Source organism: Streptomyces sp. NPDC004838 (assembly GCF_053600955.1).
The window spans coordinates 1-113,141 of the sequence record NZ_JBSGAW010000030.1; the positions used below are offsets into that span (position 1 = coordinate 1).

General features: G+C 69.9%; 103 protein-coding genes, 1 rRNA gene and 2 pseudogenes (1 of these 106 running past the window's edge). 62 read left to right on the top strand and 44 right to left on the bottom strand.

The genetic code is table 11. The features are described from left to right. The 8 genes from rrf to ACWEFL_RS28635 all read left to right on the top strand — a co-directional run. Positions 1–89, top strand: a 5S ribosomal RNA gene (rrf, locus tag ACWEFL_RS28600); the annotation flags it as partial. A gap of 179 nt (positions 90–268) precedes the next feature. Then, the gene (locus ACWEFL_RS28605; RefSeq protein ID WP_451717741.1) at positions 269–913 is read left to right on the top strand and encodes an HAD family hydrolase; all 645 of its coding nucleotides are present in this window, start codon (positions 269–271) and stop codon (positions 911–913) included. A gap of 243 nt (positions 914–1,156) precedes the next feature. Next, the gene (locus ACWEFL_RS28610; RefSeq protein WP_451717994.1) at positions 1,157–2,311 is read left to right on the top strand and encodes an acetoin utilization protein AcuC; all 1,155 of its coding nucleotides are present in this window, start codon (positions 1,157–1,159) and stop codon (positions 2,309–2,311) included. A 377-nt stretch (positions 2,312–2,688) separates the two neighbouring features. Next, positions 2,689–3,504 carry a phosphatase gene (locus tag ACWEFL_RS28615; protein ID WP_451717743.1) on the top strand — a complete coding sequence of 272 codons (816 nt, stop codon included), beginning with the start codon at positions 2,689–2,691 and terminating at the stop codon, positions 3,502–3,504. Positions 3,505–3,631: 127 nt separating this feature from the next. Further along, positions 3,632–3,844: a helix-turn-helix domain-containing protein gene (locus tag ACWEFL_RS28620; RefSeq protein ID WP_014046653.1), complete on the top strand. Its 213-nt coding sequence runs from the start codon at positions 3,632–3,634 to the stop codon at positions 3,842–3,844. A gap of 122 nt (positions 3,845–3,966) precedes the next feature. Next, entirely contained in the window at positions 3,967–4,065 is a 99-nt protein-coding gene (locus tag ACWEFL_RS28625) for a 30S ribosomal protein bS22 (RefSeq protein WP_003948845.1), read from the top strand. Between the two features lie 244 nt (positions 4,066–4,309). Beyond that, positions 4,310–5,407 (top strand): NAD-dependent epimerase/dehydratase family protein, encoded by a 1,098-nt coding sequence (locus ACWEFL_RS28630; RefSeq protein WP_451717746.1) that lies wholly within the window; start codon positions 4,310–4,312, stop codon positions 5,405–5,407. Positions 5,408–5,600: 193 nt separating this feature from the next. After that, on the top strand, positions 5,601–6,746 hold the full coding sequence (locus ACWEFL_RS28635) for a 1-acyl-sn-glycerol-3-phosphate acyltransferase (RefSeq protein ID WP_451717748.1): 1,146 nt from the start codon (positions 5,601–5,603) through the stop codon (positions 6,744–6,746). A 261-nt stretch (positions 6,747–7,007) separates the two neighbouring features. Here ACWEFL_RS28635 and ACWEFL_RS28640 read toward each other — a convergent pair whose 3' ends face one another. The 3 genes from ACWEFL_RS28640 to ACWEFL_RS28650 all read right to left on the bottom strand — a co-directional run bounded on the left by ACWEFL_RS28640 (position 7,008) and on the right by ACWEFL_RS28650 (position 10,577). Further along, a complete protein-coding gene (locus ACWEFL_RS28640) occupies positions 7,008–8,222 on the bottom strand; it encodes a DUF5667 domain-containing protein (protein ID WP_451717751.1) in 1,215 nt (404 codons plus the stop codon). Positions 8,223–8,464: 242 nt separating this feature from the next. Continuing rightward, a complete protein-coding gene (locus tag ACWEFL_RS28645) occupies positions 8,465–9,265 on the bottom strand; it encodes an ECF subfamily RNA polymerase sigma factor, BldN family (RefSeq protein WP_451717754.1) in 801 nt (266 codons plus the stop codon). Positions 9,266–9,620: 355 nt separating this feature from the next. After that, on the bottom strand, positions 9,621–10,577 hold the full coding sequence (locus ACWEFL_RS28650; protein ID WP_451717756.1) for an HAD family hydrolase: 957 nt from the start codon (positions 10,575–10,577) through the stop codon (positions 9,621–9,623). A 211-nt stretch (positions 10,578–10,788) separates the two neighbouring features. Here ACWEFL_RS28650 and ACWEFL_RS28655 point away from each other — a divergent pair, with 211 nt between their 5' ends. The 5 genes from ACWEFL_RS28655 (at position 10,789) to ACWEFL_RS28675 (ending at position 16,926) form a co-directional block, all read left to right on the top strand. Beyond that, positions 10,789–11,064 carry a glutaredoxin family protein gene (locus ACWEFL_RS28655; RefSeq protein ID WP_451717758.1) on the top strand — a complete coding sequence of 92 codons (276 nt, stop codon included), beginning with the start codon at positions 10,789–10,791 and terminating at the stop codon, positions 11,062–11,064. A 537-nt stretch (positions 11,065–11,601) separates the two neighbouring features. Then, positions 11,602–12,453 carry a redox-sensing transcriptional repressor Rex gene (locus ACWEFL_RS28660; RefSeq protein ID WP_451717761.1) on the top strand — a complete coding sequence of 284 codons (852 nt, stop codon included), beginning with the start codon at positions 11,602–11,604 and terminating at the stop codon, positions 12,451–12,453. Beyond that, positions 12,450–14,309, top strand: coding sequence for a glutamyl-tRNA reductase (locus tag ACWEFL_RS28665; protein ID WP_451717764.1), 1,860 nt, complete (start codon positions 12,450–12,452; stop codon positions 14,307–14,309). Before ACWEFL_RS28660 ends, ACWEFL_RS28665 begins: the two co-directional genes overlap by 4 nt. Continuing rightward, entirely contained in the window at positions 14,306–15,265 is a 960-nt protein-coding gene (gene hemC, locus ACWEFL_RS28670; RefSeq protein WP_451717767.1) for a hydroxymethylbilane synthase, read from the top strand. The genes ACWEFL_RS28665 and hemC overlap by 4 nt, the downstream gene beginning before the upstream one ends. Next, positions 15,262–16,926: a uroporphyrinogen-III synthase gene (locus ACWEFL_RS28675; RefSeq protein ID WP_451717770.1), complete on the top strand. Its 1,665-nt coding sequence runs from the start codon at positions 15,262–15,264 to the stop codon at positions 16,924–16,926. The genes hemC and ACWEFL_RS28675 overlap by 4 nt, the downstream gene beginning before the upstream one ends. Before the next feature lie 376 nt (positions 16,927–17,302). On the opposite strand, the gene ACWEFL_RS28680 is transcribed toward ACWEFL_RS28675, so the two are convergent. Continuing rightward, positions 17,303–18,325 (bottom strand): helix-turn-helix domain-containing protein, encoded by a 1,023-nt coding sequence (locus tag ACWEFL_RS28680; RefSeq protein WP_451717772.1) that lies wholly within the window; start codon positions 18,323–18,325, stop codon positions 17,303–17,305. Positions 18,326–19,027: 702 nt separating this feature from the next. Between ACWEFL_RS28680 and hemB the strand changes: the two genes are divergently transcribed. Then, complete coding sequence (gene hemB / locus ACWEFL_RS28685) at positions 19,028–20,020, top strand: porphobilinogen synthase (RefSeq protein ID WP_451717775.1); 993 nt, start codon at positions 19,028–19,030, stop codon at positions 20,018–20,020. A gap of 304 nt (positions 20,021–20,324) precedes the next feature. On the opposite strand, the gene ACWEFL_RS28690 is transcribed toward hemB, so the two are convergent. Further along, positions 20,325–21,254 carry a glycoside hydrolase family 19 protein gene (locus ACWEFL_RS28690; RefSeq protein ID WP_451717777.1) on the bottom strand — a complete coding sequence of 310 codons (930 nt, stop codon included), beginning with the start codon at positions 21,252–21,254 and terminating at the stop codon, positions 20,325–20,327. A gap of 286 nt (positions 21,255–21,540) precedes the next feature. Between ACWEFL_RS28690 and ACWEFL_RS28695 the strand changes: the two genes are divergently transcribed. Beyond that, on the top strand, positions 21,541–22,416 hold the full coding sequence (locus ACWEFL_RS28695; protein ID WP_451717780.1) for an SDR family oxidoreductase: 876 nt from the start codon (positions 21,541–21,543) through the stop codon (positions 22,414–22,416). Positions 22,417–22,735: 319 nt separating this feature from the next. Here the strand turns inward: ACWEFL_RS28695 and ACWEFL_RS28700 are convergent, their stop codons facing one another. Next, on the bottom strand, positions 22,736–23,641 hold the full coding sequence (locus ACWEFL_RS28700; protein WP_451717783.1) for a glycoside hydrolase family 19 protein: 906 nt from the start codon (positions 23,639–23,641) through the stop codon (positions 22,736–22,738). A 425-nt stretch (positions 23,642–24,066) separates the two neighbouring features. Between ACWEFL_RS28700 and ACWEFL_RS28705 the strand changes: the two genes are divergently transcribed. The 3 genes from ACWEFL_RS28705 (at position 24,067) to ACWEFL_RS28715 (ending at position 26,187) form a co-directional block, all read left to right on the top strand. After that, positions 24,067–24,336 carry a DUF1876 domain-containing protein gene (locus ACWEFL_RS28705; RefSeq protein WP_451717786.1) on the top strand — a complete coding sequence of 90 codons (270 nt, stop codon included), beginning with the start codon at positions 24,067–24,069 and terminating at the stop codon, positions 24,334–24,336. A gap of 308 nt (positions 24,337–24,644) precedes the next feature. Beyond that, positions 24,645–24,998 (top strand): hypothetical protein, encoded by a 354-nt coding sequence (locus ACWEFL_RS28710; RefSeq protein ID WP_451717788.1) that lies wholly within the window; start codon positions 24,645–24,647, stop codon positions 24,996–24,998. A gap of 508 nt (positions 24,999–25,506) precedes the next feature. Continuing rightward, positions 25,507–26,187, top strand: a complete 681-nt coding sequence (locus ACWEFL_RS28715; protein WP_451717791.1) for a L,D-transpeptidase — start codon at positions 25,507–25,509, stop codon at positions 26,185–26,187. 175 nt (positions 26,188–26,362) lie between these two features. Here ACWEFL_RS28715 and argS read toward each other — a convergent pair whose 3' ends face one another. Continuing rightward, a complete protein-coding gene (gene argS, locus ACWEFL_RS28720) occupies positions 26,363–28,141 on the bottom strand; it encodes an arginine--tRNA ligase (protein ID WP_451717794.1) in 1,779 nt (592 codons plus the stop codon). A 492-nt stretch (positions 28,142–28,633) separates the two neighbouring features. Here argS and lysS point away from each other — a divergent pair, with 492 nt between their 5' ends. After that, positions 28,634–30,361, top strand: a complete 1,728-nt coding sequence (lysS, locus tag ACWEFL_RS28725; protein WP_451717796.1) for a lysine--tRNA ligase — start codon at positions 28,634–28,636, stop codon at positions 30,359–30,361. 179 nt (positions 30,362–30,540) lie between these two features. Beyond that, on the top strand, positions 30,541–30,747 hold the full coding sequence (locus ACWEFL_RS28730) for a hypothetical protein (RefSeq protein ID WP_451717799.1): 207 nt from the start codon (positions 30,541–30,543) through the stop codon (positions 30,745–30,747). A gap of 143 nt (positions 30,748–30,890) precedes the next feature. On the opposite strand, the gene ACWEFL_RS28735 is transcribed toward ACWEFL_RS28730, so the two are convergent. From ACWEFL_RS28735 to ACWEFL_RS28745, 3 genes are all read right to left on the bottom strand, one after another. Then, complete coding sequence (locus tag ACWEFL_RS28735) at positions 30,891–32,525, bottom strand: DUF2637 domain-containing protein (protein ID WP_451717802.1); 1,635 nt, start codon at positions 32,523–32,525, stop codon at positions 30,891–30,893. Positions 32,526–32,715: 190 nt separating this feature from the next. After that, positions 32,716–33,471, bottom strand: a complete 756-nt coding sequence (locus tag ACWEFL_RS28740; protein WP_451717805.1) for a DUF3558 domain-containing protein — start codon at positions 33,469–33,471, stop codon at positions 32,716–32,718. A 211-nt stretch (positions 33,472–33,682) separates the two neighbouring features. Continuing rightward, positions 33,683–34,570, bottom strand: coding sequence for a DUF3558 domain-containing protein (locus tag ACWEFL_RS28745; RefSeq protein WP_451717807.1), 888 nt, complete (start codon positions 34,568–34,570; stop codon positions 33,683–33,685). A gap of 204 nt (positions 34,571–34,774) precedes the next feature. On the opposite strand from ACWEFL_RS28745, the gene ACWEFL_RS28750 reads away from it, so the two are divergent. Next, positions 34,775–35,977 carry an RtcB family protein gene (locus tag ACWEFL_RS28750; protein ID WP_451717810.1) on the top strand — a complete coding sequence of 401 codons (1,203 nt, stop codon included), beginning with the start codon at positions 34,775–34,777 and terminating at the stop codon, positions 35,975–35,977. A gap of 118 nt (positions 35,978–36,095) precedes the next feature. Here the strand turns inward: ACWEFL_RS28750 and ACWEFL_RS28755 are convergent, their stop codons facing one another. The 4 genes from ACWEFL_RS28755 to ACWEFL_RS28770 form a co-directional block, all read right to left on the bottom strand. Next, entirely contained in the window at positions 36,096–36,470 is a 375-nt protein-coding gene (locus tag ACWEFL_RS28755) for a hypothetical protein (RefSeq protein ID WP_451717813.1), read from the bottom strand. Between the two features lie 255 nt (positions 36,471–36,725). Then, complete coding sequence (locus ACWEFL_RS28760) at positions 36,726–36,968, bottom strand: hypothetical protein (protein WP_451717816.1); 243 nt, start codon at positions 36,966–36,968, stop codon at positions 36,726–36,728. A 194-nt stretch (positions 36,969–37,162) separates the two neighbouring features. Further along, complete coding sequence (locus tag ACWEFL_RS28765; RefSeq protein ID WP_451717818.1) at positions 37,163–37,927, bottom strand: SDR family oxidoreductase; 765 nt, start codon at positions 37,925–37,927, stop codon at positions 37,163–37,165. 250 nt (positions 37,928–38,177) lie between these two features. Beyond that, the gene (locus ACWEFL_RS28770) at positions 38,178–38,513 is read right to left on the bottom strand and encodes a YnfA family protein (RefSeq protein ID WP_451717821.1); all 336 of its coding nucleotides are present in this window, start codon (positions 38,511–38,513) and stop codon (positions 38,178–38,180) included. 114 nt (positions 38,514–38,627) lie between these two features. Between ACWEFL_RS28770 and ACWEFL_RS28775 the strand changes: the two genes are divergently transcribed. Then, a complete protein-coding gene (locus ACWEFL_RS28775; RefSeq protein ID WP_451717824.1) occupies positions 38,628–39,110 on the top strand; it encodes a MarR family winged helix-turn-helix transcriptional regulator in 483 nt (160 codons plus the stop codon). Positions 39,111–39,286: 176 nt separating this feature from the next. Here the strand turns inward: ACWEFL_RS28775 and ACWEFL_RS28780 are convergent, their stop codons facing one another. The 3 genes from ACWEFL_RS28780 to ACWEFL_RS28790 all read right to left on the bottom strand — a co-directional run bounded on the left by ACWEFL_RS28780 (position 39,287) and on the right by ACWEFL_RS28790 (position 41,726). Next, positions 39,287–40,021: a Mut7-C RNAse domain-containing protein gene (locus ACWEFL_RS28780; protein ID WP_451717827.1), complete on the bottom strand. Its 735-nt coding sequence runs from the start codon at positions 40,019–40,021 to the stop codon at positions 39,287–39,289. 13 nt (positions 40,022–40,034) lie between these two features. Then, a complete protein-coding gene (locus tag ACWEFL_RS28785) occupies positions 40,035–40,880 on the bottom strand; it encodes an NmrA family NAD(P)-binding protein (RefSeq protein WP_451717834.1) in 846 nt (281 codons plus the stop codon). A 303-nt stretch (positions 40,881–41,183) separates the two neighbouring features. Further along, positions 41,184–41,726 (bottom strand): GNAT family N-acetyltransferase, encoded by a 543-nt coding sequence (locus ACWEFL_RS28790; protein ID WP_451717837.1) that lies wholly within the window; start codon positions 41,724–41,726, stop codon positions 41,184–41,186. A 116-nt stretch (positions 41,727–41,842) separates the two neighbouring features. Here ACWEFL_RS28790 and ACWEFL_RS28795 point away from each other — a divergent pair, with 116 nt between their 5' ends. Beyond that, positions 41,843–42,424 (top strand): TIGR03086 family metal-binding protein, encoded by a 582-nt coding sequence (locus ACWEFL_RS28795; protein ID WP_451717840.1) that lies wholly within the window; start codon positions 41,843–41,845, stop codon positions 42,422–42,424. 147 nt (positions 42,425–42,571) lie between these two features. On the opposite strand, the gene ACWEFL_RS28800 is transcribed toward ACWEFL_RS28795, so the two are convergent. The 5 genes from ACWEFL_RS28800 to ACWEFL_RS28820 all read right to left on the bottom strand — a co-directional run bounded on the left by ACWEFL_RS28800 (position 42,572) and on the right by ACWEFL_RS28820 (position 45,927). Further along, positions 42,572–43,360 carry an ABC transporter permease gene (locus tag ACWEFL_RS28800; RefSeq protein WP_451717843.1) on the bottom strand — a complete coding sequence of 263 codons (789 nt, stop codon included), beginning with the start codon at positions 43,358–43,360 and terminating at the stop codon, positions 42,572–42,574. Then, positions 43,357–44,370 carry an ATP-binding cassette domain-containing protein gene (locus ACWEFL_RS28805; RefSeq protein ID WP_451717997.1) on the bottom strand — a complete coding sequence of 338 codons (1,014 nt, stop codon included), beginning with the start codon at positions 44,368–44,370 and terminating at the stop codon, positions 43,357–43,359. The genes ACWEFL_RS28800 and ACWEFL_RS28805 overlap by 4 nt, the downstream gene beginning before the upstream one ends. A gap of 449 nt (positions 44,371–44,819) precedes the next feature. Continuing rightward, the gene (locus ACWEFL_RS28810) at positions 44,820–45,257 is read right to left on the bottom strand and encodes an SHOCT-like domain-containing protein (RefSeq protein ID WP_451717845.1); all 438 of its coding nucleotides are present in this window, start codon (positions 45,255–45,257) and stop codon (positions 44,820–44,822) included. Positions 45,258–45,283: 26 nt separating this feature from the next. Further along, positions 45,284–45,544, bottom strand: a complete 261-nt coding sequence (locus ACWEFL_RS28815) for a hypothetical protein (RefSeq protein WP_451717848.1) — start codon at positions 45,542–45,544, stop codon at positions 45,284–45,286. After that, positions 45,541–45,927 carry a DUF2089 domain-containing protein gene (locus ACWEFL_RS28820; protein ID WP_451717851.1) on the bottom strand — a complete coding sequence of 129 codons (387 nt, stop codon included), beginning with the start codon at positions 45,925–45,927 and terminating at the stop codon, positions 45,541–45,543. Before ACWEFL_RS28820 ends, ACWEFL_RS28815 begins: the two co-directional genes overlap by 4 nt. A gap of 731 nt (positions 45,928–46,658) precedes the next feature. Between ACWEFL_RS28820 and ACWEFL_RS28825 the strand changes: the two genes are divergently transcribed. The 3 genes from ACWEFL_RS28825 (at position 46,659) to ACWEFL_RS28835 (ending at position 48,721) form a co-directional block, all read left to right on the top strand. Beyond that, positions 46,659–46,919 (top strand): nuclease-related domain-containing protein, encoded by a 261-nt coding sequence (locus tag ACWEFL_RS28825; protein ID WP_451718000.1) that lies wholly within the window; start codon positions 46,659–46,661, stop codon positions 46,917–46,919. Positions 46,920–47,358: 439 nt separating this feature from the next. Further along, entirely contained in the window at positions 47,359–48,213 is an 855-nt protein-coding gene (locus ACWEFL_RS28830; protein WP_451717853.1) for a helix-turn-helix domain-containing protein, read from the top strand. 190 nt (positions 48,214–48,403) lie between these two features. Beyond that, positions 48,404–48,721 carry a hypothetical protein gene (locus tag ACWEFL_RS28835; RefSeq protein ID WP_451717856.1) on the top strand — a complete coding sequence of 106 codons (318 nt, stop codon included), beginning with the start codon at positions 48,404–48,406 and terminating at the stop codon, positions 48,719–48,721. A 241-nt stretch (positions 48,722–48,962) separates the two neighbouring features. Here the strand turns inward: ACWEFL_RS28835 and ACWEFL_RS28840 are convergent, their stop codons facing one another. Further along, positions 48,963–49,211, bottom strand: coding sequence for a DUF397 domain-containing protein (locus ACWEFL_RS28840; RefSeq protein WP_451717858.1), 249 nt, complete (start codon positions 49,209–49,211; stop codon positions 48,963–48,965). A 618-nt stretch (positions 49,212–49,829) separates the two neighbouring features. Beyond that, a complete protein-coding gene (locus ACWEFL_RS28845) occupies positions 49,830–50,399 on the bottom strand; it encodes a hypothetical protein (protein WP_451718003.1) in 570 nt (189 codons plus the stop codon). Positions 50,400–50,672: 273 nt separating this feature from the next. Here ACWEFL_RS28845 and hemL point away from each other — a divergent pair, with 273 nt between their 5' ends. From hemL to ccsB, 7 genes are all read left to right on the top strand, one after another. Continuing rightward, positions 50,673–51,980 carry a glutamate-1-semialdehyde 2,1-aminomutase gene (gene hemL, locus ACWEFL_RS28850; RefSeq protein WP_451717861.1) on the top strand — a complete coding sequence of 436 codons (1,308 nt, stop codon included), beginning with the start codon at positions 50,673–50,675 and terminating at the stop codon, positions 51,978–51,980. Positions 51,981–52,252: 272 nt separating this feature from the next. Next, positions 52,253–52,903, top strand: a complete 651-nt coding sequence (locus tag ACWEFL_RS28855; protein ID WP_451718005.1) for a histidine phosphatase family protein — start codon at positions 52,253–52,255, stop codon at positions 52,901–52,903. Positions 52,904–53,190: 287 nt separating this feature from the next. After that, complete coding sequence (locus ACWEFL_RS28860) at positions 53,191–54,438, top strand: hypothetical protein (protein WP_451717864.1); 1,248 nt, start codon at positions 53,191–53,193, stop codon at positions 54,436–54,438. A gap of 77 nt (positions 54,439–54,515) precedes the next feature. Then, on the top strand, positions 54,516–55,115 hold the full coding sequence (locus tag ACWEFL_RS28865) for a TlpA family protein disulfide reductase (RefSeq protein WP_451717867.1): 600 nt from the start codon (positions 54,516–54,518) through the stop codon (positions 55,113–55,115). Between the two features lie 58 nt (positions 55,116–55,173). After that, positions 55,174–55,932: a cytochrome c biogenesis CcdA family protein gene (locus tag ACWEFL_RS28870; protein WP_451718008.1), complete on the top strand. Its 759-nt coding sequence runs from the start codon at positions 55,174–55,176 to the stop codon at positions 55,930–55,932. Positions 55,933–55,937: 5 nt separating this feature from the next. Beyond that, positions 55,938–57,836 (top strand): cytochrome c biogenesis protein ResB, encoded by a 1,899-nt coding sequence (resB, locus tag ACWEFL_RS28875; protein WP_451717869.1) that lies wholly within the window; start codon positions 55,938–55,940, stop codon positions 57,834–57,836. Then, entirely contained in the window at positions 57,833–58,933 is a 1,101-nt protein-coding gene (gene ccsB / locus ACWEFL_RS28880; protein ID WP_451717872.1) for a c-type cytochrome biogenesis protein CcsB, read from the top strand. The genes resB and ccsB overlap by 4 nt, the downstream gene beginning before the upstream one ends. A gap of 626 nt (positions 58,934–59,559) precedes the next feature. Here the strand turns inward: ccsB and ACWEFL_RS28885 are convergent. Next, positions 59,560–60,006 (bottom strand): ATP-binding protein, encoded by a 447-nt coding sequence (locus ACWEFL_RS28885; RefSeq protein ID WP_451717875.1) that lies wholly within the window; start codon positions 60,004–60,006, stop codon positions 59,560–59,562. Between the two features lie 154 nt (positions 60,007–60,160). On the opposite strand from ACWEFL_RS28885, the gene ACWEFL_RS28890 reads away from it, so the two are divergent. The 3 genes from ACWEFL_RS28890 (at position 60,161) to ACWEFL_RS28900 (ending at position 61,987) form a co-directional block, all read left to right on the top strand. Then, a complete protein-coding gene (locus tag ACWEFL_RS28890) occupies positions 60,161–61,033 on the top strand; it encodes a helix-turn-helix domain-containing protein (protein ID WP_451717878.1) in 873 nt (290 codons plus the stop codon). Then, positions 61,030–61,335, top strand: a complete 306-nt coding sequence (locus ACWEFL_RS28895) for a DUF397 domain-containing protein (RefSeq protein ID WP_451717881.1) — start codon at positions 61,030–61,032, stop codon at positions 61,333–61,335. The genes ACWEFL_RS28890 and ACWEFL_RS28895 overlap by 4 nt, the downstream gene beginning before the upstream one ends. A 247-nt stretch (positions 61,336–61,582) precedes the next feature. Beyond that, positions 61,583–61,987 (top strand): hypothetical protein, encoded by a 405-nt coding sequence (locus ACWEFL_RS28900; protein WP_451717884.1) that lies wholly within the window; start codon positions 61,583–61,585, stop codon positions 61,985–61,987. A gap of 137 nt (positions 61,988–62,124) precedes the next feature. Here ACWEFL_RS28900 and ACWEFL_RS28905 read toward each other — a convergent pair whose 3' ends face one another. Next, complete coding sequence (locus tag ACWEFL_RS28905) at positions 62,125–62,466, bottom strand: SHOCT domain-containing protein (RefSeq protein ID WP_451717887.1); 342 nt, start codon at positions 62,464–62,466, stop codon at positions 62,125–62,127. Between the two features lie 402 nt (positions 62,467–62,868). Continuing rightward, positions 62,869–63,546, bottom strand: coding sequence for a class I SAM-dependent methyltransferase (locus ACWEFL_RS28910; protein WP_451717890.1), 678 nt, complete (start codon positions 63,544–63,546; stop codon positions 62,869–62,871). Between the two features lie 219 nt (positions 63,547–63,765). Between ACWEFL_RS28910 and ACWEFL_RS28915 the strand changes: the two genes are divergently transcribed. Then, positions 63,766–64,011, top strand: a complete 246-nt coding sequence (locus tag ACWEFL_RS28915) for a DUF397 domain-containing protein (RefSeq protein ID WP_451717893.1) — start codon at positions 63,766–63,768, stop codon at positions 64,009–64,011. Between the two features lie 212 nt (positions 64,012–64,223). Here the strand turns inward: ACWEFL_RS28915 and ACWEFL_RS28920 are convergent, their stop codons facing one another. The 3 genes from ACWEFL_RS28920 to ACWEFL_RS28930 all read right to left on the bottom strand — a co-directional run bounded on the left by ACWEFL_RS28920 (position 64,224) and on the right by ACWEFL_RS28930 (position 66,787). Further along, complete coding sequence (locus ACWEFL_RS28920; RefSeq protein ID WP_451717896.1) at positions 64,224–64,757, bottom strand: DinB family protein; 534 nt, start codon at positions 64,755–64,757, stop codon at positions 64,224–64,226. 195 nt (positions 64,758–64,952) lie between these two features. Continuing rightward, on the bottom strand, positions 64,953–65,513 hold the full coding sequence (locus ACWEFL_RS28925) for a hypothetical protein (RefSeq protein WP_451717899.1): 561 nt from the start codon (positions 65,511–65,513) through the stop codon (positions 64,953–64,955). 248 nt (positions 65,514–65,761) lie between these two features. Then, complete coding sequence (locus ACWEFL_RS28930) at positions 65,762–66,787, bottom strand: pentapeptide repeat-containing protein (protein ID WP_451717902.1); 1,026 nt, start codon at positions 66,785–66,787, stop codon at positions 65,762–65,764. Between the two features lie 290 nt (positions 66,788–67,077). On the opposite strand from ACWEFL_RS28930, the gene ACWEFL_RS28935 reads away from it, so the two are divergent. After that, a complete protein-coding gene (locus ACWEFL_RS28935) occupies positions 67,078–68,100 on the top strand; it encodes a DMT family transporter (RefSeq protein WP_451717904.1) in 1,023 nt (340 codons plus the stop codon). A gap of 46 nt (positions 68,101–68,146) precedes the next feature. Here ACWEFL_RS28935 and ACWEFL_RS28940 read toward each other — a convergent pair. Further along, positions 68,147–68,950: pseudogene (locus ACWEFL_RS28940) on the bottom strand (LysR family transcriptional regulator); the annotation flags it as partial. 31 nt (positions 68,951–68,981) lie between these two features. Then, positions 68,982–69,389: a PLD nuclease N-terminal domain-containing protein gene (locus ACWEFL_RS28945; RefSeq protein ID WP_451717907.1), complete on the bottom strand. Its 408-nt coding sequence runs from the start codon at positions 69,387–69,389 to the stop codon at positions 68,982–68,984. Between the two features lie 100 nt (positions 69,390–69,489). Here ACWEFL_RS28945 and ACWEFL_RS28950 point away from each other — a divergent pair, with 100 nt between their 5' ends. From ACWEFL_RS28950 to ACWEFL_RS28960, 3 genes are all read left to right on the top strand, one after another. Continuing rightward, complete coding sequence (locus ACWEFL_RS28950) at positions 69,490–70,941, top strand: menaquinone biosynthesis decarboxylase (protein WP_451717910.1); 1,452 nt, start codon at positions 69,490–69,492, stop codon at positions 70,939–70,941. A gap of 220 nt (positions 70,942–71,161) precedes the next feature. Then, a complete protein-coding gene (mqnP, locus tag ACWEFL_RS28955) occupies positions 71,162–72,064 on the top strand; it encodes a menaquinone biosynthesis prenyltransferase MqnP (RefSeq protein ID WP_451717912.1) in 903 nt (300 codons plus the stop codon). A 43-nt stretch (positions 72,065–72,107) separates the two neighbouring features. After that, positions 72,108–72,599, top strand: coding sequence for a Uma2 family endonuclease (locus ACWEFL_RS28960; protein WP_451717915.1), 492 nt, complete (start codon positions 72,108–72,110; stop codon positions 72,597–72,599). 180 nt (positions 72,600–72,779) lie between these two features. Here ACWEFL_RS28960 and ACWEFL_RS28965 read toward each other — a convergent pair whose 3' ends face one another. Further along, positions 72,780–73,397: a rhomboid family intramembrane serine protease gene (locus ACWEFL_RS28965; protein WP_451717918.1), complete on the bottom strand. Its 618-nt coding sequence runs from the start codon at positions 73,395–73,397 to the stop codon at positions 72,780–72,782. A 143-nt stretch (positions 73,398–73,540) separates the two neighbouring features. Between ACWEFL_RS28965 and ACWEFL_RS28970 the strand changes: the two genes are divergently transcribed. The 6 genes from ACWEFL_RS28970 (at position 73,541) to ACWEFL_RS28995 (ending at position 79,234) form a co-directional block, all read left to right on the top strand. Then, entirely contained in the window at positions 73,541–74,338 is a 798-nt protein-coding gene (locus ACWEFL_RS28970; protein WP_451718010.1) for a UbiX family flavin prenyltransferase, read from the top strand. A gap of 121 nt (positions 74,339–74,459) precedes the next feature. Next, positions 74,460–74,915 (top strand): Lrp/AsnC family transcriptional regulator, encoded by a 456-nt coding sequence (locus ACWEFL_RS28975; protein WP_451717921.1) that lies wholly within the window; start codon positions 74,460–74,462, stop codon positions 74,913–74,915. 91 nt (positions 74,916–75,006) lie between these two features. Continuing rightward, positions 75,007–76,170 carry an aminofutalosine synthase MqnE gene (gene mqnE, locus ACWEFL_RS28980; protein WP_451717924.1) on the top strand — a complete coding sequence of 388 codons (1,164 nt, stop codon included), beginning with the start codon at positions 75,007–75,009 and terminating at the stop codon, positions 76,168–76,170. 56 nt (positions 76,171–76,226) lie between these two features. Next, positions 76,227–76,751, top strand: coding sequence for an N-acetyltransferase family protein (locus tag ACWEFL_RS28985; protein WP_451717927.1), 525 nt, complete (start codon positions 76,227–76,229; stop codon positions 76,749–76,751). 103 nt (positions 76,752–76,854) lie between these two features. Next, a complete protein-coding gene (locus ACWEFL_RS28990; RefSeq protein WP_451718013.1) occupies positions 76,855–77,106 on the top strand; it encodes a DUF4229 domain-containing protein in 252 nt (83 codons plus the stop codon). A gap of 787 nt (positions 77,107–77,893) precedes the next feature. Then, positions 77,894–79,234: a dicarboxylate/amino acid:cation symporter gene (locus ACWEFL_RS28995; protein WP_451717930.1), complete on the top strand. Its 1,341-nt coding sequence runs from the start codon at positions 77,894–77,896 to the stop codon at positions 79,232–79,234. Between the two features lie 82 nt (positions 79,235–79,316). Here the strand turns inward: ACWEFL_RS28995 and ACWEFL_RS29000 are convergent, their stop codons facing one another. After that, positions 79,317–80,042: an NAD(P)-dependent oxidoreductase gene (locus ACWEFL_RS29000; RefSeq protein ID WP_451717933.1), complete on the bottom strand. Its 726-nt coding sequence runs from the start codon at positions 80,040–80,042 to the stop codon at positions 79,317–79,319. Between the two features lie 96 nt (positions 80,043–80,138). On the opposite strand from ACWEFL_RS29000, the gene ACWEFL_RS29005 reads away from it, so the two are divergent. Next, positions 80,139–80,822, top strand: a complete 684-nt coding sequence (locus ACWEFL_RS29005) for a TetR/AcrR family transcriptional regulator (RefSeq protein WP_451717936.1) — start codon at positions 80,139–80,141, stop codon at positions 80,820–80,822. Between the two features lie 300 nt (positions 80,823–81,122). After that, a complete protein-coding gene (locus ACWEFL_RS29010) occupies positions 81,123–81,815 on the top strand; it encodes a TetR/AcrR family transcriptional regulator (protein WP_451718015.1) in 693 nt (230 codons plus the stop codon). Between the two features lie 316 nt (positions 81,816–82,131). Here the strand turns inward: ACWEFL_RS29010 and ACWEFL_RS29015 are convergent, their stop codons facing one another. Further along, complete coding sequence (locus ACWEFL_RS29015; protein ID WP_451717938.1) at positions 82,132–82,752, bottom strand: hypothetical protein; 621 nt, start codon at positions 82,750–82,752, stop codon at positions 82,132–82,134. Between the two features lie 104 nt (positions 82,753–82,856). Here ACWEFL_RS29015 and ACWEFL_RS29020 point away from each other — a divergent pair, with 104 nt between their 5' ends. The 3 genes from ACWEFL_RS29020 to ACWEFL_RS29030 all read left to right on the top strand — a co-directional run bounded on the left by ACWEFL_RS29020 (position 82,857) and on the right by ACWEFL_RS29030 (position 92,113). Beyond that, the gene (locus ACWEFL_RS29020) at positions 82,857–85,754 is read left to right on the top strand and encodes a TIR domain-containing protein (RefSeq protein ID WP_451717941.1); all 2,898 of its coding nucleotides are present in this window, start codon (positions 82,857–82,859) and stop codon (positions 85,752–85,754) included. 441 nt (positions 85,755–86,195) lie between these two features. Next, on the top strand, positions 86,196–90,515 hold the full coding sequence (locus tag ACWEFL_RS29025) for a Pls/PosA family non-ribosomal peptide synthetase (protein ID WP_451717943.1): 4,320 nt from the start codon (positions 86,196–86,198) through the stop codon (positions 90,513–90,515). Positions 90,516–90,517: 2 nt separating this feature from the next. Then, the gene (locus ACWEFL_RS29030) at positions 90,518–92,113 is read left to right on the top strand and encodes a M1 family metallopeptidase (protein WP_451717946.1); all 1,596 of its coding nucleotides are present in this window, start codon (positions 90,518–90,520) and stop codon (positions 92,111–92,113) included. 308 nt (positions 92,114–92,421) lie between these two features. Here ACWEFL_RS29030 and ACWEFL_RS29035 read toward each other — a convergent pair whose 3' ends face one another. Continuing rightward, on the bottom strand, positions 92,422–92,625 hold the full coding sequence (locus tag ACWEFL_RS29035; protein ID WP_003967102.1) for a cold-shock protein: 204 nt from the start codon (positions 92,623–92,625) through the stop codon (positions 92,422–92,424). Between the two features lie 321 nt (positions 92,626–92,946). Here ACWEFL_RS29035 and ACWEFL_RS29040 point away from each other — a divergent pair, with 321 nt between their 5' ends. From ACWEFL_RS29040 to ACWEFL_RS29055, 4 genes are all read left to right on the top strand, one after another. Then, positions 92,947–93,831 carry a menaquinone biosynthetic enzyme MqnA/MqnD family protein gene (locus ACWEFL_RS29040; protein ID WP_451717949.1) on the top strand — a complete coding sequence of 295 codons (885 nt, stop codon included), beginning with the start codon at positions 92,947–92,949 and terminating at the stop codon, positions 93,829–93,831. Positions 93,832–94,092: 261 nt separating this feature from the next. Further along, entirely contained in the window at positions 94,093–95,292 is a 1,200-nt protein-coding gene (gene mqnC, locus ACWEFL_RS29045; protein ID WP_451717951.1) for a cyclic dehypoxanthinyl futalosine synthase, read from the top strand. Positions 95,293–95,300: 8 nt separating this feature from the next. Beyond that, the gene (locus tag ACWEFL_RS29050) at positions 95,301–95,948 is read left to right on the top strand and encodes a hypothetical protein (RefSeq protein WP_451717954.1); all 648 of its coding nucleotides are present in this window, start codon (positions 95,301–95,303) and stop codon (positions 95,946–95,948) included. Between the two features lie 195 nt (positions 95,949–96,143). Beyond that, positions 96,144–96,839 carry a demethylmenaquinone methyltransferase gene (locus ACWEFL_RS29055; RefSeq protein ID WP_451717957.1) on the top strand — a complete coding sequence of 232 codons (696 nt, stop codon included), beginning with the start codon at positions 96,144–96,146 and terminating at the stop codon, positions 96,837–96,839. A 103-nt stretch (positions 96,840–96,942) separates the two neighbouring features. Here the strand turns inward: ACWEFL_RS29055 and ACWEFL_RS29060 are convergent, their stop codons facing one another. Further along, positions 96,943–97,476 (bottom strand): flavin reductase family protein, encoded by a 534-nt coding sequence (locus ACWEFL_RS29060; protein ID WP_451717959.1) that lies wholly within the window; start codon positions 97,474–97,476, stop codon positions 96,943–96,945. A 59-nt stretch (positions 97,477–97,535) separates the two neighbouring features. Beyond that, positions 97,536–98,534, bottom strand: coding sequence for an LLM class oxidoreductase (locus ACWEFL_RS29065; protein WP_451717962.1), 999 nt, complete (start codon positions 98,532–98,534; stop codon positions 97,536–97,538). Between the two features lie 116 nt (positions 98,535–98,650). On the opposite strand from ACWEFL_RS29065, the gene ACWEFL_RS29070 reads away from it, so the two are divergent. The 3 genes from ACWEFL_RS29070 (at position 98,651) to ACWEFL_RS29080 (ending at position 107,421) form a co-directional block, all read left to right on the top strand. Next, positions 98,651–99,271 (top strand): TetR/AcrR family transcriptional regulator, encoded by a 621-nt coding sequence (locus tag ACWEFL_RS29070; protein ID WP_451717965.1) that lies wholly within the window; start codon positions 98,651–98,653, stop codon positions 99,269–99,271. 247 nt (positions 99,272–99,518) lie between these two features. After that, a complete protein-coding gene (locus ACWEFL_RS29075) occupies positions 99,519–100,805 on the top strand; it encodes a geranylgeranyl reductase family protein (protein WP_451717967.1) in 1,287 nt (428 codons plus the stop codon). Positions 100,806–101,805: 1,000 nt separating this feature from the next. Further along, positions 101,806–107,421: a DUF7507 domain-containing protein gene (locus ACWEFL_RS29080; protein WP_451717970.1), complete on the top strand. Its 5,616-nt coding sequence runs from the start codon at positions 101,806–101,808 to the stop codon at positions 107,419–107,421. Between the two features lie 291 nt (positions 107,422–107,712). On the opposite strand, the pseudogene ACWEFL_RS29085 reads toward ACWEFL_RS29080, so the two are convergent. The 5 genes and pseudogenes from ACWEFL_RS29085 to ACWEFL_RS29105 all read right to left on the bottom strand — a co-directional run. Next, positions 107,713–107,874 (bottom strand): annotated as a pseudogene (locus ACWEFL_RS29085) (DUF397 domain-containing protein); the annotation flags it as partial. A 15-nt stretch (positions 107,875–107,889) separates the two neighbouring features. Further along, positions 107,890–108,093, bottom strand: a complete 204-nt coding sequence (locus ACWEFL_RS29090) for a Scr1 family TA system antitoxin-like transcriptional regulator (RefSeq protein ID WP_451718017.1) — start codon at positions 108,091–108,093, stop codon at positions 107,890–107,892. Positions 108,094–108,117: 24 nt separating this feature from the next. Further along, positions 108,118–108,327, bottom strand: coding sequence for a DUF397 domain-containing protein (locus tag ACWEFL_RS29095; RefSeq protein WP_451717973.1), 210 nt, complete (start codon positions 108,325–108,327; stop codon positions 108,118–108,120). A gap of 163 nt (positions 108,328–108,490) precedes the next feature. Next, positions 108,491–108,691, bottom strand: a complete 201-nt coding sequence (locus ACWEFL_RS29100; RefSeq protein ID WP_451717975.1) for a DUF397 domain-containing protein — start codon at positions 108,689–108,691, stop codon at positions 108,491–108,493. 10 nt (positions 108,692–108,701) lie between these two features. Then, positions 108,702–109,511, bottom strand: coding sequence for a helix-turn-helix domain-containing protein (locus tag ACWEFL_RS29105; protein WP_451717978.1), 810 nt, complete (start codon positions 109,509–109,511; stop codon positions 108,702–108,704). A gap of 289 nt (positions 109,512–109,800) precedes the next feature. Between ACWEFL_RS29105 and ACWEFL_RS29110 the strand changes: the two genes are divergently transcribed. From ACWEFL_RS29110 to ACWEFL_RS29120, 3 genes are all read left to right on the top strand, one after another. After that, positions 109,801–110,247, top strand: coding sequence for an ATP-binding protein (locus ACWEFL_RS29110; protein WP_451717981.1), 447 nt, complete (start codon positions 109,801–109,803; stop codon positions 110,245–110,247). 695 nt (positions 110,248–110,942) lie between these two features. Beyond that, entirely contained in the window at positions 110,943–111,884 is a 942-nt protein-coding gene (locus tag ACWEFL_RS29115) for a hypothetical protein (RefSeq protein ID WP_451717984.1), read from the top strand. A gap of 99 nt (positions 111,885–111,983) precedes the next feature. Next, positions 111,984–112,286, top strand: a complete 303-nt coding sequence (locus tag ACWEFL_RS29120; protein ID WP_451717987.1) for a hypothetical protein — start codon at positions 111,984–111,986, stop codon at positions 112,284–112,286. A gap of 138 nt (positions 112,287–112,424) precedes the next feature. Here ACWEFL_RS29120 and ACWEFL_RS29125 read toward each other — a convergent pair whose 3' ends face one another. Then, on the bottom strand, positions 112,425–113,141 hold the 3' portion of the coding sequence (locus ACWEFL_RS29125) for an ABC transporter permease (protein ID WP_451717989.1). 165 nt of this gene lie beyond the right edge of the window; 717 of the gene's 882 nt are visible here — the last part of the coding sequence; its start codon lies beyond the right edge, outside the window; it ends in the stop codon at positions 112,425–112,427.

Here is a 113,141-nt window from a genome sequence, read left to right on the forward strand (position 1 = left end):
CCGGTTACATTCCGAACCCGGAAGCTAAGCCTTACAGCGCCGATGGTACTGCAGGGGGGACCCTGTGGGAGAGTAGGACGCCGCCGAACAATTATTGAAGGGAAGGGCCCCGTACCACAGGTGCGGGGCCCTTCCGCATTTCCGGCCCCTATTCGTAACTCCGGCAGCGCTCAGTCAGGTGACCGAACGTGAGCGGGTGGTCAGCGAGCACGAGTTGCCCGCGTTGCTCGGCGGATGGCCGGGGAGAGGGCCCTCTTATGGTGGGGGCATGAGCTATGACCTTGTCATTTTCGACAACGACGGTGTGCTCGTCGACAGCGAGCCGATCGCGAACACCATCCTCTCGGAGTTGCTGACGGAGTTGGGGCACCCCACTTCGTACGAGGATTCCCTCCGGGACTACATGGGGGCCGCTGTGCACCGCGTGCACGATCTGATCATGGAGAGGACCGGGCAGTCCCTGCCGGACGACTTCGACGAGGTGCTGCATGCGCGGACCTTCGCCGCGTTCGAGCGGGGGCTGGAGGCCGTCGACGGGGTGACCGAGGTACTGGGGAAGCTGGTCGCGGACGGCGTGCCGTACTGTGTCGCGTCCTCCGGGAGCCATGAACGGATCAGGGTCGGGCATCGCAAGACCGGACTGGACGTGTGGTTCCGCGACGAGACCGTCTTCAGCTCGCAGGACGTGGGGCGAGGGAAGCCGGCGCCGGATCTCTTCCTGTATGCGGCCGAGCGGATGGGGGTGGCCCCGGAGCGGTGTGTCGTCGTGGAGGACAGCGCGCTCGGGGTGCAGGCCGCACGGGCGGCCGGGATGGATGTGTACGGATTCACCGCGATGACGCCCGCCGGGAAACTGGCCGGCGCGAAGGGCTACTTCGGGGCGATGGAGGAGTTGCCCGCGCTCATCGCCTGAAGGGGTCGGACCGACTGACGGGACAGCATCGGACCGCTGGTGAGACCGGACGGTGCGGAGGTGTGCGTCTGCCGCGAGCCACCCGTGGCTAGCCGTGGTGACAGGGGGCTCGGAGGCGCGGGAACCGTCGGCGGACGGTGATCGTTCCCTTGGTGCGGTTGCTGGTGACGTTGCGGTAAGCCTGGTCGTTCTCGGCCGGTCCGGGCGGATACGGTGGCGGGTATGAGCGGCCGCGGGTTGTTGATGTGGGACGAGGCGGTAACGAAGTACGACTTCGGGGACAGCCATCCGATGGATCCCGTCCGGCTTGAGCTGACCATGGGGTTGGTGCGGGCCTACGGGCTGGACCGCGCGATGGATGTCGTGTCCGCGAAGTCCGCCGGGGACTCCACCCTCCGGCTTGTTCACCGTGAGGACTATGTGGCGGCCGTGCGGGCCGCGTCGGCGGATCCTCGGGATGCGGACCAGGCGTACGGGCTGGGGACGATGGACGACCCCGCCTTCGTCGGGATGCATGAGGCGTCGGCGCTGATCGCGGGGCAGTCGGTCGGCGCGGCTGAGGCGGTGTGGCAGGGGGACGCGGCGCACGCGGTGAACTTCGCGGGCGGGCTCCACCACGCGATGCCGGGCTCGGCGGCCGGGTTCTGCATCTACAACGACGCGTCGCTCGCGATTGCTCGGCTGCTGGAGCTGGGCGCCGAGAGAGTCGCGTACGTGGATGTGGACGTTCATCACGGGGACGGCGTTCAGGCGGCCTTCTGGGACGACCCCCGAGTGCTGACGATCTCGCTGCACGAGCATCCGCGGATGCTGTTCCCCGGCACCGGGTGGCCCGAGGAGACCGGGGGAGCGGGGATGGCGGAGGGCACCGCGGTGAATGTCGCGCTCCCTGCGGGGACGGGCGATGAAGGGTGGCTGCGGGCGTTCCACGCGGTGGTGCCGGAGCTGCTGGCGGACTTCAGGCCGCAGGTGCTCGTGACGCAGCATGGCGCGGACACGCACTTCGAGGATCCGTTGGCCCATCTGGCGGTGTCCCTGGACGCGCAGCGCATGGTGCAGGAGGCATGCCATTCCCTGGCGCACGAGTACGCCGATGGCGGGCGGTGGATCGCCCTCGGCGGCGGCGGGTACGCGGTGGTGGACGTGGTGCCGCGGTCATGGACCCATCTCGTGGGGATCGCCGCGCATACGCCTGTCGACCCGGAGTCGATGATCCCGCAGGAGTGGCGGGACGAGGTGTACGCGCGGACGCGGCAGCCGGGGCCTCGGCGGATGACGGAGGGGCGATCGCCCCTCTTGCGCGCGTGGGACGCGGGATACGACCCGGCGGACCGGTTGGACCAGGCGGTGCTGGCGACGAGACGAGCGGTGTTCCCGCTGCGGGGTCTGCTGGCGTAGGGGGATCGCGGTCTGCCGGTCTTCGGTGTGCTGGTCTTGGGTCTGCTGGTCTTCGGTCCGCTGATCCTGGGGGGCGCTGGTCTTGAGGTCTCTGGTGTAGGGGTCTGCTGGTGTAGGGGACTGTCGCTGAGGGGTTTTCGCCGGCGTTGGAGGAGAGATCGGTCGGCGCAGGCGGCGGCCGGAGTGGTCGCGTACGTCGCTCGGAACGGCGCTCTGCCCCACGGCGCGGGCAGCGCCGGGCCCCGGGCCGGGAGGGGAGTTCCCAGGGGAGTCGTCGGCCCGGCGGAGACGTCGGGGGTGGCCAGGGTTTGGGCCGAACGTGGGGTGCGGTGGGGAAAGCCGCCTCCAGCGGATGGCGTTGCGGCAGCATCCCAGGGATGCTGAGTCGCGGAGCGTTGCGGTCCCATTTGCTGGCGGCCCGCTTGGCGGGGGCGGTGGCGACCTCGCGGGAGGAGAGCCTGCGCAGTTACCGGCTCTTCGCGGCGCGGGATCCCCGCGTCACCCTGGGGCTCGATCCCGAAGGGGACTGGAACGAGCGGGACTTGATCGCTCTGATGGCCGACAGATGCGGTGTCTCGTCAGACCCCGGTCATCTCGCCGGGCCCGACGTCATCGATCCCGAGCGGACGCTGAGCGGGCTCGACGCGTTCGCCGGGAGGCTGGGAGAGGTCGCGTTCCGGCGGGGAGCCGTGCTGTTGGGGACCGGGCATCCGCATCGGCTGCTCGATTTCTATGCCGGACTGGCAGACGCTTTGTCGGCGGCGGGGTGTCTCGTACTCACACCCGCGCAGGGGCGATGTGTCGACATAGTGACCCGGTTCGGCGTACGCACGTACAACCTTGACTACGTACGGGGAGTCGCGCTGGTGCGGGAAAGCGGCGCGTGGAGTGCGGGTGGCGAGGCGGGGGCGCACACCCATTCGCCCCTCCCGGTTCGGGTTGCCCTGGAGGGTCTCGCCGAGGGGTGCGGACCCCTTCCCGACCTGGTCATCGGTGACCACGGCTGGGTCTGCGGGGCAGGTCAGCTGGGCATTGAGGCCATCGGACTGGCCGATACGGACGATCCCGCGCTCTTCGTCGGCGAGGCCGAGGGCCGGGTGTCGGTGGCAGTTCCGCTTGATGACGCCGTGCGGTCCGATTACTACAAGCCGCTCACGCGCTATGTACTCAATCGGGCCTGTCTGTCACAGTAGGCGGCCGATGGCTGCTCCTCTTCCCCACTCGCACCACCCGCCCCTACTCTGGGAGTGAGCGCACAGAGACGATGAGTCACCGGAGGGGAAGCCGGTGTGCGTCATGTGCGGAAGGTACAGGTGGGTCATGGCTGCTGGCAGCGAGAGGCCTCTTAACGAGGTCAAGTTCCTTACCGTGGCGGAGGTTGCCTCGGTGATGAGGGTGTCGAAGATGACCGTGTACCGATTGGTGCACAGTGGTCATCTGCCGGCGATCCGGGTGGGGAGGTCCTTCCGGGTACCGGAGCAAGCGGTTCACGAATATCTCCGCGAGTCCTTCGTGGGGGTCGAATCCGCGTAGCGCTATCAGGGCGGCTGCCCTCGGATTACAACCTCCACTCCGTGGCGGGTAGGCTAGGCCGACGTAGGTCGTGTGGGCCCAGACGCCCCGCACCGAGTGAAGAGAAGTGAGCGAGGGTAGTCGTGGGCTCTGTTATCAAGAAGCGGCGCAAGCGGATGGCGAAGAAGAAGCACCGCAAGCTGCTCAAGCGCACCCGCGTTCAGCGTCGTAACAAGAAGTAAGGCGTTAAGCGACAGCTGTGCGTGTCGCCGCGGCCCTTCCACCCTGCCGGTGGGAGGGCCGCGGTGCGTTCGGATCCGCCGGTGCGTTCGGATCCGGCTGATGAGGCGACCCGCGGGGTGAGGCGGCAAGGCGCGGCAAAAGTCGCCGCGTGGTCATCACAGCGCAACGGCGAGCCGCTACGGTGACGTTTGACCCCACGGACGGCACCTCGGCGGCTCGTGGATCTGAGGGAAGGCGCTGATCTTGGGGAAGGTCGTGCTCGTCACCGGAGTGGCCCGGCAGCTCGGCGGCCGTCTGGTCCGGCGTATCCAGCGGGATCCCGAGGTCGACCGGGTGATCGGCGTCGACGCCGAGGCGCCCGGGCATCATCTCGGCGGGGCCGAGTTCGTACGAGCCGACATCCGCCAGCCCACGATAGGACGCGTGCTGGCGGAGCATGTCGTCGACACCGTCGTGCACCTCGATGTGACCGGTACGCCGCTGGGCGCGGGCGGTCGTACGGCGGTCAAGGAGACCAATGTCATCGGCACGATGCAACTGCTCGGCGCGTGCCAGAAGTCGCCGACCGTCAAGCGGCTGGTGATCAAGTCCAGTACGAGTGTGTACGGCTCCGCGCCCCGCGACCCCGCGGTCTTCACCGAGACGACTCCGCCCAAGTCCCTGCCGAGCGGCGGGTTCGCGAAGGACGCGGTCGAGGTCGAGGGGTATGTACGGGGCTTCGCCCGGCGCAGGCCCGATGTCGCCGTATGCGTACTGCGGTTCGCGAACATCCTCGGGCCGTGCGCCGACTCCCCGCTCGCCGAGTTCTTCTCGCTGCCCGTGATGCCGACGGTGTTCGGATACGACCCGAGGCTCCAGTTCGTCCATGAGGACGATGTGATCGACGTGCTGCGGATCGCTCTGCACGAGCCGCGGCGCGGAACGCTCAACAGCGGCACGTTCAACATCGCCGGGGACGGGGTGCTGCTGCTCTCGCAGTGCTCACGCCGGCTCGGGCGGCCGACGCTGCCGGTGCTGCTGCCCGCGGTCACCTGGGTGGGCTCGGCGCTGCGGACGCTGGGCGTCACGGACTTCTCGCCCGAGCAGATCCGGTTGCTGACGCATGGGCGGGTGGTGAGCACCACGCAGATGCGCGAGACACTGGGATTCCGGCCGAAGCACACGACCGCGGAGACTTTCGCGGACTTCGCGCGCAGCCGGGGGACGGGTCTGCTGCCGCCTGAGAGCCTCACACGGGCGGTGGACCGGGTGGGGGCGGCTCTCGGGGTCGGCGAGGCCGTTCCGGCGGCTGAGACGGCCCGTACGACTTCGAGCGACACGACCCGGAGTGACGCGGGATAGGGGCTTGGAGAGAGCCCGGACGGGGCCTGGTCGGGATTTCGACACTATCGACGGGGCTATCGGACGGGACCTCGGGGGCGGGGCTTCGTTGAAGCCTCGGACGCGGCTTCGCGTGGGGGGTTCGGGCGCTTCGCCCGATGTTGACGCCGGGTGTGACCCTGGATACGACGCTGGATAAGGAGCGCAGCCAACGATGGCGGACGCCAAAGTCATTCCGTTCGACGACGACCGGTCGCGCGGCGGTGCGCACCGCCCGGGGCGACGGCGCGGGGCCGGGCTCACGGGGAGCGGGCGGCGCAAGGCCGAGCCCGCGGTGGGAGAGGCTCCCGTGAGCCCGCTGCCCGGGTCCGGGGCCGGGCGGCCCTCTGTGCCCGGTCCGGCCGCCGGCTCTTCATCCGCCCCTGTCCCGGCTCCCGTTCCAGGGCGGACTTCCGCCGCCGGAGCGCCGGAGGGCGTGGCGCGGGCGACCGGGCCGGAGCCGGGTACGCGGGGCTCCGGCGACGGCTGGGAGCGGCGGATCGCGGGCGGGCTGGCGTTTCTGCGGCGGCGGATCACCGGGGAGTACGAGGTCGATGAGTTCGGCTACGACAAAGAGCTGACCGACCAGGTGCTGATGTCCATGGTCAGGCCGCTGTACGAGAAGTACTTCCGCGTCGAGGTCAAGGGCATCGAGAACATCCCGTCCGAGGGCGGGGCGCTGGTGGTGGCCAACCACTCCGGCACGCTTCCGCTGGACGGGCTGATGATGCAGGTCGCCGTCCATGACCACCATCCGGCGGAGCGGCATCTGCGGCTTCTCGCGGCTGATCTGGTCTTCGTGCTGCCGGTGGTCAACGAACTGGCCCGCAAGGCAGGGCACACGCTCGCGTGCGCGGAGGACGCGGAGCGGCTGCTGCGGCGCGGTGAGGTTGTCGGGGTGATGCCGGAGGGCTTCAAGGGCATCGGGAAGCCCTTCAGCGACCGTTACAGGCTTCAGCGCTTCGGGCGGGGCGGGTTCGTGTCGACGGCGCTGCGGGCGGGGGCGCCGATCGTGCCGTGCTCGATCGTGGGGGCGGAGGAGATCTACCCGATGGTCGGCAACGCGAGGACGCTGGCGCGGGTGCTGGGGGTTCCGTATTTTCCGATCACGCCGACGTTTCCCTGGTTGGGGCCGCTGGGCGCGGTGCCGTTGCCGACGAAGTGGACGATTCAGTTCGGGGAGCCGATCCCGACAGACGGGTATCCGCCGGAGGCGGCGGAGGATCCGATGCTGATGTTCAATCTGACGGATCAGGTGCGGGAGCAGATTCAGCACACGTTGTACAAGCTGCTGGTGCAGCGGCGGTCGGTGTTCTTCTAGGTTCCCGCCGTGTTCCGCCCGGTAGGTTCCCGCCGTGTTCCGCGCCGGGCGGGTTCCGCGGAGGTGCGGTCGGCTGGGCGCGGGGTCGGCGGGTCCCTTGTCGAGGCTCCGTCCTGAACGCGGCGCTCCCGGCGCGGCGAGGCGGGAACGCATCGGCGGAGGCCGGGCTTGGGCGAGGTCGGCGGGAGGGCGCGGAGACAGAAGCGGGAGGGGCTGAACGCGTCAGCCCCTCCCGCTCTCGTTCTTCGCCGGGCGGTCGCTTCAGCCCTTGTCGTCCTCCGCGCTCAGGCCGAGGCCCGGGAGGATGCCCGGCAGGAGCGGCGGGATGGTGATGTCCGGTGCCGCCGGGGGAGGGGCGTTGTCGCCCGGAGCGGGTGGGGTGGCGCCCTTCGACGGGGGGTCGAAGAGGCCGCCCGCGCCGCCCAGGAGGCCATCCTTCTCCGCCGGGTCCGTGCCGGAGCTCGACGGGCGCGGTTTGCCCTCGGAGCCGCCGGGGCGGGGGGTGCCGGGGTCGGGCGTCGACGGGGTGGTACGGCCGTCCGCCGAAGGCGTGCTGCCGGTGTCCTGCGAGGCGGGGCCGGGGCGCTGGGAGCCTCGGCCCTGCTCGGGCGGGGTGGGCAGCAGGGACTGGAGGGGGCCGACCTCTTGGTCTATGGCGTCGAAGACGTTGTTCACCTCGTCGCCCACGTCGGCCAGCTGGACGGGCAGCCGGTCGCGGAGGCCGTTCCACGTGTCGCGGTGGGCGCGGGAGAACGAGTTGAGCTTCTGGATGGGGCCCAGGGAGCCGTCTCGCTCGTATGCCTCGTGGAGGAGGCGGTGGCCTTCCGTGACGTCGTGGCGCATGCCGTTGAGCGCGCGGCGGACCTCGCCCAGGGACTCGTGGTCCATCGTGCCCGACCTGCCCCGCTCCATGAGGCGGCGGGCCTCGCTCAGGCGGGTGGACGCCTGGTCCAGGTACAGCTCGCCGCGGTTGGACTCGCCGTCGGTCAGGCCGAGGCGGATGTCCTCCATGCCGCGCTTCAGCCCGTACAGCGTGTCGCCGGGCAGGGCGTCGGAACTGGCGGCGGCCACTCCGCTGAAGGCGCCCGCGGCGACGCCGACGGTCAGACCGCCGGCCGCGAGCCCCTTGGACCAGCGGGAACGCGGGCGCAGCTTCCGGAGCGGGGATGCCCGGTGGGCGCCCCGGCGGGTCGTGCGCTGCCGCTGTTCGGGAACCGTGGGCCCGGGGGACGCGTTCCCCGGGGCCGTGCCTTCCTGGAACATGGCTTCCATGGCGGCTACGAGCTGTGCTCGATGCACCACTTTGACCTCGGGGTCCAGTTCCGGTTTCGGCAGTTCGCCGAGACCGGTCGCCAGGGTCAACAGTCGTCCGTGCTCGGCCGGTTCGGCCGAGTCACCGGTCTCTGCGGTCGCCTGATCTTCCAGGGCCTGGGCGAAGGCGTTCGCCCGCCGGTGCGCCGAAACGTTCGCGATCACTGGCGGCACCTCCTCTCGTCATGACGATCGACTCCCCTCGGGGTCCGGAAGGTTGCACACCTTGCGCGCGTCCACACGATCGAGTGAGCGTTTGCGGGCATGGCGTGACCACAGGGAGCCTGCATCCCGCACAACGAGCGGCGCGGCACTTGGGTTACGCGCGAAAGATGATCGGACCAGTGCGTCATCGAGGCGTCACCGATTGTGAGTTGGGGCGGGGGGCGGTGCGGGGGGTTGGCGTGTCAGCGGGCGTCTTCGGGCAGAAGGCGCGCGAGGGTGCGTACGGCACGGTACTGGAGGGTCTTGATCGCGCCCTCGTTCTTGCCCATCACTCTGGCGGTCTCGGCCACCGACAGTCCTTGCAGGAAACGCAGGGTCACGCACTCCTGCTGCTGGGGGTTGAGCTTCCGCACGGCTTCGAGCAGTGCGGCGTTCGACAGGGACTCCAGGACGGAGTCCTCCGGGCTGCGCTCGACCTCGTTGGCGTCGAGCATCTCCCCGGTGGTCACCTCCAGCCGGAAGCGGCTGGACTTGAAGTGGTCGGCGACCAGATTGCGGGCGATGGTCACCAGCCAGGCCCCGAAGTCGCGGCCCTGCCAGGTGAAGGTGGAGATACGGCGCAGGGCGCGCAGGAACGTCTCGCTGGTGAGGTCCTCCGCCGTGGCCTTTCCGCCCACGCGGTAGTAGATGTAGCGGTAGACGGTGTCGCTGTACTGGTCGTAGAGGCGGCCGAAGGCTTCGGCCTCGCCCGCCTGGGCGCGCTCGACCAGGTCCATCATGCGGGCGCTGTCGCTGTCGGCGGTGGGGCGGCGGACCGATGGGGCGGTCGGAGCGCCGGAGCCGCCGCGGCTGCCGCGTCTGCCGACGGCCGCACGGCCGTCGGCCAGGGCATAGCAGGGAGCGGCGGGGCCGCTGGCGGCGAGGCGGGGCATGGCGACGGCCGGGACGGCATACGCGGTGGGGACGAAACCGCGCAGGTGGTCGAGGACCGTCGCGCGGAGCGTAGCCAGGCCCGAGGCGTCAACCCCGACGTGTGGGTACACGGGACTCCCAGAGGCAGAGCTTCCATCACGTGCAGTGCGGGACTGGTCACCCATCAGGCTCGACTGGAGGGGTCCCGTATGCGTCTGAGGAGAATAACGCTTCGTACAGGCGGTGCTACACCCAGTTGCTCAAATCATCGTTTCCGTCGCTTCTGTTACCCCTGGACGACGGATCTCGTAGCGGATTGTGAGCGCTTGGTGATCGGATTCGGTCATGATCTGACACGTGCGGGTCGGGCGGCCGGGTGGACGGCCGTTCGTGCGGTCGGGTGTGCGACCGCGCGTACGACGGGGCGCGAGCGGTGTGCGGCGGGGGGTGTCGGCCGGGTGGCAGCCGGGTGACGGGCCGGGCGGGTCAGCGGCGGCGGCGGTGGATGGCCACGGCGGCGGCGGTTCCGCCCGCGATCGCGCCCACGCCGGCCGCGGCCGGAATGCCCACCTTGGCCGCTTTGCGCCCGGTCCGGTAGTCGCGCAGCCGCCAGTCGCGTTCGCGTGCGTGTTTGCGCAGCTTCGTGTCCGGATTGATCGCGTATGGATGTCCTACGAGCGAAAGCATCGGAATGTCGTTGTGCGAATCGCTGTACGCGGCGCAGCGGGACAGATCGAGGCCCTCGGCGGCGGCGAGCGCGCGGACCGCCTCGGCCTTCGCGGGGCCGTGCAGGGGTTCCCCGACGAGCTTGCCGGTGTAGACGCCTCCGACGGACTCAGCCACGGTGCCCAGCGCGCCGGTCAGGCCGAGGCGGCGGGCGATGATGGTGGCCGTCTCCACGGGCGCCGCGGTCACCAGCCAGACCTTCTGGCCCGCTTCCAGGTGGGCCTCGGCGAGGGCGCGGGTGCCGGGCCAGATGCGGTCGGCCATGTACTCGTCGTAGATCTCCTCGCCGATGGACATCAGCTCGGAGACGCGGTGGCCCTTGACGATGGAGAGGGCGGACTCGCGGACGTCCTGCATATGCTCCGGATCCTCGACTCCGGCGAGCCGGAACCAGGTCTGCTGCCAGGCGAACCGTGCCAGTTCGCGGCGCTGAAAGAACTTCCGCTTGTACAGGCCGCGGCCGAAGTGGAAGATCGCGGCGCCCTGCATGACGGTGTTGTCGAGGTCGAAGAAGGCCGCGGCGTGCTCGTCTCCCGCGACGGGGAAGTCCGGGACCGCGGGCTCGTCCCGCGCGGCGGCTTCGGCGGCTTCGCGGGCCTCGGCGGCGTCGAGCTGCTGTGTCGCCTTGCGCGCTGCCTCGGCTGCTGCCTCGCCTGCGAGCACGCTCCGCGCGGTCGCGGAGCGCCTACGGGGGGTGAGCCATCCCAGTGCGGCCATGCCGCGAGCATAGCCAGTCTGTTCGGAACTTCCCGACACGCCGGGATGCGGCGGCGTGAACTCTGTACGACCTGCCCGTTAAGGCGGCGACGGGAGTGTTCCCCCTGCTCGGCGCGGCGGGTCGGGCGGGGGAGCCTGTCGGCCGCGTGCCGGTGGGGCGTGGGCCGGGCTCGGAGGGCCGGCCGGGCGCGCCGGGGCGGAGAATGGGGGTATGAGTCCTTTGCTGCGGCGTACGAAGAAGAAGGCCGGTGAGCGCGTGGTGACGCTGATCGGGAAGCCGGGATGTCATCTGTGCGACGACGCGCGGGCCGTGGTCGAGAAGGTGTGCGGCGAGACCGGCGCGTCCTGGGAGGAGAAGGACATCACGCGGGACGAGGCTCTGCACCGGGCGTACTGGGAGCAGATTCCGGTGGTGCTGGTCGACGGCGAGCAGCACACGTTCTGGCGTGTGGACGCCGGGAGGCTCAGGGCCGCGCTGGAGTCGTAGCCGTGCGCGGGCTGTCCGCCGTCCTGGTCGCGGGGCCGTTCCTCGGGGCGGCCTCCATCGGCCGTCCGTGCGCGTCGTGCCTGGTCACGGGCGTGCTGCCGGGAGGCAGCGGGCCGGACGGGCTCCGGTCGCCCGCCCGGAGCGGGCCGTCGGCGCCGGTCGGCGGGGTTGGTGTGTCCGTTCACAAGCGGCCTGCGGGCCGGGCGTGGCGCGGTTGCCGGGCGGTCCGGGAGGGTCGTCCGCGCGTTCCCTTTGTCATGGCTCTATCGGGACGTGAGGGAACAGGGCACAGTAGAGGCGGTCTCGGGGACGTATGCGTGAGGAGTGTGTACGGCTTTGCCCCCTTCGGGTCTGCAACGGGCCGACGCGGCTCACGGTTCCAGGTTGACGCGATCGAAACGCGTGACCCCGATCACTTTGCTCGGACAAATCGGACACCATCTTTGTGCACGCGTTCACAAAGACATAGCCTGCATTCGACGGGGCGGTCCTGGGACACACGGCCGCCTAGAGCCTCGCTCATCCCGCAGGAGCACCGTGGCAACTGGCCGAAATCACCGACCGGCGAACCGTAGCCGAGGAATCCCCGAGGCCACCGTCGCCCGGCTTCCGCTGTATCTGCGGGCGCTGACCGCACTGTCCGAGCGGTCCGTGCCCACGGTCTCATCCGAGGAACTGGCGGCGGCGGCGGGGGTCAATTCCGCGAAGCTGCGCAAGGACTTCTCGTATCTCGGCTCGTACGGGACGCGGGGCGTGGGCTACGACGTGGAGTACCTCGTCTACCAGATCTCCCGTGAGCTGGGGCTGACGCAGGACTGGCCCGTGGTCATCGTCGGCATCGGAAATCTCGGCGCCGCGCTCGCGAACTACGGCGGGTTCGCCTCCCGTGGGTTCCGCGTGGCCGCGCTGATCGACGCAGATCCCTCGATGGCAGGGAAGCCGGTCGCGGGGATTCCGGTCCAGCACACCGATGAGCTGGAGAAGATCATCAGCGACAACGGTGTGTCGATCGGTGTCATCGCGACTCCGGCGGGGGCGGCCCAGCCGGTGTGCGAGCGGCTGGTCGCGGCGGGTGTCACCTCCATTCTGAATTTCGCGCCGACGGTGCTGTCCGTGCCGGACGGCGTCGACGTGCGCAAGGTCGATCTCTCGATCGAACTCCAGATCCTCGCCTTCCACGAGCAGCGGAAGGCCGGCGAGGGCTCGGAGGCGGAGCCCGCAGAGAGCGCTGCGAGCGCTGAGATCTCGGCGCACGCGCAGAGCGCCGGAAACGCGGAGAGCGCCGAGCCCGCTGGGAACGCCGAGATCACGGAAGGCGCCGCGGCCGTCGCCGAGACCGCGGGCCGGAAGGGACCTGACGGGGACATGCCCGCCGTGGTGCCGGCATGAGTCTTCTGGTCGTCGGACTGAGCCATCGCAGCGCACCCGTGAGTGTGCTGGAGCGGGCCTCGCTGTCCACGGACGCGCAGGCCAAGCTGTTGCAGGACACCCTGGCCGCCGAGCCCGCCGCCGAGGCGACGGTGCTGGCCACCTGCAACCGCATCGAGCTGTACGCGGACGTGGAGAAGTTCCACGCGGGCGTCGCCGAGCTGTCGACGCTGCTCGCGCAGCACAGCGGTGTGGGCCTGGAGGAACTGACCCCTTATCTCTATGTGCACTACGAGGACCGGGCCGTCCACCACCTCTTCTCGGTGGCGTGCGGGCTGGACTCCATGGTGGTCGGGGAAGGGCAGATCCTCGGACAGATCAAGAACGCGCTCGCGCGCGGCCAGGATCTGCACACCGCCGGACGGCTGATCAACGACCTCTTCCAGCAGTCCCTGCGGGTCGGCAAGCGTGCCCACAGCGAGACCGGGATCGACCGGGCCGGGCAGTCGCTCGTGACGTTCGGCCTCGAACAGCTCGCGGACGGTGAGGACATCGGGTCCTGGGCGGCCGGGAAGAGCGTCCTCGTCATCGGCGCGGGTTCCATGTCCTCTCTCGCCGCGGCCACGCTCGCGCGGCTGGGTGTACGTGAACTCGTGATCGCCAACCGAACACTTGACCGGGCCGAGCGGCTGGCGGCGGTGCTCTCGGAGTCCGGCGGGGTGACGGCCCGCGCGGTCACCATGGCCTCGGTTCCGGACGAGCTGACACGTGCCCACGCGGTGGTGTCGTGCACCGGCGCGACCGGTCTCGTCCTCACCGCCGAGGCGATCGCCGAAGCGCTGGCGGTCTCCGGCGGCGTTCCGCCGGCCGCCCCCGCCGACGAGTCCGGCGCGTGGCGCGGCCTGCGCGCGCCCGACGGCAGCGTGGTGGCCCGGCTGGCCGCGACGGCGGCCCGTGACGGCCGGGTGGTCGACGGCGCGGCCGCCGGGGCGGCGACGGGGCGGGACGCGACCGGTCCGGTTCTGTCGTCCGCTCCGGGTTCGTCGGCCGGTGAGGGTCCGTCCGGCGGGGGCGCCGACGGGGCTGATCGTTCTGGTGTTGCCGACTCCGGCGGCTCTGATCGTTCTGGCGTGACTGACGGTTCTGGTGGGGCTGGCGGTGCTGACGGTTCCGTGGCGGATGCCTCCGCCGTGGACGCCTCTATCGCCGCGGACGGATACGGATCCGCCGTGGCGGCGGACGCCTGTCCCGTCGGACTCGGCGACCCGCACTCCGCGCACGCCCTGGCACAGCACGGCACCTGGGCCGAGAACGCGGGGCGGACCGTGCGCGCGGCGTCGGGCGTCGGCCGGGCCGGCGGAGCCGTACGCCTGGGACTTCTCGATCTTGCCATGCCGCGGGACATCGATCACGCCGTTCACCGGATTCCGGGCGTACGGCTCGTCGACATCGAGTCGCTCGCGGAGGCGTCCGCCGACGCGCCCATGGCCGCCGATGTGGATCAGGTGCGTCGCATCGTCTCGGACGAGGTGGCCGCATTCGGGGCAGCGCAGCGCGCCGCGCACATCACGCCGACCGTCGTCGCACTGCGGACGATGGCCGCGGATGTGGTGGCGGGCGAGATGGCGCGCCTCGAAGGGCGGCTCACCGGGCTCGACGAGAAGCAGCGGGCCGAGATCAACCAGACCGTTCGGCGTGTCGTCGACAAGCTGCTGCACGCGCCGACCGTGCGGGTGAAGCAGCTCGCGAGCGAGCCCGGTGGCGCCGGGTACGCGGACGCGCTGCGGACACTCTTCGACCTCGACCCGGAGACGGTCGCCTCCGTCAGCCGGGCCGACATGAATGACGCAGACGTCAAGAACCGAGGGCGAGTATGACCGAGAGAGCGCTGAGGCTCGGGACCAGGCGGAGCAAGCTCGCCATGGCCCAGTCCGGGCAAGTGGCTCAGGCGGTGCGCCAGCTGACCGGCCGTCCCGTCGAGCTGGTGGAGATCACCACGTACGGGGACACCTCCCGCGAGCATCTGTCGCAGATCGGCGGGACCGGGGTCTTCGTCGCCGCGCTGCGGGAGGCCGTGGTCGCCGGTGAGGTGGACTTCGCGGTTCACTCGCTGAAGGACCTTCCCACCGCGCAGCCCGACGAGCTGCTCCTCGCGGCCGTGCCGCGCCGCGAGGACCCCAGGGACGTGCTGGTGGCGCGGGACGGACTGACCTTCGACCGGCTGCCCGACGGCGCCCGCGTCGGAACCGGTTCGCCGCGCAGGATGGCGCAGCTGAACGCGTACGCGCGCGCACACCACACACACATACAGACCGTGCCGATCCGGGGCAACATCGACACCCGGATCGGATATGTGCACAGCGGGGAGCTCGACGCGGTGGTTCTCGCCGCGGCCGGGCTGAACCGTTCCGGAAGGAGTGACGAGGTGACCGACTTCCTGTCGGTCGATTTCGTGCTGCCCGCCCCCGGCCAGGGGGCCCTGGCGATCGAGTGCGCACCGGAGAGCGCGCAGCTCGCCGCCGTACTCGCACGGCTGGACGATCCGATGACCCGGATCGCCGTGACCGCCGAGCGTTCCCTGCTCGCCGCCCTGGAGGCCGGCTGCAGCGCACCTGTGGGCGCGCTTGCCGACCTGTTGGGCGACGGCCAGGAATTCACCGAAATGCGCCTGCGCGGCGTCGTCGGCAGCACCGACGGCGCGACGCTGGTGCAGCTGTCCACCACCGGTCCCGTACCCATGTCGCACGACGACGCCGTCGCGCTCGGTCGCGAACTCGCGTCCGAGATGCTCGCCAAGGGTGCGGCCGGTCTTATGGGGGAGCGAGCACATTGAGCCCCACCACCAACCCGTCCTCGGCGTTCTCGGCACACGGGCACGTCACTTTCCTCGGCGCCGGACCAGGCGACCCCGGACTGCTGACCTTGCGGGCTGTCGAGGCACTCGCGGGAGCCGACGTACTGATCGCCGAGCCGGATGTGCTCGAAGTCGTACGCGGCCATGCGCGGGCGAGCGTCAGCACGCCTGAGCTGACGATTGTTGACGATGCGTCAACAGCCGCCGGAATCCCCGTACTCAGGGATGCGGGCAATCTTGTCATGGAGGCAGCACGCGGCGGCAAGCGGGTCGTGCGTGCGGTCATCGGCGATCCGGGACTGGACGCCGACGCGGGGAAGGAGATGCTCGCGTGCGCCGCGGAGGGGATCACCTTCGAGGTCGTGCCGGGCATCGCCACCGCCGTCGGGGTTCCCGCGTACGCGGGCGTGCCGTTGCGGGACGCGCAGGGCGCGGACGTCCGGTTCGTGGACGCGCGCACGGCGAGCGACCGGTGCTGGAGTGAGGTCGGCGCGAGCGACTGCACGGTCGTCGTCTCGACCACGCTGGACGCGGTCGCCGCGGCGGCGGGTGAGCTGGTGTCGGCGGGCCGTAAGCCCGACACGCCGCTGACAGTCACCGTCGCCGGTACGACGACCCGGCAGCGTACGTGGACGGCGACCCTCGGCACGATCGCGCAGACCTTCAAGCAGGCGAAGGTGCTGCCGTCGCCGGAGGGCCACCGTCCGGTGATAGCCGTGGTCGGTGAGCGCAGCTCCGCCGCTCAGCGCGACCAGCTCGCGTGGTTCGAGTCCAAGCCGCTGTTCGGCTGGCGGGTCCTGGTGCCGCGGACCAAGGAGCAGTCCGCTTCGCTCTCCGATCAGCTCCGTTCCTACGGCGCCGTGCCGCACGAGGTTCCGACGATCGCCGTCGAGCCGCCGCGTACTCCGCAGCAGATGGAGCGGGCGGTCAAGGGCCTGGTCACCGGCCGGTACGAGTGGATCGCCTTCACCTCGGTGAACGCGGTGAAGGCGGTACGGGAGAAGTTCGAGGAGTACGGGCTCGACGCCCGCGCCTTCGCGGGGATCAAGGTCGCCGCGGTGGGCGAGCAGACGGCCGCGGCCCTGGTCGACTTCGGGGTCAAGCCCGATCTCGTGCCGAGCGGCGAGCAGTCGGCCGCCGGGCTGCTGGAGGACTGGCCACCGTACGACCCCGTCTTCGACCCGATCGACCGGGTGTTCCTGCCGAGGGCCGACATCGCGACCGAGACGCTGGTCGCGGGGCTGATCGAGCTGGGCTGGGAGGTGGACGACGTCACGGCCTACCGGACCGTGCGCGCGTCGCCGCCGCCGGCCGAGACCCGTGAGGCGATCAAGGGCGGCGGCTTCGACGCCGTGCTCTTCACGTCGTCCTCCACCGTGCGGAACCTGGTCGGCATCGCCGGGAAGCCGCACAACGTGACCGTGATCGCCTGTATCGGTCCCGCCACGGCCAAGACGGCGGAGGAGCACGGTCTGCGCGTGGACGTGCTCTCCCCGGAGCCGTCCGTGCACCGGCTCGCGGAGGCGCTCGCGGAGTTCGGGGCGTCGCGGCGGGCGGCGGCGCTGGAGGCGGGCGAGCATGTGGCCCGGCCGAGCGAGCGCAGGCCGGGCGGCAGGCGCAGGCGTACGACGACGACCTGAGACGACGACGACCTGAGACGCGGAGAGGACGCGGAGAGGGCGTGGAGTGGGGCGCACGGTGTGGACCGTGCGCCCCACCGGGTTGTTCAGGTCGCGGGGCGAGTGAGTGGAAGGCCCGCGCGGGTGCCGGGTTCTCCTTGGCGAGTGAGCCGATGGGCCGCGCCGTGCGGGTGTCTCCCTGGCGGACGACCGGGAGGGGCGAGCTGGATGGGTGCGCTGGTGCCGGGTGTCTCCCGGCGGGTGAGCTGGAGGGGCGCGCGGAGGTCCCGGGGTACGAGGGATCGGGCACGGTCGACCGTCGGCACATGCTCAGAGCGCCCCGTGGTGGTTCCCCCGGACGGAGTCCGGGGGAGAACCGAGCCACAAAGGGTGCGGCTCACGCCATGGCTGTCTGTGATGGTCCGCGCAGACTCGTCGCCGGTTCGGATACCTGGCCGCCTCGGTCGGCCGAGTGCCGGTACTCGCGGGGCGGCACGCCGTACGCGGCGCGGAAGACCCGGCTGAAGTGGGAGGCGTCCGTGAAGCCCCAGCGGGCGCCGATCGCCTGGACCGGGCGGCCGGCCTGGCGGGGGTCCGTGAGGTCATGGCGGCAGCGTTCGAGGCGGCGGTGGCGGATCCAGGAGGCCGGGGTCGTGTTCTGGGCCGCGAAGAGCTGGTGGAGGTGGCGTACGGAGATTCCGTGCGCCGCCGCGACGGTCGCCGGGCAGAGCGCCGGGTCGTCGAGGTGGCGGTGGATGAAGTCCCGTATCTCCACCTGGAGCGCGCCGCGGCGGGCTTCCGCGGCCGGTTCGTCCTCGGCGCCCGCCACCCGGCCGAGCAGGGAGGCGAGGAGCCCGGTGGTGGTGTCGGCGAGTGCCGGGACGTCAGCCGGGGTGAATTCATGGGCGCGGGCGTTGAGTTCGGACAGCCACCGGGCGAAGACGCCGCCGATGCCGTGGGCCGCGGGGATGGGGACGGCGACAGCGCGCCGGACGACCGCGTGGGGGATGGGCAGGACGGCACGGGGGATATGGATGACGATCGAGCAGAGAGCGGCCGAAGCGGCCCTGATCCAGGCGCGGTAGGGGGCGGAGCTGTCCGCGACCACGACGTGGCCGCCGCGGAGGCGGGTCTGGCGTCCGGCGTGGGACAGGGCGCCCTGCCCTCGGGGCAGGTAGTGGACCTGGTAGATCTCGGGGTCGTCCTGCCGGATCAGCTTCGGCGTCCTGACGACCTCCAGATGCGGGTACGCGAGGCCGGTGACCTGGAGGTCTCCCAGGTGAAGCATGCGCAGACTGGCCCGGAAGTCGTGCTCCTGGTCGCTGCGGAGGTGGTTGGCCAGATGGCATCTGGAGGTGATCTCCTCGAACCGGGCGAACCGGTCGCGTACGGCCACGGTCTCCGTGCTGAACTCTTTCATGAGCATGACCACACCGGTTTCCGCTCGCGGTCGGTGCCGACGGCGGTGCTTAGGCCGGTGGTGCGGGCAGGGGCGGCGAGGCTGAGCGGTGGGGGAATCGGCATAGGCTCGGTCTTCTCCTGTCTCTCGGCTCTCTCTCGGTTCTCTCTCGTGCGCTCTCTTGGTTCTCCGGTGCTATGTCGGTTCTCTCGGTTCTTTCGGCTCTCTCGGTCGGTCGCCTGTCTGGGGCGATCGCCTGTCTGGGTCGAGCGGCTGTCTCCCGCGCTGTCGGTCGAGCTGTCTCCCGGCGGTTCCCGGCTCCCCGCAGGAGCCCTATGGCCATCCGTACGGCAAAGGACGCTGGCGTTTCCGGGGCTGATCCAACAAGGCTTCCGAGCGTCCGGGACATGTCCGGCTCTGTTCCGAACACGTTCGGAACGGGCGGAACCGGCCCTTCAAGGCAGCGCCGGACGGACCCCGGACGCGTCCGGGGGGCGCCGAACGTACTCGATCGCCCAGGCCGGAGGGGGTGACACCGTCGTCCGACGGCCTCGCCCCGCGCCCAAGTGCCGGCCGGGTGGCTCGATCTCATCCGGCCCCTGTATGAGTGCCGCGGCCCCCACGGGCGGGCGAGGACGGGCGCGGGCGAGTGGGGCGGGTGGGGCGGGCGGGAACGGCCCTCGGAGGGAAGGAGCCCGCGCGCCGGGGCGTAGCGTAGGAGCCATGAGTACGTATGGATCGTTCCCCGGGGCGCGGCCGAGGCGGCTGCGGACCACACCCGCCATGCGGCGCATGGTCGCCGAGACCCGGCTGCACCCCGCCGATCTGATTCTTCCTGCGTTCGTACGGGAGGGCATCGGCGAGCCCGTGCCGATCTCCGCCATGCCCGGCGTCGTCCAGCACACCCGCGACACCCTGCGGAAGGCCGCGGTGGAGGCGCGTGAGGCAGGGGTCGCCGGGATCATGCTGTTCGGGGTTCCGGAGGACGCCAAGAAGGACGCGGCCGGGACGGCGGGCACGGACCCGGACGGGATTCTCCAGGTCGCCGTCCGGGATGTCCGGGCCGAGGTCGGCGACGATCTCGTGATCATGTCGGATCTCTGTCTGGACGAGTACACCGACCACGGGCACTGCGGGGTCCTCGACGCCGACGGCCGGGTGGACAACGACGCCACGCTGGAGCGGTACGCCGAGATGGCGCAGGTCCAGGCCGACGCGGGCGTCCATGTCGTCGGGCCGAGCGGGATGATGGACGGCCAGGTCGCCGTCATCCGGGAGGCGCTGGACACCATCGGCAAGGAGGACGTGTCGATCCTGGCGTACACCGCCAAGTACTCGTCCGCGTTCTACGGCCCGTTCCGGGAGGCCGTCGGGTCGTCGCTGACGGGGGACCGCAAGACGTATCAGCAGGACCCGGCGAATGTCCGTGAGTCGCTGCGGGAGCTGGCGCTCGACCTCGACGAGGGCGCGGACATCGTGATGGTGAAGCCGGCGGGGCCGTATCTCGATGTGCTGGCGAAGGTCGCCGAGGCCGTGCGGGTGCCGGTCGCCGCGTATCAGATCAGCGGTGAGTACGCGATGGTCGAGGCCGCCGCGGAGAAGGGCTGGATCGACCGGGAGAAGGCGATCCTGGAGACCCTTACCGGGATCAGGCGGGCCGGGGCCGACATGATCCTGACGTACTGGGCCACCGAAGTCGCCCGCGGTCTGCGGTAGACGGCCGGGCGCGGGCCGCGCCCGGGGCGGCCGGGTCGGGGTCAGGACCGGGCCTGAAGCGGCTGGGCCGGGACCGGGCCCGGCGTGATGTGCGGCAGGGTGCGGGGCAAGGTGTGGGGCGGAGGCCGGGCAACAGGCAGGGCAGCGGGAAGGGCCGGGCGGGGCAACGGGCCGGGAAGCGCGCTTCCCGGCCCGTTTCTCATGGCCTCGGCCCGGTACCGGCGTGGCCTCGGCCCGTATCGGCCGCGCTCGGCCATGGGAGGCTCAGAGCCCCGGCCTTCGTACGGGCTCCGGCTCGGCAGTCTCAGCAGTAGAGGTTCGCCCCGGTCGGCACGCCCAGGATCTTGGCGAACCGCTCGTAGCGCGTGACCCGGCTCTGCACGTGCGGCGGGCTCGCACCGTCGCACTCCAGCGCGCCGTTGATCGAACGGATCGACTGGCCGAATCCCGCGCCGCTGACCATCGCGTCGTGTCCGGTCACCGGGCCGGGCCCGTCCTGGGTGTTCCAGTACCAGAGGCCCGTCATCATGGCGATCTTCGGGTCGGTCTCCACCTTCTCCGGGTAGTTCAGGAGGTCGACGCCGAGGTAGTCGCCCACCCTCTTGTAGTTGTAGTTCCAGCTGAGCTGGATCGGGCCGCGTCCGTAGTACTTGTCGTGGCCGGCCGGGCAGCCGTAGGGCATGTCACGGTCGCAGTACAGCGGATAGTTGTCCTTGTTGATCTCCGTGATGTAGAAGAGCCCGCCCGTCTCATGGCCGATGTTGGCGAGGAAGGCCGCGGCCTCCTGCTTGCGCATGGTGTCGGTGCCGGTGTGCGCGAACTTCGGGAACGCCTTCATGGCGTCCGTCAGGCCCTTGTACGTGTAGAACGGGTTCCGCCTCGGGAACATCTCGTTGAACTGGGCCTCGCTCACCACGAAGCTGTTGTGGTCCGGGTTCCCGGTGCCGGTCCCGCAGGTGTACGGGTTCCAGTAGTAGGTGCTCGCCACCGGGTTGTAGCCCGGATTGTCGCGCTCGGCGATGTAGACCGTGCCATCGGTGTACTTGACGATGTCACGGGTCCGGTAGTTGGCGCCGGCGGACCAGGCGGGCGCCGTGGCGCACTCGTCCACGGGGGACGTGGCGGGCGTGGCCGGCGCGGCGTTCGCCGTCGCCGCCGGCATGAGCACCGTCGCGGCGAGCGAACCGGTCGCGACGACGCCGACCATGAGCGCCTTCAAGCGTTCTCTGAGCACGACTCTCCTTTTCGTGCGTCACGGGCATGCCTGAGAGACCCAGTGAGGACCGGTGTCGACCTGGGCACGCCGTGGCGGGTGTATGTCACACCCAAGCGCTCCGGGAGGCGCGGCGTCAAGGTATAGACCAATGTGGGTTTTCAAACAACCAGGTTGAAATAAGGGGCTGTTGGCCTCGGTCGATGCCGCGTCCCCATGGTTCGGCTCCAGGCGATCCCGCGCGGCGCCGGTACAGTGGCGATACTGCGTACGGTGTACGTAGATATCGACGATCGGGAGGAAGCGGATGAGGATTCTGGTGACCGGCGCGACGGGTACCGTCGGCCGGCTCGTCACGCGTGAACTGGTCGGCGCGGGCGCGGAGGTGCGCGCACTGACCCGGAACCCGGCCACGGCGGCCCTGCCCGCGGGTGCGGAGGCCGCGGCCGGTGATCTCGCCAGGCCCGAGACGGTCCGGGCGGCTCTGGCGGGCGTCGAGCGGGTGTATCTCTTCCCGATGGCCGAGACCGCCCGGGAAGTGGTCGCCATGGCGAAGGAGGCGGGGGTGCGGCGGATCGTCGTCCTGTCGTCGGCGGCGGTCGAGGACGGCTCCGACACCACCTACCACGCTCCGGTGGAGCGGGCGGTGGAGGAGTCGGGACTCGAATGGACTCATGTGCGGCCGGGGGAGTTCATGGCGAACAAGGCCGCTCTGTGGGGGCCGTCCATCCGCGCGGAGAGGGTGGTCCGCGAAACGGATCCGGACGCGGCCTGGCTGCCCGTGCACGAGGGGGACATCGCCGATGTCGCCGTCGCCGCGCTGCTGGAGGACGGCCTGACGGGCGCGGCGTACACCCTTCACGGACCTCAGGTGATCAGCGTGCGCGAGCAGGTGAACGCGATCGCGGAGGCCATCGGGGAGGAGATCCGGCTCTGGACGGTCACCCCGCAGGAACTGCGGGAGCGCTATGTCGAGCAGGGCGGATTCGCCGCGGAAGTCGCGGACTACCTGCTGGGTTTCGTGGACTACGACGGCAATCCGGCCGATCCGGCCGATCCGGAGGCGGACGAGGCGTTCGACATGCCTGAGCTCGGCTCGCTGCCCACCGTACGGGAGGCCATCGGCAGGCCGGCCCGTACCTTCGCGGAGTGGGCGCGGGACCACGCCGACGACTTCCGATGACTCCGGGCAGACGATGACCCGGACTGGCGGGGCGTGCGGCGCGGGTCGGGCGGCGCGTCGATCCGGGGCGCGGGGGCCTGGCGTGGGGGCTGGGCGCGGCGATTCGGAGGCCGGGGCCTGGAGGCTGCGGCGCGGAACCAGGAGGCCGGGACGCGGAGGCTGGAACGCGGAGGCTGGGGCGCGGAGCTGCGGGCCGGGGATGGCTTTCCCGGCCCGCAGTCCTGTGGGGGGATCGGAAGTGGCTCAGCCGCGGCTCGCGCCCAGCGGTGCAGGTTTCAGCGGCGGACGGTGCCGCCGGTCCGGTCTGAGCAGTCCGGTGTCAGCAGTACAGGTTGGCGCCCGTCGGCACGCCCAGGAGCTGGCTGAACTGGGTGTACTTGTTCACCCGGCTCTGGACCTGCGCCGAGTTGCCGCCGTTGCACTCCAGCGCGCCGTTGATCGACCAGATCGTCTGGCCGAACCCCGCCTGGTTCACCATCGCCGCGTGGCCCGTCATCGTGCCCGGACCGCGCTGGGTGTTCCAGTACCAGAGGCCCGTCTGCCAGGCGACGGCCGACTCGTTCTGCACACGCCAGGGGTTGTTCAGCAGATCGATCCCGAGGGCGTCGCCCGCCGCCTTGTAGTTGAAGTTCCAGCTGAGCTGGATCGGTCCGCGCCCGTAGTACGCGGCCTGGCCGGCGGGGCAGCCGTACGGCTGGTTCCGGTCGCAGTAGTGCGGGTAGTTGGCCGTGTTCTGCTCCACGATGTGGACCAGCCCGCCCGTCTCATGGCTGACGTTGGCGAGGAAGGCCGCCGCCTCCTGCTTCTTGACCGTGTCGCTGCCGGTGTTGGCGAACGCGGGGTACGAGCTGAGCGCCGCCTTCAGCCCCGCGTACGTGTAGAACGAACTCCGGCTCGGGAACATCTGGTTGAACTGCGCCTCGCTCACCACGAACTCGCCCGGCAGGGGCGGGTTCTCGACGCCGCCGCCGCAGGTGTACGGGTCCCAGAACCAGGTGCTGATGGTGGGGTCGTAGCCGGGGTTGTCGTGCTCGGCGATGTAGTACTTGCCGTCCGTGTACTTGACAACGTTGCCAGTCACATAGTTGGTCCCGGCTCGCCAGGTGGGGGCGGTCGTGCATGCGTCCGCCGCCGCGGGAGCCGCTGTGGGGAGCAGGCTCGACGCCGCCAGACCGCCGGCCGCGAGAAAGGCGACCAGGAACGCCTTGACGCGCTGTTTCAGCACGAGTTTCTCCTTCGTGCGTCAACGGCCCTGTTTCGGATGGCTTGTTGGGGCTGTGGGGAGCCGTCCGGACAGGCCGTGGTGGGGGGTTGTGACCCTACTGAAGCGCGTTGACGTGACCGAGTCAAGGTATAGACCAATGTGAATTCCTGCGCACATTCGGGTGCGAGCGCATAGGCACAGGTCAGACGGGCGGAGTGGATACGGACGTCCGTCGGTCGAGGGTGGGGGCGTACTCGACGCCGGGCGCGGCGTCGCGCTTCGGCGGAGGCGAGGCGCTGACGTCCGGGAGTGGACCGGGCACCCGGGCCCGTACCCGCGATCCGGCGGCGACGGGCTGCGGGCGGCGGCCGCGGGCCGCCGTCGGTTGGTGTTGTGCGTGTGTGCGGCGCACTCTGGGAGGTGAGGATCGCTGGAGGTGATCTGTCATGCGGACGCTCGTCGGATGGCACATCGATTTGGAGTTCACCGAGGAGGGCGACCGGACTCGGTCCGCCGCCATGGTGAGACTGGGCGACGGTACGGAGATCCGCGGGCACGGCAATGCCCAGCGCCACCCGTCCGACGCCGAGCAGTTGCGCGTCGGTGAGGAGATCTCGGGGGCCCGTGCGCTCATGGACATCGCCTCGCAGTTGTTGCAGAAGGCCCACACCGAGATCGACGAGGCGTCGGGGCGGACGTCGCGCGCGCTGCGCTGACGACGGGCGCCGGGGAGCGCCGCGCGAGCACGCCCGGAGCGTCGCGTGAGCATGCCGGGGGCGTTGGGTGAGAGTGCCCGGACGGGTAAGCGCGCATCCGGGCGGGGCAGGACGTGCCTGTGTGTGCCTGCCCCGTGCCCGTGCGTATCCGCATGTGCTCCGTGCGGAACGGAGGGCATACGGCGATGACGGCTGCCCTCCCCTCAGCGCCGGTGCGCGATTACCCTGTGCGCACGCTGATCGGGATTGATCGGTTCCTGACCCGAATCCGGTCGGGAGGTGTCGCGGGGAACGGGAACGGGGGAGCGGTGACGCACGTCGACAACGCCAGGGGGCAACGACTTCAGCGCTGTCCGGGCTGTGGACGCGGGGACCGGATCAGAGGCGGGTCGGCGCGCGGACAGGCGCTGGCGGCCCTGCTGATGATCCCGGTGATCGTGGCGTCGTTCCTCTGGGGACGGATGGAGAACGTGGAGGAGCGGGAACGCGCGGAGAAGACCGGTTGGCCGGTCGCCTCGAACCCCGCTCCCGAACCCGGTCTGGATCTGCACTGGGCGTGGGGGATCACCCTGGCCGCCCTGATCGTCTTCGTCGTCATGGTCGTCTGGTTGGCCAAGCGCCGACGGACCAGGTACTGCGAGGGCTGCGGGACCCTTTTCTGACCCTGGAGACACAAGCGCCGCGCCGAGTCGTCGTGTCGAGTCGTCGCGTCGAGTCGTCCTGTCGAGCCGAGGCGTCGAGTCGAGCCGTCGGTTCCAGTCGCTTCGGGCCATCGGCTCGGGCGGCTCCGGCGGGCGGTTCCATGGTGCGGTTCCGGCGGGCGGTCCCCTGGTGCGGTCGATCGGGTGATCGCCCGGATGACGCGGCGGCGGGGCGGGGCGGCCCCGTGACACCGATCGTGGAGTCGACCGGCATCCGGTTCCACGTACCCCGGAGGAAGGACCCGCCCCGATGTCCCAGCCGTCGATATCCCAGGGAGCGCAGCGCCCCTCCGCCGGTGTCGGCGGTGCCTTCGGCCCGCTCCTTCCCACCGGCCCGCCCACCGCCCGGCCGCGCCGCTTCCGTTTCCGCCGCCGCTTCCGTTTCCGCCTCCGGCCATCGCGGCCGAGGTCCCGGCTCCGGTCCGCCCGTCCCGTACTCGGGCCGGTGCGCCGCGGGGCACGTCCGACGGTGGTGGCTGCCGTCCTGTGCGCCGGGGCGCTGACGGGCACCGGGATCTCCCCGCCCTCGGCCTTCGCCGCCGGCCCCGAGGCCGCCGTCCGGAGCACGGCGTGCAGCACCGAGACCGGGCCGCACCAGGCCGAGGCCGAACGACATCTCGGGCTCACCCCCGACGGGGTCCAGACCCCCGCCGACTGCGCGGCGATCCACGGTCTCCAGACCCGTAACGGCTTCGAAACCGCCAACGGCTACGCGGGGATCGAGACCTGGCGGATGATCCAGTACGAGAAGGCCGCCGCCTCCCGCGCCCGTCTCACCGGATGTCCGTACGGCTCCGATCTCGTCGTCTGCATCGATCTGACCCGCCAGCTGCTGTGGGTATGGGACGGCAACCAGGTGGCGTTCGGGCCGGTGCCCATCCGTACCGGGACGGTGGCGGAACCCACCCGTACCGGCCGTCACGAGATTTTCGATCGCGTCGAGAAGCAGTGGTCCGACCTCTTCGATGGGCCGATGCCCTTCAGCCAGTTCTTCGAGGGCGGACAGGCCCTGCACGGGAGCTACCGCGACATCTGGGAGGAGCCGGGTTCGCACGGATGCGTCAATCTCCGGTACGACGACGCCAAAAGGCTCTGGTCGGCCCTGCGGCTCGGCGACTCCGTCTACGTCTGGGGAACGCGCACCGTCTGATACGGACTGCCTGATCGCGCGCGCACAGCCTGGCGGACCGCCCGATACGCGCCGCCTGATACGCGCTGTCTGATACGGACCGTCTGATACGGACTGCCAGATACCGGCCGTCCGACGCGCGCCCCTGACATGGAACGGCTCCCTCCGGTCGGGCCGGAGGGAGCCGCCCCACCCGCTACAGGCGCTCGGGGGTGCGGATGCCCAGCAGCGCCATCCCGCGCTTGAGCGTCCGCGCCGTCAGGTCGACGAGGAAGAGCCGGTTCTCGACGACCTCGGGGGGGTTGTCCGCGCTCAGCACATGGCACTTGTCGTAGAACGTGGTGAGGTGCGTGGCGAGCTGGTAGAGGTACGCGGCGAGCTTGTGCGGTTCGTACGACGCGGCCGCCTCGGCGATCGTCTCGCCGAACCGGTCGAGATGCAGCCCCAGCGCCCGCTCGGCCGGAACCAGCTCCAGCTCCGGGTGCGCGACCGGCCTGGACTCGCCCGCGTTGCGGATGATCGACTGGATGCGGACGTACGCGTACTGGAGGTAGACGGACGTGTCGCCGTTCAGCGACACCATCTGATCCAGGTCGAACTTGTAGTCGCGCGCGGCGGACGTCGACAGGTCGGCGTACTTGATCGCGCCGATGCCGATGTACCGCCCGTTCTCGACGATCTCCTCTTCGCTCAGGCCCGGCTTGGGGGCCTTCTCGGCTTTCTCCCGTACGACGGCGGTCGCGCGGTCGACGGCCTCCTCCAGCAGGTCCACCAGCCGTACGGTCTCGCCCTCACGGGTCTTGAACGGCTTGCCGTCCTTGCCGAGGACCGTGCCGAACGCGAGCTGGACCGCCTTGACCTTGTCGCTCAGCCAGCCGGCCCGGCGAGCGGTCTCGAAGACCATCTTGAAGTGGAGCGACTGCCGGGCGTCCACCACATAGATCAGGGTGTCCGCGCCCAGGTTCTGGACCCGGTCCCGGATCGCCGACAGATCGGTGGCCGCGTAGCCGTAGCCGCCGTTCGACTTCCGCACGATCAGGGGGGTCGGCTCGCCGTCCTGGCCCCTGACGTCGTCGAAGAAGACGCAGAGCGCGCCCTCGGAGCGGACCGCGACCCCGGATTCCTCCAGCAGACGGCAGGTCTCGTCGAGCATGTCGTTGTAGCCGGACTCGCCGACCACGTCCGGGTCGTTGATCTCCATGTCCAGCTTGCCGAAGACCGAGTAGAAGTAGATCTTCGACTCGTCCACGAACTGCTGCCAGCGCGCGAGGGTCTCCGGATCGCCCGCCTGGAGCGCGACCACCCGGTCACGGGACCGGTTCTTGAAGCCCTCGTCGGACTCGAAGAGCGCGCGCGACGCCTTGTAGAGGCGGCCCAGCGTGGACATGGCCTCCTCGCCGGAGACCTTCACGCCCGCCTTGTGGTCCAACTCGTGCGGGTGCTCGACCAGATACTGGATGAGCATGCCGAACTGGGTGCCCCAGTCGCCGATGTGGTGGCGGCGGATCACCTTCTCGCCGGAGAACTCCAGGATCTCGACCATCGCGGCCCCGATCACGGCCGAGCGGAGGTGGCCGACGTGCATCTCCTTGGCCACGTTCGGCTGGGCGTAGTCGATGACCGTCGTGCCCGCGTCCTCGGCGTACGGGACGCCGAGGCGGTCGTCGGCGGCGCGGGCGGCCAGCGTCCTCACGATCGCCTCGGCGGTGACCGTGATGTTCAGGAAGCCGGGGCCCGAGACCTCGATCTCCTTGAGGACGTCGTTGGACGGGATCGCCTCGACGATCTTCGCCGCGAGCTCGCGCGGGTTGCCCTTGAGCTGCTTGGCCAGTGCCAGGACGCCGTTGGCCTGGAAGTCGGCCCGGTCGCTACGTCGCAGCAGGGGGTCGGCGGAACCGGCCTCCGGCAGGGCTGCCGAGAGGGCCTCCGCGAGGCGCTGCCGCACATTCGAAGCGAGGGAGGGGACCGAGGCCATGAGCTTCCGTTCCAGTCGGGTCGGGGTCTAGTAGTCGATTGTCAAGTGTCCCACGGTGGAGCAAGTTCTTTTCGCCCCCCTCGGGCGCTGTCGGCCGTTCAGCCGTTCAGCCTTCCCGCGGCTGCGGCGATGGCCCGGCTGTAGTGCCCGCACCGCCCGCACTGCCGCCCGCACTGCCGGCAGCGGGGCCACCGGGGCCGCCGGGGCCACCGGGCTCCTCGGCCGTACGGGATCCGCACCGCTCGCGCCGGGCACGCCGCGCCCTGACGGGCAGGGCGCCACGGCGAGCGGGAATCGCCATGCGGCCCACACCGCGCGTCATGGAGAATGGTGTGATCCGGGTGTGTCCGAAGGCCGGGTTTCCAGCAGGCCGGAAAGCCGGAAAGCCGGAAAGCCGGAGACAGCAGCCGGAAGCCGGCCGGCCAGAGAAACCGGCCGGCCGGAGAAACCGGAATCCAGAGAACCGGAAACCAGAAACACAGGAAGAAGGACGTGCCGACCGTGGCTCAGAGCAGCACCGAGACCGACTGGGTCTCCCGTTTCGCGGACGAGGTCATTGCGGAGTCGGAACGGCGTGCGCCGGGCAAACGTGTCGTCGTCGCGTCCGGGATCTCCCCCTCGGGCCCCATCCACCTGGGCAATCTCCGTGAGGTGATGACCCCGCACCTGGTCGCCGACGAGATCCGGCGGCGCGGCTACGAGGTCCGGCATCTGATCTCCTGGGACGACTTCGACCGGTACCGGAAGGTCCCCCTGGGCGTCGAAGGGGTGGACGAGTCGTGGTCGGAGTACATCGGCCGGCCCCTGACGTCGGTGCCCGCGCCCAAGGGATCCGCCCATCCGAACTGGGCCGAGCACTTCAAGGCCGTGCTGATCGACTCGCTGGCCGAGCTGGGCGTCGAGTACGAGGGCATCAGCCAGACCGAGAAGTACACCTCGGGCGTCTACCGCGAGCAGATCCTGCACGCGATGAGGCACCGCGCGGACATCGACGCGATCCTCGGCCGGTTCCGTACGAAGAAGGCTCCGGCCAAGAAGTCCCAGAAGCCGCTCGACCAGGCCGAGGTCGAGGCGGCCGAGGGCTCCGGCGCGGCCGGTGAGGACGACGGCACGGGGTCGGCCGGGTACTTCCCGTACAAGCCCTACTGCGGTGGCTGCGACAAGGACCTCACCACGGTCACGGCCTACGACGACGACACCACCGAGCTGACCTACACCTGCTCCGCCTGCGGGTTCTCCGAGACCGTCCGGCTGAGCGAGTTCAACCGCGGAAAGCTGGTGTGGAAGGTCGACTGGCCGATGCGGTGGGCGTACGAGGGCGTCGTCTTCGAGCCCTCCGGCGTCGACCACTCCTCGCCCGGCTCGTCGTTCCAGGTCGGCGAGTACATCTGCCCGATCTTCGGCGGCGAGCGGCCGATCGGCCCGATGTACGCCTTCGTCGGCATCAGCGGCATGGCCAAGATGTCGTCCTCGAAGGGCGGCGTGCCCACCCCCGCCGACGCGCTGGAGATCATGGAGGCGCCGCTGCTGCGCTGGCTGTACGCCCGCCGCAGGCCCAACCAGTCCTTCAAGATCGCCTTCGACCAGGAGATCCAGCGGCTCTACGACGAGTGGGACAAGCTCGCGGCCAAGGTCGCGGACGGGTCCGTACTGCCGGCGGACGCGGCGGCGTACTCGCGTGCGGTGCGTACGGCGGGCGGTGAGCTGCCGAGCACGCCGAGGCCGATGCCGTACCGGACGCTGGCGTCCGTCGCGGACATCACCGGCGGTCACGACGAGCAGACCATCCGCATCCTGAGCGAGCTGGACCCGGCGAATCCGGTGACCTCGCTGGACGAGGTACGGCCCCGGCTCGACCGCGCCGAGAACTGGATCACCAGCCAGGTCCCGGCCGACCAGCGCACGGTCGTACGCGCCGAGCCTGACACCGAGCTGCTGTCCTCGCTCGACGACGAAGGCCGCGAGTCGCTGAGGCTGCTGCTGGAGGGGCTGGACTCGCACTGGTCGCTGGAGGGGCTGACGACCCTCGTCTACGGCGTGCCGAAGGTGATGGCGGGCCTGGAGCCGGACGCCAAGCCGACGCCCGAGCTGAAGGCGGCGCAGCGGTCGTTCTTCGCCGTCCTCTACCGTCTGCTGGTCACCCGTGAGACCGGGCCCCGGCTGCCCACGCTGCTGCTGGCCGTGGGGGCCGACCGGGTGCGCAAGCTGCTGGGCGCGTAGCGCCCGCCGTCCCCGCACGGCTCCGGCCTCGGCCCTGGACCTTTCCGGGCCGAGGCCGGAGCCGTGCGGTTCGCGCGTGGGCGGGGCGGGACCGCATCGCGGGACTGCATCGTTCGGCTGACGGCGGGTTCCGACGTGCGCATGACGATACGGGCCCCGGCACGCGGGACCGTGGAGGCATGAAGAACCAACTGCTCGCCATCATCGGGTGGGTCGCCGCCGTACAGGGTGGCCTGGGGGCCGGCGGCCTGATGTTCGGGGACGGTCCCTGGGGGCTGCTCCACAAGTGGTGGGACCTGTCCACGGCCGGATACGTCGTCATCCTCGCCGTCGGTCTCGTCGTCGCGCTCGCCGGAGAGGCCGCGCACAAGCGGGGCAAGGTCTGACGGCCGGAGCGGGTGGCCCTCTGCGGCCGGGCGTGCGTGGCCCCCCGGCGATGGGTGGCGGTGGGCGGCGGCGCGAGGGGCCCGGCGGAATCGGCCGAGGCTACGGTGTCGGCCGAGGCTACGGGTGCGGGTGCGGCCGGGGGCTATGCGATGTGCTCGGACTCCAGCTCTTCCTGGAACCGCTTCTTGAAGCGGGGCATCGCCTGCCGGAGAAGCGCCGCGCTGCGCGGGTGCGTGATGCCGTGCACGTCCGAGAGGTGTATGTCGAGCTGCTCGACCTTCGGGTAGTCGCCGTGGTCGTTCGAGTAGGTGACGAAGACCGGATAGGCCGCCTCGTAGAACTCCAAGTCCTCGACCTCGGCGAGCTGTTCCGCCCTGGCCTTCTCGGTCTGCTCCTCCTCCGCGGGCCGCACGGGCTCCGGAAGGTCGGTGTGCCCGGCCGGCTCGGTCGACTCGGTGTGTTCACCGCGTTCGGCGTGCTCGACCTGCTCGGCGTGCTTCACGGGGTGCCCCGGCGCGGCGGCCTCGGGACCGGGCGTCTCGCGCAGGTCCGTCTCGCGCAGGTCGGTCTCGCGCAGGTCCGGGTCGCCGAGGATACGGGTCCGGCCGCCCGGACCCGCGGGGATGCGGATGGGCTCGGGCTCCGGCTCGGGGACCTCGCTGTAGGCGGGGTCGTAGGAGCCCTCGTACCCGTCCGGCGTCTGGTGGTAGGCGAACCACGGGTTCGCCTCGCCGTTCTGCCCGGCGTACCGCTGGTACTCCTGATACCGCTGGTACTCCTCGTAGCGCTGCCGCTCGTACTGCTCGAACTGCTCGTACGGCCCGTTCTGGTCGTAGGGCTCCTGCTGGGCGTACTGCTCGTACTGCTTGGGGGGTTGCGGCTGCTCGTACTGCTCCGGGTGCGGCTGCGGCTGCGGCTGCGGTGACCGTTCGTGCCCCTGACCCGGTCGCCGCGACTGCCGCGGAGGCTGTTCCGGCTGTTCCGCGGCCGCCGCGCGCGGAAGCTGTGCGGGAATCGTCGCCCGGGGGTTCTGCGACTTCTCCAGCTCCAGCTCCGGCTGGGACGGGGGCGGGGGCGGCAGCAGCACCGGGTCCACGCCCGCCGCGGCGAGACCGGCCGGAGCCGTCTCGGTGAGCGGAACCCCGTACTTCGCGAGCCGCAGCGGCATGAGCGACTCCACCGGGGCCTTACGGCGCCACGCCCGCCCGAACCGGGCCTGGAGCCTGGCCTGATAGATCAGCCGCTCCTGTTCCAGCTTGATGACCTGCTCATAACTGCGCAGCTCCCACAGCTTCATCCGCCGCCACAGTTTGAACGTCGGGATGGGGGAGAGCAGCCAGCGGGTGAGCCGTACGCCCTCCATGTGCTTGTCGGCCGTGATGTCCGCGATCCGGCCGATCGCGTGCCGTGCGGCCTCCACCGAGACGACGAACAGCACCGGGATGACGGCGTGCATGCCCACACCCAGCGGATCGGGCCAGGAGGCCGCGCCGTTGAACGCGATCGTGGCGATCGTCAGCAGCCAGGCGGTCTGGCGCAGCATCGGAAACGGGATGCGCAGCCAGGTCAGCAGCAGGTCGAGCGCGAGCAGTACGCAGATGCCCGCGTCGATGCCGATCGGGAAGACGACGGCGAAGCTCCCGAATCCCTTGCGTTCGGCGAGATCGCGCACCGCCGCGTACGAGCCGGCGAAGCCGATGCCGGCGATGATCACCGCACCGGCCACCACGACTCCGATGAGTATGCGGTGCGTGCGCGTCAGCTGCATCGCGGCCACCCGCGATCCCCTTCCCGTGTGCGAAAGTCCCCGTGCCCTAAACACGTGTTCGAAACGCGTGTTCCCTTTCGGCCAGGGGGACAGCCTGGCACATGACAGCGGAGCCCGCGCCCCTTGATGGACGGCGGACTCCGCGAAGAGGGCGTGGCCTGAACTCACTTGCCGGTGTTCGAGTGCCTCGCTGTCGGCGTCACGTGTTGGCGGCGGTCACCGATGTCACGGCTTCCTTGGCGGCCTTGACGGCGTCCTTGGTCATCTTGGTCGCGACCGGAGGCTTGGCGCCCGCGTAACCCGTGCCGTTGTAGGTCAGCATGATGACCACATTGTCCGTGCGCGTGACGATCGTGGTGTAGGAGAAGTCCGCGTCGGTTTTACGGAGTTTGTAGACGACGGCCGTCGCCTCCTCGCCGACACCTGCGGCGGGGGAGGACTTCACGTCCTTGGCCCCGGAGGTGGCCTGGGCCTTGGCGACTTCCTTGGCGTAGGTGTCCTGCGCGCGCTTCGTGCCGGTGATGTCGAGGGCGGGCTCCGACTCGTACCGCAGGAAGGAGACGTCCAGCCAGCGGTACTGCGAGCCCTTCACGCCCTGGTCGTCCAGGCTGTTCCAGGAGCAGCTCCCGCGGGCCAGGAGGTCCGACGAGCGCCCGGCGGTGCCGCCCTTGGGCTTGGCCTCCGGCAGCAGCGCCTCGACCGTCTTCGCGGAGACCGACTTGCAGGCGTCGGGCAGCTTGGCGTACTTCACGGGCGCGGGTGCGGTGGGCTTCGCCGGCTGGGTGCCCGAGCCCGAGCCCGCCGTGGTCCCGCCGGAGTCGGCGGACGGGGACGAGTCCTTGGCCTTCTTGTCGCCGCCGTCGCCGGAGTCCGACGAGCAGCCGGCGACGACGAGCATCACCGGGACGGCGGCGCAGGCGAGTATTCGGGTGAGTCGCGTGGCTGATCGGTGCATGGTTCCTTCAGTCGGTTGTCGTACGGCCTCTCTCCGGCCCTACGGTCGCTCTCCGCCGTGCGGCCTCTCCGGCTCTCCGGACTCCGGCGTCCTCCGTTGTGTCGGCGCGCCGGTTTTCTCCGGTCGGCGAGGCCACCGTACGCGCAGACGGTCCGGAGGCGGGTGTGTCCCGGGATACGTACGGCCGTGCGCGGACGGTTCCCACGGGCCGTCATTCGCTGAATTTATCGACCAGGCTCCGGGCCACACCCTGGGCTTTCTCCTGCAATTCCTTGCTGTCCGGGACGTCGGTCGGCTGTGTGGACTGCTCCGCGTAGACGATCGTCACGATGACGTTCGATGTGCGGAACACCACGCTGATCGTCCGGCGCTGAGCGACGGATCCGGGGCCCGCGGCGGTGAGGACGTCATCGAGGAAGCCGGCGTCGCCGAGCTTGTCGATGACACGGGGTTCGAGGCCGTCGGGGGTGCCGGTAGGGTTCCCCGCCGACCCCTCGTTTCCGGTGGTCCCGGTGTTCCCGGCGGTCCCGGTGTCCCCGGCGGCGTCCGGCGTGCCCGAGGAGTCCGGAGCGTCGGAGGAGTCCGGAGCGTCGGACGAGTCCGCGTCATCGGTCGCCGGATGTGACGCGGCCCCGGACTGCGACGGGGGGAGCGTCGCCACCCCGGCGGCGACCTGCTTCTTGGCGAAGACCTCCTCGGCCCGGTCGTCGTCGCTCACCGCCGAGTCGTACGAGACGACCCGCTCGAAGTCGAGACTGAGGGTATGAGAGGCGTCCGCGCCATCGGACATCCAGCCGCAGCCGACGCGACGGTCGGTGTCATAGGTGCTGGTGGGAGCGCCGCGGAAGATCTTCCTCTGCTGTTCGTCGGCGAGTTCGGCCGTACCCGGCAGCAGGTCCTTGAGCGTGGAGCGGCCGATCGAGCCGCAGGGTTCGAGCAGGGTGCGGTACTTGCCGGGCTGGGCGGCGGGCGTGGCGCCCTGGCGTGCCTTGGCGTCCGGGGCGGCGGCGGAGCCGTCGGTGCCGTCGGCGGTGCAGCCGGTGACGAGCGCCGCGAGGAGCGCTGCCGTGAGGCCGGAGGCATACGCCTTTCGTTGCACGGTCCCGGGCTCCTATCGGTCGAGTGGCGGGCGTCGAACATCGGGCGTCGGGCGGAAAAGCTGTTGCCGCGAGATGACGGCCGATGGACACAATGTCTATCGCACGCACTGCGGTGAACGCCGTTCCGCCGGGTCTTTCGCGGGCATTGGCGCAAGTATTGCGCTTCACTGATCTTGTGGGCATTCCGGGGGAATCGAGGAGCTATGTCGTACGTAGAGGTACCGGGAGCCGAGGTTCCCATCCGCATGTGGACCGACCCCGCGTCGGTCGAGGACATCGCCATGCAGCAGCTTCGGAACGTCGCCACGCTGCCGTGGATCAAGGGTCTGGCGGTGATGCCGGACGTGCACTTCGGCAAGGGCGCGACGGTCGGCTCGGTGATCGCGATGCAGGGCGCGGTCTGCCCGGCCGCGGTCGGCGTCGACATCGGCTGTGGCATGTCGGCCGTGAAGACCTCCCTCACGGCGAACGATCTGCCCGCCGACCTCTCCCGGCTGCGTTCCCGGATCGAGGAGGCGATCCCGGTGGGCCGTGCCATGCACGGCGAACCGGTTGATCCGAGCCGGGTGTTCGGCTTCTCGGAGGTGGCCGCCGGGGGATGGGACGACCTCTGGGGCCGGTTCGACGGGCTGGCGGACGAGGTCAAGTTCCGCCGGGAGCGCGCGATCAAGCAGATGGGCACCCTGGGGGCCGGAAACCACTTCGTCGAGTTCTGCCTCGACGAGTCGGGCGCGGTCTGGCTGATGCTGCACTCCGGATCGCGCAACATCGGCAACGAGCTGGCGGAACACCACATCGGCGAGGCCCGGAAGCTGCCCCACAACCAGGACCTGATCGACCGCGATCTCGCCGTCTTCATCGCGGACACCCCGCAGATGTCGGCGTACCGGAATGACCTGTTCTGGGCGCAGGAGTACGCGAAGTACAACCGCGCGATCATGATGGGTCTCTTCCAGGAGGTCGTCCGCAGGGAGTTCCGCAAGGCGAAGGTCGCCTTCGACCCTGTCATCTCCTGCCACCACAACTACGTGGCGGAGGAGCGGTACGACGGCATGGACCTGCTCGTCACCCGCAAGGGCGCGATCCGCGCGGGCAGCGGCGACTACGGGATCATTCCGGGCTCGATGGGCACCGGCTCGTACATCGTGAGGGGCCTCGGCAACGAGAAGTCCTTCAACTCGGCCTCGCACGGCGCCGGCCGCAGGATGAGCCGTAACCAGGCGAAGAAGCGGTTCTCGACGCGGGACCTGGAGGAGCAGACGCGCGGTGTGGAGTGCCGGAAGGACTCCGGGGTCGTGGACGAGATCCCCGCGGCGTACAAGCCGATCGAGAAGGTGATCGACCAGCAGCGGGACCTGGTGGAGGTCGTCGCGAAGCTCAGGCAGCTCGTCTGTGTGAAGGGCTGACCGACGCCGATCGTCCGGCCCCGTCCGGCTGGCCGCTGCTGATCGGCCGGCCACGCTCGGCAGTACGGCCCCTCCGGTTGCGAACACCGGACGGGGCCGTCATGGTGTTCGGGCCCGGTCACTCGTAGCCGGGCGGGATGCGGTCGTTCGGTTCGGGGAAGGGGCTGGGGCCCGGTTGCCCGCCGAGAGGGGACGGGGGGCGGGCGGAGTCCGGCCAGTCGGTGTCGTGGACCAATTCGGCTGCCCGGAACAGGTACTTGTGCGTCGTCGTCCTGGTGGTGATCCGGACGTAGTACGCGTGGCCGTCGGTGTAGCGGTAGACCAGACGGCGCTTCACCAGCGTGAGGCTGTTGTCGGGGAGGAACGTGCCCGCCACCTGGCGGAGCGCGGCCTCGGCCTCCTCCCGGGTGCCCTCCAGCCATCGCACCGTCTGGAACGAGAACTTCTCGGAACCTGAACTGACGGTCTGCGCGGTGATGATCCAGTGGGCCATGTCGTGACTCCATCCCCGTAGCGGAACGCGACGCTGCGCCGCGTGCGTCCTCGTGGCGATCATCGGGGGTGTCCGGGGGCCTTGCCCAGAGCCGTCGTGGAGAACTTCGGGATTCACCGGGCGCTCGGGCTCCCGCGCCCGGCGGGTAGAGCCGTCCTCGGGGCAGGCGGGTGCGGTGGACCGGTCCGCACGCACGGCCGCACGGCGTGGGTGTCTTCGAGCGGTGTCGGAGACACCCGCGCCGCGGGCACCCGGCTACCGCGTGCGGTTTCCGCTCTTCGCCGCGAGCGCGGCCAGGGCGACGGCGGCCGTGATCGCGACTCCCGTCGCCTTGCGCCGCTTGGCGGCCCTCGCCGCGGATCGCTTCGAGGCGTTGCTCGCCGCGTTCATTCCGGCCAGCGCGCTGAACAGGCCGCCGCCGCCCAGCACATCACCGATGCCCGCGATCCCCTGAAGGGTCGCGTCGTCCTCCGCCGACCAAGGCTTCTTCCCTGCCATGCACAGCCCCCACTCCACCAGGCCCGCCCGCTCCTCACCGGCCGCGCGGGCACACGGATTTTTCGGTTGTCAGCGTACGGATGCGACATAGGGGCGGCTACGCGTCCGAGCCGTACGGGCGGATCTCCGCGCATCGAATACGCCAGGTGCTGTCGGCCCGGCCACCCCCGCCGCCGCAGGGAATCCAGCGAGGCTCAAAGCTCCCGGTGCACCTTGGAGTTGGATGCCTGGGCGCGGGGGCGGATCAGCAGGAGGTCGATGTTGACGTGCGGCGGACGGGTGACCGACCAGGCGATCGTCTCCGCCACGTCCTGCGCGGTGAGGGGCTCGGGAACGCCCGCGTACACCTTCGCCGCCTTGTCCGCGTCCCCACGGAAACGGGTCGTCGCGAACTCCTCGGTCTTCACCATGCCGGGCGCGATCTCGATGACCCGGACCGGGGTGCCGACGATCTCCAGGCGGAGGGTCTCGGCCAGGACGTGCTCGCCGTGCTTGGCGGCGACATAGCCCGCGCCGCCCTCGTACGTGGCGTGGCCCGCCGTGGAGGTGAGGATCACGACGGTGCCGTTTCCGCTCGCGGTGAGGGCGGGGAGCAGCGCCTGCGTGGTGTGGAGGGTGCCCATGACGTTGACTTCGAACATCAGCCGCCAGTCGGCGGGGTCGCTCGTGGCCACCGGGTCCGCGCCGAAGGCGCCGCCCGCGTTGTTGACGAGGACGTCGCAGCGGTCGAGGGTGTCGGCGAAGGCGTCGACCGCCTGGCGGTCGGTGACGTCGAGGGCGTACGCGGTGGCCTGGTGGCCCGCGGCCGTGAGTTCGGCGGCCAGCGCCTCGATACGGTCCTTTCGGCGGGCCGTGAGTACGACGTGATGACCGGTGGCGGCGAGTTCCCGTGCCGTGGCCGCGCCGATGCCGCTGCTGGCTCCGGTGATGACGGCGACGGGTGTTCCGGCGGCGGTCATGTGTCTGTGCCTCTCCTTGGTACGGGCGACGGGCGACGGGCGGTGAGTCACGGGTTGCCGGTTGCCGGTTGCGGGTCGCGGCGGGGTCCTGCCGTTGGCCGCGGGTTCCCGCGCGTTGATCCGCCGTTCAGGATAGACACGCGCACGTTCTTCAGCCGTGACGGGCCATACGCCGGTGCCGCCGGTGCCGCCGGGACCCGAGGCGGGCCCGGGCCCGTGCCGGTGTCGGCGGGACCTTGGTGGCGCGGGCTCAGCGGCCTCGGGGCGCGTACATGATCAGTGCCATGCCCGCGAGGCAGACCAGCGCGCCGAGAACGTCCCACCGGTCCGGGCGGTAGCCGTCCGCGACCATGCCCCAGGCGATGGAGCCCGCGACGAACACCCCGCCGTAGGCGGCGAGGATACGGCCGAACTCGCCGTCCGGCTGGAGCGTGGCCACCAGGCCGTACGCGCCGAGCGCGATGACTCCCGCACCGATCCAGATCCAGCCGCGGTGCTCCCTCACCCCCTGCCAGACGAGCCAGGCACCGCCGATCTCGAAGAGGGCGGCGACGGCGAAGAGGGCGACCGAACGGGCGACGAGCATGGTCACAGCGTGCCATGAGGGCCTCTGGGAGACGTGCCGTGCCCTGCCGCCGACACCGTCCACGGTGGTTTGAGCAGCCGCTGAGCTGGCGGAACCGTCCGTACAATCCCCCGCATGACGCGGAAGACGGCGGCCGGGCGGCACCGGGGCATGGACGAGCTGACAGAGGTCTCGCGCCGGCACATGGCCGCGTGCGTGCTGTTCAACCAGGCGCTCGCCGATCATCTGCGGCTCCACCCCACCGACCTCCAGTGCTTCAATCTGCTCGGCCTCGAACCCGGCCCCGTGACCAGTGGGCGGATCGCCGAGATGACCGGTCTGACGACCGGTTCCGCCACGAGGCTCGTCGACCGGCTGGAGAAGGCGGGCTATGTCACACGGACGCGCGACGCCGAGGACCGGCGGCGGGTGCTGGTGGCCCCGGTGCCGGAGCGGATGGCGGAGTTCGGCGCGGTGTGGCGGAAGCTGGACGGAGCCTGGTACGCGATCTTCGAGACGTACGAACCGGAGGATCGCGATCTGCTGGTCGCCCATCTGTGGCAGCTGGTGGAGCTGAGCGCGGCGCAGATCGAACGACTGCGCGCCGGCGATCTCTGACCGTTCGCGGACGGGACGGGACGGGACGGGGCGGGGCGGGGCGGGGTGTGGTGCGTGCTGGGCTTTGCGGCAGTCTCCGGCACGTAGGGCCTCCGCGTACGGTCCCGGTGTACGGAGCGGGCGCGGGCCTCGCCCCGGAGGACGCGCCGGCCGCGCGTCACGGCTACGTGCCCCAGCTACGCGGCCGCCCCGCCGAACTCCCGCAGCGCCTTCTCGACGATCGCCTCCAGCCGGGCGTGATGCGCGCCCCGCCAGTACACCCGCCCGCACGCCTCGCACTGGGCGAACACGTCGTACGACCGCTGCGTCCCCTGCCGCAACCGGTCCTGAACCGTGTCCTTGTCGGCGTCCGCCAGCCGCCCGTTGCACGCCGTGCAGCGGCTCCACGGCGCGAGCGCGGGCGCGAACCGGCCCAGCACGTCCCGAAGTTGGTCGTCGGGACGGTCGCTGTAGACATACGCCCCCGCCCAGATCTCCCGCCGCCGCAGCAGCCCGCGGTCCCGTGAGAGCAGCACTCGCTTCTCACGCGCCGAGAGCGTCGCGAGCGCGGGATCGCCGATGTCCTCGCTCTCGTACGCCGCGTCCACCCCGAGCAGCCGCAGCCGCCGCGCCAGCGTGCCGAGGTGGACGTCGAGCAGAAACCGCAGCGGCGCGCCCGGCACCCGCTGGGGCCGTTCGACCGCGTACACCTCGACGGTCTCGCCCGCGCTCGGGACATGGGAGACGGACACCGGCCGCCCGTCGACGAGCAGCCGGCCCGCCTCAGTGAGCGGGACTCCCAGTGACTCGATCACATGGCCCAGCGACGACGAGCCGTCGGTGACCAGGGCGGTGGGGCCCTGGCGACGGTCCGAGGGGACGAAAAGGCGCAGTTCGGGGGCGACGCTGAGGTGGATTTCCGGTCCGTTCACGCCGTCCAGCATGTCATCGGGCGTCCTGGAAGGCATCCGCGTTCTCGGCGGCCCACTGGGCGAACGTACGGGCCGGACGGCCGGTCAGCTCCTCGACGTCACGAGTGACGGGTGTCGGCGAACCGTCCTTCGAGGCCCAGTGGTTGAGCAGCGTGTCCGCGAAACCGCCCGGCAGGAAATCGGTGACGGTCTCCTTCCACGCCTCGGGCGTCACGGTGTCGTACGGGACGGGGGCGCCGACGGCGTGCTCCAGGATCGCGATCTGCTCGGCGAAGCTGAGCGACTCGGGACCGGTGAGGTGGTAAGCGCCGCCTCGTCCCCGGTCCTGGGTGAGGAGCGCGAACGCGGCTTCGGCGATGTCCATTTCATGGATCGGTTCGGTGAAACTGCCGGGGTAGGGGAGCGGGACGGTCCCCGACGTGCGCAGTGCCCACCGCCACTGGAGCGCGTTGGACGCGAAGTCGCCGGGCCGCAGGAAACTCGCCTCGATCGGTGAGGCGGTCAGCGCCCGTTCGACCGCGAGGTGGGGCGCGGCGACCGGGTTGTCCGCGGCTCCGGGGCCGATGACGGAGCTGGAGGAGAGCAGCACGATATGGGCGACTCCCGCCTTCTCGGCCTCGGTGAGGAAGTCGTCGACATGGGACGGCTCGGCGTAGAGGAACACGGAGGTGACGGCGTCGAGCGCGGCGGGGAAGGCCGTGGGGTCGGCGAGCGAGCACCGCACCGCTACGACGCCCGCGGGAAGGTCCAGCTCCTCCCGGGCCGCGGAGGCCACGCGGACGGGGAATCCCGCCCGGTGAAGGAGCGAGACGAGGGTGGAGCCGACTCTGCCGCGGCCTCCGGTGACAAGGATGGTCATGGGCCTTGGTCCTCCTGCTGTCTGCGATGGGTGCCTGCGGTCGGCGCCTCGGTGGGTGCCTCGGTGGGGTGCCTGGGGTCGGTGCTTGTGGTCGGCGTCTGCGGTGGGGGCCTGTGGCCGGCGCTCCGATCGGCGTACGGTCGGCGGATCTCGTTGTACGGACGGCTCCCGGAGGAGATATTAGGCTCCACGCAGAATCTGTGTCACGCAGATAAATCGCGAGAGGGCCTTGCGGGAGGCGAGGCCGAGATCACGGCCCCGGTGCCACGGCGCGGATGCCCGTCTCACGGCAGCGGAGGGGCGCTACTGCGGGTGTCTCGGCGGCAGCGCCTCCAGATCCAGCCGCCAGTCGTTCGACGTGATGGGATTTCCCGGCGGGTACTCGATGTCGCAGGCGCCCATCAGTTCGAAGCCCGCCTTTCTGCACACCGCGTTCGACGGCCCGTTCTCCAGCTTGGGGAACGCGTGCAGGAAGCGGTACCTGCGCTCGGCGCGGGCCGCGTCCGCCACCGCGAGGGCCGCGGACGTGGCGACGCCCCGGCCCTGGAAGCGCGGCAGCACCGCCCAGCCCGTCTCGTACACCGCATGGCCCTGCCAGGACTGCTCCCAGAACCCGATCGTGCCCACAGCCTCCCCGGTGTCGGCGGCCACGACGCGGTACATCCGTCCCCGGCCGGTACGGTCCGCGCTCAGAGCCACATAGCGCCGGTGCCGGGCGATCAGCTTCTCCTCCGGCTCGGAACCGCCGAGATGGCCCATCAGCTCCGGTGCGTTGGCGGCGCGCAGCAGGTCCAGATCGTCCTCGCACCATGGTTCGATACGTACCGCCGATGCTCTGATCTCCATGGGACGCACTGTAGGGCGCGGGTCCGACATCGCTCGCCGCTTGGCTGTCGCGTCCGCTCAACCTGATTGTCGTGTTTGTTCAAGGCGCGAGGCATGTCCGTGAGTACGGTCGCTCCATGACGACACCCATGAGTGAACTGCTCGGCGCGGCGGCGGAACGGGCCGTACCGGTGGTGCGCGGCATCGCGGACGATCGGCTCGGCGATCCGACGCCGTGCGCGGAGTACGACGTACGGGCCCTGGTCGACCACCTTCTCCAGGTCCTGATCAACTTCCAGGCGCTCGCGGCGAAGCAGCCCGCCGATTTCGGCGAGTGGCCTCGGTATGTCGAGGGCGAGCCGGACGGCTGGCGCGACCGGTTCGTCGGCGAGGCGGCCTCCCTGGTCGACGCCTGGGCGGCTCCGGGAGCGGAGGACGGCACCACCGGAGACTTCGGCCTTCCCGCGAGGACGGTCGGCTTCATGGTCCTCGGCGATCTGACCGTCCACGCGTGGGACCTGGCACGGGCGACCGGTCAGGACTTCGTGCCGGATCCGACGGTCGTCGCGGAACTCGGGCCCGTGGTGGCGGGGATGGCGCCGATGGCTCGGCAGAACGGTGTGTACGGCGAGGAGTTCGCGGTGGGCGACGACGCGAGCGGGTTCGAGCGGGTGCTGGGGCTGACGGGCCGCGATCCGGGGTGGCGTCCGGCTCCGTAGCCGGGCTCACCGTCCGCGACGAGCCGACCCCGGCGCGGGTCCGGCGGGCGGCGGAGGACGGCGGGGCGGCGTGCGCCGACGTGGTGTCGGAGGACGCCGCCCCGGCGCGGGACGGGGTTTCGGCGGCGGCCCGTGAGCCGCCGGTCGCTACTTCGGGTCGCGGTCGAACAGCGACTTGGACCAGGCGTAGCCGAGCGCGGTCAGGCCCAGGCACCAGGCCACGGCCAGCCACCCGTTGTGGCCGATCTCGGTGCCGAGGAGCAGTCCGCGCAGCGTTTCGATGGCGGGGGTGAACGGCTGGTACTCGGCGATCGGCTGGAACCAGCCCGGCATCGTGTCGACCGGGATGAAGGCGCTCGACAGGAGTGGCAGCAGGATCAGCGGCATCGCGTTGTTGCTGGCGGCCTCGACGTTCGGGCTGGCCAGGCCCATGCCGACCGCGATCCAGGTGAGCGCCATGGCGAAGAGCGCGAGCAGGGCGAACGCCGCCAGCCACTCCACGGCGGTGGCGTCGGTGGACCTGAAGCCGATGGCCACGGCCACGGCCCCGACGAGCACCACGCTCATCACGCACTGCAGGACGCTGCCGACGACGTGCCCGATGAGCACCGATCCGCGGTGGATCGCCATCGTACGGAAGCGGGCGATGATGCCCTCGGTCATGTCGTTGGTGACGGAGACCGCGCTGCCGATCGTGGTGCTGCCGATGGTCATCAGCAGGAGGCCCGGCACGATGTAGGCGATATACGCGGAGCGGTCCGCGCCGCCGCCGATGCCGGCGCTCATCACGTCGCCGAAGATGTAGACGAAGAGCAGCAGCAGCATGATCGGCGTGAGCAGCAGGTTCAGGGTGAGGGACGGGTAGCGGCGGGCGTGCAGGAGGTTGCGCCGCAGCATCGTGTTCGAGTCGCGGACGGCGAGGGAGAGAGAGCTCATCGGGCAGCCTCCTTGGCCTGGTTGGCCTGGTTGGCCTGGTTGCGCTGGACCGTCGCGTCGTTGCCGCTGGTGAGGGCGAAGAACACGTCGTCGAGGTCGGGAGTGTGGACGGTCAGCTCGTCGGCCTCGATGCCGGCGGCGTCCAGCCAGTCGAGGAGGGAGCGCAGCTCGCGCTGGCTGCCGTCGCTGGGGATCTGCAGTGCCAGTGCCTCGTCGTCGCGGGTGACCTCGTCCAGGGCGTGGGCGGCGTTGCGGTAGGCGGCCGGGTCGGTGAAGCGGAGGCGGACGTGTCCGCCGGGGATGAGCCGCTTCAGCTCTTCGGCGGTGCCCTGCGCGGCGATCTTGCCGTTGTCGAGCACGGCGATGCGGTCGGCGAGTTCGTCGGCTTCTTCCAGGTACTGGGTGGTGAGGAAGACGGTGACGCCGCCCGTGACGAGTTCGCGGATGATCTGCCACATGTTGTGGCGGGAGCGCGGGTCGAGGCCGGTGGTCGGCTCGTCGAGGAAGATGATCCGCGGGTTGCCGACGAGCGTCATCGCGAGGTCGAGGCGGCGCTTCATACCGCCGGAGTAGGTGGAGGCGGGTTTCCTCGCGGCGTCGGTGAGGCCGAAGCGCTCCAGGAGTTCGGCGGCGGTGCGCCTCCCCTCGCCGCGGGAGAGGTGGTGCAGATCGGCCATGAGGAGCATGTTCTCCTCGCCGGTGATCAGATTGTCGACGGCGGAGAACTGTCCGGTGACGCCGATCGCGGCGCGTACTCCGTCCGGTGACGTGGCGACGTCGTGGCCCGCGACCTGGGCCTGTCCGCCGTCGGCGGTGATGAGCGTCGAGAGGATCTTGACGGCGGTGGTCTTGCCGGCGCCGTTGGGTCCGAGCAGGGCGAAGACGGAGCCGGCCGGGATGTGCAGGTCGATGCCGTCGAGCACGGTTTTGTCGCCGTACGACTTGCGCAGACCGATGGCGGAGACGGCGGCGGACGACTGCGGACCGCCGCCCGTCCTGGATGTGGGCATGACAGATGAAGGCATGGAGCTCTCCCGTTCGGAGGCTGAAGTGACTGGGGGAGTGGGCGAGTCGGGCGGGGCCGCTGCTCAGGCTCGGGTGTGGAGCGCGCCGATGTCGCCGTGGGCGGTGGTCGCGTGGATGCTCAGGCCGTCGTCGTCGGTGTTTCCCGGCGCGAGGTGGATCCGGCCATGGGCGGTGTCGACGTTTGAAGCGGTGGAGACTTCGCGGGCGACGCCGGCCGAGACGTCGCCGTCGAGGAGGGTGAAGCGGGCGCTCGCGGCCCTGTCTCCGCGGGACGGCGTCGCCGTATGCGGCGGCGGTCTGCTCCGCCGCCTTTACGCCACTGTCGTCCGAGGCGTCCGAGGCATCCGCAGGCACCGCGATGTCGGCCCGATCGGCCGCGATGAACCGGACGCGCCCCGCGAGGAGGCCGCGGACGGCAGCGGCCGTGGCGGTGTCACTCGCAGAACACCTTCACCTGGGAGCCGGGGTCGTCGATGTCGACGATGACGTCGTCGAGATGCTCGATCAACTCCTCGATGTGCTGCGGCTTGAGCTCGGTGAGGTCGATCGGCACCCCTGACTTGGCCAGCTCCGCGTTGGCCCTGGCGAGAGCCTGCGGAGGCACGAGGCTCGCGAGCCGGACCCCGGCGCGGAGCAGCTGTAGCGGGATCTGGACGTTGATCCGGCTTGCCCCTTCGCCCTCGGCGTACTCCTCCGAGTTCACCACCACGCGCAGGTACTTGGGTCGCGGTTTCGCACGGAGCGCGGCTCCCGGCGGCGATTCGGGCTCCTGTCGTTCGAGGGCGTCGATCAGCCGCTCGGCCTCGTCCGCGGTGACCTTTCCCTCGGCCAGCATCTGCAGGATCTGGCGGCGCTGCTCGTTCAATGTCACTCTTCCTCTCTGAGTCGTGCTCTGCGTCATCTGATGCTCACCAGCAGGGCCGTTCGGCCCTCCTCGAACTCGAACCGGGTGCCGGGCAGCGCCCACAGCAGCCGCCCCATGCCGCGCAGCGCGCCCACCGGGCTCACCCGGGTGGCGAGGCATGCGACCACCCCGCCCAGCACGGCGAGCAGCAGCAGCGGTGACGCCACCAGCGCCACCGGCAGGACCGGGACGTACAGCCGCCGCCAGCGGCCGTCGGGACGGCGACGGCGTACCGTCACCAGCTGCGGGATCACCGGGCCCTCTCCAACTCGTCCAGCGCCTCCTGAGCGCTGATCTCCCCCCGCTGGAGGCGGTCGATGACGTCTGCGCTGGCGGGCGCCGGGGCGGTGTCGACGAAGTCGAGTTGTTCGGCGATCCGTTTCAGCCGGGACTTGATCGTCGGGTAGCTCACCCCGAAGATCCGCTCCATCTCCTTGATCGAACCGTGCGACCGCACGAACGCGGCGACGAACACCTGGTCGTCGACGCCGAGCTGAGCCAGCTGTGGCGGCTCGAACTGTCCCTCGACCGCGACGCCGTTGTCGGCGAGGCGGACCCGCTCGACCACGAACGGCCGCCCCTGCGTCAGGTCCGTCAGCTCCTGCCAGTCCACCCTCGGCTCCCCTGTTCTCGGCATGCTGTCTACCATTCATTTGTATCTTGAGTTTTTTAAGCCGTCAACGCGTGAACCTTAATTTTCTTGATTTGATCTTCAGTGTCTCGGGGTGGTCGGCTCTCGTTCGCGCTCCGCCCGCGCCGGAGGGTTTCCGCGTCGCGTGCGCCCGTCCCGCCCTGGCCGCGGCTCCACCGGGCGGCGGCATGGACGCACCGAGGCCGTGGACACGCCAAGGCGAGGCGGTCTTGCCCAGGCGCCGCTCCGCCTGGTCCCACGCTCGAAGGCTGTGCCGGGGGCGGACGCGGAAGTGGTCACGGGGGTGGGCGTGAGCGGGTTACAGGTGTGTGCGTGGAAGCGCTACGGGCATGACCGTCTGTAGGTGAATCTGCCTGGCGGCGGAAAGGTCGCCTGGCTCGACCGTCGTACGGGGGAGCTGAACCTTCTCGTCGAGGAGTATCGGGGCCAGGTGCTGGACGTACTCGCCCCTACCTGCCCCGTCGACCGGTCCCGACTTCGATCCCGACCCTGCGCCCGTACGGGAACCCGCACCCGCACCCGTACAGGTGCCCGCACCCGCACGGGACCCGGAACCGGTTCTGCCGGGAACTCCACTCCCCGACAATGACCTCGCCGGAAACCGCCCAGGGGACGCCCTCCGGGTAAAGGTGAACGAACTCGCGCCCGGATTCTGGCGCTGGGCTCTGGCGAGGCTCTTCGTCCGGAAGCTGGAAGTGGACAGCTGGCGAACGGGGGTGACGGGTGAACAGCGCGTTGGAGCGGAGTTGGAGAGGCTGGCTGGTCGCGGCTGGCGGGTGCTGCATTCGATACCGCTGCCGGGCGAGGTGGACATCGGCCGCCTGCTGATCGGGTCGGGTGGCGTCTTCCGCTTCAACGCCAATCATCTCCGGGGAGCGTGCGTCTGGGTGGGTGACGATTCGGTGCGCGTCGGCGGTCGGTTTTTCCCATACTGTACGGAAGGGCCGCGACGAAGCCCGCCGCGCGGCGGCCCGTGATCGCCGGACCTGGGCGAACGCCTGACAAGGGCTTCGGTCGAACCCCTGAGAAGACCGAGGCGAACGGCCCAGGCGAACGCCCGAGGAAAGCGCGCTCCCCAACGCCTCCCCGACGGTCCACCACGCCACCGGATCCGCCCCGCGCGTACCCGCGCTCCGCGCCCCGGGCGCGTCACGGCCGACACGCGCGCCTCCTCAGGCCACGCACGTTACGCTGCCCTCCATATGGCGATGTGGTATGCGCCACTTCCCCGACGCCTTATCGCCCTTGCCGATTAGACATGTGTCATTCGGGTAATCCCTGATTGACAGTCGTGGTCAGCGTCTAGCTGTAAGAGGCACGGCGATTCGAGAAGCCCCGTCGGACCTACTACGATCGCTGGGTTTCGGAACGCTGAGCGCCACCCGCGCTGTACAGCTTTATCCCAGAAGGAGCCCCATGCCCACGGCCATGGACCCCAGCCTCAACCGCCGCAAGCTGCGCCTCGCCCTGAAGCACGCCCGCGACAAGGCCAACCTGACCCAGCGGGAGGCAGCGGACGCGCTGGAGTGGTCTCTGTCGAAGATCATCCGCATTGAGGCCGGCACGGTGAGCCTCTCCGTGACGGATCTACGCGCGATGCTCCATGAGTACGGGGTGGACGGCACGGAGACCGTCGCGGACCTGGAGGAAGCGGCGCGAGGCAGCAAGGGCCAGTCCTGGTGGTCGGCGTACAACGACATCATCAGCCCCCCGTTCGCGCAGTACCTCGGTTACGAGAGCGCGGCCGACACCATCCGCGGCTATCACCCCAGTCTCATTCCCGGCATCCTCCAGATCACGGACTACGTCACCGCGCTCTTCGCCGTCCGTGGTGTCGATGCCCGTGCCCAGCAGAGCATCGACCTCCGGGCAGCGCGGCAGGAGCGGATCTTCCAGGAGGGGGGTCCCTCGGTGGAGATGATCATCGACGAGGCGGCCCTGCGCCGGCAGATCGGCGGCCCCGCGACGATGCGCCGTCAACTCGCGCACATCAAGACACTGGCGGCCGAGCCGCAGGTCACCATCCAGGCGCTGCCCTCCACGGCCGGCGCCCACGACAGCCTGGACAGCAGCTTCTTCCTGATGGGCTTCAAGGACGACGAGGACGCGCTCTATGTGGCAGGCCCCGGCGGCACGCTGACCAACCGGGACAACCGCGAGATGGTCGCCCGCTATCAGGAGTGCTTCGAGGATCTGCACAGCAAGGCCAGCACCGAGGAAGCCACGATCGCACTACTCGATGACCTCATCGAGCATTTTCACCGCACCTGAACCCGGTTCAGAGTGCCACGGGGGCCAAGAGGATGCCATGACAACCAGTAAACGGAGGAACAAGCGCGCGAAGGGGGGCCCGCCTTGTCTGAAGTGCGCTGACGCAGGCTCCCCGCGCCAGGCGCACCCCGCACATGGCGTGCGCCCCGGAGAGCCGTTCGGTCACGATGCCTTATTCGCCCGGGGCATCATGGACGGCGACGCCTGCGAGCGGCTGCGCCGGATCAAGAAGGAGGAGACCGACGACCTGATCCGGCGTCGGCGGGCGCACACCGACGATCTGATACGGGTCTTCCGCAATCTCGCCGCCCTGGCCGCGTTCTCCATCGGTGCCCTCGCCCTGGTCACCTTCGCCGGCATCCGGATGGGGGTGCCGCCGGAATTCTGCCTCGCCGGAGGTCTGAGCGGGGCGACGCTGCTGGTCAGAGCATTCATCAAGATCTTCGACTCGGTACGTCCCGCGCTGCCGGACGCACCAGAAGATCCACCGTCCACTTGCGTGCCATGACCGGCGACCGTACCCACCACCATCCGGCGGCCGCGGTCATACCGATCAGCACCGCCGACCACAGGGCGAACCGTGCCACCGGGCTCCCGCCCAGCAGCGAGGCTCCCGCTCCGGCAGCCGTGGCGAGCACGCCGGTCACCAGGCAGTACCCGGCACGACCGAGATCTCCGGTCGCCGAACGCCGACGATGTGCGCTGTTCATCGCAACCCCCGGCCAACCCCCGGCCAATCCCCAGTGGATTCACTCATGGGACCGCCCGGCGCCACCCAGGTGCAGAAACAACGCCTTGGCCGACCGCCACACCCCTGGGGTGAAATGGAGCACGTCACCACCGGGCCTCTTGGAGTCGCGGACCCGGACCCCTCCCGAGAACAAGGCCACCTCGCAGCAATTGTTGTCGTCATTTGTGCCGCTGTAGCTGCTCCTGCGCCAAGAGACCGCGACCCGATCCTCAGCCAACACCGCCCCCTCTCCTACGTCGGACGCCACAAATCCCGCGCGGCATGCACAGACGCCGGACGACCCTCACCACAGCGCCTCGGCCCTGCCGTCGCGGGGCTCGTCCGGAGAACAAGTAGCTGTACACGCAAGACGCTTCTACCCGCTGCACTGGCCGTTCATAGGCGCACGGGCCTTCTCGGCTCGTACTGAGCGCCCGACGGACGGGCGGTGACCGAGATCAAAAACCGTGACGACCACTCAGGTCCTCACGGCGGTACGGCAGATGCACCGCCTCATACAGCCGCACGGAGAAGTCATGCCACTCGCGCGGCGAAGGGGAGGGGCGGGGTGCTGACCAGGAGCATCTCGGCGAAAGGCGCGTTGGCCTGCGGGAACTCATCTCGGTGGTTCTCGCGGGTCAACGCCGTTTCCCAGGCTTATGCGCCCCGGGTGCGCCCTGGGTGTCCCCTCGTGGGCCGACGGGGATCAGGGCCGCGTCCCCCAACTGGCAGCGGCGGGGCCGCAGGAGTGCGATCGAGACAGTCCGCGCGACCGCCACCGGCGCTGCCGCCGGTGGTGCCGGTTGCGGGGTTCACCTCACGGGCGCCCCGCACATGACGAGGGCGGAGCCCCGAAAGCCCCGCCCGAACACCATGAAACCCCGGCTCAGGGCCAGACAAGGCAGTACGGCTGATGCCCCGCCTCATGCAGTCGTACCGAGAAGTCCTGCCACTCGTGCAGCAGTTGGTACACGTTGAACGCGTCCCGCGGCCCGCCCCGGTCCGGGACCGTCGACCAGATGAAGGCCGCCGCGCCGACGGATTCCTCGCCCACGCCCCGCAGCGGGTCGACCACCGTCAGGGGGAGCTTCACCACCGCGTAGTCGGGATGGAGCACCACCAGCTCCAAGGGCGGCACCTTGTTCAGGGGCATGCCTTGTATACCGGTGAGCACCATGGCGGCTATGGTCTCGGGTTTGATCTTGGTGAACAGGCCGCCCATGCCCAGTTCGTCCCCGCCCAGCTCCTCCGGGCGCATCGAGATGGGCACTCTGGCCGCGGTGGCTCCGTCCGGAGCGCCGAAGTACTTGTAGGTCACCCCCACGCGGCCGCTCCTGCCTGCCACGGCCTCCGCGTCCGCCCTCGCGTCCGCTTCGCCCCGCCGGTGCCTACCACGCCCGGCAGGCTCAGGACCCAGACCGTCGGTCCCCTCGCCCAGTCCGCCACCGCGATACATATCTCCACCCGACCACTCGCAGCCCCCGCCGCGCAACCCGATCATCGTGTCAGTGACCTCCCCCACGGACGACCGGTGAAACACCTGTCCGCAAGGAACACCACGGGCCTCTGACACCATGGATTCCATGAGTCTTCCCTGTGTGGCCCCAGTTTCGCAGATGCGAGGAGGCTGACGCCGTTTCGTAATACGAGGAGATCCCCTTCTTTGCTCATCCTGGCCGAGATCCGTCGTCCCGGCCGATCAGCCCCCGAATCGCAGATCAGGACCAAAGTGGCGTACTCATACGAAGCCCCAGTTTCGCAGGCGCTGTTCGACCGCGCGTCCGTCGTGACGCCCGGTGGCGTCAACTCTCCCGTGCGGGCGTTCCGTGCCGTGGGCGGTACGCCCCGGTTCATGGTGTCCGGTAACGGTCCGTACCTCACCGACGCGGACGGCCGTGAATACGTCGACCTCGTCTGCTCGTGGGGGCCGATGATCCTTGGACACTCCCACCCGGCGGTCCGGGAGGCGGTGCTGGCGGCCGTGTCCCGCGGTACCTCCTTCGGTACGCCCGGTGAGGACGAGGTCGCGCTCGCCGAGGAGATCGTGGCGCGGATCGCGCCCGTCGAGCAGGTGCGGCTGGTGTCCAGCGGCACGGAGGCGACGATGTCGGCGATCCGGCTGGCGCGCGGTTTCACCGGCCGAGCAAAGGTTGTGAAGTTCGCGGGCTGCTACCACGGCCATGTGGACGCCCTGCTGGCCGCCGCCGGCTCGGGGGTGGCGACCTTCGGGCTGCCGGACACCCCCGGTGTCACCGGCGCGCAGGCCGGGGAGACGGTGGTGCTCCCGTACAACGACCTCGAAGCCGTACGCCAGGCGTTCGCCGCGCACCCCGGCGAGATCGCCTGTGTGATCACCGAGGCGTCTCCCGGCAACATGGGCGTCGTGCCGCCGCTGCCCGGCTTCAACCAGGGACTCAAGGACCTGTGCCGGGAGAACGGCGCGCTGTACATCTCCGACGAGGTCATGACCGGCTTCAGGACGAGCCGGGCCGGCTGGTACGGGGTGGACGGCGTCGAGCCCGATCTGATGACCTTCGGCAAGGTGATGGGCGGTGGCTTCCCGGCCGCCGCGTTCGGGGGCCGCGGGGACGTGATGGGGCAGCTCGCCCCGGCCGGACCCGTCTACCAGGCGGGCACCCTCTCCGGGAACCCGGTCGCGACCGCCGCGGGCCTCGCGCAACTGCGGCTGCTGGACGACTCCGCGTACGAGAAGGTCGACGCGGTCTCCGCCGAGATCCAGGCCCTGGTGACGGAGGCCCTCACCAAGGAGGGCGTGACCCACCGGCTCCAGACGGCGAGCAACATGTTCTCCGTCTTCTTCACCGACGGTGAGGTGCGGAACTTCGAGGACGCCAAGCGGCAGGAAGGGTTCCGCTTCAATGCGTTCTTCCACTCCCTGCTGGCGGACGGCGTCTATCTCCCGCCCTCCGCCTTCGAGTCCTGGTTCGTCTCCACGGCCCATGACACCGCGGCCGTCGAACGGATCGCCGCCGCGCTGCCCGCCGCCGCCCGCGCCGCCGCCCAGGCCACGGCATGAGCGCGGCCGAGAACGGCGGGGCCGTGAACAGTAAGGACGGCGGGAACGTGAACAGCGCGGCCGAGGGCAGGACCGCGATAGACGGCGCGGCCGAGGGCCGTCCGGGTGAAGACCGCCCGGCGAAGGGCACCACGGCCAACGAAGGCACGGCCAACGACGCCACGGCCAGGGACAAGGCCGCCCAGGACAAGGCCGCCCAGGACCGGACCCCCCAGGGCAGCGCGGCCCACCGCGCCGCCGCCACCACCACCGCGGACCGGACCGTCGTCCATCTGCTCCGGCACGGCGAGGTCCACAACCCGGACGGCATCCTCTACGGCCGCCGCTCCGGCTACCACCTCTCCGAGCTGGGCCACCGGATGGCCGACCGGGTCGCCGAGTCCCTCGCGGGCCGTGACATCACCCATGTCGTCTCCTCCCCGCTGGAGCGCGCCCAGGAGACCGCCGCTCCCATCGCCAAGGGCCACGGTCTGGACATCGCCACCGACCGGCGGCTGATCGAGGCGGGCAACGTCTTCGAGGGCAAGACGTTCGGCGTCGGCGACGGCGCCCTGCGCAAGCCCGGGAACTGGCGGCATCTGACCAATCCGTTCCGCCCGTCCTGGGGCGAGCCGTACGTCGAGCAGGTCGTACGGATGATGGGCGCGCTGAACGCGGCCCGGGACGCGGCCCGCGGCCACGAGGCCGTCTGCGTCAGCCATCAGCTGCCGATCTGGATCGTGCGGAGTTTCCTCGAGCGCCGCCGCCTCTGGCACGACCCGCGCCGCCGCCAGTGCACGCTGGCCTCGCTCACCACGATCACCTACGAAGGCGACGAGATCGTTTCCGTCGCCTATGCGGAACCGGCCCGTGATCTCGTCCCTTCGCATCTTCTCGCGGGCGCGAAGCGGGTGAAGGGCAAGTCGAAGGCATTCGGAGCCTGACGCTCATTCGGGCCCGACGCGTTCATTCGGCCCGACGCCGCGGAACCGGATCCTGACGCGCCGCGGTACCGGATCCTCACGCGCCGCGGAATCGGATCCCGATACTGCGGCGGAACCGGATCCCGACACCGCGGCGGCGGCGAAGCATAAGGCGTCGGGCGGAATGCCGCACTTCGAAAAAAACATCGATCGTTTTCGGAACCTGTGCCTTCCCTGTGTCATCTCAACCGATAGTCGGTGTGCAGGGGGGATCTCTCCGCATGGAGAGACACGGTGATGGGAACGGTATGCGCGACATCAGTCGTAGAGGTTTGCTGGGAGCGGGACTCGGAGCCGCGGCGGCGATAGGAATCGCGGGCTGCGGCGTCCTCGACGGCGACGAAAGCGGCCGGAGTGGTGCGAAGGACGGGGGTGACGCGGGGGCTGGCGCCAAGCCCTCGCCCTCCGAGAGCCAGGGAAAGCCCATCGGTGACGGCTCCACGTCGGACACCGGAAAACAGCCGAACCAGCCGCCCGCGCCCGTTCCCCTGGAACCGGGCCAGGCCCCGCCGCAATTCGTGATCTTCTCCTGGGACGGTGCGGGAGAAGTCGGCAACGGTCTCTTTCCGCGCTTTCTGAAAGTCGCCGAAGATTACGACGCGGCGATGACCTTCTTCCTCTCCGGGATCTATCTGCTCCCGGAGGCGAAGAAGGATCTCTACCGCCCGCCGAACAACCGGGTCGGCGCGTCCGACATCGGCTATCTCGCGGACGACAACATCAAGTCCACACTGAAGTACGTGCGCCAGGCGTGGCTCCAGGGGCATGAGATCGGCACGCATTTCAACGGTCACTTCTGCGGCGGCTCGGGATCGGTCGGCAACTGGACCCCCGCCGACTGGGAGAACGAGATCGAGCAGGCGGTGAGCTTCGTCACGAAGTGGCGTACGAACACCGGCTGGACGGACATCGACCCACTGCCCTTCGACTACCGCAAGGAGCTCATCGGCGCCCGCACGCCCTGTCTGCTCGGCCAGCAGAAACTGCTTCCCACGGCGAGGAAACTCGGCTGGCGCTACGACTCCAGCTCGCCCGGCGGACGGCAGGAGTGGCCCAAGAAGCGCCTGGGGCTCTGGGACCTGCCGCTCCAGTCGCTCCCGTTCCCCGGCCGGGGCTTCGAGGTGCTGTCGATGGACTACAACATCATGTACAACCAGTCCGGCGCCTCCACCAAGGGCGTTCCCGCGAAACGGCCGGGCTGGCGGAAGCAGGCCACCGGGGCGTATCTCGCGGGGTTCCAGCGCGCGTACGAGACCAATCGCGCGCCGCTCTTCATCGGCAACCACTTCGAGGAGTGGAACGGCGGCATCTACATGGACGCCGTCGAAGAGGCGATCAAGGGCATGGCCGGGAAGAAGGACGTACGGCTGGTCTCCTTTCGGCAGTTCTGCGACTGGCTCGACGTCCAGAGCCCGCAGGTGCTCGAAAAGCTCCGTTCTCTCAACGTGGGCCAGGCCCCCGAGGGTGGCTGGAACACCTTCTTTAAGGCGGCTTGATATCGGCCCCAACGGGTCTTAGCGGGCATCGAGGGGGGCGCGGTAGATCGCGGAATCAGCCATGCGAAACTTTTCACATGAGCCCCAGCCGTGCCCCTCGTGCTGCCCTGACGGCCGTCCTGTTGACGGTCGGCGCTCTGACCCTCTCCGCCTGCGGCGACGGCGGAAAGTCGGGTGGCGGCGGTAACACCAACTTCGTCACCGACACCGGCGGCATCTCCACCGTCGCCAAGGGCGACCGCAAGGCCACCAACAAGATCGCGGGCGAGACCCTCGAAGGAAAGCCGCTCGACATCGCGGACCTCAAGGGCAAAGTCGTCGTGCTGAATGTGTGGGGCTCCTGGTGCCCGCCCTGCCGCGCCGAGGCCAAGCACTTCGCCAAGGTCGCCCAGGAGACGAAGGCCCAGGGCGTGGAGTTCGTCGGCCTCAACACCCGCGACACCAACAAGGGCCCCGCGATCCAGTTCGAGAAGGATTACGGCGTCGAGTACCCGAGCCTGTACGACCCCATCGGCAAGCTGATCGTCAACGGCTTCCCCAAGGGCACGCTCAACCCCCAGGCCATTCCCTCCACCATCGTGCTCGACCGCGAGGGAAAGATCGCGGCCCGCTCGCTGAAGGCGCTCTCCGAGCAGGAACTCCGCAAGATGATCGACCCGTTGATCGCGGAGAAGTGATTCCGTGAGCACCGTCGAGCCGGCGGGCGTTCTCAGCGCGCCTGGTCTGAACGAGACCGTGATTCTCGCCGCGCCCGGTCTGAACGAGACCGTGTTCGGGGGAGCGCTGGCACTCGCCCTCCCCATCGCCGTGCTGGCCGGGCTGGTCTCCTTCTTCTCCCCCTGCGTCCTCCCGCTCGTCCCGGGTTACCTCTCGTACGTCACGGGCGTCAGCGGCACCGATCTGGCCGAGGCCAGGCGCGGCCGGATGATCACCGGAGCCTCCCTCTTCGTCCTCGGCTTCACGGTCGTCTTCGTCTCGGGCGGCGCGCTCTTCGGCTACTTCGGCGCGACCCTGCAGGACCAGAAGGAGATCCTCACCAGGATCCTCGGGGTCCTGATGGTGCTTATGGGCGTCTTCTTCATGGGCCTGATGCCCTGGTTCACCCAGCGCGAGTTCCGCTTCCACAAGCGGCCGGTCACCGGACTGATGGGCGCGCCGGTGCTGGGCGTGCTCTTCGGCGTCGGCTGGACCCCCTGCATGGGCCCGACCCTCGCGGCCGTGCAGATCCTCGCCGCCGACCAGGGCACCGCCGGCCGCGGGGCCGTGCTCACCGTCGCGTACAGCCTCGGACTCGGGCTGCCGTTCATCCTGGCGGCGATCGCCTTCCGCAAGGCGCTGGGAGCGTTCGGCTGGGTCAAGCGCCACTACGTCTGGGTCATGCGCATCGGCGGCGTCATGATGATCGTGACCGGACTGCTCCTGCTCACCGGCGTCTGGGACGTCATGATGCAGCAGGTGCAGAGCTGGTCCAGTGACTTCACGGTAGGGATCTGACTCCGATGAGCAACACAGACACAGAGACGGACGCGGGGAAACAGGCCGACGCGGCGAAAGCGGGAAAGCAGGCTGACGCGGCCGAGCCGGTGAAGGCGGGGAAGCAGGCGAAGGCGGCGCGGTCCGCCGAGCAGCCCGACGCGGCGGCCGGAGCCCGGCTCTCCACCGCCCCCCGCGAGGAACTCACCGGCGGCCCCACCCTGGGAGTCATCGGCTGGGCCCGCTGGTTCTGGCGGCAGCTGACCTCCATGCGGGTCGCCCTGATCCTGCTCTTCCTGCTCTCCCTCGGCGCGATCCCCGGCTCCCTCATCCCCCAGCGCAGCGTGGACGACCTCAAGGTCCAGGTCTGGCAGGAGAACAACGAGACGCTGACCCCGATCTACGAGAAGCTCCAGCTGTTCGACGTCTACAGCTCGGTCTGGTTCTCCGCGATCTACATCCTCCTCTTCGTCTCCCTCATCGGCTGTATCGTCCCGCGCACCTGGCAGTTCGTCGGCCAGCTCCGCAGCCGCCCGCCGGGCGCGCCCGGCCGCCTGAACCGCATGCCCGCGTACGCGACCTGGCGGACCGACGCCGAGCCCGAGCAGGTGCGCGAGGCCGCGCTCGCCCTGATGAAGAAGCGCCGCTTCCGCGCCCACACCGTCGGGACCGCGGTCGCCGCCGAGAAGGGCTACCTCCGCGAGGCCGGGAACCTGATCTTCCATGTCGCGCTGATCGTGATGCTGATCGCCTTCGCCGCGGGGCAGCTCTTCAAGTCCGAGGGCGGAAAACTGGTCGTGGAGGGCGACGGTTTCTCCAACACCCTCATCCAGTACGACGACTTCAAGTCCGGCTCCCTCTACGACTCGGACGACCTCACACCGTTCTCCTTCACGCTGGACAGCTTCACCGGCACCTACGAGGAGAGCGGCCCGCAGCGCGGCACACCCCGTACCTTCGAAGCCGCCGTCACCTGGTCCAAGCCGGGCGGTCCGGAGAAGAAGTCCGTGATCAGGGTGAACAAGCCCCTCGTCATCGACGGTACGAAGGTCTATCTGCTGGCGCACGGATACGCGCCCGTGGTCACCGTCCGCGACGGCCGGGGCAAGGTCGTCCTCGACAAGGTCGCGGTGCCGCTGCTGCCGATCGACACCAACGTGACCTCCACCGGCGCGATCAAGGTCATGGACGGCTACCGCGACAAGAACGGCAAGAAGGACCAGCTCGGTTTCCAGGCGTTCTTCGTCCCCACCTTCGGAGGCGAGGGCAACGGAACGATGTTCTCCCAGTTCCCCGGCCTCGGCTTCCCCGTCCTCGCGCTCAACGGCTACCGCGGCAGCCTGGGCGTCGACTCCGGTGTGCCGCAGAACGTGTACCAGCTCGACACCCGGAAGCTGACGCAGTTCAAGGACAAGAACGGCGAGATCCTCAAGGCCCGGCTGCTGCCCGGCGAGACGATGACCCTCCCCGACGGCGCGGGCTCGATCACCTTCGAGAACGAGATCAAGGAGTGGGCCAGCTTCCAGATCTCCGAGCAGCCCGGCAACGGCTGGGCGCTCTCCGGGGCGATCGCCGCGATCTTGGGCCTCGCCGGCTCGCTCTTCATCCAGCGCCGCCGGGTCTGGGTGCGGGCCGTCAAGGGCAAGGACGGGGTGACCGTGGTGGAGATGGCGGGACTCGGCCGCAGCGAGTCGCCCAGGCTGCCGGAGGAGCTGGCGGCACTGGCCGGCACGCTCCATGCGGAGGCGCCGACCGCGCCCGAGCCCGTTCCGGACGCTCCCGATAATCCGGGCGGCTCCGACGGTTCCTCCGGCGGCTCCGATGGTTCCTCCAGCGGCTCCGACGTTCCCGCCGACTCCCGTGACTCTCGTGTTTCCCGCGTTTCCCGCGATTCCGACGCTTCTGCCGAAGGGGCTGAGAAGTGAATCTCGCCGCCGCTACCAATGAGAATCTCGCCGAGATCAGCAACACCCTGATCTACTCGGCGATGGCCGTCTACACGCTCGCCTTCTTCGCCCATATCTCCGAGTGGGTCTTCGGCAGCCGCAGCAAGGTCGGCCGCACGGCCGCGGCGCTGACCGGCGGCGCGGCGAAGGCGGCGCGGACGGCAGCGCCGCAGGTGCAGGTCCGCGGCAAGCAGGGCGGCAAGGCCGAGGGCGGCACGGCCGTTCTCGACAAGCCGAAGGTCGTCACCCGCTCCGCCGCCGGAACCCGCGATGTCCCGGACGGTCCGGGAGCCGCCGCCGGCACGGTGAAGGGCGATCTCTACGGCCGTATCGCGATCTCGCTGACCACCCTCGCGTTCTTCATCCACGCAGGCGGTGTCCTGACGCGCTCCCTCTCCGTGCAACGGGTGCCGTGGGGCAACATGTACGAGTTCTCCACCACCTTCACCATGGTGGTGACCGGCGCGTACCTCGGTTTCCTGCTGGCGAAGAAGAACGTCCGCTGGATCGGCCTCCCGCTCGTCGGCACGGTCCTCGTCGACCTCGGCCTCGCCACGACCGTGCTGTACACCGAGAGCGACCAGCTCGTGCCCGCGCTGGACTCGTACTGGCTCGTCATCCACGTCTCCACCGCCATCATCTGCGGCGCGGTCTTCTACCTCGGCGCGGTCGGCGCGATCCTCTACCTCTTCCGCGACTCCTACGAGGCCAAGCTCGCCCGAGGCGACAAGCCCGGCCGCGTCGCCACCTCCATCCTCGAACGCCTCCCCTCGGCCGCGACCCTCGACAAGTTCTCCTACCGCGTCAACGCGGCGGTCTTCCCCCTGTGGACCTTCACGATCATCGCCGGAGCGATCTGGGCGGGCGACGCGTGGGGCCGCTACTGGGGCTGGGACCCCAAGGAGGTCTGGTCCTTCATCACCTGGGTCGCCTACGCCTGTTATCTGCACGCCCGCGCCACGGCGGGCTGGAAGGGCCGCAAGGCGGCCGTCCTGGCGCTGATCGCGTTCGCGTGCTGGCTGTTCAACTACTACGGCGTCAACATCTTCGTGCAGGGCCTGCACTCGTACGCGTAGCGCCTCCTTGCGTGGAGCGGTGGTACGGGTACGAGGGGGCCTCATGGCGGCCTGCTCGTACCCGGCCTTCTCGGGTCCGGCCATTTCGGGACCGGCCTTCATGGCACCGGCCCTGACGGGACCGGCCCGCACTCACCCGGAATCGGGCCGGGGTGCAGCAGCACGGCGTCATCCGGACAGGCGTACAGGGTGACGCCGGGAACGTCGGCCCGCTCGATGCGGCGGACCTCCACGGGCGCGGTGGTGGTGCGCCCGCAGTGACAACAGGTCTCGGCACCGGCCGGCGGGAGTTCGGCGGTCAGGCTCTCGGACGTCATTAGGAGGTCACCCCTCGGCGGCGGGGAGACCATCGGATGCCACGGGGAGCGATGTAGAGGGCCTTGCGCCGCTGTCGCCGCGCTTCCGCCTGTCGCCGCAACAGCTCCTGGGCCTCCTCCTTGTCCGGGCCGGGCCACGGCCGGGTCCAGGGGCTGGTGGGAGTGGGCGTAGGGCTGTCCGCGCAGGGGCGTCCTCGCGCGGACTGGACGAGGGACAGCACCCGCACGAGGCCACGCGACAGAAGCTCACGCACCAGAGGCTCGCGTCGCGAAAGAAGCTCACGCATACGTCGTTCAGCTCCGGGCGCGTCAGCGGGACAGGTCCAGTTCGGCGCGTACGGTCTTCCCGGCCGGTACGCGGTCGAGCACCGCCCAGCGGTCGGCGAGCGCCTCCACGAGGATCAGCCCCCGCCCACCGCTTGAACCGGACGGCGGGGCGGTCAGCTCGCCGGGGTTCGGGGGCCGCCGCTCTCCCCGTGTGTCCGACACCTCGACGACGAGCCTCTCCGGGGTGAGGCTGAGCTTCAGCTCGAAGTCCCGCCCCGACACGCGTCCGTGAGTGACGGCGTTCGAGGCCAGCTCTGCGACGAGCAGGGCGGCGGTGTGGACGACGTCGGTGTCGTACGGCACGGACCAGCCGTGGAGCTGGCGCAGAGTGATGTGCCGGGCGAGATGCGCGCCGAGCGGGGTGGAGCTGAACCGCTGCGAGAACACACGTACGGTGACCGGGTTTTGCTGGGGCGGACGTTGCGTCATGGGCCCAATGTGGTGCGGATTTCCGGCTGTTCACCAGGTCAGCAAGTCGTACGCTGATTCTGCGTACCGGTTCCGGGGCTGGACGGGAGCGGTAACCGACCGTGATGATCGGCGGGTTGGTGCGGCGAGGTACGTGTGCGGGAGGTGTCCTGGCATGACGGACGGTACGGACGTTACGGGTGGGGGCGGCGGCGCGATCCCCAGCTCCGGTGGCGGGGGTGAACCCGAGTCGTCGGACAGCCTCAAGGGTTTCGGTGAGGTCGTCAAGGCGTTCCGCAAACGGGCGCGTCTGACGCAGGAGCAGTTCGCCCCACTGGTGCGGTACTCGGTCCCCACGGTCGCCTCCATCGAACAGGGCCGCCGCTTCCCGCCGCCGGACTTCGTGGAACGGGCGGAGGAGGTGCTGGACGCGTTCGGGGCGATCAGGGGCGCGGCGAAGCATCTGTCGCGGCGGCCGGGGCTTGCGAGCTGGTTCCGGCAGTGGGCGAAGCTGGAGGAGGAGGCGATCAGCCTCTACACGTACGAATGTCGGTTGGTTCCGGGCCTGTTACAGACGGAGCCCTATGTCCGCACACTGTTCGAGAACCGGCTGCCGCCGCTGGAGAACGACAAGCTTGAAGCGCAGTGTGCGGCGCGGGCGGAGAGGCAGCGACTGCTGCGGGAGCGTCCGAACACGGCGTTCAGCTTCATCCTGGAAGAGCACCTGCTGTTGCGGAAGACGGGTGGGGTCGAGGTCACGCAGGGACTGATTGAGCATCTGCTGGAGATCGCAGAGCTGCGAAACGTCGAGCTTCAGATCATGCCGCTGGTACGAGAGAACCATGCGGGGCTGGACGGCTCCATGCGGCTGCTGGAGACCCCGCAGAACAAATGGCTCGGCTACTGCGAGGGGCAGGAAAGCGGCCAGTTCATTTCTGACTCGAAGGTGGTCAGCACACTCCAGATGCGGTATGCCAGGATGCGCTCGCAGGCCCTTACCCTGGAAGACTCCCTGGGCCTGTTGCAGCGGATGCGAGGAGCGCAATGAACACCACAGAACTGGGCTGGTTCAAGAGCAGCTACAGCAGCGGCAGTTCCGGCGACTGCGTCGAGGTGGCGCTGTCCTGGCGTAAATCCAGCTACAGCGGCAGTTCCGGCGATGATTGTGTTGAAGTGGCCATGTCTTGGCACAAGTCCAGCCACAGCGGTACCTCTGGCGGCGACTGCGTCGAGGTCGCCGCCTGCCCCACCACCATCCACGTCCGCGACTCCAAGGTGCACCAGGGCCCGCAACTCGCCCTCGCGCCTGAAGCCTGGACCAGCTTCCTTTCCTACGCGACCCGAGCCTGACCCCTCGGCCCGTACGAGCGCCCCGCCCCGGAATCCCTTCGGCGCGGGGCGCTCGTGTGTCGGTTCGACGTGAGCGGGCGGCGCGTCCTGATCTCGGCGGTGATCCAACCGAGGGTGGTGCCTACGGCCCGCGTGCAGAAATGGGCAGGTGCCGTGCAGGGATATCCCATGACATCGGCGCAACCCGTCGGCACTCTCAGGGGTGCCGGACCAGTCTTGGTCCTGGGGTGACGCAAAGGGGAAAATCATGAGGAAGAGGCTGAAGGGTCTGCGTGCCGTGGGAGTCGTCGGCGGCCTCGCATCCGCGCTGCTGCTGACGACGCAAGGTACGGCTCATGCGTACGAGCTGACCTGGCGGACCGATCCCATCGACCGCGGCAAGGCTGTCTGGGAGACCTCGAACGGCGATTTCGAGGTCCACGATCTCAAGGCGGACGGCCGCCGTGTGGTCGCCCAGGTCTGGGACATCACATCGGGCCGCTACCGTTCCGGGTTCGCTGAGGACAAGAACGGTGCCAACAACGGCCCAGGGCTGACGGTAGACATCGGGTCACTCACCCCAGGCAGAGACATCGAGATCGAAGTGTGCACTCGCGTGGGAACAGACCCGACGACCGACGCCCACTGCGTCAAAGTACCGCTCTACACCTGACAGTGAGGATGCACGTGAGCGTTCCACAGCGGGGTCTGACCCAGCATCTCACTGACCCTGGGGCCTCAACGGGATCCATCGGCTCCGGTGGGGGGACGCTCACGTACATCCGTCAGGCCGCAGGGGACGTGGAGGGCTCAGCGGTGCTCCCGCAGCAGCGCGAGCCGTCGTTTGTACTCGTCGTCGTCGATTTCCCCGCGGGCGAACCGCTCGGCGAGCAGGTCCTCCGCCCGTTTGCCTCCCCATCCCGGCTCTCCGGAGGACCGTTCCTGTTCACCGGGAGACAGGCCCTCGGCCCGCTTGCCTCCCCATCCAGGCGCACCGGAGGAGGGGGGTGGGCCGGACTGGCGGTCCTGGCGGGTGCCGGTGAGGTAGCGGACGAGCGCCACGATTCCGGCGATCACCAGCACCCAGAACAGCGCCATGAACATGACCATGAGGATCCAGCCGCCCCCGCCGCCGCCGTAGTACCACATCATGACGATCACCTTCCGGGCGTGCATCCGTCCCGGCTTCCAGTGTGCGTCTAGAGGGGCATCGGCGCGCAGGGGCCACCTGGTACACCCCCGAGGGCCTGTGCACCCGAGGACCGAACGGCCCGACCGCGTCTTCGCGGCAGTCAGCCCGCGCCTGCCGACCGCGCCGGCCTGCCTTTCACGCTCGGTGCAGGCGAGGACCAGCGCATGTTCACCCGACGCGCTCCCGCCACTACCGACCGCTGTCGACAGTTCTGGCAGCCGCGCCGCTACAGGGCACGGCTTCGCTCCCGCGCACCGCGCGCTCCTACCGTCGGCGGCATGAATCCCCGAACACAGGGCCGGCCGTGCCCGACGGGACGGAGCGGGAGGCCCCGGCCCGTTCGCTGCGGGGGCCTCCCTCCGTCATGGAGCCGTCACCCAGGCGCGCACCATGAGCGTCCCCAGCGCCTCCGCGCCCGGCGCGGCCAGCACCCGCGCCTCCACCCGCGCGAAACCGTGCCGCTTCAGGAGGTCGGCCCACATCTCAGGGGCGTACTGCCAGCGCAGGACCGTGAGGTCCTTCTCCCGTCCCTCCAACCACGTGCCGCCCATCCGCTGCGGTCCGTAAGCGCCGGGCCCCGGCTCGGCGTGCGAGAACGCGAAGACGCCACCCGGCGTCAGGCGCTTGGCGACCTGGGGGAACAACTCCTCCGGGTCGGTGAACCAGACGGCGCCCCAGACCGAGTAGATCGCGTCGTACGCGTCGGGGCAGGCGGTCAGGAACGCGCACGCCTCCGCATGCACGAAGGTCAGCCGTGGGGCGTCCCGCCACCAGCCCAGGGCCCGTCCCACCTGCTCGGCCGAGAAGTCCACGGCCGTGACCTCCACGCCCCGGTGCGCGAGGTGGGCGGCTTCCTTGCCCTCGGCGGGCCCGAGCTCCAGCGCCCGCGTCGGCGACCCGAGGAATTCGGCACCCGGCCCATGTCCGGGGTACTGCGTCCAGTCGAACCGGTCGGTCCGCGGGGGCGGTTGACTGCCTTCCCCCTTGTACGGCTTGTACTTGTCCCAGTACTCGGCTGCCGTCATGGGCGCGTTGGACATGAAGCTCCTCGGTGGACCGGCGAGGCCGCCGCCCGGCCCACGCTCGGCACCGTATCGGCGCTGGAGCCCCGCCAGGCCCGACTGCCACATCCTCACCCGAGTGCGCCCCCACCGAGGCCCGGCGTGCAACCGTCGCACCGCCGGAACCGCCCCAGGATGCGTTCTCAGGCCCTTACCCTGGGAGCCTCTGGGCCTGTCGCAGCGGATGCGAGGAGGGCGATGAACACCACCGAACTGGCCTGGTTCAAGAGCAGTTACAGCAGCAGTGATGCCGGCGACTGCGTCGAAGCGGCTTTGTCCTGGCACAAGTCCAGCCACAGCAGCGCCGACGGCGACGATTGCGTCGAAGTCGCCGCCTGCCCCACCATCATCCACGTCCGCGACTCCAAGGTGCACCGGGGCCCGCAACTCGCCCTCGCACCTGAAGCCTGGACCAGCTTCCTCTCCTACGCCACTCGAACCTGACCCCTCTCGGCACGCACCGGCACCACGCCCGGAGTCGCTCGTACGTGCTCGTGTCGAGCCCCAGGAGCCGAAGGTCGATCTGTACGGCTGTCGTCATGACCGCCGGGGTGGGCTGTCCCAGCGTGCTTTGGGACGCGAGCACAACGTCATCTGGCGAACGCTGTGGCGGACAGTGGCCGCTTGCACGGTCTGTCCGACCGCGCAAGGACGCCTCACGCCCCGGTGACTCCGTCGATTCGCTCACGGATGAGATCGGCGTGGCCGTTGTGACGTGCGTACTCCTCGATCATGTGGACCAGGATCCAGCGCAGCGAGACTCTGCGATGGCCCGCGTGCCCTGCTCCGTGTTCGGGCTGGCGGCCGAAGTCGTCCAGCGACGCGGCAGCGATGATGTCGCGTCCTCGGGCGATCTCCGCTTGCCACGCGGCCGTCGCCTCGTCGAGTCCTCGGTCCGGCTGGAGGGCGAAGCCGAAGCTGTCGTCATCGCTCTCCCCGAAGACCAGCGGCACGTCCTGGGCCGCGAATCGTCGCTGGAAACAGTGGCGCTCCACCTCGGCCATGTGCTGGACGAGACCGAGTAGCGTCATGGGAGAAGGTGAAACCGCCGCAAGCCGTAGTTGATTATCCGTCAGATCTGCGCACTTCAGGGCGAGGGTCGCACGGTGGAAGTCAAGCCACGCTTCCAACATGGCGCGCTCATCGGCATGCGCGGGCGGTAAGGGGCGTCCATCAGGTGTGGTCGACATGGCGACACTCTGACAGGGATGACCGTGGGCCTACGACCGACTTCGCCGTCAACGAACGCGCACGCCCGATCCCTGCCCCGAGGTGAGCCGGTGAGATCAGAACTCACTCAGCGCCTCCGGCCCCGGCGCGGCCCGCACCCGCGCCTCCGCCTGCGCCTAACGTGCCGCTCACGGAGGCCGCCCCGTATCCGCTCGTCAGCCGGTGCCCATCGACTGCGACCGGTAGCTGTCCGTCACGGTGGCGGCCGGGCAGGCGCGCTTCCACGCCGCCGTGATGTGGTCTCCCTCCCCACGGCCGTAGCCGCCCCACCGGCCACGGCGGCGACGGCGCGCGTTGCCGCGACGGAGTTGAAGGTTCATACGGACCGTGCCGCCACCGATGTCGATCGAATCCGGATCCGGTGCCCAGGAGGTGAAGACCAGATCGACCCTCGTCACGTCCTCCGCCGCGAAGGTGAGGACGCGGCCCGTGACCGTCGTCATCCGTAGCTGCCGCGCCTCCTCGCCGCCGACGATCTGCACGTGGATCAGCGCTCGGTAGTCGCGTACGAGCATGACGGCCCAGATCACGAAGAGGATCGCCGTCAGGCCGAGCACGACCCGGAATAAGGAGCCTCCGCCGCCGGCGGCGGGGGAGGTGACCAGCAGCGCGAAACCGGCGCAGCAGGCTACGACAACGCCGTTCTTCAGCCAGCGACGCCAGAATCGGCCGCTGGATACCGTGTTCGCGTCCCACAGGATGCCATCAGCCCGCATGCGCTCCCCCGTCCCTCGGCCGCACTTCCGGCGGAGGGAACGATTTTACGAACGTCGGCCAGGTGCTGAACAGGGCGCGCACGGCGGCCCACCGCGGCCGGGGTCCGGTGCGCGGGGCTGTCGGAGGCGGCGGAGGGCGCGGGCGACGCCGTCACGTACCGCAGCCCGGAACCGTTCGGCCCGCCCGCCGATCACCACCCCAACGGCTGAACCAGAACTGAATTGGACCCGTCGGACGGATGCCTCGGCTACTCATCGAGGTCTTCGCCGTAAGTGACGTCCAGTTCGGTGGCGAGGGCCTCGGCCAACTGGAGAGTCTGGGCCCGGTCGATGACGATCTGCTTGAGCGACGCGAGGCCGCGGAGCTGAGAGATGTCATTGCCCCTGAGGTCCAGGCCGCGGTTGCTGCCGCCGTCGAACTCGGTCGACCGGAGATCAGAGTCGTCGATCAGTGCGCTCCCCAAGTCGGTGGCGGCGAAGGTGGTCTCGCGCAGGGAACACGCCGAGAAGATCACGGGTCCGGCGGTGCGCACGCGAGTGAAGGTGCTGTAGTCGAGCTTGCAGTTCTCGAACAGGACGTTTTCGAGTGTGACGTCTTCAAGCACGCCACCCATGAGTTTGCAGTCGCGGAATGCGGTGCGGGAGATCCTGCTCTCGACCCAGTGCAGGGAGGACAGGTCGCAGCCGGAGAACTCCACGGAGTCGACGCGGAGCTTGTCGAAGCGGGCGCGCTGAGTCTTGAGGCCGGTGATTCGTCCGACCAGCAGTTGGATGTCGGTCAAGTCGAGGTCGCGCAGATCTGCGTCCGCATAGTGGAATTCCGCCATCCGGCCGCGTCCACCTTCCAACGAGGTGACACCGGCGATGTAGAGGCCCGGCTCGTCGAGTGCGGGAAGCGTGACGTTGGTGTTGCGGATCGTGCGGGTGTCCATCAACAGCCTTTCAGCGCGGTGATTCGGTCCCTGGTGCACCCCTCCGGCCTCTCGCGGGGTGTCCCGGTACGCGGGCTCGCCCTCGGGTCCGGTGCCGGAGCGGACGGCGGACAACGCCAGCACGCTCAGCGCGGTCTTGCTCGGACTCGGGGCGGTGTCGACGTACGTACGCCACCCCCACGCCCCGCTGGGACGGCGGTGGTAGAGCAGACCCTGCACGCCGTGGTTGATTAGTGGCTCGACTCGTTCCAGCAGGCCACTGGTCTCCACCCCGCCGGGCAGGAGGAGTCCGGGGCCGAGGGCGTGGAGTGTATCTCTGAGGTGGGCGAGCCCGTGTACCACCAGAGCAGTCTGGTGCAGCGAAGTGTCGTCGACACCGAGTACCTCAGGCCAGCCGTGGTCGACCCGATGGTCCTCGAACCAACTGACGCACCCTGCCGCTTCTCCCCTTCCTGTGAAGTGGTGCATGGGGGACACGCCCGGTGCGAGGCCGGGGTCCACCGGTTTCCGAAGGCACGACACCCCACACAGCCCGTAGGCGCACCGACCCATCGGCATGGCCGATCGCCCCATCGGCAGGACGCCCCAGCGGCCCCTCGTCCCGCCCACCGCCCCGCTCCTACCGTCGGGGCATGACCACCGAACGCACCGCAACCGTCCAGCTCACGCTTGCCATGGTCCTCTCCGGGACGCTGGGGGTCTTCGTCGTCGAGTCGACCGCGAGCCCGTCCAACGTCGTGTTCTTCCGCTGCGTCTTCGGTGCGATCGCCCTCGCCGGATACTCGGCGGCGCGCGGCTACTTCCGGGACCACGGCCTCACCCCCGCCAAGCTCTCACTCGCCGCTCTCGGCGGCGCGTTGATCGTCTTCAACTGGGTGTTCCTGTTCCGGGCGTACGAGACCAGTTCCATCTCGCTGGCGACGGTCGTCTACCACACCCAGCCGTTCTTCCTGGTCGTACTGGGGGCGATCGTGCTGCGGGAGCGGCTGACCGGATCGCAACTGGGCTGGCTCGCCGCCGCCTTCGCCGGGCTGGTGCTGGTGTCCGGGGTGCGGCCGGGGGACGTCGGGTCGCTCGAGGGCATCGGGCTCGCGCTGCTCGCCGCGTTCCTGTACGCCGCGTCCACGCTGATCACGAAGCGCGTCACCGGTGTACGGCCCCATCTCATCGCCCTCGTCCAGGTACTGGTCGGCATTCCGCTCCTGCTGCCGCTCGCCGACTTCGCCGAGACCGGGGGGCTCGGCGCGGGGTGGGCGTGGCTGGTGGGGCTGGGGCTGGTGCACACCGGGCTGATGTACGTGCTGATGTACGCGGCGTACCAGAAGCTGCCGACCGCGAAGATCGCGGTCCTGGCGTTCACGTACCCGGCCGTCGCGATGGTCGCGGACTGGGCGGTGTACGGGCATCACATCGGGATCGTCCAGGCGCTGGGGCTGCCGCTGATCGTCGCGGCGAGCCTGAAGATCACTCGGAGCGGGACCCCGCGCCCGGCGGGGCAGGCGGCCCCGGAACCGACCGACGCGCGCCCGGCGGGTCCGGTGGAACCGAAGCCGGCCGACGCGGCTCCGGCGGTGGCTCCGGAACCGACCGTCGGGCGACGGGCCGGGCGTCCCGGAGGCTCTGCTCCCGAACCGTGCGCATCGTCTCGTCGATGAACAGCCGCACATGCCGTGGCAGTCGCTTGCCCTCCCGCCAGGCGACCTGGGTGTAGAGGCGGAACGGCGCCTCCCACGGCAGTTCCACCAGCGCGCCGGACGACAGTTCGGCGCGCACGGTCATTCTCGGCAGCAGGGCGACCCCCAGACCGGCCGCGATACCGCGCTTCGTCGCCTCGATCGTGCCGAACTCCATGAACGGCGGGGGAGAGCCGGTGCGTTCGAGAAGCTCCCGCTCGAAGAGGTCGCGGTACGGGCAGCCCGGCTCGGTGCCCACGAGCTGGACGCCGGAGAGGTCGGCGGTGGTCAGCTCCGCCGCCCCGGCCAGCGGATGGCCGGGCGCGGCCACCAGGACCAGGGGTTCGGGGGTCAGCACCTCGGAGCGCAGACCGGGATGGCTCGTCTCCGCGTCGATCAGGAAGCCGATGTCGTAAACGCCCTCGCGCAGCGCCCGGCGGGTCTCGTCGCCGAGGGTCGGGCGCAGCGAGAGCCGCACGCCCGGATAGCGGTGGTGGAACAGCTCCAGCAGGGCGGGCAGCCGGTAGGAGGTCAGGGACTCCATCGTGCCGACGTTGATCGTCCCGGCGGGCTCGTCCGTCGCCATGACGGCGGCGCGGGCCTCTTCGTTGAGTTCGATGATCCGGCGGGCGTACGGGAGCAGCCGCTCACCCGCCTCCGTGAGCCGGATCCGGCTGCCAAGCCGGTCGAAGAGTTCGGCGCCGAGGGAGCGTTCCAGGGAGCGGATCTGGTTGGTGACGCTGGACTGGGCGTACCGGAGTTCCGCCGCCGCGCGCGTGAAGCTCAGCACGGTCGCGACCTTCTCGAAGGTGACCAGCAGCCGCAGTTCCACGGGACCCGGACCTGCCTACTTCTTCCCGTCCCTACTTCTTCCCGTCGTTCTTCTTGCCGTCGTTCCCGGACTCGTCGCCGTCCCGGCGCTTCAGCTCCTCCTCGCGGCGGCGCAGATCCGCTTCCCAGTCCTTGAGGAGGGACTCGTCCTTCTTGTTCTCCTCCTTGAGGGACTTCAGGAAGTCGGGGTTGTCGTCGGGCGCGACCCAGCCGCTGCCGCGCCGCCCCTCGGCGGGGCCGCCGCCCGCGACGCTCGCCCGGGGCCGTCCGGCGACGAACCAGGCGATCGGGCCGATCAGCACCTCGCCGAAGAGGAGGACGATGATGACCCAGGCGACCTTGGGGAGGTTCCTGATCTCCTTCTCGGGAGTGTTCAGGACATCGATGAAGGCGTAGATCCACAGCGCCAGGACCAGCAGGAACGGCAGATACCTGAGCATGGTCTTACGGTCCCCCAGGATGAGACGGCGGGTGAGCTGTCGGGGCGCGGACGGCCCCCGGTGACGCGGCCAGGGTATCCGGTACCCGATACTGGGGCGTATGGCTTATGACGATCTTCGTTCCCTGCTCAGGGCCCTGGAACGCGAGGGCGACCTCAAGCGAGTCAAGGCGGAGGTGGACCCGCATCTGGAGGTCGGGGAGATCGTCGACCGGGTCAACAAGGCGGGCGGACCGGCGCTGCTCTTCGAGAATGTGCGCGGATCCTCGATGCCGCTGGCCATGAACGTCTTCGGCACGGACCGACGGCTGCTCAAGGCGCTCGGCCTCAAGTCGTACTCGGACATCAGCGACAAGATCGGCGGGCTGCTGAAGCCGGAGCTGCCGCACGGCTTCGTCGGGGTGCGCGAGGCGTTCGGGAAGCTCGGCTCGATGGTGCACGTACCGCCGAAGAAGGTGAAGGACGCGCCCGTGCAGGAGGTCGTCCTGCACGGCGACGACGTCGACCTCGACCGGCTTCCCGCGCTCTTCACCTGGCCGAAGGACGGCGGCTCCTTCTTCAACCTCGGTCTGACGCACACCAAGGACCCGGAGTCGGGTGTGCGCAACCTCGGTCTCTACCGGCTCCAGCGCCACGACCGGAACACCATCGGCATGCACTGGCAGATCCATAAGGACAGCCGCAACCACTACCAGGTGGCGGCCAAGCGCGGTGAGCGGCTGCCCGTCGCCATCGCCTTCGGCTGCCCGCCCTCGGTGACGTACGCGTCGACCGCGCCGCTGCCCGGTGACATCGACGAGTACCTGTTCGCGGGCTTCGTGCAGGGCAAGCGCATCGAGATGGTCGACTGCAAGACGGTCCCGCTCCAGGTGCCCGCGCAGGCCGAGGTCGTGCTGGAGGGCTGGCTCGAGCCGGGGAAGATGCTCCCGGAAGGCCCCTTCGGCGACCACACCGGCTTCTACACCCCCCAGGAGCCGTTCCCCGCGCTGACGATCGACTGCGTGACCATGCGGAAGCGTCCGCTGCTCCAGTCCATCGTCGTCGGCCGCCCGCCGACGGAGGACGGGCCGCTGGGCCGGGCGACCGAACGATTCTTCCTGCCGCTGCTGAAGATCATCGTCCCGGACATCGTGGACTACCACCTGCCCGAGTCCGGCGGCTTCCACAACTGCGCCATCGTCTCGATCGACAAGAAGTACCCGAAGCACGCGCAGAAGGTCATGTCCGCGATCTGGGGCGCGCACATGATGTCCCTGACCAAGCTGATCGTGGTCGTGGACTCCGACTGCGACGTCCACGATCTCCACGAGGTCTCCTGGCGCGCGCTCGGCAACACCGACTACGCCCGCGACCTCACGGTCGCCGAGGGCCCGGTCGACCACCTCGACCACGCCTCGTACCAGCAGTTCTGGGGTGGCAAGGCGGGCATCGACGCGACGAAGAAGTGGCCCGAGGAGGGCTACACGCGCGACGGAGGCTGGCCGGACATGGTCGAGTCGGACCCGGACACGGCGGCGCTGGTGGACCGGCGTTGGAAGGAATACGGGCTGTGAGGCCAACGGGACTCCGGCGCGCGAGGACTTCGACGCGCGCGGTACGCATCGGCACGCCCGCGCACGCGGCAGATAGCGGCACGCCCGCGCACGCGGCAGGTACCGGGACGGCGGCGCGTGCCGTACGTACCGGGACGCCGACGCGCACCGTACCTACGGGGGCACCAACCGGGACGCCGACGTGCGCGGCGCGTCTGCGCGACGCCGGGGAGTCACGGCGGTGAGCGCCTCCGCCGCCGCCGTACCGGGGCCGGGCAGGACCAGGGCGTTCCTGCGGCTCGTGATGATCGAGCACTCGGTCTTCGCGCTGCCGTTCGCGTACATCGCCTCCCTCACCGCGATGTTCCAGCTCGACGGGAGCATCCACTGGGTGAAGCTGCTGCTCGTCACCATCGCGATGGTGGGGATGCGGACCTTCGCGATGGCGTGCAACCGGATCATCGACCGCGAGATCGACGCGCGCAATCCGCGTACGGCCGGGCGGGAACTGGTCACGGGCGCGGTGAGCGTACGGTCCGCGTGGACGGGCGCGATCGTCGCCGTCGCGATCTTCCTGGCTGCGGCGGCCCTGCTCAACCCGCTCTGCCTCGCGCTCGCGCCGATCGCCGTGATCCCGATGGTCGTCTACCCGTACGGCAAGAGGTTCACGAACTTCCCGCACGCCATCCTCGGCCTCGCCCAGGCCATCGGCCCCATCGGCGCATGGCTCGCGGTCACCGGGACCTGGTCCTGGGACGCGGTCATCCTCGGTCTGGCGGTCGGCGTCTGGATCGGCGGCTTCGACCTGATCTTCGCCACCCAGGACGTACAGGCGGACCGCGCGGACGGCGTGATGTCCGTCCCCGCCCGCTTCGGCGTCCCGGCGGCGCTGTACGGGGCGAGGGCGGCGCATGTCGTCACGACCGGCCTGCTGGTCTGGTACGCGCTGGCCACGGACGCGGGGGTCTGGTTCTGGACCGGTCTGGTGATCGTGGTGGTGGCGTTCCTGTACGAGCACTCGGTGGTGAAGCCGCACGATCTCTCCCGCCTGAACCGGGCGTTCTTCACGACCAACGGTTTCATCGGCATCTCGCTGTTCGTCTTCGCGCTCCTGGATCTCCTGGTGCGCGGGCTGACGGTGTAGCTACGGTCCGGTCTACCGTCGAGGGCAGGACAGGGCGGCCGACGTGACCATTTCGGAGACTGATCGCCTGCACTCGCAGCTCAGCCGGTTCAAGGACATGTTCCCCGGCTATCGGACCGAGATCGTCGAGGGCAACATCGTGATGAGTCCCGTACGTCCCTTCCGTAATCGAACGATGATGAACCTCTGGGGGCGACTGGAGACTCAGCTTGGCTCGGAGTGGGGCCTTATCAGCGATGTCGCCGTTCCCTTCACCGACTCCGACGAGTTCTGCCCGGATCTCGCCGTCGTCCCGGCGAAGGAGGAGGCGCGAAATCTCAGCGCCTGCCCGCCTGACCTGATCGAGCTGGCCATCGAGGTCGTCTTCCCGAGCAGCAGGCGCAACGATTACAAGGTCAAGGACCGTCACTACGCTGCCAGGGGCATCCCCAACTATCTGATCTTCGACCCGTGCAAGGGAGAAGTGACCACCTGCTGGAACCCCGGCCCCACCGGCTACCGAGGTACGGACAGTTTCCCTACGGCGAGACCCTGACCGTCGAGAGCGCAATCGGCACGCTCAGCGCCGACACCTCACGGCTCCCAGTCGACCCCGGTACCTGACCTGACCTGGCCTTGGCCGACGCCTGACCGGGCGGGGCTGTCGGCCCGGCCCGCCTTTTCCTCCGTCCCCGGCCGAACCCCGACGTACTGGTCGGGGCTGACCCGGCACCGCTCAGGCGACGGCTTCGCGCGCCGCCACCCCGCCCCTCTCGCGGCGGCGGAAGACGAAGGCCGCGGCTATGCCCGCGATCAGGCCGAACAGATGGCCCTGCCAGCTGACTCCCGTTTGGGCGGGGGAGAGGCCCATCAGGATGGTGCTTCCCCAGACCGCGCCTATCAGCAGCCCCACGCCGACGTCGAGCAGCCTGCGGTCGACGAAGCCGCGGATGACCACATAGCCGAAGAGGCCGAAGACCAGGCCGGACGCGCCCGCGGTAACGCTGTTGCCCGGTGAGACGAGCCAGACGCCCAGCCCGTCCACCAGGATGATCATCAGGGAGACGGCGAGGAAGCGCCGGATGCCGCCGAGCGCGGCCACGAAGCCGAACACCAACAGGGGGACGCTGTTGGAGGCGACATGGTCGAAGCCGAAGTGAAGGAAGGCCGAGGGCACGACGTCGCGCAGCTCGGACACCTCGCGGGGGGTCACCCCGTATGCGTCCAGGGAGTGGCCGCTCGCCGCATCGATCGCCTCGAGCACCCAGAGCAGGGCTATCCAGCCCACCATCAGCCCGGCGGCGGCCTTCGCACGGTCCGCCGTGCGCCACTCGGTGACGTCCGCACCCCTCATCGCAGCCCCCCCGCCTTCTCTCTCTGCTTTCGCTCTCCGCCACCCCGGTCGAAGATCCGGCGTACACCCTGGAGAACGTCCGGCACACCGTCCTCAGTTCCTGGCGCGCACCGCCGGATAGGCTCACATGTGTGGAGCCAGAAGTGAAGACCCGCCGTCCCTGGATCGTCGGAGTCTCGGGCGCGTCCGGTACGCCCTATGCCGCCGCGGTGTTGCGCGGGCTGCTCGACGCGGGGGAGAGCGTCGACCTCGTTGTCTCGCGGGCGTCGAGGCTGACCCTGCTGGACGAGACCGGGATCGCGTTCCGGGACGCGTACTGGCGGGACGATCTGCGGGAGTGGCTGGCGCGCGGCGCGGACGGAAAGCCGGGTACGTACGCCGTGCCCGCCTTCACCGCCCCCGGATCGGCCCCCGCCCCGGGGCCGGACAGCACCCCCGGCCCCGGATCGGCCCCAGCCAGCCCCGTCCCCGGCTCGGCCCCCGCCCCCGACGTCGTACGGCACTGGGCGGCCGGGGATCTCGCCGCCGGGCCGTCATCGGGGTCGTACCCGGCCAAGGGCATGCTGATCGTGCCCGCCTCCACCGCCTCCGTCGCCGGAATCGCGCTCGGGCTCTCCAAGGATCTGCTCCAGCGCGCGGCGAGCGTCACGCTCAAGGAACGCCGGCCGCTGATCGTCGCCGTACGGGAGACGCCCCTGAACGGGCAGACGCTGAGGCATCTGGTCACGCTGGACGAGGCGGGCGCCGTGGTGCTGCCCGCGTCCCCGGCGTTCTACGCGGGCGCGACCCACATCCAGGATCTGGTGGACTTCGTCGCCGGGCGGGTGCTGGACGCGGCCGGCGTGCCGCACCGGCTGTACCGCCGCTGGGAAGGGGAATTGGGCGCCTCGCGCGAGGACCGTACCGCCGACGGACCGTCTTCCGTCGACCGGACCCGATAGCACCGGACACCCATGAAGATCATCGCTCAATCATGGAATAATCGTAGGGATTTTCCCCTCCACGCCTTAGATTTGCCCTAACAGATCGCTGGATCGCTGAATAATGGAAGGCTCCAGGCTTATGGACGCGGTGGACAGGCAGCTCATCCAGGCCCTCAGGGAGAACGGCAGGGCCTCCTACGCCGAGCTGGGACGGCTGGTGGGCCTCTCCGGGCCCAGCGTCACCGACCGGATCAACCGTCTTGAGGCGGCGGGCGTCATCACCGGCTACCGCGCCACCGTCGACGCGGCCTCCCTCGGTCTCGGCGTCACCGCCCTCATCGGGATCTCCCTCTCCGACGCCGCCGACCACGAGGACGTGGCGCGCCGGTTGCGCGATCTCGAAGAGATCGAGGACTGCTGGTTCATCGCGGGCGACGACTCGTACATGCTCAAGATCCGTACGAACGATGTGGACGGTCTGGAGAAGACCATCCGCCGGCTCAGCGGGACCCGCGGGGTCTCCCGTACGCGTACGACGATCGTGCTCTCCACCAAGTGGGAGAACCGCGTCGGGGAGCTGCCCGACCGGGTGTGACCTGTGGTCCTGGGGGTCCACCGGCCCGCAGGATACGGGGGAGTACGGTTGGGGAAGCCCGATTGGCAATGAATATATGGGAGGCGGGCGCATGGACGCTGGGCTCAAGCGCGAGCTGGAGGAGAAGGTCAGGGCCGGAGAGCGGCTGACCCGTGAAGACGGGATCGCGCTCTACGACTCGGACGATCTCGCCTGGCTCGGCGGACTCGCCCACGAGGTGCGCACCCGTAAGAACGGTGACGTCGTCCACTTCAACGTCAACCGCCACCTCAATATGACCAACGTGTGCACCGCGTCGTGCGCGTACTGCTCGTTCCAGCGCAAGCCGGGCGAGAAGGACGCGTACACCATGCGCATCGAGGAGGCCGTCCGCCTCGCCAAGGCGATGGAGAACGACAACCTCACCGAACTGCACATCGTCAACGGGCTCCACCCCAACCTCCCCTGGCGCTACTACCCCCGTTCTCTGAGCGCCCTGAAGGAAGCCCTGCCGGACGTCTCCCTCAAGGCGTTCACCGCCACCGAGATCCACCACTTCGAGACCATCTCGGGCATGCCGGCGTCCGACATCCTCGACGAGCTGATCGAGGCCGGGCTCGAATCCCTCACGGGCGGCGGCGCGGAGATCTTCGACTGGGAGATCCGGCAGCACATCGTCGACCACAAGACCCACTGGGAGGACTGGTCGCGCATCCACCGCCTCGCGCACAGCAAGGGGCTCAAGACCCCGTGCACGATGCTGTACGGGCATATCGAGGAGCCCCGCCACCGCGTCGACCACGTCCTGCGGCTGCGTGAACTCCAGGACGAGACCGGCGGCTTCCAGGTCTTCATCCCCCTGCGCTACCAGCACGACTTCGTCGACATGAAGGACGGCAAGATCCGCAACAAGCTCCAGGCGCGCACGACCATGGCGACCGGGGCCGAGGCGCTGAAGACCTTCGCCGTCTCCCGCCTGCTCTTCGACAACGTTCCGCACGTCAAGGTCTTCTGGGTGATGCACGGCGTGCAGACCGCCCAACTCGCCCTCCAGCACGGCGCGGACGACATGGACGGCTCGGTGGTCGAGTACAAGATCACCCATGACGCGGACAACTACGGCACGCCGAACAAGCTCACCCGCGACGATCTGCTCGATCTGATCCGTGACGCGGGCTTCCGCCCGGTCGAGCGGAACACGCGGTACGAGATCATCCGCGAGTATCCCGGCCCGGACGCGGACCGGCGCGAGTCGCCGCAGCCCATGCGCGTCTGAGCCGCTACGGACCACTACGGACCGCCCGGACCGCTCCGGCGTACGTGAACCGACAGATGCCCCTCACCTTCACCCTCGACCCGTCCGTCGACCGCGCCCTGCGCGATGGCATCCTCCGTCTCTGGGCGGATGTCACCAACGCGGGAGGCGCGGTCGGCTTCGTGCCGCCCGTCACCGCGGAGGACATACGCCCGGAACTGCTCCGGCACTTCACGGCCATGTCCGAGGGCGCCGCCCGCCTGCTGGTCGGCCACGACGAGGACGGCGAGGTCGCGGCCACCGCCTTCCTCTCGTTCAACTCGCACCGGCTGATGAAGCACTGGCTCTGGCTGTACACGGTCATGGTCCACCCCCGGCACCAGGGCGCGGGCCACGGCCGCCGTCTGATGGCCGCGGTCGCCGACGCGGCGCGCGGGTGCGACGGCATCGAGGCGATCCGGCTCGGCGTCCGCGGCGGGACGGGCATCGAGCGGTTCTACGCGGGCTGCGGTTATGAAGAGGTCGGCCGGGTGCCGGGCGCGATCCGGGTCGCCGACGGCGACGACCGGGACGACATCACCATGCTGCTGCCGCTGTACTGATCGTTTTCCGCCCGTGCTTCACTGGTTCGAGCACATACGACGCAGAAAGAGAGAAGGTCCCGCCGTGTCAGCCAAGTCGAGTGCAGCGATCAAGTACACCGCCATGCGCTTCGGCGTCTTCGTCGGCTGCTTCGCCGTGGTGGCCGTCCTGGTCCAGTTCGGCGTGCTGCCGAAGGGGCTCGGCGACTCCAACTTCGTCTGGGTCGTGCTGCTCTCGCTGGTGCTCTCCGCGCCGCTCAGCTTCATCCTGCTCCGTAAGCAGCGGGACGCCATGTCGGAGCAGATCGTCAACTCGGTCGACAAGGCGAAGGCCCGCCTGGACGCGAACCGCACGAGCGAGGACAGCGTCGCGTAACCCGCGCCATCCGTTCCACCCACCCGCCCCCGGGGAGCATCCCGCTCCCGCCGGGGGCGGTTGTGTTTTCTCCGGTGGCGGGCGCGGGCGTTGACGGTCGGGGGCGGGCCTCTTCGCGAGGGGCGGTTTCTTGATGGAGGCCGGGCGTGGGGGTGCTCGCCTCTGGACGAGGGGCGTGCCTTGACGGGGGCGACTGGCCCGGCGGGGTTGTTCGCCCCGATGCGACGCCGCGGTGTCTTGGCAGGCGGGGGTCGGGCCTGTGAGTGATCGTCCGCCTTCGCGCGAGGCGCGGTGCGCTGACGAGTGAGGGGACGCGCAGGGGGCGTGTTCGGGACGTAAAGCGTCGCAACTCGCGCGGAGCGCGGTGAGGAAAGCAGTCCCGAATATGCCCCCGGAGCGGACCCGGAGGGTCACCCCGTCGGGCGCCCGTTCCGCAGGGGGCGCCGTCGGGTGCCCGCACCCCGGGGGGCTTCTGACCCGCGCCGGGTTCCCGCCCCGGGGGGCTCCCGCTCTCAACCCAAAGCAACCCTTTGAGAATCTCAAAGTTCAAGTGTTAACGTATGCATTATGAAGACAGCAGTGCGCCCCCACGACGCCGCGAGCACCCCGCTCGTGGCGCGCCTGCATGTCGATCTCTGCCGCTGCATGTCGGCGGTCTGTCGCCGCTCGGTCTGACCCCGGCACCACCCCCCAGCGGCGCAGCCCTCTCGCGGCGCAGCCCCTTCTCGCGCACGGGCGCCGCCATCCGCTCTGCCTCTCCCCGTCACGTCATCACTGGAGTGTGTCCGTGTCCGCGAACACGACGTCCCCGGCTGCCGGAAAGCCCTCGGGCTCCGGCTTCCGCATACCCAAGGTCCCCTTCTGGGCGCAGATCGTCGCCGGTCTGGTGCTCGGCGTCCTCCTCGGCTGGCTCGCCCGAGGGCAGGACATCGGCTGGCTCAAGGACACCCTTGAGCAGATCGGCGGCATCTTCATCCGGCTGCTGAAGCTCGCCGTCGCCCCGCTCGTCTTCTTCGCCATCCTGGTGTCGATCACCAACCTCCGGAAGGTCAACAACGCCGCCCGGCTGGCCTCCCGCACCCTCGTATGGTTCATGATCACCTCACTGATCGCGGTCGCCATCGGCATCACGATCGGCCTGCTCACGAATCCGGGCTCGGGCACCGGCCTCACGCCGAAGGACGGCAAGGCCCCCGAGAACCAGGGCAGCTGGATCGACTTCCTCACCGGCATCATCCCGACGGACGTCATCACGCCCTTCACCGAGCTGAACGTCCTCCAGATCGTCTTCATGTCCGCGGTCGCCGGTATCGCCGCCCTCGCGCTCGGCGAGAAGGCCAAGCCCATCCTCACCCTCAGCGAAGCCGTGCTCGAACTGCTCCAGAAGGCCCTGTGGTGGGTCATCCGCCTCGCGCCCGTGGGCACCGTCGGCCTCATCGGCTACGCCATCGCCGACTACGGCTGGGACCTGCTCGGCAAGTACGCGACCTTCACCGCCGACGTCTACATCGGCTGCGCCATAGTGCTGTTCGGCGTCTACCCGCTGCTGCTCGCGACGGTCGCCAAGGTCAACCCGCTCCAGTTCTTCAAGGGCGCCTGGCCCGCCATCCAGCTCGCCTTCGTCTCCCGCTCCTCCGTCGGTACGATGCCGGTCACCCAGAAGGTCACCGAGCGGCTCGGCGTACCGAAGGAGTACGCGTCCTTCGCCGTCCCGTTCGGCGCGACCACCAAGATGGACGGCTGCGCCGCGATCTACCCGGCGCTCGCGGCGATCTTCATCGCCCAGATCTTCGACGTGCAGCTCGGCATTCAGGACTACCTGCTGATCGCGTTCGTCTCGGTCGTCGGCTCCGCCGCCACGGCGGGCCTCACCGGTGCGACGGTCATGCTCACCCTGACCCTGTCCACGCTGGGCCTCCCGCTGGAGGGCGTGGGTCTGCTGATGGCGATCGACCCGATCCTCGACATGATCCGGACCGCTACGAACGTGGCGGGCCAGGCTCTCGTGCCCGTGATCGTCGCCGCGAAGGAGAAGATCCTGGACCACGACGCGTACGACTCGGCCAGTTCGTCACCGATCGACGAGTACGAGTACGAGTCCGGCCGGAAGGTGCCCGCCGCGGCCTAGGCGTGGCCTGGACACGACCTGCCGCCACTGTTGTGACCGGGAAGGGTTCGCCGTCCGGTGAACCCTTCCCGGTCACAGCACCCTAGGAGCGGCCCTGGGAGCGGTCCTTGGCGCCGTCGGCGTGGGCGAGGGCGCTGGGGCTCAGGCGGCCGACGATCGCCGGCGCCTCCTGGACGAGCGTGTCGTCGGTGAGGGCCTCCACCATGAAGAGCGCGAAGTCCACCCGGCGAGTCAGGTCGCTGGCCAGCACCGGGTCGCCCACATGCCGGCTCCACACGGGCAGGCCCTGGCTGTCGCCCTCCTCCAGGGTGCTGCCGCGCACCACGGTCCACCGGGTGTCGCTGGCGAAGACCCGGCGGCACGCCTCCACCTGGTCGTCGATCTCGACGGCGCGGACGAGCCTGCCGAGCACGGCGGCGATCCGGACGCCCGCGGTGAACATCCGCGAGTACCTGTCCCGGCCGTCGCGCGTGATGTGCCAGCCGCAAGAGAAGACCAGGCGCGCGCCCGGCCGTGCGTGGTCGAGCACGGCCTGCGCAGTGCCCGACGAGTACTGCTGCACACCCCAGGGCACCAGCACCGTCAGCACCCCGTCGCACCCGTCCACCGCCCGCCGGATCACCTCCGGATCGTTCGTGGCGCCGGGGACGATGGTGATCAGGCCCTCGAACTCGGCCAGTTTCGGCACGCTGCGCTCGCGGCAGACGCCGACCACCTCGTAGCCGCGTTCCAGCGCGTGCCGGACCATGTACCGCCCGAGCTTCCCCGAAGCCCCGACGACGCAGATCTTCTTACGTTCCGTGCCCATGGCGCAGCCTCTCGCCGGAATGTCTACCTTATGTTGTAAGGCAAGTTAGCCTTATGTTGTAAGGCGGTCAATGGCGACGAGGAGAGGGAGGCGCGGATGCGTGAGGGAGGCAAGGGCCGGCGCGGGGCGACGGAGCGTACGCCGCTCAGTCGTGAGCGCGTGATCCGTACGGCGGTGGCGGTGGCGGACGAGAAGGGCTCGGCCGCGCTCACCATGCGGGCCATCGCCGAGCCGCTGGGCGTCGAGGCGATGTCGCTCTACCACCATGTCGCGGGCAGGGAGGACATCCTCGACGGCATGGTGGACGCGGTGTTCGGCGAGATCGACCTGCCGCCGCGCGACACGGACTGGAAGAGCGCCATGCGCCACCGGGCGTGTTCCGCCCGGGCCGTGCTGCGGAGCCATCCGTGGGCCGTCGCGCTGATGGACTCCCGCGCCCGGCCGGGCCCGGCGACCCTGCGTCACCACGACGCCGTCATCGGCGCGTTGCGCGCCGGAGGGTTCTCCGTCGCGATGACCGCGCACGCCGTCTCGCTGATCGACAGTTATCTCTACGGCTTCGTGATCCAGGAACTGAGCCTGCCGTTCAACGGCTCGGCGGAGTTGGACGAGGTCGCGGGGGCCATCCTCCAGGGGATGCCCGCCGACGCCTACCCCCATCTCACCGAACTCGCCGTCGAGCACGCCCTCAAGCCGGGCTACGACTACGCCGACGAGTTCACCTTCGGCCTCGGCCTGATCCTCGACGCCCTGAGCCCGGACGAGGCCATGGGTATCTAGTCTTCCGCGCCGGAGACGGCGACCCCGAGTTTCTCTGTGTTTCTCTGGGTTTCTCTTTGCTTTTCGGTTGTTTTCGGTGATCGGTGGAGCGGCCCGACCGCCCTGCCGCTCCACCCCGCACCACCCCATCGCCGCAGGTCCCCGCGTTCTGTACGGACGGAGCGCGGGGACCGTGGCGCGTTAATGACCTTGCGCCGGGTCGTAGGCTTACTGATCGGTAGGGGTGGGGGCTTCTCAGCAGGCCGGGGTGCGGGAGGGATGTCTGGCATGGATGCCGTGAAGGGCGCCAGGAGCAAGCGGATGCCACGGGCCGTCCGGGAGCGGCAGATGATGGACGCCGCGGTGCGGATCTTCGGGCGGCGTGGCTACCGGGCGGCGTCGATGGACGAGATCGCGGAGCTGGCGGGGGTCTCCAAGCCGTTGATCTATCTGTATCTGAACTCGAAGGACGAGCTGTTCACCGCGTGCATCCGACGGGAGGCGTCGGCGCTGCTCGCCTCCGTACAGGCCGCGACCGTGCCGGGGCTCTCCGCGGACCGGCAGCTGTGGGCGGGGCTCACGGCGTTCTTCACGCACGCGGCGGAGAACCCGGACGGGTGGAACGTCCTCCACCGTCAGGCGCGGACGCACGGGGAGCCGTTCGCCCGCGAGGCCGCGCTGATGCGGAACGAGATCGTCGAGTACGTCGCGACGCTGATCGCGGCGGCGGCGCACGAGGCCGGGCCCGCGCGCCGGGACCGCGATGTGCCCGATGCGTCCGAGGTGTCTAAGAGGCCCGACGCGCGCGGGGCGCGCGACGCACCCGAGCCCGGACTCCCCGAGCGCGACATGGCCGCGCTGGCGCAGGCGCTGGTGGGGTCGGCGGAGTCGCTGGCCGGGTGGATGAACGACACGGGGTCGGTATCGGCGAAGGAGGCGGCGGCCACGCTGATGAACTTCTCGTGGGTGGGGCTCGGCGATCTCCTGTCGGGCGAGCGCTGGTCCTCCAACTGACGCCGGCGCGGTCCCCGTCGGCGGTGCCGACGCTGTGCCCGGAGCCCGGAGCCCGGAGCCCGGAGCCCGGAGCCCGGAGCCCGGAGCCCGGAGCCCGGAGCCTGTGCCGACCCGCCGCCCGCGTGGCCGGTGCGGTGGCCTCGGACGTTCCCCTGCGAAGCTCAGGCGGACCTCCCCCGGTCACAGCACCGGTCCGCGTGCAGCCGGAACAGCCCGCTTCCTCCGCGGATCCCACGGGACGGCGCGCGACCGTCCGGATGTCGCGGGCGATCGCGCGCCGGAACCCCGGAGAGCCGTATGCGGTGAACACGGGCAATTACGGGGCCTCTGGGGACTCTGCTTCCCGGCGGGCCGTGTCGGTGGATCCGCCGGGCTCGGCGGCCTGTGCCGGGACCCGGACCGTGATCAGGTCCCCGACCCCCGCCACCTCGTTGAGGGCCTGCGCCAGGGACAGCAGCACCTTGCGCACGGATTCGATCTCGGCCCGCAACTCCTCCGCCCGCTCCCAGCGCCGCTCGTGTGCGACGGGGTCGATCTGCTCGCTCCGCCCGCTCTCGTACGCCGTGAGCAGCGGATGCCACCGGCTCAGCAGCGGCCTGATGGAGAGGTTGAGCACATTGACGGCGAGCAGTCCGAAGGTCACCTGTCCCGGCGCGACCCTGGGCGCCACCGCCGGCCCGTACCGGCGCAGGATCTCCCGCGTGGTGCCGAACACCGTGTAGAGCGACGACAGGGCCTCGCGCAGCAGCCCCTGGTTCTTGCCGAGTTCGACCACCGAGATGCGGGTGGCCAGTTCGACGTAGAGCTCCCACGCGGCCATCCGCTCCGACTCGACGGGCTCCCACGTCCCCGCGATCTCACCGACGAAGGGAATGGCCAGCTTCACGCTGATCTGCTGCGGGGCGAGTCCCCCGCCCCGCCTGAGGCGTCGACGCACGTTCTGTACCTTTCCCCGATGGCGAACACCACATGCCACCCTACGAGTTGCTGGGCAGTGCACAAGTGGCGGACAGTCAGCGGACGGCACGGGGAGCGCGATTCATGACGCGGGACGGATTCATCTCGTACAGCCACCAGCGCGATGTCGAACTCGCGCAGGCTCTGCAGCGGGGGCTGCACAAGCTCGCGCGCCCCTGGACACGGAGACAGGTCATCAACGTCTTCCGGGACACCACCAGCCTCTCCGCCAACCACGATCTCTGGTCGTCCATCCTCCAAGAGCTGGAGCGGTCCCGGTACTTCATCTATCTGGCTTCGCCGGAGGCCGCGGCCTCGCGCTGGGTCCAGAAGGAGATCGACTTCTGGCTCAACAACCGCCCCATGGACCGGTTCCTCATCGCCGTCAGCGCCGGCACGGTCGTCTGGGACCACAGGGCGGACGACTTCGACTGGTCGCGGACCGACGCGCTGCCGCCGCTCCTACGGGGCAGGTTCGAGGCCGAGCCGCTGTGGGTCGATCTCGCCGCCGTCCGCAAGGGGGAGAAGTACTCCCTACGTCAGGCGGACTTCCGGGACGCGGTGGCCACCCTGGCCGCGCCCCTGCACGGCCGCAGCAAGGACCAGTTGGACAGCGAGGACATCCGGCAGCACCGCGTGGCGACACGGATGCGCCGCGGTGCGGTCACGGGACTCGCGATTCTCCTCGTCACCTCTCTGGCAGCCGGTGGCTTCGCTTGGCAGCAGCGTGGCGAGGCCCTGGAACGAGCCCGTGTCTCGGCGTCGCAGGCCCTGGCGGCGCGCTCCCTGGAGATCGCGGACACGGATCCGCGGAAAGCGGCGCAGTTCGCCCTGTACGCGGAGGAGGTCCGGCCGACGGGCGAGTCGGCGCAGGCGCTGGCGCGAGCAGTGGAGGCCAACCGCGGCGTCGTGCGCCATCTGCAGGGCGGATTCGAAGCCGTGGCCGACTACCGGGGTGCCGGGAACCAGCCCGCGACACAGGTCGCCATCAGCCGCGACGGCAGCACACTCGCCTACTACTCGGATCTCGGCAGCGCCCCGACCTTCGGCAAGGGCCCCGACGAGGTGCACATCTACGACATCCGGACGGGCAAGGAGCGTGGCGGCCTTCCGACCGGGGGATGGGCTCAGAGCGGCGGAGCGCTCGCGTTGAGTTCCGACGGGCGGCTCCTGATCATCGAGGGAGCGCGCAACACGATCGAGATCTGGAGCGTCCCGGACCGGAAGCTGCTCCGTACCCTGACCGCGAGCGACACCGAGGACCTGGCCCAGGTGGCCCGGCGGCTGCGCGCCTGGGCGCTGTCCGGGGACGGACGGTGGATGGCGGCCACGTACTACGCGGCCGAGGTGAAGGAACTGCAGCTCTCCGTCTGGGACACGAGGACCGGAGTGCTCGTCCACCGGGGCGCGGCCGACAGCGAGGAGATCCATCTCGCCTTCGACAAGGACGACCGTCGGTTGATGGCCTTCGACGGGGTGGGGGGCGTTGCGCGGGCGTATGACCTGAAGACCCGGCGCTGGGGGAGCGGCCGAGAGCTGCCCGGCCTCCCGCTGAAGGGCAGTTCCGTCACGTTCCCCTCCGGCGCCGCCGACCGAGCGCTGCTCGTTTCGGGAGGCAACCCCGAGGACGAACCCGAGGACGAACCGGGAAGGAAAACCGCGGACGGACTCTGGGATCTGGCTCAGGGCAAGCGACTCGCCACCACGACCGGCGGGCTGAATTACGCGGCACTCCCGGCGGACAACCCGCGGATCGTGGTGGCGGCCGAGGAGAAGCGGGTCTCCGTCTTCGACTCCCGCCTGCGCCGCCAGCGCGTGCTGGGCTCCTTCGGCTGGCCCGTCATGAGCGTCGCGACCTCGGGCGACGGACAGTGGGTGGCCGCCGGGTCCAGCGACGGAGCGGTCTCGCTCTTCACCGTCGGAGCGCGCGGCACCGACGACCTGCCGAACGAAGGCCGATTGACGGCGGGAGAACTGACTCCCGACGGGCGGCTCGCGTACGGGGTCGGCCCAGGGCACCAGGACGAGACGGAGCTGTGGGCCGTCGCCGACGGAAATGCCGGGCTGAGGCGACTGGGCCGGATTCCCGAAGGGGTCCCTCTCTCGGACGGAGCGGTCGCCGCCACCCCGGACGGCGGCCGGGTCGCGCTGTTCTCTCGCGGCGAACTCTCCCTCTGGGACCCGCGAACCGGACGACAGGTCGGGGAGAGAAGGACGTACGCCTACCGGACCGCGTCCGTGAACGGTCCTCGTCTCTACTTCCTGGCGGACGGCGTCCACCTCGTCGGCACATGGGATGAGAAAGTCGTGCTGATCGACACCCGGACAGGGGTTCTCAAGCAGGTCCTGGACCAGGAGGACGGCGGGACCCTCCAACTGGCCCTGAGCGGAGACCGCAAGACCCTGGTCGCCGGCGATGTGAGCCTCGGCGACGTCCTCGTCTGGAGGTGGTCGGGGGACGGCCGCTTCGAGAAGGTCCGGAAGGTGGACGGCCGGGCCGAATCCGGGGTCTTCCGGATCTCGGTCGATCACGGTGGCAGGAAGGTGGCGACGGTGAACGCCGACGGCCGCATCGCCGTCCTCGATGTCGGCACGGGCAGGGCCGTCACCAGCCCGGTGGTCACCCGGACGGGACTCCCGGACGTGGTCTTCAGCGGCGACGCACGCACGTTGGTGCATGCCTTCGCCACGACGACGGAGAGCGGTCTGGAGTTCTGGGATACGGAAAGCGGTGACGCGCTCGGGAGCTGGATCCTGGGATCACACAGCCCGGCCGCCGAAGATCCCTCGCCACAGGTCGTCCCCGCGCCGGGCGGTGGCGTGCTCGTACTCGGCAGCGACGGCACCCTTGTCCGCCGACCGCTGGACGTCGCCGACTGGCGTGAGACCCTGTGCGGTCTGGTGGCGGAACCGCTGCCGAAGGGTGAGCGCGACCGCTATCTGAGCGATCTGAGCATCGACGCGCCCTGCAGTGGTGACTGAGTCCCCTGACCGAGCCGCCGTGACCGCACAGAGATCGGCACAGGAACCGGCACAGGAACCGGTCCGGGAGGTTCCGCTCGGGAGAACCGGCACAGGCGTCGTCCCCACGAGCGGTCGACGGGCTCGCGCGGACCCCCACAGGCCGCCCCGGAAGGGGGCCGCGGCGTGCCCTTCGCCACAGTCGGAGGGCGGGGCGGCCGTACGGAGGCGGGCGCGCTTCACCTGCCGTGAGCTGGGCGGACGCGGGCCGTGAAGAGGGACAAGACAGGGATCGACCCCGGCTCTCACATCAGGCGAGTCGGGGCATCGGTGGATAAACTCCTCGTTTGCCCATGGGCACGGCACGACGGACGGAGTGAGATCGATGTGTACGCGCCAGTCTCGGATCGGCCGGGGTGACCCCGGACGTACGGCCCCGTCGGCCGACGACGGGTGTGCCGCATGACTGTCGCCTCGCAGACCCAGGCACTGCTGGACCCGCTGCTCGACGAGACGGCGTCGCCGGCGTACTTCGCCGCGGGCCCCGCCGCCCCCGAGCGGACGCTTCTGGACATCCTCGACGCGACGGCCCGCCGTCACCCGAGCGCTCCAGCCGTGGACGACGGCGTCACCCCGCTCACGTACGCGGGGCTGCTGGACGAGGTCGAGGCGCTGCGGCGACGGCTGGCCGAGAGCGGTGTCGCCGCCGGTGACCGGGTCGGTGTCCGGGTGCCCTCCGGCACGGCCGACCTGTACGTCTCGATCCTCGCGGTGCTCGCGGCGGGCGCGGCCTATGTGCCCGTCGACGCGGAGGACCCCGGGGAGCGCGCGGAACTGGTCTTCACCGAGGCGGCCGTGCACGCGGTGATCGGCGCGGGCCGCACGATCACGAAGACGGGCGCGGCGACCACGAAGGCGGGTGCGAAGGCCGCCCCCGGCCCAGCCCCCGGCACCACCTCCGCCCCGGCGACCAGCTCAGGCCACGCCCCCGCGACCCCCACCCCCGGCCACCGCCGCCCCACCCCCGACGACGACGCGTGGATCATCTTCACCTCCGGCTCCACCGGCAAGCCCAAGGGCGTCGCCGTCACCCACCGCAGCGCGGCGGCCTTCGTGGACGCCGAGGCGCGGCTGTTCCTGCCCGCCGCGCCCCTGGGCCCCGGCGACCGGGTGCTCGCCGGGCTCTCCGTCGCGTTCGACGCCTCCTGCGAGGAGATGTGGCTCGCCTGGCGGCACGGAGCGTGCCTGGTGCCCGCGCCCCGCTCCCTCGTCCGTACGGGCCTCGACCTCGGGCCCTGGCTCGTGGAACAGCGCATCAGCGTCGTCTCGACGGTCCCCACGCTCGCGGCGCTCTGGCCCGCCGACGCGCTCGACCAGGTACGTCTGCTGATCTTCGGCGGTGAGGCGTGCCCGCCCGAGCTGGCCGAGCGCATGGCCGTGTCCGGCCGTGAGGTCTGGAACACCTACGGGCCCACCGAGGCCACGGTCGTCGCCTGCGCGGCCCCCCTGAACGGTGAGGGCCCGGTCCGCATCGGGCTGCCGCTCGACGGCTGGGAGCTGGCCGTCGTGGACGCGCGGGGCGAGATCGTGTCCATGGGCGAGACGGGCGAGCTGGTCATCGGCGGGGTCGGCCTCGCCCGCTATCTCGACCCCGCCAAGGACGCCGAGAAGTACGCCCCTCTTCCGGCCCTCGGCTGGACCCGCGCGTACCGTAGCGGCGACCTCGTCCGCGCGCAGGAGGAGGGCCTGCTCTTCGTGGGCCGAGCCGACGAGCAGATCAAGCTCGGCGGCCGCCGTATCGAACTCGGCGAGATCGACGCGGCCCTCCAGGCGCTGCCGGGGGTGGCGGGCGCGGCGGCGGCGGTCCGCACGACGGGTGCCGGCACGCAGGTGCTGGTCGGATACGTGGTCCCTGCCGGGTCCGAGAGCCCGTCGGCGGCGGACACGGTCACCGGCGCGGATGCCGGCGCCGGTGCTGTCGGTGCCGGTGCCGGGGAGACGTCCGCCGCGGCTCACGAAGCCGCGGCGTCCCCCACGCCCGGTGAGACCGTGTCCCCCTCGTCCCACGCGGTCGGTTCCGGCGCGGCGAAAACCGCTGGTTCAGAGGCGACCGGCACAGCCGGGTCCCTCGCATCGGATGAGGTCGCCCTCCGCGAGGTCGCGGCCGACGCGGCAGGCTCCGCCGGAACCGGAACCGGAACCGGAACCGAGGCCGCGCGCGGCGAGCCCGCCCACCCCGAGGCCGCGCCCAACGCGGCCCCCGCGCCCGCCGCGCCCGACGCGGCCCCCGCACCCGCCCCCGCCCCCGCCTTCGACCACGCCGACTCCCTCGCCCGCCTCCGCGCGGAGCTGCCCGCCGCCCTCGTCCCGCTGCTCGCGGTCGTGGACGAGCTGCCGACCCGTACCTCCGGGAAGGTCGACCGGGACGCCCTGCCCTGGCCGCTGCCGGACATCACGACCGGCCCGGCCGAGGGGAGCGCCCGCCTCACCGAGATCGAGGAGTGGCTCGCCGCTCAGTGGAAGGACCTCCTCGGCGCGCCCGTCACCGGCCCCGACGCGGACTTCTTCGCCAACGGCGGCGGCAGCCTGGCCGCCGCGCAGCTCGTGTCGCGGATCAGGGAGCGGTACGGCACCGGCTCCGTCGGCGACATCTACCAGAACCCCGCGCTCGGCGCGCTCGCCCGCACCCTGGAGAGCACGGTCGCCAAGAGCGCCGAGGTCCGCGAGGTGCGGCCGGTGCCCCGGCGGGCCCAGGCGGCACAGCTCCTGCTGATGGTGCCGCTGCTGACCGTCGCCGGACTGCGCTGGAGCGTCGTCGCCGCGGCCGTCGCGAACGTCCTCGGGCTGGGGCCCGGAGTCTCCTGGTGGTGGATCGCGCTCGGCTGGCTGCTGGTCGTCAGCCCGCCCGGCCGGATCGTCATCGCGGCGGGCGGCGCGCGGCTCCTGCTGCGCGGGGTGCGGCCGGGCACGTACCCGCGCGGCGGCGGCACGCATCTGCGGCTGTGGACCGCCGAGCGGCTCGCCGAGCTGAGCGGGGCCGTGAACCTCGCGGGCTCCTGGCTCACGTACTACGCGCGCGCCCTCGGCGTACGCATCGGCGAGGACGTCGATCTGCACGCCCTGCCGCCCGTCACCGGAATGCTCAGGCTCGGCCGGGGCTGCGCCGTCGAACCCGAGGTCGATCTGTCCGGCCACTGGCTGGACGGCGACCGGCTGCACATCGGAGGCGTACGCATCGGCGCGGACGCCGTCGTCGGGGCCCGCAGCACGCTCTTCCCCGGCGCGCGGATCGGGAAGCGCTCCGAGATCGCGCCCGGATCGGGCGTCACCGGGTCCGTACCGGCCGGCGAGCGCTGGTCGGGCGTGCCCGCGACCCGTGCCGGCAAGATCCGCAAGCACCAGCAGTACGGGGAACGCCCGCCGCGCAAGCGCCGCTGGACCGCGGCCTACTCGTTGGCCTCGCTCCTCCTCGGCCTGCTGCCCGCCGTCGCCGTGCTCCCCGCACTGCTGGTGCTGCGCCTCGGCCCCACCCCGCTCGCCGCCGTCCCGCCGGCGACGGTCACCGCCCTGGTCGCGTACGCGCTGCTGATCCTCGTCGGCGTACGGGCGCTGAGCATCGGGCTGCGCGAGGGCAGCCATCCCGTGCACGGCCGGATCGCCTGGCAGGCGTGGGCGACCGAGCGGCTGATGGACATGGCGAGGGTGCATCTCTTCCCGCTGTACGCGAGCCTGCTCACCCCCGTGTGGCTGCGGGCGCTCGGTATGAAGGTGGGCCGCGGGGTCGAGGCGTCGACCGTGCTCGCGCTGCCCGCGATGACGACGGTCGGCGACGGAGCGTTCCTCGCCGACGACACGATGGTGGCCTCGTACGAGCTGGGCGGCGGGCGGTTGCGGATCGCCGAGGCCCGCGTCGGCAAGCGCGCCTTCCTCGGGAACTCCGGGATGACGGCCGCGGGCCGCCGGGTGCCCAAGCGCGGACTGGTCGGAGTGCTGTCGTCGGCCCCGAAGCGGGCCAAGGCGGGCAGCTCCTGGCTGGGGATGCCGCCGATGCGGCTGCCGCGCGCGGCGGAGACCGGCGACCAGAGCCGTACCTTCGACCCGCCGGCGCGGCTGAAATGGGCGCGCGCGGCCGTCGAGCTGTGCCGAATCGTTCCCGTGATGTGCAGCGCGGCGCTGGCCGTCCTCGGGATCATGCTCTTCGCGAGCACGGCGGAACGTTTCGGCTATCCGCTCGCCGTCCTGCTGGGCGGTGCCGTACTGCTCGCGGGAGGCGTGGTGGCCGCGGTGACGGCCATCGTGGCCAAGTGGGCGCTGGTGGGCCGGTTCCGGCCGGTCGAGCACCCCCTGTGGTCCGCGTTCGTCTGGCGCGATGAGCTGGCCGACGCCTTCGTGGAGGTGCTGGCCGTACCCTGGCTGATCGGCGCGACCCCCGGCACCCCGCTGATGAACCTGTGGCTGCGCGCCCTCGGGGCCCGTGTCGGGCGGGGCGCGTGGTGCGAGACGTACTGGCTGCCGGAGGCCGATCTGGTCTCCGTCGGCCGGGGCGCTACCGTGAACCGGGGCTGCGTGGTGCAGACGCACCTCTTCCACGACCGGATCATGCGCATGGACAATGTGGTCCTCGGGGCGGGCGCGACGCTCGGCCCGCACGGCATCGTGCTGCCCGGCGCGGTGATCGGCGACCGGGCCGTGGCCGGTCCGGCGTCGCTGGTGATGCGCGGGGAGCGGGTGCCCGCCGACACCCGCTGGCTGGGCAACCCGATCGCCGCGTGGAAGCGGTAGGCATGCGCCGCGAAGCCGCGGGCGTGCACCGCGAAGCCGCGGGCGTGCACCGCGAAGCCGCGGGCGTGCACCGCGAAGCCGCGGGCGTGCACCGTGAAGCGGTAGGCGCGCGCCGCCCGTCGTCCGTGTCCGCGGTCCACCCCTCCCCGCCGGGGGCGGGGACCGCCGCCGTACGCGGCACGGCCACGGGACCGGGTCGAAGCGGCCCGACCGCCGACGCACCACCCATGGAAGACCGCCCGGGGACGGAGAACCAGGCGGCGAAGAACCCGGAGGACCCACCACAGGTGACGGATTCGTATCTCCCGCAGCACGGCGACGACGGCTACAGCACCATCGAGTACGACCTGGCGCTGGAGTACAACCCGCACACCGGCCGGCTCGCCGGCCGGGCGAGGATCACCGCCGTCGCCCGGCGGAGCCTGTCCGAGATACTCCTCGATCTCGGGCCGTTCCGCCTCCACAAGGTCCTGGTGGACGGCCGCCGCCCCGGGCGCTACGTCCACCGCGCCGACAAGCTCCGGATCAGACCGGTCAAGCCGGTCCCGGCCGGGGCGGTCTTCAGCATGGAGGTCCGCTACACCGGCGTCCCGCGGCCCGTCCGCACCCGCGAATGGGGTGAGCTGGGCTGGGAGCAGCTGGAGGAGGGCGCGCTGGTCGCCTCGCAGCCGCACGGCGCGCGCTCCTGGTTCCCGTGCAACGACCGCCCCGACGACAAGGCCGTCTACCGGATCGCGGTGACCGCGCCCTCCCCGTACACGGTCGTCGCCAACGGCCTGCTCACCTCCCGTACGATCAGCGCCTCCACGACGACCTGGGTGTACGAGCAGACCGCGCCGATGGCGACCTATCTGGCGACCGTGCAGATCGGCCCGTACGAACTGGTCGACGTGCCGCACGCGGGGGCGGTGCCGCAGCCCGCCGCCGTGCCGCGGGCGCTGCTCGGCGGGCGGTTCCAGCACGACTTCGCCCGCCAGCCGCAGATGATGACCGTGTTCGAGGACTTCTTCGGCCCGTACCCCTTCGACGACTACGCGGTCGTGGTGGTGGACGAGGAGCTGGACGTGCCCGTGGAGGCGCAGGGCCTGTCGATCTTCGGCTCCAACCATGTGGACGGGCGGCGCGGCAGCGAGCGGCTGATAGCGCACGAACTGGCCCACCAGTGGTTCGGCAACAGCCTCACCGTCGCCGACTGGCGGCACATCTGGCTCAACGAGGGCTTCGCGAAGTACGCCGAGTGGCTGTGGTCCCAGATGTCCGGCGGGCCGTCCACGGCGGTCATGGCGGCCAGATCCCGCGCCCGTCTGGCCCTGATGCGGCAGGACGTCCGGATCGCCGACCCCGGCCTGCGGCGGCTCTTCGACGACCAGGTCTACGAGCGCGGGGCCCTCACCCTCCACGCGCTGCGGACGGAGATCGGGCATGTGGCGTTCGTAGCGCTGCTACGGGAGTGGACCGCTACCCACCGGCACGGGGTGGTGACCACCGAGGATTTCATCGCCCTCGCCGGACGCCACTCTCCGCGGTCACTGGACGGGCTCTTCACGCGGTGGCTTTACGAGACGAAGCTGCCCGAACTGCCGCGACCGCGTTTCTGAGAGGGCCGGGCTCCCCGAATCGGGGCCATCGGGGTCTTCGCGCACACCTCGTTACCAAAAGGAACGATTCCAGGGGAATTCCCGGATTTCACCCGGAGGCAGGGCGGCTGTGCCGTCACGCCGCCATGCCGCGAATGCCCCCTGATGTGGTGCCGTGCCGAATTCGCCCGGATGGCGACGGCCGTACGGGTGGGCCCCGGACGCGGGGGCCGAAAGGCTCGCGGGCGGAAAAGGCAGGAGCCCCGTTCCTCGCGGACGGGGCTCCTTGGGTACTGCTAAGTCGGGACGCGATTCGTCAGTCCAGGCGATTAGGCCGGGGTGACGTTCTCCGCCTGCGGGCCCTTCGGGCCCTGGGTGACGTCGAAGTTCACGACCTGGTTCTCCTCAAGCGAGCGGAAACCAGACGCGTTGATCGCGGAGTAGTGGACGAAGACATCCGGGCCGCCGCCGTCCTGGGCGATGAAGCCGAAGCCCTTTTCAGCGTTGAACCACTTGACGGTTCCGGTAGCCATAAGCCCTCCTTGGGCCAAAGGGTTGCCCTGCTCCAGAACCTGCCAAACAAGTCTGAAAACTACAAAAGCCTGCGGGTTACATGCTCCGCAGGCTCTGTACTGCAAGGGAAACCAAACTGCAACTTGCGTCGAGCCTAGCACGCACGGTGTTTGCAGCGGTAGGGGTAAAGATCACTTCACCCGGACGCCTGATCGGATCCCCCGTTCGCCGACGAAGCGCAGGTCATACGGGGCGCATCCAGTGGTCCCCGCCGCCGGACACCGCGACCTGCGTACGCCCCCGGCGCGTCCGGAGGCCGTCCGCGGGTCTAGCCTCACGATGTGGACAGTCCCGGAGAAAGCCCAGCAACCGATCCCCGTCGAACCCGCCCCCGCGTCGGCCATATCCAGTTCCTCAACTGTCTGCCCCTGTACTGGGGGCTGGCCCGTACCGGAAACCTCCTCGACTTCGAGCTGTCGAAGGACAGCCCGGAGAAGCTCAGCGAACAGCTGGTGCGCGGCGATCTCGACATCGCGCCCATCACCCTCGTGGAGTTCCTGCGCAACGCCGATCAGCTCGTCGCCTTCCCCGACATCGCGGTCGGCTGCGATGGCCCGGTGATGTCCTGCGTGATCGTGTCCCAGGTCCCTCTGGAGCAGCTGCACGGCGCCCGCGTCGCCCTCGGCTCCACCTCGCGCACCTCCGTACGCCTGGCCCAGCTGCTGCTCGCCGAGCGGTACGAGGTCACGCCCGACTACTTCACCTGCCCGCCGGACCTCGGCCTGATGATGCAGGAGGCGGACGCGGCCGTGCTGATCGGGGACGCCGCGCTGCGCGCCTCGCTGCACGAAGCGCCCCGGCTCGGCCTGCGGGTCCACGATCTTGGGCTGATGTGGAAGGAGTGGACCGGGCTCCCGTTCGTCTTCGCGGTGTGGGCGGCCCGCAAGGACTATCTGGCCCGTGAGCCGGAGGTCGTGCACGAGGTGCACCAGGCGTTCCTCTCCTCGCGGGACCTGTCGCTGGAGGAGGTCGTCAAGGTCGCCGAGCAGGCGGCGCGCTGGGAGGCGTTCGACGCGGAGCTGCTGGAGCGGTACTTCCGGACTCTTGACTTCCGCTTCGGGCCGGATCAGCTCGCGGGCGTACGGGAGTTCGCGCGCCGCGTCGGCCCGTCGACCGGATTCCCGGCGGATGTGCCGGTGGAACTGCTGCGGGCGGGGGCGCGGTAGCGCGGGTGCGCGTATGTGGGGGGTGTGGGGGCCGGACCCGCGCGATTCGCGGTGCGCGCGGCCCGACGGCGGCCGGGCTCCGACGACCGTCGGCGGAGCCCGGCGCGGAGCCGGGTGACGCGGTGCGAGAGGACCGGTCCGGGGCGCGCCGAAGCGCCTGGCGTACGCTGGACCGGCCCGCTGCCCCGCTCCCGGCGCCCCGAGAACGCTCGGGGAACGCAGGGAGAACGCCCAGGAAAACCCACCGAAAGGCGACACCCGGTGACCGAGAAGGCCGACCTTCAGTCCGTGCTGGACCGTGCCGCCGAGGGCGGTCGGATCACCCCCGAGGAAGCGCTCGACCTCTACCGGTCCGCCCCCCTCCACGCGCTGGGCCGCGCCGCCGACGCCGTACGCCGCCGCCGCTACGCCGGTACGGAGCACATCGCGACGTACATCATCGAACGCAACATCAACTACACCAATGTGTGCGTCACGGCCTGCAAGTTCTGCGCCTTCTACGCCCCGCCCAAGGACACCGCCAAGGGCTGGACCCGCGACCTCGACGACATCCTGCGCCGCTGCGCCGAGACCGTCGAACTGGGCGGCACCCAGATCATGTTCCAGGGCGGCCACCACCCCGACTACGGCGTCGAGTACTACGAGAAGCACTTCGCGGCGATCAAGTCCGCCTACCCGGAGCTGGTGATCCACTCCCTCGGCGCGTCCGAGGTCGAGCACATGGCCAAGATCTCCGGCGTCTCCGCCGAGGAGGCCATCCGCCGCATCCACGCGGCCGGTCTCGACTCCTTCGCCGGCGCGGGGGCCGAACTGCTCCCCGAGCGCCCGCGCAAGGCCATCGCCCCGCTCAAGGAGTCCGGTGAGCGCTGGCTGGAGATCATGGAGATCGCGCACGGCCTGGGCGTCGAGTCCACCTCCACGATGCTGATGGGCACCGGCGAGACCAACGCCGAGCGGATCGAGCATCTGCGCATGATCCGCGACGTACAGGACCGGACGGGCGGCTTCCGGGCCTTCATCCCGTACACCTACCAGCCCGAGAACAACCACCTCAAGGGCCGCACCCAGGCGACGATCTTCGAGTATCTCCGGATGATCGCGATCGCCCGGATCTTCCTCGACAACGTCGCCCACATCCAGGGCTCCTGGCTGACCACGGGCAAGGAGGTCGGCCAGCTCTCGCTGCACTACGGCGCGGACGACCTCGGCTCGATTATGCTGGAGGAGAACGTCGTCTCCTCGGCGGGCGCGAAGCACCGCTCCAACCGGCAGGAGATCATCGACCTGATCCGCAAGTCGGGCCGGGTGCCCGCCCAGCGGACGACCACGTACGAGCACATCGTCGTCCACGAGGACCCGGCGGACGACCCGGTCGACGAGCGCGTGGCCTCCCACATCTCGTCCACGGCCATCGAGGGCGGCACGGCCCACCCGGAGCTGAAGCTCCTCAACGCCAACTGAGCCCCGGCTTGCTGACGATCCACACGGCGGACCTGCTCCTGCCGGGCGGCGCTCAGGCGCCCGTGCCCGGCGGGGCGGTCGCCGTCCGGGGACGCGTGATCGCGGCCGTCGGCCCGTACGAGCGGCTGGCCGTCACCTATCTGCGGGCCCGGATCCGGCGCTGGCCCGGCGTGATCACACCGGGGCTGGTCAATCCGTACGGCCCCGAACTGCTGGAGCGGGCGTACCACCCGGACCCGCGCGAGGCCGGCGAACTGGGCACCGAGCCGCTGACCGGGGACGCGCTCGCGGGCCTGGAGCTGGAGCCGGACGAGACGCGGTGGGGCGGCAGCGCCCGGCGCGGCGTCCAGCGGATGCTCGCCCACGGCACGGTCGCGGTCGCCGGAACCCTGCGGCGGCCGTCAGCCGTGGACGCGGCCGCCCGCGTCGGCCTGACCGTGGTGGAACGCGCCGGGGACCCGGAGGGCCCGCCCTCACTGGATCCCCTCGCCGGTCGGACGCCGGGCGAGGCGTTCCTGAAGCCGCTCGCGGCGGACGGGATGGACGCGAGCTTCGCCGTCTTCGAGGTGCCGGACCGTCCGACGCTCGCCGCGCGGGGGGCCGCGACCTGTGTGGCGACGGTCCTGGCCGGACGGCTGGTCTACCGGAGGCGCTGACGCGCTCACCGGGCCCTGGCCTGCTGTGTCTGCCCGGCTGCCCGTGCCCGTGCCCGTGCCGTGCCGTCGCGTGCCGTTGTGTGCCGTCGCGTGCTGCTGTGCTGCCCGTTCGCTCCCCGCCCGGAGTTCCGCCGTCCCGTGTCCCGCTGCGCCCTGCCCGGACCCGTACGGGAACGGAACGGCAGAATGGGAGGCGTGAACCGAGCCTCCCTGGACAAGCAGCCGCACGAAGTCGCCTCCATGTTCGACAAGGTGGCGAAGAACTACGACCTGACGAACGACGTCATCTCGCTCGGCCAGGACCGCAGATGGCGCAAGCAGGTCGCCAAGGCGGTCGACGCGCGCCCGGCCGAGAAGATCCTCGACCTGGCGGCCGGCACCGGCACCTCCTCCCTGCCGTTCACCCGGGCCGGCGCGTACGTCGTCCCCTGCGACTTCTCCCTCGGCATGCTCCACGAGGGCAAGCAGCGTCATCCCTGGCTGCCGCTGACGGCCGGTGACGCGGCGAGGCTGCCGTTCCGCGACGGGGTCTTCGACGCGGTCACCATCTCTTTCGGCCTGCGCAACGTCCAGGACACCGACCAGGCGCTGCGCGAACTGCACCGGGTGACCAAGCCCGGCGGCCGGGTCGTGATCTGTGAGTTCTCCCACCCCACGTGGACGCCGTTCCGCACGGTGTACGAGGAGTATCTGATGCGGGCCCTGCCGCCGCTGGCCCGTCAGGTCTGCTCCAACCCGGACGCGTACGTCTACCTCGCCGAGTCCATCCAGTCCTGGCCGGACCAGCCCGCGCTGGCGACGAAGCTCCAGAAGGCCGGCTGGTCGAAGGTGGCGTGGCGGAACCTGAGCGGGGGAGTGGTGGCACTGCACCGGGGCACCAAGACGGCCTGACCGGCGGGCCCGTACGGAAGGCCGGGCGCGCCTGGTCCGGCGGGGCCGAGCCCGGCGGTCCCCCGAGCGCCGGGGCCACGACCGGCACCGGACGTCCCGGACCTCACCCTGCCGGGAGGTCCGGGAGGTCCGACAGGCTCATGAGCCCCTGGTAGCGACCGCCCGCGTAGAGCAGCGAATGCTCCGGCCGTCCGCCCTCCCCCGGCAGCCGGACCCGGCTGACCGCGGCGACGACCAGGGTGTGATCGGCGATCTCGACGCATTCCGTCGTACGGCAGGTCAGCACCGCGAGGCAGTCCTCCAGTTCAGGCCCCCCGCCACCGGACGAGCGGCGGGTTCTCAGACCGGCGAACTCCCGCTCACCCACCTCACGCCGCCCGGTGAACCGTTCGGCGACCGGGCGCTGCCCGGCGGCGAGGACGTTGACGGTGAAGCGGCCGGTCCGTTCGACGGCGTCCAGGGTGCGGCTCCCGCGCTTGAGCGAGATCAGCAGGGTCGGTGGGTCGAGCGAGACCGACAGCAGGGAGTTCACGGTCATCCCGTGCGGCCCCCCGGGGCCCTCCGTGGTGACGACGGCGACCCCGGTCGCCCAGCGCCGCATGGCGTCACGGAACTCGCCGGCCCCGGCCGCCCCCACTGCTTCAACGCTGTCCCTGCAGTCCGGACAGTCCCGGCTGTCGGTGGACCGGAGCGGGGTCACCACGAAGGCTCCAGCGGCGCGGGCCCGTTCAGGGTGGGGAAGTGCGGTACGACCTCTTCGCCGAGCTGCGCCACCACCTCGGCGGCGGACCGCCGGCCGTACTGGACGCCGAGAGCGCCGTGGTTCACCCCGGCTTCCCTCCAGCGCCCGAGGAGTTCGATCAGCCCCTCCGTGCCCGTGCGCAGCACAAATCCGCCGCGCAGCGCGGTCGGCGGGTGCTTGGGGTCCTCGACGAGGTCGATCCACTCGTTGGTCGCCACCGGCCGGAACTCCCCGCCGGGCACCAGTTCCCGCCATGCGGCGATCTTCCGTCCCAGGGCCCGTGGCCCGTCCGCGCCGACGGTCGCCATCGGGTAGATCAGCCGGCCGTCGGCGTGCTCGGCGATCCACTCGGGCGACTGCCGGGAGGAGCCGGTGACCAGGAGGGGAATGCTCCCGTGCACGGGTTTCGGCAGCAGGTCGGCACCGTGGGCGCGTTCTTCGGGTGCCTTCTCCCCGAGCAGTTCACGGAAGGCGCCGACCGCCTCCCGGTAGCGGAGCCCACGGGTCTCGAAGTCGATGCCGTACGCGGGGAACTCGACCGGCCGGTCACCGGAGGCGATCCCCAGCACCAGCCGTCCGCCGCTGAGGTGGTCCAGCGAGGCCGCCTGTTTGGCGAGGTCGAGGGGGTGGCGCAGGGTGAAGATCACGCTGCCGGTCGCCAGCGCGATCCGGGAGGTGTGGGCCGCCAGCCAGGTGAGCGCCGACCAGGGGTCGTACACCTGCCCGACGTCGCCGAAGGAGGGGTCGGCCAGCGGAACGTCACGTACCCACACGGCCGCGAACCCCGAACGGTCCGCCTGACGGACGACCTCGGTGTGACCGCGCAGCGCGGTCATCTCGCCTCCGTAGGGCCGCAGCGGCATGAAGAGGCCGACGGTCAGCTGGCCGGGCGCGAACATGCGCCCGTATCCGGGGTGGCCCGCCCATGCGGAGGCTGGTGCTGCTGTGGTCATCGGTATCCGCTCGGCTTTCTTCTGTGCCGTTCTGGCACCCACCTTACTGGCTGGAACGTTCGATCCAGACTATAACCATGATTGGATCGAACGTTCCAGCCAGTAAGGTGGGTGCCATGGAAGCCCAGGAACTCCAGGAAGCCGACCCGAGGCCCGCCGCCGGGCGCTCGGAGGCCGACACCCGCCGCCGGATCATCGAGGCCACGGCCGCTCTGCTCCAGCGCCAGGGGTACGAGACCACCTCGGTCAAGAGCATCGCCGGGGCCGCGAAGGCGTCACCCAGCTCCGTCTACCACTTCTTCCCCGGCGGCAAGCAGGAGCTGGCGATCGAGGCGATGCGTCACGGCGCGGGGGAGTTCGGCGAGCTGCTCGCGGAGGGGCTCGCCTCGTCCTCCGACCCCGCCGAGGCCACCGCGGCCTGCGCTCTGCTGCTGGCGGACACCCTCAGGCGGTCCGAGTGGACCGACGGCTGCCCGGTCGCCGTCACCGCGCTGGAGACGGTCGGCCGGGTCCCGGGCCTCCAGGAGGCCGCCACCGAGGCGCTCGTCCGATGGCAGGACCTGGTCGCGGCCGGACTCACGGCCGGCGGCGTCGCCCCGGCCACGGCTCGCCCCCTCGCCGGGACGGTCATCAGCCTGCTGGAGGGTGCGGAACTGCTGAGCCGGGTGACCGGCGACGACACCCCGCTGCGGGACGCGGCCGTACACATCGCCCTGCTCGTCAGAAGCTCGCGCTGAGCCCTGCCACCGCACGGCACCCGCCGGCCGGGCGCCGAACTCTCCGCCACCGCCCGCACCGGCTCGCCCGCTTCCGCCGCCGACGAGCCGGGTCCGCTCCGTCCGGTGAACGCCCGGCTGCTGCCCACCGCTTACGGGAGCCCTTCGCAGCCTGGCCGGTACCCACCCATAGACTGCCCCTGACCCGTGCCGTGCATCGGTGAACCGATGCACGGCACTCGCAGTCGAGTCTTCGGGAGAACCCGCCGTGACCGAGCCCTTCACCGAACACACCGCTGATGTGATCGTCGTCGGGGCCGGCCCGGCCGGATCCACGACCGCGTACTACCTCGCCAAGGCCGGACTCGACGTCCTGCTGCTGGAGAAGACCGCCTTCCCGCGTGAGAAGGTCTGCGGCGACGGCCTCACCCCCCGCGCCACCAAGCAGCTCGTCTCCATGGGCATCGACATCTCCGAAGAGGCCGGCTGGCTGCGGAACAAGGGCCTGCGGATCATCGGCGGCGGGGTGCGGCTCCAGCTCGACTGGCCGGAACTCGCCTCGTATCCGGACTACGGACTCGTCCGCAAGCGCGACGACTTCGACGAACAGCTCGCCCGGCAGGCGCAGAAGGCGGGCGCGCGGCTGTACGAGCGGTGCAACGTCGGCGCGCCGATCATCGACGACCGCACCCGCCGGATCACCGGAGTGCACGCCAAGCTCGGCGAGGAGAAGACCCCGGTCACCTTCCACGCGCCGCTCGTCGTCGCCGCCGACGGCAACTCGTCCCGTATCTCCCTCGCGATGGGCCTGCACCGCCGCGAGGACCGCCCGATGGGCGTGGCCGTACGGACCTACTTCACCTCGCCCCGCCACGACGACGACTATCTGGAATCCTGGCTCGAGCTGTGGGACCGCCGCGGCCCCGGCGAGGACCGGCTGCTGCCCGGCTACGGCTGGGTCTTCGGCATGGGCGACGGCACCTCCAACGTCGGCCTCGGCGTGCTGAACACCTCCTCCGCCTTCAAGGAGCTGGACTGGCGCGAGGTCCTCAAGGCGTGGTGCGCCTCCATGCCCGAGGATTGGGGCTACACCGACGAGAACATGACCGGCCCGATCCGCGGCGCGGCGCTCCCCATGGCCTTCAACCGCCAGCCGCACTACACGCGCGGCCTGCTGCTGGTCGGCGACGCGGGCGGCCTGGTGAACCCGTTCAACGGCGAGGGCATCGCGTACGCCATGGAGTCGGCCCAGATCGCCGCCGAAGTGATCGTGCAGGCACAGGCCCGCGCGACCCCGGCACAGCGCGAACTCGCCCTCCACCGCTACCCGAAGGTCCTCAAGGACACCTACGGCGGCTACTACACGCTGGGCCGCGCGTTCGTGAAGCTGATCGGCAACCCGAAGGTCATGAAGGTGGCGGCCCAGCGCGGCCTCACTCACCCCATGCTGATGCGCTTCACGCTGAAGATGCTCGCCAACCTGACCGACCCGACGGGCGGCGACGCGATGGACCGGATCATCAACGGGCTGTCGAAGGTGGCCCCCAAGGCGTGACCGCCTGACCGCCTGACCGCCCGCAGGATGCCGGGCCGGGGTGACGTGCGCGTCGGGGCGTGCCGGTGATCGCGTTCGTACTGCGGCGGCCTGGGGCGAACGGTGGGGCCGCGGGCCCGTGTACGGAAACGGCCCGCGTAGCGGAAACGGCGCACGTACGGAAACGGCCCCGTGCGCCGCTGAGCGCTGCCCGTCGCCTCGCCCGCCCGTATTCATGGGCGCAGGCGTCGAGCCGGCGGCTCCCCCCTGGGCTCACCAAAGTGAAGTGACGACACGTCGCCGGCCACCGCGCGCGCCCGGCACGCGGTGGCCGCGCCGCCTCCACCCGTACCCGATGCGCGGCTTCGTCCTCTGTGCCCGCGACACGCGGCCTGCCGATCTCCCATGCCGGGAAACGCCCGAGCCGCCATCGCCTTCCCGCCCTCCGTGAACTCCCTGCCGACCAGCGTCGAGTGCAGGTCAGCGAGCTGGGCGCCGGCTCTCCCGCTCGGTCCTCCGTCTGATGACACCGTGCACCGAAGTTACTTATATGCCCGGAATTGTCGCTTATAGATGCTTTACTCACCTTTCAGGATCAGGTGTTCTTTAGCTGGTCATGGTGCGCGTGTGTGGGGCTTGTGCGGGCGCGTGCCGGGCCACGGCTGGAGGGGAGAACGCGGGTGGGCTGGTGGGGGCGGCGGTCGCGAACCGCTGTGAGTGAGCCGTGCGCGGGTCTTCCGCCGCACTCGGCCGCGTTCCGTTCCGCAGGTGTCGACTCGGTCCACGGGGCTGAGGAGCCCGGACCGGTGCGGCCGACGCCCGTTCGTGCCGCGCCGCCGTGATCCGGGCGGATGTCGAACAGTACTGCGTTCTCGCAGGTCGTTCTGTCTATGAAGTCCCGGTCCGCCGGAGACCTCTGCACGGCCTGGGGAGGCAACGGCCGGACGCCATGTCAGAAGAGGGCCCCACGGGACCCGGTACCCGATCGCGGTGTACCGCAGCAGAATCCGGAAGGTACTGAATGACCAGGATGGTTCGCCGCACCCGGCGGCAGAGAGGGCGGCCGGGCCGCTCGCTCATCAGCTTGCTGTTCACGGCCTTGCTGGTCGTGACCGGCGCCTTCGTGACCCCGATCGTCACCGCGCCGCAGTCGTACGCGGCGCCCGGTGACGCGTTCGACGCCGCCGACCCGTATGTCTTCGTCGCACAGGGCACTCCGACCCGTCTCTACAAGGCGATCACGGGTGCCTCCGGTGCCGTCACCTTCCAGCCGGAGGGGGCAGCGTCCCCCATCACCTACAACGGCATCAGTTACAACACGGCGGACAACTACCTGTACGGGGTCGTCGCCGTCGGGAATGCCTCCTTCCCGACGGGGTCGTTGATCCGGATCGGACAGGGCGGGGTCATCTCTCGTGTGGGCACTCTGACCGTGCCGAATGGGGGGAACCTGGCCGCCTTCGGACCTGACGGATACCTCTACGTCGGCAACACGCCTTACACCGCGGCCTATCGGGTCAACGTCGCCACAGGCCAGTCCACGCCGATCACCCTGTCCGTCCCCCCCAACACGGGCGACATCGCCTATGCGGACGGGTACTTCTGGGGCGCCACCGACAACGGACAGATCGTACGTGTCGACTTCCTCAACCCCGCCCCGGTCAAACCGGTCACCTTCTTTCCCGTTCCGTTCCTGACGCTCACTCATGGATACGGTGGGGCATGGACGTTCGGCAACGGCAACATCGGCCTCTCCAACAACGTCACGGGTCTGGTGACCCAGGTGAAGATCACCAATCCCGGGTCCGCGAACCCGACGTTCACGGTGGTCTCGACGTCGCCCGGCCCGTCGAGCAGCAACAACGACGGCGCGTCCTCACCCGGTCTGCCGACCGATCTGTCGATCGTGAAGAACGCGCCCGGGTCGATCAAGCCGGGTTCGCCGGTGACGTACACGCTGACGGTGAAGAACAACGGTCCGGGTAACTCCAGTGGTTACACGGTGAAGGACACCGTTCCGGCACCGCTGACCGATGTGGCCAGCTCGACACCGGGTTGTACGGTGTCGGGCAACACGGTGACCTGTGTCGGCGGTCGTACGCTGGCGGGTGCCGAGAACACGATCACCATCACGGCGAACAGCCCGGCCACGATGACGGGGTGTGTCACCAACGCCGCCTCGGTCCTCGCCAACGAGCAGGATCCCGTTTCGGAGAACAACCAGTCCGAGGCGGAGATCTGCGCCGAGGAGCCGGGCCTGACCCTGGAGAAGACGGCCGATCCGACCACGGTGAGCGCTGTCGGTGAGCAGGTGACGTACTCGTATGTGCTGACCAACACGGGCAATGTCGCGCTGGCGGATCCGGGTGTCACCGAGACCGACTTCTCGGGCAGCCCGTCCCCGACCGTCGAGTGCCCGGCCGGTCCGCTGGCCCCGGGAAAGTCGCTGACCTGCACCGCCTCCTACACGGTGACGCAGGCCGACCTGGACGCGGGTTCCATCGAGAACACCGCGACCGCGCACGGTACCCCGCCCGGTGAGACCGATCCGATGGTCTCGGAGCCGGACACGGCGACGGTCGGCGTCACCTCCGACTCCGACCTGAAGGTCGTCAAGTCCGCGAGCACCAGCTCGCCGGACGAGCTGGTCCTCGGTGAGGAGATCACGTACAGCTTCGTGGTCACCAACACCGGCAACGTCACGTTGAAGGATGTGAAGGTCGACGAGGTCGACTTCACCGGTAGCGGCACCCTCAGCCCGGTGACCTGCCCGGCCGGTGCCGCTTCTCTGGCTCCGGGTGCTTCGGTGACCTGTACGGCCACGTACACGGTGACGCAGGCCGATGTGGACGCGGGTGAGATCACAAACTCGGCGACGTCCACGGGTACTCCTCCGTCCGGTCCGCCGCCGGTGTCGCCGCCGTCCGAGGTGACGGTCCCGTCCACGCCGGACCCGGCGGTATCCCTGACCAAGACCGCCTCCAAGGGCAAGCTGGTCGCCGGTGAGGAGATCACGTACAACTTCGTGGTCACCAACACCGGCAATGTCACGCTGACCGATGTGAAGGTCGACGAGGGTGAGTTCACCGGCAGCGGTGAGCTGAGCCCGGTGACGTGTCCGGCCGGTGCTGCCTCCATGCTCCCGGGTGCTTCGGTCACCTGCACTGCCACGTACACGGTGACGCAGGCCGATGTCGACGCGGGCTCGGTGAAGAACACCGCCACCAGCACGGGTACTCCTCCGTCCGGTCCGCCGCCGGTCTCGCCTCCGGCGGAGACCACGGTGAACACGGACGACAAGCCCGGTCTGAAGGTGGAGAAGTCCTCGTCCACCGACAAGCTGGTCGCGGGTGAGGAGATCACGTACGAGTTCGTGGTCACCAACACCGGTAACGTCACGCTGAAGGATGTGAAGGTCGACGAGGGTGAGTTCACCGGCAGCGGCGACCTCGGCCCGGCGGTCTGCCCGGCCGGTGCCGCCTCCCTCGCTCCGGGTGCTTCGATCACCTGCACGGCCACGTACACGGTCACCCAGGCCGATGTCGACAAGGGTTCGGTCAAGAACACCGCCACCGCCACCGGTACCCCGCCTCGGGGTGAGCCGCCGGTTTCGCCTCCGTCCGAGACGACGGTGACCGGCGACGACGAGCCCGGCATCTCCGTCGTCAAGTCCGCCACCAGCAGCGAGAAGGACAAGCTGGTCGTCGGTGAGGAGATCGACTACAGCTTCCTGGTCACCAACACGGGCAATGTGACGTTGAAGGATGTGAAGGTCGACGAGGGTGAGTTCACCGGCAGCGGTGAGATGGGCCCGGTGGCCTGTCCGGCTGGTGCTGCTTCGATGGCACCGGGCGCTTCGGTCACCTGCACCGCCACCTACACGGTGACGCAGGCCGATGTCGACGCGGGTTCGATCAAGAACACCGCCACCAGCACCGGTACCCCGCCGCGGGGCGAGCCCCCGGTCTCCCCGCCGAGCGAGGCGGAGGTCCCGGGGACATCGGAGCCCGCGCTGAAGGTCGTCAAGTCCGCGACCACCAGCGAGTCGGACGAACTGGTCCTCGGTGAGGAGATCACGTACAACTTCGTGGTCACCAACACCGGTAACGTCACGCTGAAGGACGTGAAGGTCGACGAGGTCGACTTCACCGGCAGCGGTGAGCTGAGCCCGGTGACCTGCCCGGCTGGTGCCGCTTCGATGGCTCCGGGTGCTTCGGTGACCTGCACGGCCACGTACACGGTGACGCAGGCCGATGTGGACGCGGGTGAGATCACCAACTCGGCGACCTCTACGGGTACTCCTCCGTCCGGTCCGCCGCCGGTGTCGCCGCCGTCCGAGGTGACGGTCCCGTCCACGCCGGACCCGGCGCTGACCATTGCCAAGACCGCCTCCACCGGAAAGCTGGTCGCCGGTGAGGAGATCACGTACAACTTCGTGGTCACCAACACCGGCAATGTCACGCTGAAGGATGTGAAGGTCGATGAGGGTGAGTTCACCGGCAGCGGTGAGCTGAGCCCGGTGACCTGCCCGGCTGGTGCCGCCTCCATGCTCCCGGGTGCTTCGGTCACCTGCACCGCCACGTACACGGTGACGCAGGCCGATGTCGACGCGGGTTCGATCAAGAACACCGCGACCAGCACGGGTACTCCTCCGTCCGGTCCGCCGCCGGTCTCGCCTCCGGGGGAGACCACGGTGAACACGGACGACAAGCCCGGTCTGAAGGTGGAGAAGTCCTCGTCCACCGACAAGCTGGTCGCGGGTGAGGAGATCACGTACGAGTTCGTGGTCACCAACACCGGTAACGTCACGTTGAAGGATGTGAAGGTCGATGAGGGTGAGTTCACCGGCTCCGGCAAGCTGAGCCCGGTGACCTGCCCGGCCGGTGCCAAGTCCATGGCTCCGGGTGCTTCGGTGACCTGTACGGCTACGTACAAGGTGACGCAGGCCGATGTGGACGCGGGTTCGGTGAAGAACACGGCCACCAGCACCGGTACCCCGCCCCGTGGTGAGCCGCCGGTGTCGCCTCCGTCCGAGACGACGGTGACCGGCGACGACGAGCCCGGCATCTCCGTCGTCAAGTCCGCCACCAGCAGCCAGGACAACAAGCTGGTCGCGGGTGAGGAGGTCACGTACGAGTTCGTGGTCACCAACACCGGTAACGTCACGCTGAAGGACGTGAAGGTCGACGAGGGTGAGTTCACCGGCAGCGGTGCGCTCAGCCCGGTGACTTGCCCGGCCGGTGCCGCTTCGATGGCCCCTGGTGCTTCGGTGACCTGTACGGCTACGTACAAGGTGACGCAGGCCGATGTGGACGCGGGTTCGATCGAGAACACGGCCACCAGCACCGGCACTCCGCCTCGTGGTGAGCCGCCGGTGTCGCCTCCGAGCGAGGCGGAGCTTCCGGGGACGCCGGAGCCCGCGCTGACCGTGGTCAAGTCGGCGTCCACCGACAAGCTGGTCGTGGGTGAGGAGATCGGGTACGAGTTCCTGGTCACCAACACCGGTAACGTCACGTTGAAGGATGTGACGGTCGACGAGGAGGAGTTCACCGGCTCCGGCAAGCTCAGCCCGGTTGCCTGTCCGGCCGGTGCGGCGGCGATGGCTCCGGGTGCGTCGGTGACCTGTACGGCTACGTACAAGGTGACGCAGGCGGATGTCGACGCGGGTTCGATCAAGAACACCGCCACGAGCACGGGTACCCCGCCCGAGGGTGAGCCGCCGGTCTCCCCGCCGTCCACCGTGACGGTCCCGGAGACGCCGCAGCCCGCGCTGACCGTGGTCAAGACCGCGAAGGCGGAGAAGCCCGGCAAGCTGGTCGTGGGTGAGGAGATCGGGTACAGCTTCCTGGTCACCAACACCGGTAACGTCACGCTGAAGGATGTGACGGTCGATGAGGGTGAGTTCACCGGCAGCGGCAAGCTCAGCCCGGTGACCTGCCCGGCCGGTGCCAAGTCCATGGCTCCCGGCGCTTCGGTGACCTGCACCGCCACCTACAAGGTGACGCAGGCCGACGTCGACAAGGGTTCGATCAAGAACACCGCGACCGGCACCGGCACCCCGCCGAACGGCAAGCCGCCGGTCTCCCCGCCGTCCACCGTGACCGTGCCTTCCGACGGCAAGGGCAAGATCGGTCTCACCAAGGCCGCCGAGGTCACGGACGTCAACAAGAACGGCCGGACCGACGCGGGCGACCGTATCGACTGGAAGTTCACGGTCGCCAATGAGGGACCGCTGACCATCACCGGCATCAAGGTGGTCGACCCCACCGCCGGTGCGGTGACCTGCCCGAAGACCAGCCTGGACCCGGGCCAGACGATGAAGTGCAGCGCCAAGCCGCACATCATCACCTCCGAGGAGGCCGCACGCGGGAAGGTCGTCAACACCGCGACCGCCACGGGCAAGTCGGGCGGCAGCGACATCACCTCTCCCGAGGCCACCGCCACGGTCAAGGTCACGTCCGACACCCCCACCACCCCGGTCCACACGGACAAGCCGGGAACCCCCAAGCCGGCACCCACCGGCGTGCTCTCCAAGACCGGCACGACCGCGATCGTCGTGGCCTCGATCGCCGCGGGCCTCCTGCTCGTGGGCGGCCTCGTGTTCGGCCTGAGCAAGCGCCAGCGGCGTAGCCACTGACGCGGCACGACCCCTGAGCGGGTAACCCACTGAGCGGGTGCTCACGGCAGCCAGCCATGAGCACCCGCTCACCCGTGTTCGGGGTCTCGAACGGTCCCTGGTGGCTTTCCTGTTCCCGTACCGAGAGCCCGCCGCCAAGCGCCCCTCACCGGAGTTTCGGCAGTATCCCGCCCGACGTGGAAATCTGAGATGGTCGGGTAACTCTGTTCTCAGACAAGGGTTTTGGTGCGGGCCTGGATCCAGGTATGCCGCTTCTGCGGTGCATCAGCGAGGTTTCGCGAAGAGGGAGCCTCAGTAAGCCAGGTGATCAAAATCGCCGTTCTTGACTCCGAGGATGAAATCCCTCAACTTCTCGGGTGTCGTCGTTATGGTCTCGTCGGGTTGCGCGCTCTCCCGTATTTTGACTGTGTCACCATCCCGGAGGATTCCGACGCAGGAATTTCCTGCCTGGCAGAAGGAGGACTCCTGCTACGGGTTTTCCGTCATTGTCCGGCCTCTCATAGTTGTTGCGCGATGGCAGGGGATCACCTGGATCGTGATGTGATCGCGCTCGCTCATGGCGAGAAGGTGTTCCAGCTGAGCGCAGGCGACTATTCTCCCTCCGCTCGAGCGGTCCGCGCCCGACCACGGCCCACCGCTTCTGAAGGACGTTGGTGGCTTGCGGGCGCGGATGGCCGGATGCTAAACGAGTGCCACTCAGGTGTGTTGAGCAACGAAGTGATCGAACTCTCCTGCTTTGACGCCTTGGATGAAGGCGGAGAGCTTGGCCGGGCTGGTAGTGAGGACCACTCTCGGGTCGTCACTCTCGCATATCACAATGGACTGGGCTTGTGCCCCTACCTCGATGCAGTTCTCCCCGTTGCCACCGGAGAACGACGACTTCTGCCACTCTATGGCTGCGCTCATTCCTGGGCCTCTCACAATTCTCGGACGATGTGGCGGATGAGTTGCCGGGAATTGGCCGACCGAGGCGGCAGCCCCCGAGCTTCCGAAGCTCGGACCGGAGCCGTATCTGACCTGACGTGTAGTCGGTTTGTCCCTCAGCGGCGTGACCCACTTTCCGTCGTCGTCAGATCAGGTGGTCGAACTCTCCGTTCTTGACGCCCTTGATGAATGCGCCGAGCTTCTCGACGCTTGTGGTCACTATGACGTCGGGGTCGTCGCTCTCACGTATCTTGATCGCGCCGGCGTACGGCGCCACTTCGAGGCAGGACTGATTGTCATCTGCCCCCGAGAACGAAGACTTCTGCCAGTTGATTCTCTCGGCCATACGTCTGATCTCACATTTCCTGAGAGATGCGGTGAAGGAATTTTCTTGATTCCTCGGTATCGAGCGCGATCGATTCGATGGATTTGAGCAGGTTTCGATACCGGGCAAGTTGGGCTTCTGCGTCCAGGAACCCGCTGTCGAATGCGCTGTCGATCTGGACAGTGTCGAGCGCCGGGATGGCGGCTCCCGCGTAGAGCATGGAGTGAACCGAACCGGTGATCTGAGTGTCGAAGGGGAGGACGCGGATCGTGACGCTGGGCCACTCCGAGACCTCGTGAAGGAATTTGAGCTGCGCTTTCATCGTCCGCACGTCGCAGTAACGCATTCGGAGAGCGGCCTCATGAATGAATGTCTCGAACGGAGTGGGGTTCGGACGATCGAAGATCGCTCGTCGCCTCATCCGGTGTTCCACCCGCATGTCGAGGTCGTGGGCGGTGACTTCTGAGACTCCGCCGCGAATGAGTGCTCGCGCGTACTCCTCGGTCTGGAACTGGCCGGGGACGTGGAGCATCTGAATCACGCTCAGGTGCGCGGCGTGGAACTCAAGCTCCGCCACATCCAGGAACCCAGGAGAAAGGACACCGCGGTACTCGTCCCACCACCCTTTACCGCGTTCTTCTGCCATGTCCGCGAGTGCGTCCACGAGGTGTTTGTCAGTGGCCGAGTAGTGCGACGCGAGGCGTCGGACGCGTTCCGCGCTCACTCCATAGCGTGCCGACTCGATATGGCTGATCTGGGCCCGTTCCCCGCCAAGGAATGCCCCTGCGGTTGCTCCGCTCATGCCGGCGCGTTCGCGAAGCTTGCGCAGTTCGGCGCCCAAACGCTTCTGCCTGGCCGTTGGGCGGCTCCGTGGCGGCATGGCCTCTCCCTCGTCTGCTCAGTATGAGTGTGTCGTTCCGCCCTGGGGCGGGTCCACTCGTGGTGATGGTACGGCCGTCCCACTGTTGCGACGTCCCACTGTTGTGCCCTACTGTCCGGGCAGCGGCTCACCTCGCGTCGCACGATCCGAAGTGCAGTCACCCGCATGCCTGTTGAGTGGCGTCAGCGGGTGTCCAGAGACACGGATTGTCGCGCCTGATCGCCGTGTACCTCCAGGTTGGGAGCCAGGAATGTCCAATTGCTTAGCGGCACATCCGCCGCAGCCGCCGGGTGGGCGGTACAGCTTCGAGGGGCCGAACGAGGCGAGAACGGTTCGGCTGGCCAGGGACTGGGTGGCCTGCGTGTTGGAGGCGCTGGGGCGTCCGCAGCTTGTCGAGGCTGCGAAGCTCTGCACCTCCGAAGCGGTGACCAACACCCATGTTCATACGCGTACGCAGGTGATCAACGTCGAGGTTTCGGTCACTGCGGCTCGGGTGCTCGTTCTGGTGAGGGACGACGAGGCGGGAAGGCCGCTCCCTGCGAAGCTGCCTGGAGTCTCCATGACCCGACAAAGCGGTCGGGGGCTTCAGATGATCGCCGCGCTCGCTGAAGGGTGGGGCGTGGTGCGGGAGACCGGATGCCGCAAGACCGTGTGGTTCAGCCTCGCCGAGAGCGAGGTGGACCGATGGGTGCGCTGAGCCCGCCGCCCGGCGTCGTGGACCTCCGCGAGCCTGTTGGTTCCGATGAGCAACGGGTGCGCTGTGATGACCGAATCGCGGCCCGCCGCGACCCCAAGGCGAATCCGCAAACCTCGAAGGCGGTCACATGGTGAGCGACGGCGACCGATTGCTCCTCGCGCTCGTGATACTGCTCGTCAGCCTCGGTGTGATCGCGATCGTGGCGATCGGCGCCTGCCTCCCGAATCCGCTTCGGGCCGAGACGCCTCCTCCGGATGACGCAGGGGCGACGTACCTCTGTTACTGCTACCGCGATGACGTGCCCGTACAGATCCAGGTCAGGGCAGCACCCCGCAGACGTTGGCGAGCGCGGGGCGGACCTCCACGGCATGCTCGCGACCGACCTGGTGTAGACGCCGGCTCTGACGGCAAAGGAGAGAAGCGGCTGCGCTGAACGCTCCGACGACTCTCCTACGATCCCGCTCTGCCTGCCTGAGAACACCTCTGCCCCCAGAAGCGTTCCAGGGGTTCCGGGTCGAGGAGGGGACTGCCGTCTGCCACGGGTGCCACCGAGCCGCTCCGAGAGGTAACCCCGACTCGGTGGAGCCACGGCGGGACCACAGCGGACCCGCCCCTTGACCTTCCCGCCGTGTGAAGGCGTGGACTGACCGCCCAGGTCCCCTCACCCCTCAGCCTCTCGGCGCGGAAGGTCACGTATGCGCATCTCCTACACCGGTTCGGGCCCGTACTGCTACGCGAACTCACTCGCCATGGTGCTCGGCCCCGGCACGCCTGTGCCCGCCGTCGTCGAGACGCTGACGGGCTCGCCCTTCGGCTTCCAGCTCATCGGCGGCGGGCTGCCGCTGTTCGACCCGTACGGCTGGGATCCGGAGCAGGGCCTGGACGCGGCCGTCGGGCGGCTCGGCCTGCGCTGCGCCCGTACGGCGGGCGGCTCCCCGGATGAGGCGCTGGACCGGCTGCGTGCCGCCTGCGCCCAAGGGCCGGTCCTGGTGGGGCCGGTGGACCTGGGGCTGCTGCTGTACAGGCCGGGCACTCCGCTGCCCGGCGGCGGCGACCACTACGTCGTGGCGCTCGCGGTCGAGGGCGCGGACCGCCCCACCGTGCTGCTGCACGATCCGCAGGGCCATCCGTACGCGACGCTGGACGCCCCCGCGTTCCTCGACGCCTGGCGGGCGGAGTCGGTCGACTACAGCCCCGAGCCGTTCGTGATGCGGGCGGGCTTCGTACGGGAACGGGACGTCACGGCCGCGGAGGCGCTGCGGAGTTCGCTCCCGGGAGCCGTGGAGTGGCTGGCCGGACGCCGGGACCTGCCCGTTCTGCCCGGCACCCTCGGCGGGGCCGCCGCGTTCGAGAGCTTCGCCGGGCAGGTGGAGTCGGGACTCGCACCGGAAGTCCGCGCGCACCTGGCCGCCTTCGCCGTACGGGTCGGGGCCCGCCGCCTCGGCGACGCGGCCGACTGCCTCGCCCTCCTGGACCTGCCGACCGCGGCGACCGCCGCCGACGACCTGTCGCGCGGGGTCGGCGGCCTCCAGGCCCCCCTGGTCGCGGGCGACGACCGGGCCCTGGCGGCGGGGCTGCGCCGACTCGTCCCCGGCTATGAGCGGCTGCGGGCGGCGCTCGCGACCGCTGTCGTATGAAACCACCGGATTGCGCGGGCACCCGGATGGACACTCTTCATCTGGTCGGGCACGGGGAGTCAGGGAGCCCGGCGCAGTCACCGGACGGGAGTGCACCGCGTGGAAGAAGCCGAGGACAGGCGGCTGGGCGCCATCGCCCGGGACATCACACAGATCTCGGTCGACCTGCTCCGCAGAGTGGTCGGCCTCTACCCCGAGGAACGCATCCCGGAGGAGGCGCTCCGCACCGCCGACGAGGTTCTCGCCGTGTACGGCATCGACGGACTGCGCGCGCTGATCATGAGCCTGACGGGCTGGGCGGCGGTCGAGATCGAGAAGGAAGCCCACACGAGCGGCCGCACGGCGGAGGCCCTCCTCGACGACATGGACCTGATCCGCCTGGACATGTACCCCGACGGATAGCGCCCCGCCGCGGCGGTCGTCCGCTGATGCCGCCGCCGGTGTTCCCGTCAACCGCTACGGCACCGAACCGGCCCTCGCGGCCGGCCCGAGCGACATAGCGGCGGCTCGGGCCGAGCGTCCCGAGTGGCGTCCCGGTCGTCACGCCGGGCGGCTGAAGCGGTGGGCGGCCCAGAGCAGGGCCATCGTGCCGACGGCCAGGAGGAGGGTGCCTTCGAGGAGCGGGGGCGGCTGCCGGCCGAACCACTCGATGCCCGCGATGCCCGCCTGGTCCGGTACCCGTAGCGCGATGCAGCGACGGAGCAGGTCCACTCCGTGGGCGAGCGGATTGGCGGCGGCCAGTGCGTGGGCCCAGCCGGGGAGGTTCTCCAGCGGGAAGAAGCCGCCGGAGAGGAACAGGAGCGGCATCATCACCAGGCCGAGCAGTGTGTGGAACACCTCGGGCCGGTTGAGGGTCACGGCCAGTGCCAGGGACAGGGCCGTGATGGTGAAGGAGGTGAGGATCATGCCGACGAGGAGCAGCGACAGGAGGAGTGGGTCGTACGGCAGGCCGACCGTACCGGCCAGGCCGAGCAGAACGGCGCCCTGGACCGCGGAGACCACGGTGCCGCCGATGCAGCTTCCCAGGAGCAGGGTGGATCTGCGGACCGGGGCCATCAGCAGTTCCCGCAGGTAGCCGCTCTGCCGGTCGGTGATCAGACGGATGCCGACCATGATGGCGGGCGTCTGGATGGTCATCATCAGCATGCCCGGGAAGAGGTAGGTCTGGTAGCCGACGCCCAGTGAGGAGTTCGGGATCAGCGCGGCCAGACCGCCTCCCAGGATGAAGAGGTAGAGCACCGGCTGGATCAGCATCAG

What these genes read in the sequence shown, in the direction of transcription:
- ACWEFL_RS28605 (WP_451717741.1), top strand. Translation starts at nt 269, where the DNA reads ATGAGCTATGACCTTGTCATTTTCGACAACGACGGTGTGCTCGTCGAC.
- ACWEFL_RS28610 (WP_451717994.1), top strand. Translation starts at nt 1,157, where the DNA reads ATGTGGGACGAGGCGGTAACGAAGTACGACTTCGGGGACAGCCATCCG.
- ACWEFL_RS28615 (WP_451717743.1), top strand. Translation starts at nt 2,689, where the DNA reads ATGCTGAGTCGCGGAGCGTTGCGGTCCCATTTGCTGGCGGCCCGCTTG.
- ACWEFL_RS28620 (WP_014046653.1), top strand. Translation starts at nt 3,632, where the DNA reads ATGGCTGCTGGCAGCGAGAGGCCTCTTAACGAGGTCAAGTTCCTTACC.
- ACWEFL_RS28635 (WP_451717748.1), top strand. Translation starts at nt 5,601, where the DNA reads ATGGCGGACGCCAAAGTCATTCCGTTCGACGACGACCGGTCGCGCGGC.
- ACWEFL_RS28650 (WP_451717756.1), bottom strand. Translation starts at nt 10,577, where the DNA reads ATGGCCGCACTGGGATGGCTCACCCCCCGTAGGCGCTCCGCGACCGCG.
- ACWEFL_RS28655 (WP_451717758.1), top strand. Translation starts at nt 10,789, where the DNA reads ATGAGTCCTTTGCTGCGGCGTACGAAGAAGAAGGCCGGTGAGCGCGTG.
- ACWEFL_RS28665 (WP_451717764.1), top strand. Translation starts at nt 12,450, where the DNA reads ATGAGTCTTCTGGTCGTCGGACTGAGCCATCGCAGCGCACCCGTGAGT.
- hemC (WP_451717767.1), top strand. Translation starts at nt 14,306, where the DNA reads ATGACCGAGAGAGCGCTGAGGCTCGGGACCAGGCGGAGCAAGCTCGCC.
- ACWEFL_RS28680 (WP_451717772.1), bottom strand. Translation starts at nt 18,325, where the DNA reads ATGAAAGAGTTCAGCACGGAGACCGTGGCCGTACGCGACCGGTTCGCC.
- hemB (WP_451717775.1), top strand. Translation starts at nt 19,028, where the DNA reads ATGAGTACGTATGGATCGTTCCCCGGGGCGCGGCCGAGGCGGCTGCGG.
- ACWEFL_RS28695 (WP_451717780.1), top strand. Translation starts at nt 21,541, where the DNA reads ATGAGGATTCTGGTGACCGGCGCGACGGGTACCGTCGGCCGGCTCGTC.
- ACWEFL_RS28705 (WP_451717786.1), top strand. Translation starts at nt 24,067, where the DNA reads ATGCGGACGCTCGTCGGATGGCACATCGATTTGGAGTTCACCGAGGAG.
- argS (WP_451717794.1), bottom strand. Translation starts at nt 28,141, where the DNA reads ATGGCCTCGGTCCCCTCCCTCGCTTCGAATGTGCGGCAGCGCCTCGCG.
- ACWEFL_RS28730 (WP_451717799.1), top strand. Translation starts at nt 30,541, where the DNA reads ATGAAGAACCAACTGCTCGCCATCATCGGGTGGGTCGCCGCCGTACAG.
- ACWEFL_RS28740 (WP_451717805.1), bottom strand. Translation starts at nt 33,471, where the DNA reads ATGCACCGATCAGCCACGCGACTCACCCGAATACTCGCCTGCGCCGCC.
- ACWEFL_RS28750 (WP_451717810.1), top strand. Translation starts at nt 34,775, where the DNA reads ATGTCGTACGTAGAGGTACCGGGAGCCGAGGTTCCCATCCGCATGTGG.
- ACWEFL_RS28755 (WP_451717813.1), bottom strand. Translation starts at nt 36,470, where the DNA reads ATGGCCCACTGGATCATCACCGCGCAGACCGTCAGTTCAGGTTCCGAG.
- ACWEFL_RS28760 (WP_451717816.1), bottom strand. Translation starts at nt 36,968, where the DNA reads ATGGCAGGGAAGAAGCCTTGGTCGGCGGAGGACGACGCGACCCTTCAG.
- ACWEFL_RS28765 (WP_451717818.1), bottom strand. Translation starts at nt 37,927, where the DNA reads ATGACCGCCGCCGGAACACCCGTCGCCGTCATCACCGGAGCCAGCAGC.
- ACWEFL_RS28770 (WP_451717821.1), bottom strand. Translation starts at nt 38,513, where the DNA reads ATGCTCGTCGCCCGTTCGGTCGCCCTCTTCGCCGTCGCCGCCCTCTTC.
- ACWEFL_RS28775 (WP_451717824.1), top strand. Translation starts at nt 38,628, where the DNA reads ATGACGCGGAAGACGGCGGCCGGGCGGCACCGGGGCATGGACGAGCTG.
- ACWEFL_RS28785 (WP_451717834.1), bottom strand. Translation starts at nt 40,880, where the DNA reads ATGACCATCCTTGTCACCGGAGGCCGCGGCAGAGTCGGCTCCACCCTC.
- ACWEFL_RS28790 (WP_451717837.1), bottom strand. Translation starts at nt 41,726, where the DNA reads ATGGAGATCAGAGCATCGGCGGTACGTATCGAACCATGGTGCGAGGAC.
- ACWEFL_RS28795 (WP_451717840.1), top strand. Translation starts at nt 41,843, where the DNA reads ATGACGACACCCATGAGTGAACTGCTCGGCGCGGCGGCGGAACGGGCC.
- ACWEFL_RS28800 (WP_451717843.1), bottom strand. Translation starts at nt 43,360, where the DNA reads ATGAGCTCTCTCTCCCTCGCCGTCCGCGACTCGAACACGATGCTGCGG.
- ACWEFL_RS28805 (WP_451717997.1), bottom strand. Translation starts at nt 44,370, where the DNA reads ATGCCCACATCCAGGACGGGCGGCGGTCCGCAGTCGTCCGCCGCCGTC.
- ACWEFL_RS28820 (WP_451717851.1), bottom strand. Translation starts at nt 45,927, where the DNA reads ATGCCGAGAACAGGGGAGCCGAGGGTGGACTGGCAGGAGCTGACGGAC.
- ACWEFL_RS28830 (WP_451717853.1), top strand. Translation starts at nt 47,359, where the DNA reads ATGCCCACGGCCATGGACCCCAGCCTCAACCGCCGCAAGCTGCGCCTC.
- ACWEFL_RS28835 (WP_451717856.1), top strand. Translation starts at nt 48,404, where the DNA reads ATGGACGGCGACGCCTGCGAGCGGCTGCGCCGGATCAAGAAGGAGGAG.
- ACWEFL_RS28845 (WP_451718003.1), bottom strand. Translation starts at nt 50,399, where the DNA reads ATGTATCGCGGTGGCGGACTGGGCGAGGGGACCGACGGTCTGGGTCCT.
- ACWEFL_RS28860 (WP_451717864.1), top strand. Translation starts at nt 53,191, where the DNA reads ATGCGCGACATCAGTCGTAGAGGTTTGCTGGGAGCGGGACTCGGAGCC.
- ACWEFL_RS28865 (WP_451717867.1), top strand. Translation starts at nt 54,516, where the DNA reads ATGAGCCCCAGCCGTGCCCCTCGTGCTGCCCTGACGGCCGTCCTGTTG.
- resB (WP_451717869.1), top strand. Translation starts at nt 55,938, where the DNA reads ATGAGCAACACAGACACAGAGACGGACGCGGGGAAACAGGCCGACGCG.
- ACWEFL_RS28885 (WP_451717875.1), bottom strand. Translation starts at nt 60,006, where the DNA reads ATGACGCAACGTCCGCCCCAGCAAAACCCGGTCACCGTACGTGTGTTC.
- ACWEFL_RS28890 (WP_451717878.1), top strand. Translation starts at nt 60,161, where the DNA reads ATGACGGACGGTACGGACGTTACGGGTGGGGGCGGCGGCGCGATCCCC.
- ACWEFL_RS28895 (WP_451717881.1), top strand. Translation starts at nt 61,030, where the DNA reads ATGAACACCACAGAACTGGGCTGGTTCAAGAGCAGCTACAGCAGCGGC.
- ACWEFL_RS28900 (WP_451717884.1), top strand. Translation starts at nt 61,583, where the DNA reads ATGAGGAAGAGGCTGAAGGGTCTGCGTGCCGTGGGAGTCGTCGGCGGC.
- ACWEFL_RS28905 (WP_451717887.1), bottom strand. Translation starts at nt 62,466, where the DNA reads ATGATGTGGTACTACGGCGGCGGCGGGGGCGGCTGGATCCTCATGGTC.
- ACWEFL_RS28910 (WP_451717890.1), bottom strand. Translation starts at nt 63,546, where the DNA reads ATGTCCAACGCGCCCATGACGGCAGCCGAGTACTGGGACAAGTACAAG.
- ACWEFL_RS28915 (WP_451717893.1), top strand. Translation starts at nt 63,766, where the DNA reads ATGAACACCACCGAACTGGCCTGGTTCAAGAGCAGTTACAGCAGCAGT.
- ACWEFL_RS28920 (WP_451717896.1), bottom strand. Translation starts at nt 64,757, where the DNA reads ATGTCGACCACACCTGATGGACGCCCCTTACCGCCCGCGCATGCCGAT.
- ACWEFL_RS28925 (WP_451717899.1), bottom strand. Translation starts at nt 65,513, where the DNA reads ATGCGGGCTGATGGCATCCTGTGGGACGCGAACACGGTATCCAGCGGC.
- ACWEFL_RS28935 (WP_451717904.1), top strand. Translation starts at nt 67,078, where the DNA reads ATGACCACCGAACGCACCGCAACCGTCCAGCTCACGCTTGCCATGGTC.
- ACWEFL_RS28945 (WP_451717907.1), bottom strand. Translation starts at nt 69,389, where the DNA reads ATGCTCAGGTATCTGCCGTTCCTGCTGGTCCTGGCGCTGTGGATCTAC.
- ACWEFL_RS28950 (WP_451717910.1), top strand. Translation starts at nt 69,490, where the DNA reads ATGGCTTATGACGATCTTCGTTCCCTGCTCAGGGCCCTGGAACGCGAG.
- ACWEFL_RS28965 (WP_451717918.1), bottom strand. Translation starts at nt 73,397, where the DNA reads ATGAGGGGTGCGGACGTCACCGAGTGGCGCACGGCGGACCGTGCGAAG.
- ACWEFL_RS28975 (WP_451717921.1), top strand. Translation starts at nt 74,460, where the DNA reads ATGGACGCGGTGGACAGGCAGCTCATCCAGGCCCTCAGGGAGAACGGC.
- mqnE (WP_451717924.1), top strand. Translation starts at nt 75,007, where the DNA reads ATGGACGCTGGGCTCAAGCGCGAGCTGGAGGAGAAGGTCAGGGCCGGA.
- ACWEFL_RS28985 (WP_451717927.1), top strand. Translation starts at nt 76,227, where the DNA reads ATGCCCCTCACCTTCACCCTCGACCCGTCCGTCGACCGCGCCCTGCGC.
- ACWEFL_RS28990 (WP_451718013.1), top strand. Translation starts at nt 76,855, where the DNA reads ATGCGCTTCGGCGTCTTCGTCGGCTGCTTCGCCGTGGTGGCCGTCCTG.
- ACWEFL_RS29000 (WP_451717933.1), bottom strand. Translation starts at nt 80,042, where the DNA reads ATGGGCACGGAACGTAAGAAGATCTGCGTCGTCGGGGCTTCGGGGAAG.
- ACWEFL_RS29005 (WP_451717936.1), top strand. Translation starts at nt 80,139, where the DNA reads ATGCGTGAGGGAGGCAAGGGCCGGCGCGGGGCGACGGAGCGTACGCCG.
- ACWEFL_RS29010 (WP_451718015.1), top strand. Translation starts at nt 81,123, where the DNA reads ATGCCACGGGCCGTCCGGGAGCGGCAGATGATGGACGCCGCGGTGCGG.
- ACWEFL_RS29020 (WP_451717941.1), top strand. Translation starts at nt 82,857, where the DNA reads ATGACGCGGGACGGATTCATCTCGTACAGCCACCAGCGCGATGTCGAA.
- ACWEFL_RS29025 (WP_451717943.1), top strand. Translation starts at nt 86,196, where the DNA reads ATGACTGTCGCCTCGCAGACCCAGGCACTGCTGGACCCGCTGCTCGAC.
- ACWEFL_RS29030 (WP_451717946.1), top strand. Translation starts at nt 90,518, where the DNA reads ATGCGCCGCGAAGCCGCGGGCGTGCACCGCGAAGCCGCGGGCGTGCAC.
- ACWEFL_RS29035 (WP_003967102.1), bottom strand. Translation starts at nt 92,625, where the DNA reads ATGGCTACCGGAACCGTCAAGTGGTTCAACGCTGAAAAGGGCTTCGGC.
- ACWEFL_RS29065 (WP_451717962.1), bottom strand. Translation starts at nt 98,534, where the DNA reads ATGACCACAGCAGCACCAGCCTCCGCATGGGCGGGCCACCCCGGATAC.
- ACWEFL_RS29070 (WP_451717965.1), top strand. Translation starts at nt 98,651, where the DNA reads ATGGAAGCCCAGGAACTCCAGGAAGCCGACCCGAGGCCCGCCGCCGGG.
- ACWEFL_RS29080 (WP_451717970.1), top strand. Translation starts at nt 101,806, where the DNA reads ATGACCAGGATGGTTCGCCGCACCCGGCGGCAGAGAGGGCGGCCGGGC.
- ACWEFL_RS29095 (WP_451717973.1), bottom strand. Translation starts at nt 108,327, where the DNA reads ATGAGCGCAGCCATAGAGTGGCAGAAGTCGTCGTTCTCCGGTGGCAAC.
- ACWEFL_RS29100 (WP_451717975.1), bottom strand. Translation starts at nt 108,691, where the DNA reads ATGGCCGAGAGAATCAACTGGCAGAAGTCTTCGTTCTCGGGGGCAGAT.
- ACWEFL_RS29110 (WP_451717981.1), top strand. Translation starts at nt 109,801, where the DNA reads ATGTCCAATTGCTTAGCGGCACATCCGCCGCAGCCGCCGGGTGGGCGG.
- ACWEFL_RS29115 (WP_451717984.1), top strand. Translation starts at nt 110,943, where the DNA reads ATGCGCATCTCCTACACCGGTTCGGGCCCGTACTGCTACGCGAACTCA.